Genomic DNA, 115343 nt, shown 5'->3' on the forward strand with positions numbered 1-115343 from the left:
GTTTTGGCTGTCATTCTGACGCCGAAGCGTTTAGCGTCATGTTGAGAGGCGTAGCCTCGAAACATCCAGTAAAGTCTTGTGTTGTGATACAAGAAATGACTGGATTCTTCGCTACGCTCAGAATGACGAGAATGCGATGCAAGAAATGACTGGATTCTTTGCTACGCTCAGAATGACGAGAATGCGATGCAAGATATAACTGGGTCCTTCGTCACTTCGTTCCTTAGAATGATGGAGATGCATAACGAAGAAGCTAGATTACTGCAATTCGTAGAAAAGATCGTTCCAGTGTGGATTTATAGATTCTATTAGCGCAATTTTCTTTTTTCGGTTCCATCCTTTTAGTTCTTTTTCGCGTTGGATTGCTAAACGTATATCGTTGTATTCTTCGAAGTATCCTAGTTTGTCTACTCCGTATTGCTGGGTAAATCCTGGGATTTGCTTTTCTTTGTGTTCTGTAACTCGTCTAATAATATTATTCGTTACGCCTACGTACAAGGTGCCGTTTCTTTCGCTGAAGAGAATGTATGTGTAGCTTTTTTGTTCCATAAGGAGGAAAATACACAAAAGCAAGTAGGGGAGGCAAGAGGGCTCTTTTCTATTGCGTCATCCTGAGGGCTGAAAGCCCGAAGGATCCAGTAAAGTCTTGTGCTGCGTCATTCTGACGCCGAAGGCGGAAGAATCCAGTGAAGTCTTGTGTTGTGATACGAGAAATAACTGGACCCTTCGCTGCGCTCAGGGTGACGAGAACGCGGAATGCTCAGAATGACGGAGACGCAGAATGTGATTGGGTCCTTCAGCCCTACTGGCTTCAGGACGACGAAGATGAAAAAAAAGAAGACCAGCCTTTCGGTTGGTCTTCTCTTCTGCGGGTGCCAGGACTCGAACCTGGAGCCTTTTGGTTCGTAGCCAAACGCTCTATCCAGTTGGGCTACATCCGCGTTTTGTTTTTGTTGTCTTCTCTCGTTGACGGGTCCAAATATAGAATAATCGAGAATTATGTCAAGGGTAAAGGGCGAAAAAAGTGAAAATTTTTGCGAAATAAGCTTTTTGTACGCTTTTTGCGACTCTGGCGCGGTTCCGGGCGCATTTTCAATCGCATTTTCAGCATTTTTAATCACTTCCCGGCGCATTCCCAGCTGCATTTTCCGCATTCCCAGCTGCATTTTTCGCATTCCCGGCCTCATTTTCCCCTAATTTCATTCGCCCTGGTTTGAACAACTTTTACCATTTAGCTATTTTTGTCCCCAAACTTTTTTAGTGTGACTTAAAATGGATAAGTTCAAATCATTCATGAAGATTTTAGGCGCGGCCATCGTCAAGTATGGTTCCCTTGTTTGGCAGAAAATTTGGAGCGTGGTGAAGATTGCCTTTGCCAACAAGATTTTCCGCTGGTTCTTTATTTTCATGTGCCCGATTTTCGTGGCGTTTATTGCTGCGCTAGTCGTCTATATTCATTACTCGCCGGAACTGCCGTCGCTTTCGCAGCTCGAACAGATCAATCCGCGACTTGTGACGAATATTTACGACAAGGATGGTCAAATTGCGCATGAATACTTCGTGGAACGCCGCGAATGGACATCCATTGACTCAATCCCTGTGAATGCGATTCATGCGGTGATGGCGACCGAAGACCGAGCTTTCTACAAGCACTGGGGCATGAACGTTTGGGCGATTCCGTCTGCGCTTATCGAAAGTGCCGTCTCGGGCAACAAGCTCCGCGGTGCATCGACCTTGACCCAGCAGCTCACCAAGCTCCTCTTCCTCACGCCGGAACGCTCGCTTTCCCGTAAGATCAAGGAAATGATGACGGCTATCCGCATCGAACAGACCTACACGAAGGAAGAAATCCTCGAATTCTACATGAACGAAGTTTACCTCGCTGGCGGTAACTACGGTTTTCAGGCGGCAGGCAAGTACTACTTCGGCAAGCCGCTCGATAGCCTTTCTATCCCGGAATACGCCGTGCTCGCAGGCATGTTGCAGCGCCCCGAAACGTATCGCCCTGACCGTCATCCGAAGGCTTCCAAGCGCCGTCGTAACACTGTGCTCTATGCTATGCGCGATGCCGGCTATATCACGAACGAGGAATACCGCAAGTATATTGAAGAACCGATCGTGCTCGCCAAGAAAGAAGATGTGACCGGAACGGGCCTTTATTTCTTCGAAGAAATACGCAAGTATATGGAGAAGAAGTATGGCGAAAATTCGCTCTATGCCGATGGCGTGTCCGTCTATAGTACGATTGACCCGGAAATTCAGGCGTTCCTTGACAGTGTCGCCTATGCACAGGTTGAACGTGTCCGTCGCCGCATCAAGTACCGCGCTACTCGCAGGCTCCAGCTCACCAAGAAGTACGACATGCCCGAAGACAGCGTTGTCGCACACTTTGATAGCGTCTACACGCTCTTCAAGAAGGAATACCTCGCTGCAGATACGGTTCGCAACAAGCGTGGCCAGTATGCCCGTTTCCCGGACAGTATCCGTTATCATCACGCAGAAGTAGCTGCAATTATAATTGAGAATGAGACTGGTGCAATCCGCGCCATGGTGGGCGGTAGCGACTTCAACAAGTCCAAGTGGAACCGTGCCGTGCAGTCCTTACGCCAGCCGGGTTCTTCGTTCAAGCCGATCGTCTATTCGACCGCAATGGACAACGGTGCTAGCCCCTGCGACTCTGTGAACGACCAGCCGGTGACGATTCCGGATCCGGATGACAAGAATCCGAACAAGGTTTGGCGCCCGGGGAACTTCGAACACGACTTCGAAGGCATGATGACGCTCCGTCGCGCTCTGTACAAGTCCAAGAACCTTCCTGCAATTTTGACCGGTATGAAGTACGGCCTTAGCAACGTGGTGAACTACGCTCGCAAGTTCGGCATCAAGCGCGCTCCGTTGCAGGCGGTTCCGAGCTTGGCTCTTGGTTCCGTGGGGGCAACGCTTATGGAAATGACGTCTGCTTACACGGTGTTCCCGAACGGCGGTAACCGCATCGAGCCGTACATGATTGAATCTATCGTGGACCGCAATGGCGAAGTGGTGGAGAAGAATTCCAAGGTCGAACACGAGGTCTTGCGCCCGGCATCGGCTTACTTGATGGTCGATATGCTCAAGGACGTGAACGTTCGCGGTACGGCCGGCCGTGTGTGGGCTTCTGGTTTCCGCCACCCGAGCGGTGGTAAGACGGGTACGACGAACGATTACACGGATACGTGGTACATCGGCTTCACGAAGCAGTATACGATGGGTGTTTGGGTGGGTTCCGATACGCCGGGGACCATGGGTGCCGGTCATACGGGTACCGAAGACGCTCTCCCGATTTGGATGGCGACGATGGCTAAACTGCACAAGGATTTGCCGAAGCTCCCGTTCCCGGTTCCGCCTGGCGTGATTAGCCGTGGCATCTGCAACCACACGGGTCTTATTGCGGGCGAATTCTGCTCTGAAAAGACTTACTGCCTCTACACGGCGGGCTACGGCCCGACGGAACGTTGCGATGGCAACCATTTCTCGTCGCAGACAAAGTCTGCGGATAACGCTACGTTGTTCAGTAACAAGGGTGTTGTCGAAAACAACCGCTACGAAGCCCCGCAGCCCAAGAAGAAAGGGAAGGGCAAGGACGCTGCTCCGCCACCCAAGCGCAATACCCGAAAGATGTTCTAGCGATTGGCTGTTGGTCGTTAGTCTTTGGTTATTAGATGAAATTTAAAGGAGCCTGCGGGCTCCTTTTTTTTATGCATCGTCATTCCGAACAACGTGAGGAATCCAGTAAAGTCTTGTATTGCGATAACAAGACTTTACTGGATCTTTCGTCACTACGTTCCTCAAGATGACGTCTTGATGAGTACAGTAACTGGATCCTTCGTCACTACGTTCCTCAGGATGACGAGAGTGTTTTGCGCTCAGGATGACGTTTGAAGGGGGCTTCTGGATGACGTAGGGAGGGGTGACAGCTTGGATTAGAAAATCCAGTAGTTGTAGCTTATGCCGAGGGCAGTTTCGTTGGGGCGGATGGTGAGTTTTATTCCGAGTTCATTGTTCTCGGTTATATTGTACGATGCGCCGGCGGTAAAGTCGAACTCAGCATGATAAGCATGATACTCATGATTCACATAATGGGTGTCGCTGTGTTCCATGTTAAATTGCGTTCCGGCCTGAACATTAATTCTGTTGATGAATGTGTAGCCGATGCTTAAAGGAATGCCGAAGTGTCCACGTTTTAAATAATAATGATTGTAGACTAAGGGTTTGTTTTTGTATTGCGCAAAAGCTCCTCCAGCAACAATTCCCGTCTGCACAAATAAATCCGCTACAACCGTTTTTCTGATGATAGCGCCTAGTTGCCCTCTAAGTCCAATGTCGGAATCCTCAAAGTCAATCTGCGAATTTGAGATTCCATCGCCATCAGCCCAAAGCCACTCGAATTCGCCGTACGGGGCAATCTTGAACGGGAGCGCGTTTGCTGCGGTGGCAGTGGCTAGCGCAAAAATAGGTATAAAGTATTTCAGTTTCATAATCGCTCCTTTTATCCTGAAAATACACAAATTCTAGGCGATGAAAAATGTTTTTTTTGCGTCATTCCGAACAACGTGAGGACAACTCAGAAGGCGAGTGTTGCAAAAAAGAGTTAACTCTTTTTTATAACCGAGCCAAAGAGTTGGGGCGTAGCCCCATCCAGTTAAGTCTTGTATTGCGATATCAAGAAATGACTGGATTCTTCGCTGCGCTCAGAATGACGGTGAATCAAAAAAAATCCCGAGCTCGTTAGAGTCGGGATTTCAGTGGAGTTAGAATATGAAATTCTAGGCCGCGCGCACTTGTCGTTTGACATTCGCGCGCGTTTTGCGGTTGATTACATCATGCCACCCATGCCCATGGACGGATCCATAGCCGGAGCTGCCGGAGCCTTCGGTTCCTTCTTTTCGGTGATCACGCAGTCAGTCGTGAGGATCATCGAAGCGATGGAGGAGGCGTTCTTGAGGGCCGTGCGGGTCACCTTAGCCGGGTCAATGACACCAGCCTTGATGAGGTCTTCGTAAGTGTCGGTCTTAGCGTTGTAGCCAAAGCCGTCCTTGCCTTCCTTGACCTTGTTCACAACCACAGAACCTTCGAGGCCCGCGTTCTGGACAATCTGGCGGAGCGGTTCTTCGATAGCGCGGCGGATGATTGCAGCACCAGTCTTCTGGTCGGCATTGTCGAACTGGAGAGCGTCGATAGCCTTTTCAGCGCGGATGAGAGCAACGCCACCACCCGGAACGATACCTTCTTCGACAGCGGCACGAGTTGCGTGCATAGCGTCGTCGACGCGGTCCTTCTTTTCCTTCATTTCAACTTCGGTAGCTGCACCGACCTTGATCACAGCAACGCCACCGGCGAGCTTTGCCAAGCGTTCCTGGAGCTTTTCACGGTCATAGTCGCTCGTGGTAGCTTCGATCTGCTTCTTGATCTGAGCGATACGGCCCTTGATAGAAGCGGCGTCGCCAGCACCTTCGACGATCGTGGTGTTGTCCTTAGTGATGGTGATGGACTTTGCCTTACCGAGAACGGTAACCGGAGCATCTTCGAGCTTAGCACCAGTGTCTTCGGAGACGAGCATACCGCCAGTGAGGATTGCGATATCTTCGAGCATAGCCTTACGACGGTCGCCAAAGCCCGGAGCCTTAACGGCAGCAACCTTCAAAGTGCCGCGCATCTTGTTCACAACGAGCGTTGCGAGAGCTTCGCCATCGACGTCTTCGGCGATGATGAGGAGAGACTTGCCCTGCTTAGCAACATGTTCGAGCATCGGGAGCAAATCCTTCATGGTAGAAATCTTCTTGTCGTACAAGAGAATGTACGGATTTTCGAGAGCGACTTCCATGCTGTCCGTGTTCGTGACGAAGTACGGAGAGAGGTAGCCACGGTCGAACTGCATACCTTCGACAACGTCGAGGACGGTTTCAGCGGTCTTGGATTCTTCGATGGTGATGACGCCATCGTTGCCGACCTTTTCCATAGCGTTGGCGAGGAGTTCGCCAATTTCCGGGTCGTTGTTGGCAGAAATCGTTGCGACCTGAGCGATGTGTTCCTTGCCGTTGATCTTGACGGCCATCTTGCCGACTTCCTTGATCACAGCTTCGACAGCAGCGTCCATACCGCGCTTGATGTCCATCGGGTTTGCACCTGCAGCGACGTTCTTCAAGCCTTCGCGAGTGATTGCCTGAGCGAGAACGGTTGCAGTCGTGGTGCCGTCACCAGCAGCGTCAGAAGTCTTGTTAGCGACTTCCTTAGCCATCTGTGCGCCGAGATTTTCGTATGCGTCTTCGAGTTCGACTTCCTTAGCGACAGAAACGCCGTCCTTAGTGACATTCGGAGCACCGAAGGAACGTGCGATCATCACATTACGGCCCTTAGGACCGAGAGTAACCTTAACTGCATTGGCGAGCTTGTCAACGCCCTTCATGAGGGATTCGCGAGCTGCTACATCAAATTTCAATTGCTTTGCCATTTTTGTATTTCCTTTTTTTTAAATTCTTTTTGTATTAGAGCGTTGCGATAACGTCGGATTCCTTGACGATGAGGTAGTTTTCGCCTTCGACGGTGACTTCGGTACCGCTGTACTTGCCGTAGAGCACCACGTCGCCAACCTTGACTTCCATAGCGACGACTTCGCCCTTGTCGTTCTTGCGACCCGGACCTACGGCCACGACCTTACCCTGCATCGGCTTTTCTTTTGCATTATCCGGAATGAAGAGACCGGAGGAGGTCTTCTGTTCGGCTTCGGCCGGCTTGACAACGATTCGATCTGCTAAAGGCTTAATCATTTTACTTATCCTCTTTTGGGCAACGCCCTTGTTAAATTGGTTGGTCCACGAACATTTGAGCTGTTCCAAATTGGACCATTTTTCTTGTTCGACCCTTTTAAAGCAATTTCCGTGCCAAAACCGGATTTCCCATGCAAGAACGGGAATTTGGGGTGATTTTGGGGCGTAGTGTATTGAAATGAAACTCGGGTGTTTAAAAATGAAACTTTACTAAAACACTTTTTATAAAATCGAATTTTACAGTGTTTTTACAAAAAGCAGAGGTTGAATTGGCTGAAAAAAGCGTGTTAACTAATAGGGAAGGGTGCAATATCTTAAAAAAGGAAAACTCATGTATAACAACGCCAACCAATCGACAAAAAAGTACATTGTCAGGAATGAACAGGGTGAAGAATTCTTGTTGCCTAAATACGCGGCGATTTTTCGCATTTTGATGGACGACAAAGATACCATTCGCGACGTCCTTAACAGCTTGCTTCAGCTGGATCCCGACCACGGGATTGTTGACCTAGAATACGAATTTGAGAAGCCTATTGACATCTTCATGCCGGAAAACGACCCTGCGCGTCTCGATGTATGGGTGCGAACTAAGGACAACCGATATCTTAACATTGAAATGCAAAACAAGGTCCACTCGTTCTTTTTTGACCGCATGCAACTCTATAATTCGTACCTTACGCTGCGCGGTAAGTATGAATTTAATCGTTCGCCATACTTTCAGGGCCTATCAGAAGAGGATCGCAAGTATCGCTATTATGAGCTTCCGGAAACGGTGTCTATTTGGCTCTGCAACGATTCGGTCCTCAGATCGAAGGATATCTATAAGGATGTTTGGTCCACTTACAGTGAATATGAAGTCAAGTCGGGGAACGCACACCCCATTTCGCGGAAAAATAGGTATATTGACGCCTACGGCGTCCGCGGCTGCACTCGGTCATAAAATTATGCAAGCATAATTTTGCGACACTCGTTTGGCGCGCTATTGTAGTTGACTTGCCCGATTTTTGTGAATGCTCGTGAACGTTTGCGCGTAAGCCGCATGAAACCAGAACTTTTGAAAGCATTGGAGGCTAACATGTTTGACCGTCATGAATACGAGGCACTTGAAGCCGAAGCCTTCCTTAAGGGCCAAGCAAGTGGTGTTGAAAAGGGAGCTTTGCAGGAACGCAAAAAAAATGATGCTGAAAAGTTGAAAATTGCAGATTTTTTCCGTTCTAAGGGCGTCCCGGAAGATATTGTCTCTGAGGGATTTGGTTTGAAGTAACAAATAAACGTTCCCAAAAGTTTTGTGCGTCCGGATTCGTTGGATTCGGGCGCTTTTTGTGCCGTTTCGTTGAAAAATTCAATCACTTGCGCAGTCCGTATAGATGTGGTATATTCTTAATGGCAGAAAACTAAAATTTGCTGAAAGCATTGGAGGCTAGCATGTTTGACCGTCATGAATACGAGGCACTTGAAGCCGAAGCCTTCCTTAAGGGCCAAGCAAAAGGTAAAGAAAGTGAACGCAAAAAAAATGATGCGGACAATGCGGCCCGTGATTCCAAGAGAGCTGATTTTCTGCGTTCGCAGAACGTGCCGGACAGTGTGATTGCGGCAATGCTTGCCCTGAAATAGCAAAAGAATTTCTCCAAAGCCCTATGTGCCCGGATCCTCTGGATTCGGGCGTTTTGCATTAGCATTATGTCGGCGAAATCGGCTAACAGGGAGAAAAATTATTATGCGAAAATTTTCGCATGTTGTTTTGCTTAAAAACGCGGTCTGGAATCCGCAGTTTTTGATAAAAATGAGGATTGTATTCAGCAAAAATAGCGAAAATTGTTGATTTTGTTCCGCAAAAGCCTTCCCAACAGCTTGTCGTGAAGGCCCTCAACTCAAAAAAATAAGATTTCTGTCATTTTATGTGCAGAATCCCTACAAAATTACAATAATATTACTTATATTTGCCCATATAATGTCTAACATCCGGCAATGCTGGTTAGGGCGGCGGTCGCCTTATCTTATATGAGCCGGAGTAACACCGAGGTTGCGGTAAGTGCAGAGTCGTGCATACACAGCATGTCACGCCGACGTTGTCATTCCCGACTCGATCGGGAATCTCCACTTACGTCATCCTGAGTGGCATAGCCACGAAGGATCCTGTCACATTTCTTCATTTCGTCATCCTGAGCGGAGCGAAGGATCCAGTGAGGCTGCCTAATGTACGCCCGTTACCTCAAGCGTCCCCTCGACTTTTGCTGCGCTCTGGCAGCCATCATCTGCCTAAGCCCGGTCCTCGTCGTGCTCACGATTCTCGGCGCCATCAAGATGAAGGGCAACCCATTCTTTACGCAACCGCGCCCGGGTCTTAATGAAAAAATCTTCAAGCTCATCAAGTTCCGCACGATGACGAACGAAAAGGACGCCAACGGCAATTTGCTCCCTGACGATGTTCGCTTGAATTCTTACGGCAAGTTCCTCCGCTCCACCAGCCTCGACGAACTCCCCGAACTGTTCAACATCCTCAAGGGCGACATGGCCGTAATTGGGCCGAGACCGCAACTTGTGCGCGACATGGTCTTTATGACTCCCGAACAGCGCAAGCGCCACTCCGTGCGTCAAGGGCTCAGCGGACTTGCTCAGATTAGCGGTCGCAATGCTGTTACTTGGGAAGCTAAAATCGGCTACGATCTTGAATACATCAAGAAAATCACCTTTCTCGGTGATGTCAAAATCATCCTCACTACACTTGGTAAAGTTTTTAAGCGTGATGGAATCACCGAAGAAGGTTGCGACACAGCCACCGACTTAGCCGATTATTTGCTCGCAGAAGGTCGCATCACCCGTGAACAGTATGACCGTGGACAGGCTGAAGCGAAAAAGCTTATTGCGGAGACTTTCTGATGCTCTACAAGCTTGCCCACATACTCCGCGACAAGTTCGGGTTCCTTTGGAACATCATTGAATGGTGCAATGCTTTTGTGTTTTCTCTAACCCACAGAAACGCTTTGAAACAGATCCCGGAAATCCTTAAAGAATGCTCTGGGCAGTTTACACTCCGCATGGCTGCACCAGCCGATGCAGCTCCACTAGCAACATTTTTTGCCGAACAACCTGAAGAAGCCTTCAAGTTCTTCAAACCCCATGCATTCGATGAGAAAACTCTTTCAAAAATCATCAGGAACAAGGCTTTCCTCACATTTCTTGTCCTCGACGGCGAAAAGATTGTGGGTTACTTCTTCTTGCGTTGCTTTGTGAATGGGAAGAGCTTCAGGGGTCGCATTGTCGATTATCGTTGGAGAAACAAAGGTATTGCAAAGTTGATGGGCTTAACGATGAACAAAATCATCACGTTGCTTCATGTCCGTCTTTTCGGTTCGATTTCACCCGACAATTACGCCTCCTTGCAATCTACAAAGGCCGTTAATGACATTCGCATTATCAAGACTCTTGATAACGGTTACTACTACATCGAATATTTGCCGAAAAAGGACGAAAAATGAAGATCCTTTATGTGACGACAATTTCAAATACTATGGGCTTTTTTGTAGAGCATATAAAAATGCTTTACGGCATGGGGCATACGGTTGAAATTGCTTGTGCAATGGGAACGAAACCGCTCAATTCCGTATATGAAAAATTGAAATGCAAAGTTCACGAGATGCCGTTTTCTCGCTCGCCGTTCAGCAAGAACAATTTAAAAGCCTACAAGATGCTCAAGCAACTTGTAGAGACGGAACATTACGACATTGTCCATACGCATACCCCAAATGCATCGATGATTGCACGCTTTGTTTGTCGCAAAGTCCGCAAGCAGGGAACGCGCGTCTTTTACACCGCCCACGGATTCCATTTTTTCAAGGGTGCGCCGCTTAAAAATTGGCTGCTGTATTATCCGATTGAAAAGATCTGCGCCCGCCTTACGGATGTCTTGATAACCATCAATAAAGAAGACTACGCCCTGGCCCAAAAGAAAATGCCTGCAAAGAAGGTTTGCTATGTGCCTGGGGTAGGGATAGACCTTTCGAAAATCCAGAACATAGAGTGCGACAGGAATGAAGTCCGGAAGTCGATGGGCGTTCCCGAAGATTGTGTTTTGCTGCTCTCGATTGGCGAACTTAATGTAAACAAGAATCATCAGGTTGTCGTAAAGGCCCTGGCAAAGTTGAATAACAAGAGTGTTCACTATGCAGTTGCTGGCTTGGGCGATCAAAAGGAAAATTTGCTAAATCTGGCAAAAGAGCTGGGTGTAGAAAATCAGTTCCATTTGCTAGGTTACCGGACAGATGCTCTAAAGCTATACAGGGCGGCAGACATCTTTGTTTTCCCTTCTTTCCGCGAAGGACTATCTGTTTCAATGATGGAAGCGATGGCTAGCGGTTGCCCGATTGTGTGTTCAAAAATTCGTGGGAATGTGGATTTGGTTGAAGATGAAAAGGGTGGTTATCTTTTTAAACCGAGTGATGGAAATTTATTATCGTGTCATATTCAGTCTTTAATTGATAATCCGTTAAGGATGGTTGATATGGGGGATGCCAATATCCAAGAAGTAAAAAATTTTGGTTTAGAGAGTGTTTTGAATAAGATGAAGGATGTTTATGGAGAATAATGAGAACATTTTATCTAGACTTCATTCTGTTGAAATTGAAATTTTAAAAGTTGTAGATGCTTTTTGTAGGAAGAACGACATTAAGTATTCGTTATATTGCGGAACAATGTTGGGGGCTGTAAGACATAAGGGATTTATTCCTTGGGACGATGATATTGATTTGTGCATGGAACGACAGGATTATAACAGATTTATCAAATTGTGGATTGAATCAAATAATCAAGATTATATCCTTCAAAATAAAGATACCGATGCTGATTTTACACAGTCGTTTACAAAAATTAGGAAAAATAACACATGCTTTTTACAAAGGAACGAAGCGAATAAACTCTACCACAAAGGAATTTTTGTTGATATACTCCCATTAGATCGGTTTCCAAATAATAAATTAAACCAAATGTTCTTTAAATTAGATACGATGCTTTACCAACTGTTTACTAGGGAATTTGTTCCCTCAAAAACATCGATTGCTGTAGCAACGATTTCCAATTTGATGCTTAAGTTATTTAGGGGAAAATCAAGAAAGAAAATTAGAAGTATATTTTTAAAAAAGATGACGAAATACCAAAATCATACCAATTATCCTTTGGTAAGTGCAAATTCTATGGATGGTTTTAATCACATTATGCCTGCAGATATGCCTCAAAAAATGACTGAGTATTTGTTTGAGAACGCATGCTTTATGGGTTACTCCGATTATGATGGAATGTTAAAGTCTTGGTATAAAGATTATATGCAATTACCGCCTCTTGAAGAACAAGTGTGGAAACATCAACCTGAAATAATCGATTTTGAGAAAAATTATAAGGAGAATATATGAAAAAATATAAAGTAGGGTATACGGCAGGCGTTTTTGATTTGTTCCATGTTGGCCATTTAAATTTGTTGGAAAGATGCAAGGAAATGTGCGAGGAACTTATCGTTGGTGTTTGCGATGATGATTATGTTGTTAATATCAAACATAAGAAGCCTGTTTTTGCTGAAAATGAACGAGTCCGTATACTAAATGCTCTAAAATGTGTCGATCATGCAGAATTGGTTGATTTTAAAATTACAGATGATAAAATGCTGGCTTTAGAAAAGTTCCATTTCGATGTTTTGTTTTCTGGCGATGATTGGAAAGGTTCAGATCGGTACAATAAAACGGAGGAACAATTTTCAAAGGTTGGAGTGTCAATAGAGTATTTGCCGTATACTAAGGGTATTTCTTCAACCGATATAAAGAATAAGATATAGATTTTATGATTCGAGTTCTTCAAGTATTCCATGGGATGGACTGCGGCGGTGCAGAAAACATGATTATGAACCTGTATCGCCATATTGACCGAACTAAAGTCCAGTTTGATTTTCTTGTTCATACGACAAAGAAATGTTTTTTTGATGATGAAATTCGACAACTGGGCGGAAATATTTATTATGTTCCATACTATAAGATTATAAATGGAAAACAATATAAGAAAGCTTTGGATACATTCTTTAAGGCTCACCCTGAAATTACAATTGTTCATGGACATTTGGGTAGTTGTGCCCATGTCTATTTGCAAATAGCGAAGAAATACGGATGCTACGCAATAGCGCATAGCCATAATACAAAACCCAAAGGTTTTTCATTAAAGAATCTGCTTTATCGTATTTTTACCTATAAAACTCGTAAGGTTGCTGATTATTTCTTTGGCTGTTCTATTGCTGCGGCCGAATATCGATTCGGCTACAAAATAGCGCATTCAAACAAATGCAATATTTTGAAGAATGCAATTGATGTAGAAAAGTTTGCTTATTCTGAAGACTACCGAAAAGAAATACGGGATGAATTTAATCTCGGAAATAAATTTGTAATTGGTCATGTTGGACGTTTTAACACACAAAAGAATCACGCTTTTCTAATTGATATTTTCAAAACCGTACATGAAAAAAAGCCCAATTCTATTTTGATACTTGTTGGGGGCGGAGATTTGATGCCTATGATTAAACAGAAGGTTGATTCGTTAGGCTTGAATGAAGCTGTCATTTTTACCGGTTTGAGGTCTGATGTTCATAAAATGATGTCTGCATTTGATGTGTTTCTTTTCCCGTCGTTATATGAGGGGTTACCTGTGACATTGGTTGAAGCTCAGGCCGCGGGATTGCCTGTGGTTTGCTCTGATGTAATTACAAGCGAAATTTCTATTACAAATTCAATCACCTTTTTGCCTTTGGAAAATGAGGATGAATGGAGTGATAATCTCTTAAAACATAGTAAGAAATTTGACAATCAATATGAATTGATTCTTCAAAATGGTTATGACATCAAAACCTCTGCCTACTATTTGACGGATTATTACCTAAAATGCATAAAGTAGTTTTTTATATCGGTTCTTTATCAAGAGGTGGCGCAGAAAGAGTTATCGTCACTTTGGCAAATTATTTAAATAAAAAAGGCATTTCGTGTATTGTTGTTACAACGTATCAAAGAGAGGTTGAATATCAATTAGATGAGGGTATAGAGAGAATTGTTCTATCAACCCCCAAAAAAAGAAATATCTTTTCGAGATGTATAAACAATATAAAACAATTGCTTAAACTAAGAGATGTCGTGAAGAAAGAACATCCAAATGCGGTACTATCCTTTATGGGGGAGCCGAATTTTAGGATGCTTTTATCCTGTTTTGGTTTGAATACAAAAAAAATAATTTCAATAAGAAATGATCCTGAAAAAGAATATCCTTCTTTTATTACAAGATTATTTGCTAAAATTTTTTTCAAATTCGCTGATCATATTGTTTTTCAGACCGAAGATGCTCGCAAGTGGTTCCCTATTTCTGTTCAAAAAAAATCTAGCATTATATTGAATCCTGTAGCTGATGTGTTTTACAAAACCCATTTTAATGGAGTACGACGTAATATCGTTACAACAGGAAGACTTGTTCCACAAAAAAATCATAAATTGCTAATAAAAGCTTTTTCAAAAATAGCTAATAAAGTAGATGATGATCTCTATATTTATGGCGAGGGTTTTTTGCGTGCAGAATTAGAACAGCTTATATCAGAGTTGAATTTGCAAGACAGAATTTTCTTACCTGGAGTCGTAAAAAATGTTGCTGAAAAAATAAAGTCGGCAAAACTTTTTGTTTTGTGCTCTAATTTTGAGGGCTTGCCTAATTCTTTAATGGAAGCTATGGCTTTGGAAATACCATGTATATCAACAGATTGCCCTTGTGGAGGTCCCAAAATGTTGTTAAACAATAATTTTTTGGTAAAAAATAATGATGAGGTGCAATTGGGGAATATTATGCTTAGATTAATAAATTCGAGAACTGTTAAAGACAATTATAAAATTAATGCAACTGTTTTTAGCCTAAATCAGATTATGAAAGACTGGCTTAAGGTTTTGTTATGATTCGTAATAGAGTGATATTTTTTATTTATGTTTTTGGCTGGTGCTTTTATTTATTACAGGGCGGTTTCTTTCCTAGAGGAACTGTCTATATGAAAATTATATGTTTGTTTTTATTATTACATTCTTTTTATCATTTAATAATTGTTAATCTAAACTATAAGTTGCCAAGATTCTTTCTTGGATTAAATATTTTGTTAGTTCTTTTTTCTTTTTATGGTCTGCTCGCTTTATTCCATGTAACAACACATCCATTAGCGGGTGAATATTTGAAAACGATTTTTATATGTTTATTGCCTATATATTCTTTTTTCTTTTTTACGAAGGAAAAATATATATACCCCAAAGATATCCCTATTATAATTTTTGTTTTTTTTCTTTTTTCTTGTGTTAGTTTTTATGGAAAAATGCATGCGATGTTCTTGCTTACTACGAGAGATGGCATCGATTTTACAAACAATTCAGGATACTTGTTTGTTCCTCTTATTGCCGGGGCCGCTTTATTAAGGAAGTCTAAAATGTTGCAATATGTTCTATTAAGTGTTTCTCTCTCTTTTTGTTTATTCTCGTCAAAAAGAGGAGCTATCATTATCTGCGTTATTTGCATATTTTGGTTCGTGTTTAAGGATTTACAGGGGAAAAACATAAAACAAAAAATAAGTGTGATGTCATTAATTTTGATTATGAGTGCATTTGGTTATGCTTGTTTTGAAAAAAGGTTAGCTGAAAGCTATGTTTTTCAAAGAAAATTACAGGAAATGGCTGATGGTCGTGGAAGTGGCCGTGAAAATCTTTACGCAGATTTTTTTGATTTTCAATGGAATTCTACAACACCATTTCAGTTTATACTTGGTTCCGGTGCTAATGCAACACTAGATGTATCTGTTAATTATGCACATAATGACTGGCTTGAAATTTTTATTAATCAGGGAATTTTGGGAGTCTTGATTTACGCCTTATACTGGCTTATCTTCGCTAATGAGTGTATGTCTAAAGATTACACACCTCAAGTAAGATTAGCTCTGCAATTGTTATTTATTATCTATTTTATGAAAACATTATTCTCTATGTCTTATGCGAGTATTGCTCTTCCTGCTAGATTTATATTTGGCTATTGTTTAGCTCAAAAAAAAATCAATATACAGAATTATTAGCTTATTCTTGAGTTGCTATTATGCAAAATTATAATTCAATAGATTTATGTAAATTTATATGTTCGCTTCTTGTCGTTGCGATACATATTCCTTTTATGGCGCCTGTTGATGTTTATGGAGTTTCGTATGATTTTTTTAGACATGTTATCGCAAGGGTGGCGGTACCGTTCTTTTTTGTAGCTTCGGGGTTCTTTCTTTATAAAAAGTTTAATCTATATAATATATCTTTAGACGTTGTAAAAAAGTATGTGATGAAAATATTTCAATTGTATGTTGTATGGTCTGTAATTTATTTGCCTATAAATTTTTTAGATTATTCTCAGAATAATAGAAGCGCTTTGATTGATGTTGTTTCGTATTTGAGAAAATTCTTTTTAATAGGATCTTACTTACATTTATGGTATTTACAGGCGACGATTGTGGCTGTTGTTTTACTGACTTTCTTATTGTATAGATGTCGTTCTATAAGGAAAATCGCAACTTTGGTATCGATTCTGTATTTAATTGGTGTCTTGGGAAATTCTTGGTATGGACTGATAGCTCCAGTAAAAAATGAGTTTCCTCTATTTGCTGAAATTGTTAAAGTTTATAGAATGATTTTTTGTTCTACAAATAATGGCTTGTTTGAAGGTCTTTTCTTTGTTTTTATGGGAATGTTCTTTGCTCATTTCCCTTTGTCCCTATCTCTAAAAAAAAGTATAGTTTGCTTTATTGTTTCTCTGTTGTTATTAGTTGTTGAATATGTTTTTGTTGTTAATATGAAATATGCAAGAGGGTATGATTTGTATTTTTCTCTCGTTCCTACGATATTTTTTGGTTTTTTGATTGTAAAAAAATGTAAGCTTAACAATGGGCCTATATATTTTATGATGAGGAAAATAAGCACGTTGATTTTTTTATCGCATATGTTAATTTATAATATTGTTGTATATGTTATGAGTTTTTTGAACTTGAAGTTGGGATGGCGTTGGGAATCCTATGTTGCCACTGTTGTTTTTTCTGTAATTTTTTCAATTAGTATTTTGAAATTAAGCAATGTTACTTTTTTTAGTTTTCTAAAAAGGGGCTTTTAATATATGAATATTCTTTTCTTCTTTTATCGATTGTCTAACAAATTACCTAGAATCTTGAATAAGATATTATTCCGTTTTTTTTATGTTTGTTTTCCAATAAAAAGTTTTTATGATCTAGAACCTTTTGAATATTTGAATTCAATTTCTCCTGATAATGGGGAAAGTTCGTTGTGTGATTGCAATGTTATAAAAAAGAGTCCGAAATATGATGTCCAAATAATTATTCCTGTTTATAATGTGGAAAAATATTTGAAGGAATGTCTTGATTCAGTTTTTAACCAAAAAACTCAATATAAATTTTGTGTTGTTGCTATAAACGATGGGAGTCCTGATAATTCTCGAAAGATTTTAGCGGAATACGAAAAATATCCTAATTTGAAAATTATTGAACAAGATAATAAAGGTTTTTCTGGCGCACGTAATTCAGGATTGAAAGAAATCGATGCTGAATATATTATGTTTTTAGATTCTGATGATATGCTATATGATGGAGCTATTGAGGCTTTGGTTAATTATGCTAAGCAAACTGGTGTTGATGTTGTTCAGGGGGATTATTCTTATTTTTGGAACGATGGTAGGGTAAAAAAAGGGCGTTCTTCAAAAGTGGGATGCTGCAATCCTCAAAAAATATTTGGCTATCCATGGGGAAAATTGTATAAAGCTGGTTTATGGGGGCGAATTCAATTCCCTGAAAAATATTGGTTTGAAGATTCTGTAAATAGACTGATTGTTTTTAATATTGCTAAAACGGCGGCTGTTATTGATAGTAAAGTGCTTCTATATCGACAACATGCTGCAAGTATTTCTCATACTTATACGGGAAATGGAAAAGTTGTTGATACGATTTGGGTAACAAAACGGCTGATTGAGGATTACAAAAAACTAAAAATGCCAATTACACCTGATATATGTGCTGTATTTTTAAAACAGTTTATGTTTAATTTTAGTCGAATTTTATCTATTCATAATATGAAGGTTTACTATGCTTCATATATGTTATATTGTGAAATAATGGAATCTATAAATGTTGATATGTCCGGTTATGGTTTTGGAATTAGAATCGCGTATGACAGTTTGAAAAAGAGAAAATATAAGAAGTTCCTTATGTGCAGTATTTTTTTGAGGTAAGATCAATTATGATAAAAAGATTTTTCTATTACTTGCTCAAGAATCCGATTCATCTTATTGAAGCGATAGTCTTTCGTTTGAATGTTTTTTTGCCTGATAAAATTTACTTGTCTTTATTGTATCGCTGTAAATTTGGTAAGTGGATTGATTGGAAAAATCCTAAAACATTTTCGGAAAAAATACAGTGGTTGAAGGTTTTTGGACCTAAATCAGAGTATTCTAAGTATGTTGATAAGTATTCTGTAAAAAAAATTGTTGCAGAAAAAATTGGATCACAGCATGTCATCCCAACAATCGGTGTATGGGATAATGTTGACGATATTGAATGGGATTCTCTTCCACAACAGTATGTTTTAAAAATTACAGATGAAGCTGGAGGTAATGGTGTTTTTATATGTCGCGATTCGACTAAATTTGATCGAAATGTTGCTATTGAAAAAATAAGAGAAATTATGCGTAAAAAGAAAAGCGTTAAAGATGTTCATCGCGAGCATCCCTATGAGTTTGTTACGCGTAGGATAATTGCTGAAAAATATATGGAAGATGAATGTGGTGAATTACGGGATTATAAATTTTTCTGTTTTGATGGAGTCGTGAAATGTTTACAAGTTGATTATGATAGGTTTATAGAACATCATAGAAATATTTATGATACAGAATGGAATCTTTTGCCTTTTTCAATTCAATATCCATCAAAAAAAAATGTTGTTATTGATAAACCTCTTAATTTTGAAGTTATGCTTGATATCGCGAGATGTTTATCGAAAGGTTTTCCTCATGTTCGTATTGATTTATATAACATTAACGGAAATGTATATTTTGGAGAAATGACTTTTTATCATGGTTCTGGGTATGAACACTTTAATCCTTCAGAATGGGATTACAAATTCGGAGAATGGTTGCGACTGCCGAGTAAGGAGATGCGTTAATGTCTATTATTATTGGTGCTGATATTGCTCCGTCTGCAAGTAACAAAAATTTATTTGTGAATGGTGATATAGCTTCTCTTGTAGGCAATGATTTGATAAATGTTCTGAGAGATTCTGATCTGAAATTCGTAGTGAACAAAAAAAGAAAATGGTTTTGTTGAAAAGGAGTATAAAGTATTTGCAAAGAACATGCTGGAAGGTTCTTTGCTTACTTGTTCTGGTTATAACCATAAATTATTACTTCGAATTATAAACAAATTGACAGGTCATCATTTAAGTCGAATAATTGTAAATGAATACAAGAAAAATGAACTTTTGGCTATTCGAAATTATATCGAATGCGAAACTCATAGAGAGCTTTGGCTTAATGTTTTAAAAATTGGAAAATAAATTATGACGGATTTGCTTTTTAGTATATGCATTCCTGTGTATAATGTAGAAAAATACTTGCATAAGTGTATAGAATCAGTGCTGAATCAATCATATGACAAATATGAGCTTATTTTAGTTGATGACGGATCGACCGATAACAGCTATCAAATATGTAAAGATTATCAATCTAAAGATCGTCACATAAAAGCATTTACTAAAGAGAATGGAGGTCAAATATCTGCGAGGGAATTTGCTTTTGACCATGCATCGGGTGATATTATATTATGTGTTGATTCCGATGATTATATTGAGAAAAATGCCTTAGATGTTCTGAATAGTTATTTTGTGAATGAAAATCCTGATTGTATTTATTTTAATTGGCAGCGAGTGTCTAATGATGTTGCAATAAACTCCAAAAAAGAAATAGTAGTAAAAGAAACCATGAATAAATTGAATGAAATTATCAAAAGAATTTGTACGAATTCCTACTATAATTCAATGTGTATAAAAGCGTTTAAGAAAGAACTATTGCCAAAACGGAAATTGTTTGATTTTTATAAAGTGCGCCATGGAGAAGATTTGATTCAGACACTAGGGTTGATTGAATCTGCAAAGACTGTTTTATTTATTCCTGATATCTTATACAATTATCGAACAAATGTAGAAAGTATTTCTTATAAAATTGATTTAGGTAAAGACTATCTTGAAAATTCTGTTCGTTTTTATGTCTATTTATTTTTGAAAAATAAAAAGTTTTTTTCTCCTAAAGATTGGGATTATTATGGAATGTATTGCGTAAATCTTTTATACATGAAATTATATCGTATTTCTATTTCCAATGTTTCTATAATGAAAAAAAAAGAATGCTTTAGAATAATCCGGAATTCGCAGTATTACAAGGTCTTTTTACATGGAAGAAAAACTTACAGTTTTGTAAAAAATGTTTTTATTTCTTTGTTTGAAAAAAAAATAGATTATCTTGTTGTGTTTATGTTTTTGCTGTTAAAAAAAACGAGAAAATAATATTATCAAATGGATTTATAATGAAAGTAATCGCCTTTTATTTACCTCAGTTTTATCCCACTCCAGAAAATGATAAATGGTGGGAGCCCGGTTTTACTGAATGGACTAATGTGGCCCGTGCAAAGCCTTTGTTCAAAGGACATTACCAGCCTCGTATTCCTCAAGAATTGTCTTTTTATGATTTACGAGTTCCTGAAACGCGTGAACGCCAAGCAGAATTAGCACGTGAAGCGGGAATAGATGGCTTTTGTTATTGGCATTATTGGTTTGGTAATGGCAAACGACTTCTTGATAAAGTTTTTCGCGAAGTTGTTGAATGTGGTAAACCGAATTTTCCTTTTTGTCTTTGTTGGGCTAATCATAGTTGGTATCAAAAAACATGGAATCCAAATGCTCCGGATAAACTTCTTATAGAGCAAACTTATCCGGGGGTGGACGATTATAAGGCTCATTTTATGGAAATGATGCCTGCATTTAAGGACCATCGCTATATTCGCAATGCTGATGGTAAACTAGTGTTTGGTATATTCGAACCCAAAAACTTTCATGATTTTGAAACATTTAGGAATACTTGGAATTCTCTTGCTATAGAAAATGGACTGAAAGGATTTGAATTCTTTGCTTTTGCTCAAGGAAAAGAAAAATTAGATATATCGAGAACATATTGTTATGATAGGTTTGTGTATGAAACGTTACATGATGCTTTTGGGAATAACAGAATAAAAAGATTTACACCTAAGTGGTTTTCGTTAAGAATAAAGCAATTATTTAATAGACCGCGAAGAATGATAGATTATTCCAGCTATGTAAATTTTGCTATAAAAAGATTTCATGAAATTTCCGATGTCACTCCATGTATAGACCCAATGTTTGATCATTCGCCTCGTAGTAAAGGTGCTGGTTTTATATTCCACAAAAACAGCCCGAAACTTTGGGGGAAGTTGTGCCGAGATGTAAAGAAAATTGTTGAATCAAATCCTAATGATAAAGATAAATTTATATTTATAAAAGCTTGGAATGAATGGGGGGAAGGTAACTATATGGAACCCGATTCTCGTTTCGGCAGAGCATATATAGAAGAAGCAGGAAAGGTTTTTAAATAATTTCTCCAAGTATGTCTCAAAATAAACACTATTTCTTATCCTCTTTTTTCTGGAGTACATTGTCAAAGGTTCTGAATGCAATCTTTGGCTTTGTCTCCGTGCCAATTCTGCTAGGGTATTTTGGCAAGGCTGATTACGGCCTGCTTTCTATCGCTACAGCCTGCAATGGTTGCATGCACCTTTTGGATTTAGGAATGAATACCGGCGCGGTTAAGTTCTTTTCGCAGTGGTCGGCAGAAGGTAAGCGAGATTTAATTCAGAAGGTATCGAATACCAACACCACATTTTATCTTATTATATCAGCAATTAATATTGTAGGGCTGTTGTTTTTAGCTTGGTTTGGCGAGTCATTCTTCACGGTTTCGCATAATCAGTTTCTCAAGCTTCGGACATGTTTTTACATCTTGGCGATTTTTGCATCGGTCAGCTGGGCGACTTCAGCCTACACGCAGCTGCTTACCGCATTCAAAAAGATCGCGTTTACAATGCAGGTCCATAGTGCGATGATTGTTCTTCGCATAGCGCTTATTTTCTGTGTTCTGTATTTCAAATTGTCATTAATTGAATATTTTTTCTATTTGACAGCGATTGTTGCTGCGGCCATAATTCCATATGTCATAAAATGCAAACGAGACCGGCTGCTGGATTCGCTGAAGCCTGCTACTCATTGGAAGGAATTTCGTGTTGTCTTTTACTTTAGCTTGTCGATATTCGCGTTGTCCTTGTTCCAGGTGGCGGCGACGCAGTCTCGCCCAATTGTTCTAAGCATGTTTGCTGAAAACGGTGCGGAAGCGGTGGCCGATTTTAGGATTGTCGAAGTCGTGCCTCAGTTTATCATCATGCTTTGCGGTTCTCTTACGGCCATTTTCCTCCCGAATTCTTCGCAGATGGTTGTGAAAAACGACAAAATCGAAATTCAAAATTTTGTCAATACATGGACAACTAGAACTACGATTTTCGTCTGTGTTCTTTGTTTTCCGTTTATGGTTGCTGCGAAAGAAATTCTAAGTGCCTATGTGGGTGCCGATTATGCCTACCTTTCAAAATGGCTTATGCTGTGGTGTTTTTTCTTGATTGTCCAGATACATTCAACTCCGGCATTTAGTTTCATTCTGGCTAGAGGGCGTACAAAGGTCTTGGTTATTTCTACGGCGATCGCATCGGTAATTTCTATTGTTGTTAATATATGCCTAAGTCGATCCGTTCCTGTAGGTTCTGCGGTTATTGGATATGCGGTTTATATGATGTGCTTGATTGGTGTTTATTACTTGTATATTTATAAGTATTATATAGGACTTCATAGATTGCCCGTGATTAGATCGTTTGCTGTTCCTCTCGTTTTGGGTTTTTGTGCTAGCCTTGTTCCCTTTTGCATATCTATTCCGTATATTGAGATATCATCTGTTAGTAGAATCAACTTTATTTTGATGTTTGCTGTTAAATCTGCTTTGTGGTTATTACCATATGGCTGTTTATTGCTTCTTTTTCGAGTAATCAAAATTTCAGATTTCAAGGGGATATTGAATGGGCGTAATAAGTAAGTTTCAACAGGCGATCAAGGCTTTTCGCTTGGCAAAAAAATTTTATAGGATCGGAGGCTGTGTTGTTGCTAATATCGCATATCCCCAGTATGGAGATGTTCTCAAAGGCAAAAAAGTATGCGTTACTGGAGGATCATCTGGTATTGGTCTAGCGATTGCAAAGAAATATGCCCAATGTGGTGCTGAAGTCGTCATAACAGGACGCAATGAAGGCAAGCTGAAGGTTGCCGTCGGTGAAATTGGTCATGATGCGTGTTACGTTTTATGGGATGTGAGCGATGTTCATGTTTGCCAAGACAAAATAGAAGAAATGCGGCAGAAACTTGGTGGGGGCATTGATATACTGATTAATAATGCTGGTATCGCACCCTCGAAGTTTTGGGGAAATGTCGATGAAGCAGAATGGGATACAATTTATAACACAAACCTTAAAGGAGTGTTCTTTTTGTCGCAACAATTGGTCAAAGAGTGGAAAAAACAACCAATACAGGGGTATAGAAAAATTATTAACATATCTTCTCAGGGTGGCTTTGTTGGGGCAACCTATCCATATCGAATGGTAAAGTGGGATATAAGGGGCTTAACGGAAGGGCTTGGAAAATCTCTGATTGGTGAAAATATCATTGTCAACGCGATTGCCCCGGGGGTAGTCAAGACTTCAATGCAGAAGTTTTCGTTGCAACAAGGGGACAACCTGTTTACCAATCAAAATCCGATACAGCGTGTTTGTTTGCCTGAAGAAATTGCAGAATTGGCGTTGTTCCTTGCTAGTGACGCAAGCAACTATATAATTGGTCAGACTATTGTGTGCGATGGCGGTTACACCTTAAAATAAGGCAGTCTTTATGTATTCTAATGCAAAAAATGTTCAAATTGTAACCGCCCTCCTCAAGGAGCATGGTATAAACCAAATGGTGATAAGTCCTGGCGGGACGAATGCACCTTTTGTAAAAGGTGTCCAGGATGATCCTTTTTTTACACTTTATTCCGTTGTTGACGAACGCAGTGCTTTGTATTTTGCCATCGGCATATATCTTGCAACTGGCAAGCCTGTCGCCATGTGCTGTACCAGTGCTCAGGCCACTCGTAATTATGTTCCGGGATTGACTGAGGCTTTCTACAAACATGTTCCGATTCTTGCTATAACTTTTTCCAAGCATCCTCAATATACTGGTCAAGATTATATGCAGGCTCCGAACCAGACTTCTTTGCCTGTGGATGCTGTTCGGAAATCGTTTTCGTTACCCTATGTTTCGAATGAACATGACCGACTTCATTGCGAACGCTTGGTTAATGAAGCGATTCTTGAAATGACTCATATAGTCCCTGCTCCGGTGCAACTGAATGTTCCTATGCTTGATACGGAATTGGGTTCATATACGGATGATGCTTTGCCTCGTGTAAAGGTGATTAGGAGATTTACAAAGGATTTCTTGGCAAACATAAATCTTGATGGCAAGAAGGTTCTTGTTGTTGTCGGTGAAAATTGTGGCTATGATGACAACGCTGTAATATCGTTTGCCCAAAAGAATAACGCTGCTATTTATGTCAATCAACTGTCTAACATGCGCAATGATTATACGGTTGAGGGAAACTTGATTCTATCTCGCATGACTCAAGATGACTTTGACAAGACTCTTTGTCCAGATATTCTGATAACGATTGGCGGACAGACGGGGGATTATCCGTTGTATCACAAACTTGCGGAAGCCAAGTGTGAATACGAACACTGGCGTATTTCTGCTGGCGGAGAAATCGTTGATACCTACGATCATTTGACTAGAGTTTATGAGTGCTCTTTAGACGATTTCTTTAATGGCGTTAATGGGACTGATTCTATCGACGAATATTTGACAACATGGAAATCATATACGGATAATTATAACACATCTATAGATTTGCCTTTGTCTAATGCGTTGGCAGCGCAGCAACTATGCGATAATATTCCTGAAAATTCCTATGTGAACTTTGCAATTCTGAATTCGCTTCGTGTTTGGAATTTATTTCATCTAAAGAATCGTGTCAACTGTTTTTGTAATGTAGGTGCTTTTGGTATTGATGGGGGAATGTCGACATTTTTTGGACAAAGTGTTGTCACAAATGAGTTGTGTTATATGGTTATTGGGGATTTGGCTTTCCTTTATGATATGAATTCACTTTCAATTAGACATATAAAGAACAACGCTCGCATAATCCTTGTTAATAATAAAGGAGGAATGGAATTTAAGTATGGAGGCAGTACGGCTGAAAAACAGAGTATTGACCGTTATATCGCCGCTGCCGGCCATTTTTCTGATGCGGATGGGTGGGCTGTTGCAAACGGGTTCAAATATATCCCCGTGAAAACAAAAGAGGAATTCCTTTCAAATGTTGATGTACTGAATGAATCTTCGGATGCTCCGATACTTATGGAAATCTTTACGGATGACGAAAAAGAAAAAATAGCGTATCAATCCATAATGAAAGCGAATGATTATAGGACTTTCGCAGATAAGGTTGCGGATCGTTTTAAAAGTAAATTGAAAAAGTTTCTCTAAAACAGGCATATCACATGAAAAAATACATTTTGATATCTGATTTTTGTCTGACAGCCCGTAATCGTGGTACAGCTGCTTTAGGATATGGTGCGTTAGCTTTCTTGCGAGAAAAAGGGTATATGAAAGAAGGGCAGGAGGTTATTCAATATACTATTTATCGAAATCCCTTTCATAAACAAACGCTCGGCAAACTTTTTCAAAAGAGATGCAAAACTGAGAATGTCCAGGGAGTTTCTGTATCATTTACTCATGTTATGGTGAATGTATTAGAATACAAGTTATGGGCAAAATTCGGCATATCGTTTCCGTTTAGACCTTGGGGAAAACTCGTAAGAAATATAGCCCTAGTGGCTGCGATTAATGGTGGCGATGGATTTTCGGATATCTATGGAGAAAAATTATGGGAATCTCGTCTTAGTAGAATTAGATTTGCTATGAATAATAAAACCCCCCTGATTCTTCTTCCGCAGACAATTGGTCCATTTAAAGATTCGAAAATATTGACTGAAGCAAAGAAAATTATGGAATATGCCGATGCTGTATATGTTCGTGATACGCAGTATGCAAAACAACTTGATGAAATGGGGATCAAGTACGAATTGACCAATGATCTCTCTGCATACATGAAACCAGAACCATGGAATATTGATATAAAGTCCGATTCCATTGGCATTAATGTCAGCGGGCTTGCTTACTCAAATAACTTCCGCGATCTGGCTGGACAATTTGCTGCATATCCTGAATTAATGACGAAATTGGTGCAACATTTCCAAAAAAAAGGCAAGACCATTTACCTCATTCCTCATGCCTATGGTTATAATAATCCAGAATGGGATAATGACGATATGATATCTGGCCGAGAATTCTATAATTCATTGGAAGATAAAAACAATGTTATTCTTATTGACAAAGATTTGATTTCGCCACAAGTCAAGTACGTAATCTCGAAGATGTCATTCTTTATCGGAACCCGCATGCATGCCAATTTTGCAGCGATTTTCACCAAGGTTCCAGTTTTCGGCCTAGCCTATAGCTTTAAATTCCAAGGAGCCTTTGAAAACAATAGAATTTACAATAGAACTGCGATGATAAACAACATTACCTCAGTGGACATTCCGAGAATTATCGAACGGATTGAGCAAGCGTATCAAGAAGATGTTGTTCAAAATAAAAATGGATAGTGCTTACCATGACAAAATGTAACCAAAAGTTTACCCCCCCCACGTACAAGGCGTCCAAAATAAAATTGTACGCGATAACACTCTTGATATAATTGCTGGAATTTTCATTGTTCGAATAATTCTTGGACACTACATGTCTTTACTCCATTTGAATGAATCCTTGCTATACAGATCAATGAATATTTTGTTCTTTTTTATGCCATGGTTCTTTTTTAAGTCGGGCATGTTTTGTTCAGAACAAAGAAAGGATGTAAAACCCTTTTTAATGAGTAATGCAAGAAAATTTTTGTTGCCCTATGTATTTTTCTCAATTGTAGGAATTGTAATTGCAGCTTCTGTTGCGTTGATAAATGAAGGCTCTTTACCGAGCACCCTGCTTGGCGAGTGTAAAACATTAGTTTTGAAGCAGGCTATTCATTTTAACGCCCCTCTTTGGTTCCTGTTGTCGTTATGTTTTGTGAGAGTATTTTTTAATTGTATTCGGAACGCAATCAATCATTATTTGCTTTTGGGCTTGTCGCTGCTGTTTGCTTTTTTGCACTACTTATTTTTGGCGAAACACGGCTTGTATTGGCCAGGGAACCTTTGTAGTGGACTTGCTTTTTACATCTTGGGTACGAAACTGAAAAATTTACAGTACAATAAAAAAATTGTAATCAGTTCGTTGATTGTTCTTGTCACGATTGGGATTTTTAGACCAACTATAGTAACAATGTATGGAAATTTTCTTTTGTACGAAAATGGAATTTACTTGCTATGGTATCCGTTCTGTCTTGCAGGAATAATTGTCTTCAATAATTTAATCAAACATATGGGTTTTATCTTGGAGCATTTTCATTTTAACGATATCGGCCATCATTCGATGATTTATTATGTACTTCATTGGCCGATAGCCCTTTTGATTATTGCCATTTATCAGAAAATAAGTGCAGCCCCGAATAATTGGGAACTGTTGGTTTATTTGTGTTTGTCGTGGCTTGGACTGTTGCCTCTGATGACGTATGTATTTAACACGAAAGCAATGGCTAGGTTTATTGGAAAATAAAAACATTGATTTATTTGTAACAAAGAAAATGGGAGTTTTATGACAGAAGAAGATTATCAGAAGGAACAGGAATACATCCGTCGTCAATCTGAATATATAATGATAGATTGGGAAAAAATGTTTGAACAGCAGGATGTTTGTTTTCGTGTTTACGGAAAACCGCCTTCTTTGCAAAATAATCAAGAAAAAAAATTAAAGTTTACTAAAATAGTTCAATCTTATACAAAACAGTGTCCCTATATTATAACGAATACATGCTGGATACATATTGACTACTACTGCTCAGAATTGCGAAGATTCAAGAATCCAAATATGTATGATATGGACAATATTATTAAGCCAATTTTAGACGCCCTTGTTGGTCGAGATGGACTTGTCGTTGATGATGTTCTTTTTGATCGTGTTGAAGTTAATTGGATTGATAAAAATGGGTTGGACGAAGTTGAAATAAGAATTGAATATCCGGAATTACATTATCAAAGAAAAGAGGACTTGTCTTTCTTCAAAAATGGTCTGTGGTGTTTCCCGAGAATAAAGATGTCGAATGATATATATGAGAATCTTGTAAAAAGGTATTTTTCAATCTGGAATAGAATTAATGAAGACAATTGCGATGAATTAATGTATTTGCTTCCGAAGCAGGTTTTTATAGCGTATAATAAAATACAAAACAAGAACTTTGATTTTATAGATATAGATGTTCCCTCTGAAGAAGATACTTTGAAAAATGAAAGGTGGTTGTGAATTTTAATCGCCACATAAGCGGGGCGTTGCGGGGCCGGCGTGTGAGGCCCCGTTCGAAAGGGTAGCGGCCCTTCGGCAGGCTCAGGGACCATTGTCCATGAGGTTGACGATGGAAGCGAGGGAGAGTCTTCTCCCTTTCCTATAATATGACCATTTTCAGTGGCAAAACGCTCCTGATTACGGGCGGCACGGGTAGTTTCGGTAACGCGGTTCTCAACCGTTTCTTGCAGACGGATATCGGCGAGATTCGCATCTTCAGCCGCGACGAAAAAAAACAAGACGACATGCGTCACGAGTTCCAAGCTAAGATGCCGGATGTGGCCGAAAAGATCAAGTTTTATATCGGCGATGTGCGCGATCTCGCTAGTGTCAGGAACGCGATGCACGCTGTGGACTACATTTTCCATGCGGCTGCGCTCAAGCAGGTGCCGAGCTGCGAATTCTTTCCGCTAGAGGCGGTCAAGACTAATGTGTTCGGTACGGACAATGTGCTCACGGCTGCGATTGACGAGGGGGTCAAGAACGTGGTGTGCCTGAGTACCGACAAGGCTGCCTATCCGGTGAATGCCATGGGTACGAGCAAGGCTATGATGGAAAAGGTCATCGTGGCCAAATCCCGCACGGTGAGCCCAGAAAAGACGAAGATTTGCTGCACTCGTTACGGCAACGTGATGTGCAGCCGCGGTTCGGTGATTCCGCTGTGGATTGACCAGATTCGCGCAGGCAACCCGATTACCATTACCGAGGGTTCCATGACGCGCTTCATCATGAGTCTCGACGAGGCTGTGGACCTGGTGCTGTTTGCGTTCGAGCATGGTGTTTCGGGCGACATCTTGGTGCAGAAGGCTCCGGCATGCACTATCCAGACCCAGGCCGAGGCTGTGTGCGAACTGTTCGGCGGCGACAGGTCCAAGATCAAGGTCATCGGTATCCGTCACGGCGAAAAGATGTACGAGACGCTCCTGACCAACGAGGAATGCGCCCATGCGGTGGACCTCGGGAACTTCTACCGTGTGCCTTGCGACAAGCGTGGCTTGAACTACGACAAGTACTTTAGCAAGGGCGATACGGAACGCAATACTCTCACCGAATTCAACTCTAGCAATACCAAGCTCTTGAATATCGAACAGGTGAAGCAGAAACTCCTCACGCTCCAGTACATCCGCGAAGAACTCGCCAAGGCGGGTAAGTAAACTACGGAAGGAATGCACGCCGCCTCCTGTGTCATCCTGACGCTGATTCTTCTCGTCATCCTGACGCCGAAGGCGGAAGACAACTCAGAAGGTGAGTGTTGCGCCCATGCTTGCATGGGCATAACCGAGCCAAAGAGTTGGGGCTTGCCCCATCCAGTAATGGTGTTGAACTAAAAAAGGCTTTTTATGAATATTTTGGTAACTGGCGCAAAGGGCTTTGTGGGCCGCAATCTGGTGGCTGCGCTCAAGAATATCCGCGATGGCAAGGACCGCACGCGTGGTGATCTGATCATTGGCGATATCTACGAATACGATCTTGATTCAACTTTGGCGGAACTTGATGACGCCTGCATGCACGCGGACTTCGTGTTCAACCTGGCTGGTGTGAACCGCCCCAAAGACAACAGCGAATTCATGGCGGGCAACTTCGGCTTTGCAAGCGACCTTCTAGAGACGCTCAAACGTCACAAGAATTTGTGTCCGGTGATGCTCAGCAGTAGCATCCAGGCGACGCTTGCGGGGCGTTTTGGCAACAGCGAATATGGCCGCAGCAAAAAAGCGGGCGAGGAGTTGTTCTTTGAATACAGCCGCGAAACTGGCGCGAAGGTTTTGGTGTACCGTTTCCCGAACCTGTTTGGTAAGTGGTGCCGCCCGAACTACAACAGCGCTGTGGCGACGTTCTGCAACAACATCGCGAACGACTTGCCGATTCAGGTGAACGACCCGAACGTCGATATGGAACTCCTCTACATCGATGACCTCGTCGAAGAAATGATTGCCGCCTTGAAGGGCGGGGAACATTACTGCACCTTTGACGAAATCAATGTAGTGCCGGTTGAAAAGGATGCCGCGGGAAGTGTCATCCTGAGCGAAGCGCAAGCGAAGTCGAAGGATCCAGGGCACTTGTATTGCCATGTGCCGACGGTCCATAAGATTAAGCTCGGTGCCATCGTAGATTTACTGAATAAGTTCCACGACCAGCCGTATACGCTTGTGATGCCGGAAATCCCGAACAACAGTTTCGAGAAAAAGCTTTACTCCACCTACCTGAGTTACTTGCCCAAGGAAAAGGTTGCGTTCCCGCTCAAGATGAATGTGGATGCTCGCGGTAGTTTTACCGAACTTTTGAAGACGGTGAATTGCGGCCAGTTCAGCGTGAACGTGTCCAAGCCGGGAATCACCAAGGGTGAACACTGGCACCACAGCAAGTGGGAATTCTTCATTGTCGTGAGCGGTCGCGCCCTGATTCAGGAACGCAAGATCGGCACGGACGAAATTATGGAATTCGAAGTGTGCGGCGACAAAATCGAAGCGGTGCACATGCTCCCGGGCTATACGCACAACATTATCAACCTCTCGCAGACCGAAAACCTCGTGACCGTCATGTGGGCGAACGAGCAGTTTGACCCGAACCATCCGGATACCTTCGGGGAGAAAGTGGTAAAATAGAAAAGGAGATGCCCGGTCATGCCGGGCATGACAGAATGAGGTGTCATCCTGACGCCGAAAACCTTCGCGTCATCCTGAGCGGAGCGTAGCGGAGTCGAAGGATCCAGAAAAAAATATGAATATAAAGACTGATTATAGCAACGTGAAATTCGCCGACAACGGCAAGCTGAAACTTTTGATTATCGTGGGTACGCGCCCGGAAATCATCCGCCTCGCGGCAGTTATCGACAAGTGCCGCAAGTACTTTGATTGCGTTCTCGCGCACACTGGCCAGAACTACGATTACAACTTGAACGGCGTGTTCTTCAAGGACTTAAGCCTCAAGGATCCCGAAGTTTACATGGATGCCGTCGGTGACGACCTCGGAGCAACCGTGGGTAACATCATCAATTGCAGCTATAAGCTCATGGTCGCTTGCAAACCGGATGCATTGCTGATTCTCGGCGACACCAACAGCTGCCTTTCTGCCATTGCTGCAAAGCGCTTGCACATCCCAATCTTCCACATGGAGGCAGGCAACCGTTGCAAGGACGAATGCCTGCCCGAAGAGACCAACCGCCGCATCGTGGATATCATCAGCGACGTGAACATGGCCTATTCCGAACATGCTCGCCGCTACCTCGCTGACTGCGGCTTGCCCAAGGAACGTACGTATGTGACCGGCAGCCCCATGGCCGAAGTCCTGCACAAGAACCTCGCGCAAATCGAATCGAGCGACATTCACGCCCGCCTTGGCCTCGAAAAGGGCAAGTACATTTTGCTCAGCGCCCACCGCGAAGAAAACATCGACACCGAAAAGAACTTCACGAGCCTCTTTACCGCCATCAACAAAATGGCCGAAAAGTACGACATGCCGATTCTGTACAGCTGCCACCCGCGCAGCCGTAACCGCCTTGCCGCATCGGGATTCAAGCTCGACAAGCGCGTGATTCAGCACGAACCGCTCGGATTCCACGACTACAACTGCTTGCAGATGAACGCATTCGCCGTCGTGAGCGACAGCGGCACGCTCCCCGAAGAAAGCTCCTTCTTCACAAGCGTCGGCCACCCGTTCCCGGCAATCTGCATCCGCACCAGTACGGAACGCCCCGAAGCACTTGACAAGGCTTGTTTCTTTATCGCGGGCATCGACGAAAAGTCCCTCTTGCAAGCCGTCGACACCGCCGTCACGATGAACACCAACGGCGACTACGGCATCCCTGTGCCCGACTACATCGAAGAAAATGTCTCGACCAAGGTCGTGAAAATCATCCAGAGCTACACCGGCATCGTCAACAAGATGGTGTGGCGAAAGTTCTAGAATCGTTTTTGAAAAGCGTAAATGCAAGGATGTCCCGTGGAAGCGGGACAATCTTTTTGTGTATAGAGGGGGATAAAAGAAAAGCCTGACAAAAATCAGGCTTGATGAAGAAGTGGTTGTTTCCAAAATGGAAACAACCACTCCGTACGGAGCTATTGTAGGTAAAGAATCCTATACAAGTGTGGCAACTATAAAGAAATTCTTTATAGTTCAATATGATGGCTTGAATACCACTAATATGTGAGAAAAATTGTATTTTGACACTTTGTGTCAAAATGATTTGTTATTTTTATTGAGTAACATCAGGATATAACCATGCAAAAGCTTACAATAAAGAATTTTGGACCTATCAAGTCGGCCTCTTTGGATTTCAAAAGGGTCAATGTCCTTATTGGTCCTCAGAGTTCGGGTAAGAGCACTATCCTCAAAATTGCCAGTTTCTGCAATTGGGTTGAAAAGAAAATCCAGTTGACGCAGGTTCCTGGCGATTGGATGAATCCTGATGTGGTCAGAGATCAATTAATTACATTCCACAAGCTTGACGACTATGCTCTGCCAGGTGCCGAGATTTATTATAAGTCGGATACTTTACAGTTTGAGATCAAGTTTGACAAAAAACTACTTATTGGTATTCATTTTGAATGGACCAATAAGCGTTGGAGTTTTAAGCGTACAAAAAATACCTATATTCCGGCCGAGAGGAATATTGTCGCGTCAATCCCGAATTGGCTCGATGTAAACTTCGATAAGTTTAATAATATCCGCAATTACATGGCAGAATGGGATGTCGCCCGCAAAAATTTTGACCATAACCACAAGTTGGATATTTTGGACATGGGTGTTTCGTATTTCTATAACGATGCGGACAAGTCGGACCATGTTTCCATGAATGGTAAACAGCTGAAATTTTCGAACGCATCAAGTGGTTTGCAGTCTTTGATTCCGCAGTATGCCCTTTTGTCGTATCTGTTCGATATTTCACTTATGTCCGAGCCAGCGAGCCTCAGAAAGATGCAAACAGACCTGATGCTGAAGGATATCATCGAGCAAGACTCTAAGTTGAAGAAAATGGGGATTACCGATAATTATCTAAAAAATTGTGGTGTTAAGGTATTCCTTGAAGAGCCGGAACAAAATCTGTTCCCTATGGCGCAGTATGGGCTTGTGAAATGGTTCGCTCGCAAGTTGAATGGCAACTTGTGCAATACTTTGTTTGTGAGTACGCATAGCCCGTATATACTTTCGGCTTTAAATAACCTGATTCAAGCGCGCGATTCTGCTGTAAAGGATGATTCTGCTAGGCGAAAGGTGGAAAAGATTGTTGGCCAAAGCGACTTTATAAACTTCGAAGATGTTCGTGTTTACGGAGTGAGTAATGGTCGTGTCAAAAGTTTGCTCGATCGTGAAAATCGCTTGATTGCGCAGTCGTTCTTGGATTCTGTTTCTGTAGATATTTCTAACGAATTTAGCCAATTGCTTGAAGTATGAATAAAGCGAATGAATCTTTGAATGTATGGGCTAATTCTTTGCCTTCTGGATCTTGGTGCTCAACCAAGGATTCTAATATCAAGTTTGAAGAACAGAAAAGCAAGATTACATTTGTCAATAAGTCAAAAAAGTCTTGTTTGAAGGTTGATGTCGATGGGGGCGTGATTCCTTCAAATACTCGTTCTGCCCGGTGTGACAAGTTGTTGGTTGAAAAATCAGCCCCCTTGTTTTGCTTTGTTGAATTGAAAGGTGGCGATATTGAACATGCCATAGAACAACTGGAAGCGTCTCTCAAAAATCCAAAATTGAATCCTGAGTGTTCTCAACGGAAGCTGGCGTTTGTTGTTGGCAAAAATCATTTTCCTGCATCATCGCCGTTGATTCAAAAGGGCATGAAAAAAATCAGTTCCCTGAACGCAAGACTGATTGTTGCGAATACGCCCGCATCATATTCGCTGTAAATCTCCGTCTTTGGCAAGAAGATAATACTGTTTGGGGCGACAGATGTGGCTTGTTGTGTCATCTTAAGTTCAGTAAATGATATATATTCTAACAATGTTGTTAATCAATCGGGAGCTGACTAATGGATGAATTTGATCAAATGATTGCTGAATTCATAGAAGGCAAACGAAAAAATGCCCAAGATCCAGATATTCTTGATCGAAGCAAGATGATTGGTGACATTTCAGAGATGATAAAAGTCCCTCTTGCAGGCCGTCGACACAGCCGTCACGATGAACACCAACGGCGACAACGGCATCCCCGTGCCCGACTACATCGAAGAAAATGTCTCGACCAAGGTTGTGAAAATCATCCAGAGCTACACCGGAATCGTCAACAAGATGGTGTGGAGGAAGGGGTAGAATCTTTTTTGAAAAGTGAAAATGCAAGGATGTCCCGTGGAAGCGGGACATTTTTTGCTTTACAAGACCGATAACGAAGAAGTCAAAGTTGAAATTTTATTGCGCAACGAAAATATTTGGCTTACGCAGGCTAAAATGGCCGAGCTTTTTGATGTTCAAAAAGCGGCTATATCAAAGCATTTGAAGAACATATTTGAAAGCGGAGAACTACAGGAATCTTCAGTCGTTTCCAAAATGGAAACAACTGCTTCTGATGGGAAAAATTACAATACAAACATCTACAATCTCGATGCCATCATCGCCGTTGGTTACCGCATCAACTCCAAAAAAGCTACAATGTTTCGCATTTGGGCGACAAAAGTTCTAAAGGAATACATCGACAGACATCTACGCTAAATGCAGTGCCGACTATAGCCTTGATAGTCAAATTACACAGGATTTTTTCGCTACAGTTCAAAATAAACTGCATTATGCAGTTACACATCAAACTGCTGCAGAAATAATCTATTCTCGTGCCGATAGCAAAAAGTTAAACATGGGGCTAACTACTTGGAAAAATGCCCCGAACGGAGATATCCGCAAACATGATGTTTCCATCGCAAAAAATTATCTGTCGCAAAATGAAATCAAAAGTTTGAATGAAATTGTTACCATGTACTTGGATTACGCGGAACGTCAGGCTAAACGAGGTCAAGTCATGTACATGAAAGATTGGGTGCAAAAGCTTAATGCGTTTTTGCAATTTAACGAAGAAGATGTACTACAGGACAAAGGCAAAGTCACACATGAAATTGCCAAAGCGTTTGCCGAAAATGAATTTGAAAAATTTCGTGTGATTCGAGATGCTACCTACAAGAGTGATTTTGATAAACTGATGGAAGCTACCGCAGAATATAAGGCGTAGTATGGGTGACGCCGAAAAGCCTATTGAACTATAAAGAATTTCTTTATAGTTCAATAGGAGGGGAAAGTTGATTCGTTGTTAGGTTGAGTTCCTTTAAAAAGATTATATTAGTGAATATGGATTTTTGACGAAACGCTTTTGAACGAGGTTGACGGAATGACAAATTTGCTTTACGAGAAACAGGGATCTAGGCTTGAAGGAATCCTTGAAGGGAAAATTGAAACCGCTAAAATTCTGTTCAAAGCCGGAAAGTTGACTGTTGAAGACGCCGTTAAACTTCTTCATATTTCTAAAGAAGAAGTGCTTTCTTGGAAACGCTAATTCTTTATCTCGATATTCTTGTAAATTTTATTTTACGTAATTTTGCAACCTATGGGTTGCAAGGCTGTCGTTTTTAGTATCTACATTTGTAATTCAAAAAAATTAAAGGCGGTGTATTATGTGGATGAGTACAAGAGGCAGTTTGCTACTCTTTAAGTTCTTGATGAAGATGAAAAAAGGTGTTATAAAAAAATAAAGCGTCTGAAACGAATCGATAAGTTATTCGCGAAATGATTCTGTTGAATTTTTTACTTATAAAGAAATTTCTTAGGCGCATTTTGAAACGCTAAAAAAAGCAGACAAATTTATTTGTCTGCTTTATAATTAATATTTTATATAAACTTGTTACTTCTGGATGCACCTGACGGAGAATGCGTTGTTCTCTTCGATGGCGCGTTCTGCATAACGTTCGTTGTAACCGCCGATGGTCACGAAGTTTGCGATGTAGGTCGTTTCTTCGGTGGCTGTCCAGAAAAATGCGGACTTGTCCATGTCTTCGTAAGCGAAGTGTGTGTCGCTTTTGCCAGACGCGTTGAATGATGCTTTGGTTTCTTCGCAGTACGGGCTCCACATTTCGTTGTTGCCGAAGCAGATTCTCTGCCCTGCCTGCTTGACTCTAAAGCCGTTCTTCTTGCTTGCGCCGAGGTACTTGCTCAAGAAATTCCAGTCTTTGCGGTCGGGGAGTTTCCAGCCGGTGGGGCATGCCTTCATGGCTGCTTTCCACGTGTAGAGGCGACCGTACTTGTGGCAGTTTTCCTTGTCGTCGTTGTAGCAGTAGCTACCCTTGGTCGTCTTGTAGGTGAGGTTTTCGGCGAGCCAGTTGTGGTTGCCGATTTTCACAATCTTGTAGGTGTGGCCGTCGCGCGGGTCCTTGAACTTTTTCGCGGAGGCTTTTTTGGAGGGGGCGGCTGCGGCGATGCAGGCTGCCAAAAGCATAAATACTAAACCAATTCTCATGGCGACAAATTTAGAAATTTTCATGATGGAATATTTTGTTATCTTGTGAAATGAAGAGGATTTAAAGTTGCTTATTGAAGATGTAAAAAAATCGATTGCCGATGCCGGTTTTCACGATGGCGAAAAGATGCCTTCTGTGCGTAAGATGGCTGAGCGTCTTGGCCTTTCTGTCAATACGGTTCATCGCGCTTACAAGATTTTGGCTCAAGAAAAGCTTGTGCAGCTCGTTCATGGCAAGGGCTGTTTTTGGGGCACGGCTCCGTCGTTCGAGGTGAAGGCCGAAGAGAGTGTGTATTCAGTGGTCGAGCGTCAGTTCCAGAACGATTTGGACAGCGGGTATCTGAATGCCTTTGATGAACTCCCTTCGTGCAAGGAACTCTCGAACCGTTACAATGTTTCGCTTTACATTGTCAAAAAGTTTTTGATGCAAAAGTGTGCGCAAGGGATTTTGCGCCATGTGGGGCACCGCTTTTTCTTTAGCGAAGAGCGCCCTGTCGAAAAGTCGAATTACATTTTGTTTGTGCATCGTTCGGATGAATTCGGCCGCTTGAAAATTGAGTCCGAACGCGAATCCGATGTGTTCCGCACGTTTGCGCAGATTGCCGCAGAACAGAAAATTGCGGTGAAGTTTATCGGGTATCACGAAGCTTCGAACCTGTTCTATTTGTCGTCGGGTGAAACGTTTGTTGTAAAGAACGATACTCACTGCTTGGGCGTGTTTCTTTCGACGTGGCTGGTGGATGATGCTGCGAAGTTGTTCGCACATTTTGCATCGTTCAAGAATCCGATTTCGGTCTGGTGGGAATACGCTCCGGATGTGATTCCGGTGATTGCCCGCAATAAAAAGAAGTGGGCTTTCTACAACGTGGCTTTTGGCAAGGAAGCGGGCGTGATTGTCGGGCGTTACCTCAAGAGCAAGGATATGGGACCTGTTCATTACCTCTCGCCGTACCATGCTAGTTTTTGGTCGAAGGCTCGCTTACAAGGCTTGCTGGATGCGGGGACGGATGTGATTCCACTTGTCGATGAACGCTATGCGTCTCCGTTTGACTTGGCGGATGCGGCTGCACACGATGGCGTTGAGCGCCAGGTGCTTTTGGACAACATTTTGGAATCGCTTTTGAAGAATGCGACTTTGAATAAATTTGTGTGTTCAAATGACTGGGTGGCGGCTTCGCTGATTGATTACTTCAAGGCGAAAAAGTTACCTGCGCCGTACGTGGTGGGCTTTGACGATACGATTGAAAGTTACCGCTACGTGTTCGATTCGTTTGCTTTCAATGTCGGGACAATGGTGAAAGAGGCAATTTACCACATTGTCGCGCCGACCATATATGCAGAACAGCGGCGCCAAATGCAGACGCCGCTCGGAAGAGTAGTCGAGAAACACTAGTTTTTACAGAATCACCGTCATTCCGAACGAATGCTTCTTCGTCACCCTGAGCGTAGCGAAGGGTCCAGTAAAGTCTTGTAATAAAAAATAACTGGATTCTTCCGCCGTTGGCGTCAGAATGACGCGTTACGCAATAAGAATCAAGCGTTAAACTTGCCGGAGCAGGCGAGGAGCCCGAGCATATACAGGAGTCCGTCGTAGTAGCGCCAGAGCCCAGTCGGGATTTCCATATTCCAGAGGTCTTCGGCGAACGGCTTGATAAGCGGATCGCCAGCGGGGAGGGCAACTGTCGATGCTGCGTTCATGGCAATCAGGCCGCCCGTAGCAGGCCTTGCCTCGCGCGGGAACGCGCTCCCGTCGACACGCATGTCGGCGAGATACGGGCGACGCCCGTGGAGGTAACCGAGAATCTTTCGGACGGCGGAAACTTCCCATTCGCTTACGTCGGCACGTTCGCCTTTGTCCTGCAATTTTGCGGCGTCAAGACCGATGTTCCACACGACGCGCCAAGCATCTCCGCAGAAACAATCGCTTTCCGGGTGCCACGGCGTTTTCTTTGGAGTTCCGTCAAATTCACTGTAGTCGGCGGCAAGTCCCGTGACCGGGTGGCAAGCCTTTTTCAAGTAGGCAACGCTGTTGTCTGCAATCTTGTTCCAAATTGCATCACCGCTGGCTTCTCCGTACATTCTGTAGAATGCGACCGTGTTGTAGCTCGGGTCGGTGTAATCGTTCCCTTTCATGGGGGAGAATCGTACGAGGCCTGCGTTCACGTCCATCATCGTGTACACATCGCCAGCTTGCGGCTTGTGTGCCATGTCGTTGATGAGCTCGACGGCGTCGCGCTTGTATTGTTCGTTTTTGAAAATTTTGGCGGCGAATAGGAGCGCTGCAGCAAAGTATTCTTCGCCATCCGGGGCGGCACCCGGGTCCATCATCGAAAAGTCAGCGGTTGAGACTTGCCAGGAGTAATAACCGGCAAGGTCGCCTTCGGTGTTTTTCATGTGCGTCTTGGCGAATTTCCAGAGTTTGTCGAAAAGGTCCTGCTTGCCGAGGAGTGCGGCAACCGTCATGCCGTAGCTCATGCCTTCGGAGCGAATGTCGTTGTGGCCGATATCCACGATGTACGCCATGTCATTGCCTTTGTCAAAGCAAATGCGTTCGTTTTCGCGGTCGCCTTTGAACAGTTGTGTGAAAGCCTTATTGAGTTTTGCCTCGATTTCGGCGGGAGTCTTACCAATTTCTTTAAAAATGTTTCTCATGGCATCTAAAATAGAAATGTATTGGGCTCCCGTCCTGTTTTGTAGATGAAATAATTTAAAAGTGTTGTGAGTGTTTCTTGGACGGCTTGGAAAATTGTGGCATTTGTGAAAAAAAATTGAATAAAATTGAAAATGTCATGATTTGACATTTTACAATTCTATATTCATAAAAAATGATTAATCCCGTTTTTTTCAAGCGTGTAGACGGGGAAGGAGAAAAAAATGAATGATGTATTAAATGGCTGCGTTGATATATGGCTAGATGAAATGGTTCCTTGCCTCAAGGATTTGGAAACCGGATCAATTGAAGAAACTTTCGTTTTTAAAATAGAAAGTCGTTCTGTTCTTAGAAAATATAATTCGTCCAATGGTTGGGGAATTGATTGGGTTAAAGTCCCTTTAAATGTTGATGTGTTTGCTCTTGCTTTAAAGAGAAATAATGAAGTACAGGGACTTATTGCGCTAAAAAAGGATTCTGATATTCGAGCCGTGTATTTGCATTGGGCTTGTACGGCGCCTAGAAATAACATATATTTATTTGGAAAGAAAAAGTATAGTGGTGTCGGAGGTCATCTTTTTGCTATTGCTGTAGATATGTCTTTTAAATGTGGCTTTGATGGATTTGTTTACGGTTTTGCTCTTAATAGGGAGCTTTTGAATCACTATATTGAGTTTCTCGGATGTTCTTTCGTTGGTATTCTTCATCCGTATCATTTTTTGATAGAACCTAGTGCTGCCCAAAAGCTTTTGGAGAATTACACTTATGAGTGGAATTGAAAAAAAGACCATGAATTTAGCGGATATTCAAAGCGAATATTTGGGTTTCCCGAATCCTTATAAAGATGCTCCATCTTGTAGGTATGATCATCGTGCGCTTGTCGCATATGCCCAAAAAGTTGGCAAGTCTATAAATGATTTGTCTTACGAAGAAAAACTTGCTTTTATAATAAAATAAAAAACGCCCGCATTACTGCGAGCGTCTTTAAATGCTTGAGTCTTCTTGGCTCTAAGCGGCTTACTACCTGGAGTAGTATTCCACGACGAGCTGTTCTTCGAGCTTGACCGGGATCTGGTCGCGGAGCGGAAGCTTCACGAGAGTACCCTGCATCTTGCCGAGATCGACAGACAAGTATTCCGGAGCGGCAGCTGCAGAAGCGATTGCTTCCTTGATCTGCACGTGTTCCTTGGACTGTTCACGAACAGCGATCACGTCGCCAGCCTTGATGAGGCGGCTCGGAGAGAAGCTACGAACACCGTTCACAGTGAAGTGACCGTGTGCAACGTACTGACGAGCAGCGAAGATCGTACGGGCAAAACCCATGCGGTAGACGACTGCGTCAAGACGAGTTTCGAGCAAGATCATCAGGTTGTCACCTGCAGAACCTTCACGACGGTTAGCTTCCTTGTATGCCTTGGCAAGCTGAGCTTCGGAAATGTTGTAGGTGAAACGAAGACGCTGCTTTTCGACCAACTGCTGCTTGTAAACGGAAGCAGACTTCTTGCGGGTCTGACCATGCTGGCCAGGTGCGAAGTTGCGGCGGTCGAGAGCCTTTTGAGTCTTCTGAGAAACGGCAACGCCGAGAGAGCGTGCTACTTTACCTTTAGGTCCGCGGAAGGAGGACATATTTACCTCTTTGAGGAAGCTCTTTGGTTACGCTCGCAAGTTGGCAGAGCTTGGCACGACATGCGAGATTTGGACTTCAAATTTAGTCAAATGTTCACTACTTGTCAACAGAATCTTGGCATTTCTCGAAGACGAAGGGGTTGTGGTCGCCCTGGACCTTGAAAATGCGGCGGTCGCGCTCGCATTCGCGCTCGGTGACGGGGTACATCTTGTCCCAGGCTTCGAAAAGCTTGCGGTCTTGCTTGGAAAGGTTGATGTTGTAGGTATTTTCCATGTAGAAATGCACGCGGGCGATTAAGCCTCGGACTTCTTTGCGGGGTTGGACCTTCTTGTCCTTGAAATCGACGATGGTTTCGCACTCGCCGTACATGGGGATAGGGGTGTTCGTCCACTGGCTGAACATGAAGTTGCTGCGGTCTCCGTTCACTTCGCCGATGGCGGGATAGAGGTTGTGGAGGTCGCCTTCCATGATCTTGAATGTGGTGTCGTTTGCGCTGCAGTTCTTGCGGCCGCCGTCGCGCCAGCAGGGGAGGTGTTGCCCCATGTTGTGGGCGGTCACGATGTGTTCCCACTCGATGCGCTTGGTGCGTTCGAGGCTTTTGCGGTTTGGGTTTTCGCGCGGCTTGTAGTTGCAGGTGCTAAAGTCCACGTGTTTTTTGTCGAGGTAGCGGCAACCGCAGTAGATTGTCTCCTGAAGTTCGCCGTAGTAGATGCGCCTCATTTGCTTGCCTGCATCGCGGTAGTTGTAGTGACGAGGTGCTGCCTCGGGATCGACTTTCGCAAACGAAAAAGTTGCGAAAACGCAAAGAATCAAAGCGACAGCGCTTGCTGAAACTTTCATATAAACAAAACCTCTTTTTGTGTGTGATAGAAATGTAATCATTTTAGTCATTGGGCACGCTTCGCTTTGGGCTATGAGCACGGGGCTTGCGCCCCTTTGGGATATGGGCAATTGTAATTAGAAATGCCCAGAGCCTTGCAATGCTAGGCGACCTGAAAGCGAAGCGACCCCAGAGGCACAACGTGCCGACCCCATACCCCACACCTCTCTCGTCTTTGGTCTTTCGTCTCTCGTCTTTTCTATATTATAGACCATGATTCAGAACGGATTGGAATATTTGAATTCCCGCCTCATATTCGGGATGATGCCGGGTCTTGCTTCTACCCGTAAACTTTGCGAAGCTCTCGGAAATCCTCAAAAAAAGTTTAAGACGATACATGTTGTAGGCACGAACGGCAAGGGCTCGACGAGCTATTACTTGTCGGGTGTTTTGCAGGCGCACGGCCTCAAGACGGGGCTTTATACGAGCCCGCACTTGGTGAGCATGCGTGAACGCATCCGTGTGAACGATTTGCCGGTTGACGATGAATCTCTTGACCGTTTGATTATGCAGGTCAAGGCCGCTGCCGAAGAAACGCAAGTGGAGCCGACGTTTTTTGAAGTGCTGACGATTGTCGCATTCCTCTATTACGCAGAACAGAACATCGATGTTGCGGTCTTGGAAGCGGGCATGGGCGGTCGCTTGGACAGCACTGCCGTTGCCGATGGCGAATTGATTGTGCTTACGAGCATCGGGCTGGAGCACACGGAAGTTCTCGGTAGCACGGAATCTGCAATCCTCAAGGAAAAAATGGGTGTAGCGGGTTCTGCACAAAGTATTCTTTCGAATGGTCATAGCAAGACTTTTGTCTTGGGTGGCTTGAATGATGCTTTGATTGCTGAAGCCAAAATTTTTGCGGCTTCGCACGGATGCTCGTGCGTTGTTCCCGAAATCCGTAACGATATTGAACTCCCGAATTTAGGACAACATTACATTGAAAACGCAAGCCTTTCGCTCAAGGCTGCGGAATTATTTTTACAACGTATATCGAACAGTGATAAGGAGATTCCCGCTTTCGCGGGAATGACAAATCCGAGTGTGTACGACGATGCGCTTGCGCTTAAGACTCTTGCAACGCGCTCCTGGGCGGGCCGTATGCAAAAGCTTATCGATGCAAACGGCGTGACAAAGTTTATTCTAGATGGTGCGCACAATTCCCATGCAGTCCGCCGTCTGGTCGAGACGCTTGATAAGTATTACCCGAATCAGAAGTTCCATTGCGTGTTTGGAGCGCTCCGCGACAAGGATGTGGGCGAGATGCTCAAGCTCATGGCGCCGCACGTGAGCGCTTGGCATATCACGCGTACGCCGTATCCGCGATTCCGCGAACTCATTGATTTGCAGGGCGAGCTTGAAAAGCTTGGGCTGCATGTCGCGAGTGCGGGCGAGTTTTCCCTTGAGTATCTCAATGAAGTTTGTGCGAGCGTCACGGACGGTTCGCCGGTGCTCATTACAGGTAGTCTTTATATGATTGGGGCGACTGTGCAGGCGCTTAAGGATGTTTTTGATGGGCTCGCGTTCTTCCGTGGGATGGAGCCCACGACGAACGAACACCGGTAAACATCTCGTCGTCCTGAGCGAAGCGAAGGACCCAGTGAAGTCTTGAGTATGTAGTACAAGAAATGACTGGATCCTTCGGGGCGAAGCCCCTCAGGATGACGGAGCATCGTCATTCCGAGCGTAGCGAGGAATCCAGTGAAGTCTTGATAAAAAAGACATTGGCTTAGCCAATGTCTTTTTGCTTGAAATTTAAGATGGAAGATTATTCCATTTCATCAAGTTCGGCGTAAGCCTTTTCAGCAGCGGCGCGAATCTTTTCAGCTTCTTCCTTCTTTTCCTGCTGTTCGAGCATCTTGATGTATTCGGAGACGAGGTCAGAGTCGAGCGTCATCACGCCGTAAACCTTGAACTTGCCATCGGCAGTGGTTTCAACCTTGACGTCGTTGAGCGTTGCACCGTTGAGGCGCTGGTTCACAGAGGTCTTGGACGTGCTCTGGAAGTGTTCGGCAATTTCGTCGCTCACATCTTCCTTGAAGTTCTTGACAAGAGCCTTGGTCTGAGCATCGATAGACTTGGCGAGGTCTACGCGAGCGTTCTGGTCGGCCTTTTCGTAAGCAATCTGTTCATCTGCGGATTCGCCGATGCCGATGCCAGCCGGAATGTGCTGCTTGAGGTAGCTCTTCTTCTGCATCTGCATTTCGATGAGGAGGCTAGCTTGCTTTTCTTGCGGGGTCTGCGGCGGGTTGCTTGAGCAGCCAGCGAAAAGTGCTGCAAGAGCGAAACATGCGATGAGTTTTTTCATTGTTTTCTCCTTGGAATTAAAAATCCATTACATTGTTTTGTGCTTTTAATATACAAAAAATATCATGCAAAGAAGTAGTTTTGCAGCATTTGTCAAAAAAAGTGTTGTTAAACGTTTTCTGTTTACTTTGGGTTATGTTTTTTTGTATTATAATATAGTACGTATATTTTTGTAAAATTTTTTTGGAGGTTGTCTTGAACAATACTGTACCTATACTGCAGATGATCACGCAGTCCGATATTGTAACCATGATTATTCTCGGGATTCTCGCTTTTATGTCGCTGGGTTCCTGGGGCATCATCATCGTGAAGTTCTTTAAGCATAAATCGAATTTGCGTGCCAATGCCAAGTTCTTTAAGGATTTCTGCAAGCTCAAGCATTTCTCTGAACTCCAAAAACTTTGTACCGTCTCTAGCGATAGCGCACTCCGCCTGTTGAGCGTCGAGGTCTTGAACGAAGTATCCAAGTTCAAGGGTAAAGTAACTTACGAATCTATTCAGCATCGTTCCTCCTTACTCGAAGATGCTATCCAGCGTTCGATTGAAGGAATCCGCATGGGTGAGGACCGCTATTTGACTTTCCTTGCCACGAGCTCTAACTTGGCTCCGTTCTTTGGCTTGCTCGGTACGGTTTGGGGCATCATGATTGCGTTCTTCCAGATTGGTCATCATGGTTCTGCGGATTTGACTGTTGTCGCTCCGGGTATCGCTATGGCGCTTATCACCACGGTGGCTGGCCTTGTTGTGGCTATCCCTGCCTCTGCCGGGTACAATTACTTTACCTCTAAAAATGGAAGTAACGAAACTTCTTATTACAACTTTGGATCGCAAGTATTGAGTTTGTTCAAGAGAGGGGACATGCTCGCTGTTGAAGGAGTTGCCGAGGAGGAAGCGTGAAACGCAGCCGCCGTAAGGACTTAAAGCAGGAACTTAACCTCACGAACATGATTGACATCGTGTTCGCAATCTTGATTGTGTTTATTTTGTGTGCACCGTTGATGAGCCAGGGCGTGAAGGTCAATCTCCCGCAGGTCAAGGCTCCGACGATGGAACAGCAGAAACTATTGAAAGTTTCCATCACCAAGAACCTCGAAATTTTCATCGCCGATATGCAGGTGGATATGGAAAGTTTCGAGAGCATTTTCAAGTCGCTGTGGAATGGCGAAATGGCTGTGGTCATCAATTCGGACGAAGCTGTAAGTTACGGCTTTGTGATGAAGGTGGTGACGCAGGTGCAAAAGCTCGGTGTAACGAAGCTCGGTTTCTTGACAATGACCCCAAAAGACGAACTGGTAAATGAAAAGAAATAGGGACCATATCCAATATTTCGAGACGGAAAACGATGGATCTTTGCTCAAGATCATCGTGTGTGCTGTCGTGTTTCATTTGGCGGTTGTCGGGACTTTGATTGGTTTGCACAATATTGATTTGAGCAAGCCTGCCGAAGAAATTCCCGTGTTCGAGATGGTGCAAGTCGATGAACCGGTAAAGCAGCCGGTGGCACACGCCCCGAAGCCGGAACCAGAACCGCAGCAAGCGCCGAAGGTGGAACCGCCGCCTCCGCAACCGCCCGAACCGGTGCCAGAAACAGCCCCTGAACCGGAACCCGCTCCAGAGCCGACTCCTGTAAAAACGCTTGAGCCGGAAGCTCCGCAAGTTCCCGAAGAGCCTGCTCCCGAAGTTAAGCCCGATACGCCGGAACCTGTGCCTGTGCCGGAACCCAAGTCCGAAGAAAAGAAGCCGGAAGAAAAGGTCGAAAAGCCGAAGCCGGTCGAGAAGCCTGTTGAAAAACCGGTCGAAAAGGTCGCGAAGAAAACGGTAGAAAAGAAGAACGTCGAAAAGAAGCCTGCGAAAAAGCCGAAGGATGATGACGACTTTGATATTGATGATTTGAACTTGCAAAAGTCGTTTGAATTGCCGAGCCTCAAGGCGGTCAATCCGATTGATATGGACCCGCTGATGCAGGTGTTCCTGGAACGCGCAAAGGCAAAAATCATGAGCAATTTCAACCCGCCGAACGGACTGACGATTGATCGTGATGCAAAGACGACGGTACAGTTCTCGGTGGAACGCTCGGGTGCGATTACTAGCGTGTTCCTCAAACGGTCTTCGTCGAACAGTGCGTGGGACCACTTGTCGATGCGTGCGGTGAAAATTTCGAAGTTGCCGGAACTCCCGCCGACGTACAAGGGTTCAAGTCTTGTGTTGCAGTTTAACTTTACGCCGAACTAGAAAATAACTATGAATAAAATAAAATTGCTTTTTGTGTTTGTTGCGATGGCGCTTGCGGTGCCTGCGTTTGCGGCGATTGATACGATTGCTGTAGATGTGGGTATTTCGGTATTCCAGACGATGCCGATTGGAGTTGTGCCTTTTGAAGAGAATGGAAACATCAAGTGGGCAAACGAAGCTCCGCATTTGATTTTGACGCGTGATGCAAACCTCACGGGGCGTTTTGAAGCCGTGAGCTCGGACAAGTTTGACTTGGTGCTTTTTAGCAAGAAACGCACTCGCCAGTACGTGACCGGCATTGCAACCAAGCTCCCGAACGGGAAAATCAAGCTCGATTGCTATCTGTATGCGTCCGAGACGAAGGATGTGTTGCTTGGCGAAAGCTATACTGTGAAGCCTTTCGACGTGCGTCAGGCGGTGCATTCGTTCTTTGACAAGGTTGTTTATCGCTTGTTTGGGGAACGCGGGGTTGCTTCGACGAAGCTTGCTTACGTCTCGAAAATCGATGGCATGAAGCAGGTCGTGATTTCGGATTACGATGGTTTTTCTCGTCGCCAGATTACGCGCGATTCTTCGATTAATATGATGCCGGTTTGGCAGAAGGGCAATAAGGGTCTTGTGTATGTGAACTTCCGTAAGCAACGTCCGAACCTTTACGCCATCACGTTTGGCGGCAAGGAAACGCCGCTCTTTACGCAGTTCAAGCAGACGTTTAGCCCGGCAGTAAACCCGAAGACCGGAGAACTTCTTTTCTCAGTGACGGAAGGCGCAAAGACTGAACTTTATCGCGGCGATATGAAGACGGGTTCTGCGCAGAAGTTCTTGCACTTGAAATCGAATCAGGTAAGCCCTTCTTGGAGCCCGTTTGCAAGCGAAGTGCTCTTTACGAGTGACCGTGGCGGCTCTCCGCAAGTGTATGCGGTAGGGAAGGACGGCACGGACGTGCGCCGCATTACGTACATGGGCCATTACAATGAACGTGCTAGCTGGTCTCCGGAAGGGGATCGCATTGTCTACACATCGATGGACGATGGCAAGATGAACATTTATACTTGCGCTCTCGATGGTACGGATATTATCCAGCTGACCTCGAACGCAGGGAATAACGAACACCCGACTTGGTCGCCCGATGGCAAGCTGATTGCATTTGCCAGTGACCGCGGCGGTAATTATCAAATTTATATTATGCGTAAAGATGGGAGCGGCGTGACTCGCATTACGAACGGTAGCGAAAATACTTCGCCGACTTGGTCCTGGTTCTTTGACGAGAAAAAAGTTAAATAGAGGAGTGAATTATGGGTAAGGTATTTAAACTTGCTTTGATGGGTACTGCAGTTGCGCTCTTCGCTTGGGGCTGCAGCAAGGAAAAGCCGGAAACGGATCCGCAACCGCAAACGGCGCCGGAAGCTCCTGCGGATTCTACGTTGAATCTTGATGCGCTGGTTGCAGATACGCTGGATGCGGATTCTTTGGCACGCCTGGAAGCGGAACGCCTTGAAGCCGAACGTGCGCGTTTGGAAGAACTGATCAACCGCATTATGCTCGAAGATGTGTACTTTGACTATGACCGCTCCGAATTGACCGAAAATGCAAAGCGTTTGCTTGCTCAAGTGGCAGAAATCCTGGTCAATGAAAATCGCTTTATCGTGACGGTTGAAGGCCATACGGATGCTCGCGGCACTGAAGACTACAACATTTCTTTGGGCGCTCGCCGCTCAACCGTGGTGCGCGAGTTTTTGATTGCGTATGGCGTGGATGCCAACAGGCTTGTTTCGGTGAGCTATGGCAAGGAACGCCCGAAGGTGCAGGGAACTGACGAAACGGCATATTCCAAGAACCGCAGAGCGCATTTCCGCGTGTCCATTGATCAATAGTTTGGGGAGGACTTGATTGTGAATTTGAAGACTTTATCTCTTGGCTTTGTTTTGGCATCTTTTATGCTATCGGGATGCAGTAGCATTACGATGCTGCGCACAAAAGAAATGCGTGCGGTCGGTGACGATGTCATTGCCAAAAATGATTCGGCGTACAAGGCTCTTTCTGCTGAAAATGCTGCGCTCCGTGCTGAACTCGATAGCGTGAAGGCTCAGCTTGATGCTTCTGCAGTGGCGCAAAAGCGCTTGCAGGCCGAAGTGACTGTGCTTTCGAATCGCATGAGCGAAGAAACGGTCCGCCGCGATACGCGTCAGGAAGAAATTATCTATCGCTTGGATTTGCTCCTCGGCAAGTCTGACAAAATTTTGGCAAAGAAGGTCGTGGTGAATAATGGCGTGGCTAGCGCTGTGATGGAACCGGACGCCAATGCCGAAAAGATGATTGAAGCGGAAACGATGTTCAACGCTGCTCATTCGGATTATCACCGTGGCGAATACAAGCTTGCGTACAACGGCTTTAAGCAGGTCTATGAGCTTGTGAAAAAGGGCGAAATGGCAGAAGGGGCTCTCTACTGGATGTCTCTTTGCTTGATGGAGGCAAATCAGCCGGCAAAGGCAAAGACGCTCCTCACGAATCTCGTAGATTCAAACCCGCAGGGCATGAAGGCTTGCTCTGGCATGTTCAAGCTTGCGACGATTTACGGCAACGAGTGCAATCTAGACCGTAAAAAGCAGTACTTGCAGATGATTCTTTCGAATAATACGTGTGCTTCGACTCCAGAACTGGAGCAGGCCGCGATTTCGTTGCAGGAAATGCTTGACTTTAAGTCTCCGGATGGGCGCTCGGCAACGGAAATTTGCCGCGAACAAATGCGATAAAAACATCTCGTCGTTCTGAGGGGCTATGCCCCGAAGGACCCAGTCAAGTCTTATTTTGCATTGACGAGAAATGACTGGATCCTTCGGCTTCGCCTCAGGATGACGCTGAGGAAAATGTCTTCAGGATGACGCTGAGGAAAATGTCTTCAGGGTGACGTTAAAAAAAAGCCGGCTTGAAGCCGGCTTTTTGTGTAATTGCTTGGACCTTTTATTCGTCGCGGGCGTCCGGGTTGAAACGCTTGACTGTTGCACCGATCTTAGCCATCTTAGCTTCGAAATCTTCGTAACCGCGGTCAAGGTGGTAAATACGGCTGATGGTCGTTTCGCCTTCGGCAATAAGGCCTGCGAGAACGAGAGCTGCACTGGCGCGGAGGTCAGAACCCATGATGTCAGCACCTTCGAGCGGGAGCCCACCCTTGATGGTTGCCGTGTTGCCGTTCAGCTGGATGGAGGCTCCCAAGCGTTCGAGTTCGGCGACATGTTTAAAGCGGTCGTTATAAACCGTGTCTTGCACGAGGCTGTTCCCTGGAATGGAGAGGAGCGTTGCCATGAACGGAGCCTGCATATCGGTCGGGAATCCCGGGAATGGGAGCGTCACAAGGCTCATCGGCTTGAGTTCCTGCTGGCGGGCGTCAACTTCGGCCCAGTCGGCACCGACGTTCACCTTGCAGCCGATTTCGCGGAAAGCGTCGAGCGTAGAGGCGATGTGTTCCGGAATGATGCGAGTGACTTTCACGCGGCCGCGCGTGATGGCTGCTGCGCAGAGGAACGTGCCTGCTTCAATGCGGTCCGGGATGGTGACGCCTGTACCCGGGCGGAGGGATTCCACACCCTGGACGGTAAGGGTGCGCGTGCCGCGTCCCTGAATCTTCGCGCCCATGCTGGTGAGAAAGTCGATGAGGTTATCGATTTCGGGTTCGAGGGCGGCATTCTGCAAGACGCTTACGCCCTTGGCAAGTGTAGCAGCCATCAAGACGTTGACCGTTGCACCGACGCTAGAAATCGGGAAGTTGAAGTTACCACCAGGGAGGCGGCCTTCACAAGTGGCTTCGACATAGCCGTGCGTGACGGTAATCTTTGCACCGAGCGCTTCGAGACCCTTGAGGTGAAGGTCCACAGGGCGCGGGCCCCAGGCGCATCCGCCGGGGAGCGAGACGCGGCAACGTCCGAATCTGGCAACGAGAGGGCCGAGCACGTAGAAGCTTGCGCGCATGGTTTTCACGAGTTCATACGGCGCTTCGAGGTGGTCTACACCGCGAGTGTCGATTCTCAAAACATGGCTTCCGCCATTGATGTGGCAACCAATCACGCGGAGCACATCGGACATGGTCTTCATGTCTTTCAAGTGCGGAACATTTGTGATTTCAGAAACGCCATCGGCGAGGAGCGCTGCAGCCATCACGGCAAGCACGGCGTTTTTGGCGCCAGAAATTTCAACTTCACCATTGACCGGTGCTTTAACTTGTGGAACGATAAACTGATCCATATAAATTAAACCTCTTTCTTTTCTTTTTGTTCGATGGCATTATGAACGACGCGAGTCTTTGCAAGATAGTCGTGTAGCGCTCTCTTTTGCGGATCGATAAGGACAATAAGGTAACCCAGACCATAAAAAATGAGTGTCGCTTGCGTGACGATGCTTGCCACAAAGCGGAAAATCGAGAATGCCCATGAAAGCTTTTCGCCGTTTGCCATTTCGACATGAATGCGCAAGAGCTTTTTGCCCGGCGTGGCTCCCCAAACGGCGTGGAATACGATAAAGTAAATTGCCTGTACAATGCTCCAAATCGTAAAGAATGTAGACATTCCGGGGAGATCGAGAGCCTTGGAAACAAGGTCCGTGGAACCGGGGTTATCGATGTACTGGTTTACGATCTCGGATACGGCATTCAAGTCCAGCATGCCTGCCAAGCTCATAATGTAAAGGAAAATCGCACCGACAACAGAAAGAATTAAGTTGTCTATAATGAATGCGTTTGCGCGTACAAAAAATCCTGCAAATCGCTTGCGCTGCATTCTGCCTTGCAATAACGTTTCAATCGTCTGCTTGAGGAGCTCTTCTTCGGTCGGCTCCGGGGGTTCACTTGCTTCGGGAAAATCCTTCCATGCTTTCCAATTAGTTTCGCCGGAGTGCCAGACTAAAGTTTCGTCTTTTATCTTGCCTTCGTTGACAAAATCTTTAATTTCATCGATAGAATAAGGACCTTGACGCCTATCCCCGTCGGTGATTGATGTATCGATATAAAACCATTTCATGTTGTGGAATAATTTAGTAAAAAGTTCGCAAGCCGAATTTTCGAAAAAATCCTAAATTTACAGGTTATGATGATGTTTAAAATTGGTCAGCGCTACGTTAGCCAAGCCGAACCTACCCTGGGGCTTGGTATTGTATCTGAAGTTCAGGGCCGTACTGTTAAAATTTTGTTCCCGTCTATCGGTCAAGCTCGTATTTACAGGACCGATGAAGCTCCAATTGAACGTTTTGTTTTGCAAGTGGGTGAAACCGTCAAGAGTGAAAAGGGTGTATCCTTTGTGGTGGACTCCGTTCGCGAAGATGCGGGTATTATGGTTTATGTCGGGCGTAATGGTAAAGAGATGAAGGAATCCGAGCTGAGCTCGAAGATTTCGACCGCTCGACCGGCTGTGCTGTTTAAGGCCTTGGCCGATGACGAAGTGTGTTCGTCGCGTGATTTTTTGCGTCATGAAGATGCGATGGACATGTATTACAAGTGGATGTCTTCGCCGGTTCGTGGCATGATTGGCCCGCGTGTGAACATGATCCCGCACCAGTATTACCTTTGCTACCGTGCCTGCTCTAGCTCGACGCTCCCGAGGCTTATGCTTTCGGACGAAGTGGGCTTGGGTAAGACTATTGAAGCGGGCATGATTTGGCATGCGCTCAAGTCGAGAGGCCGCATCCAGCGTACGCTCGTGATTGTCCCGGAAACGCTGAAGCACCAGTGGATGATTGAAATGAAGCGCCGTTTCAACCAGCTCTTTACGCTGGTGGACGAAGGCTACATCCGTGGCTTGTTTGTGGGTGTCGCCAAAGACGAGACGAAGCCCAATCCGTTCATGCAGAGTAACGACATCATCGTGTCCATCGACTTTTTGATGGCACAGCCTGCATTGATCGAAGACCTTTTGAAGACGAACTGGGATATGACCATCATTGATGAAGCCCACCATCTGGTGTGCGAGGATGGTTTTACGAGCCACGAGTATATGCTTGCGAACAGGGTGATTGGACGCTCGAAGGGCGTGTTGCTTTTGACCGGTACGCCCTTGCAGCTCCATCCGGAATCGCAGTTCAACCGTCTCAAGATGCTCGACCCGGTGCGCTTTGCAGACTATAACGATTTTATCAAGGACCAGGAAGCTTACCTCAAGCTTGTGCGAGATTTAAATAAGCTTCCGACCGACCCGAACCACCACATGAGCTGGGACGACTTGTACGAATGCGTCCCGAAGAACTCGCAAATTCGCCCGTGGCTGGAACAGGAAAATTCAAAGTCGATGACCGCAGGCGAATGGATGCGCCGCATTGTCGATGGTATGGGTACGGGTTCTGTGGTGTTCCGCAATACGCGTAAGGGCGTGGGCGGATTCCCGAAGCGTGTGCTCGATGAAATTCCGCTCGAACCGAATCCGGCTTACCGTGAAATGGTGGATGTCGCTGCCGACCGCGACTTGGAAGCATCGACCGACATTCAGGAAAATGGCCTCCTCTGCACGAGGTTCTCCGACGCATGGGCAATGGACGAACGCTTTGTGTGGCTTAAGGGATTCCTCAAGGAATACAAGAACGAAAAGGTCTTGTTGATTTGCGAATCCATCCAGGTGGTGCAGGCGCTTGAAACTTTGCTCCTCGAATTCTTGGGCGAAGGTGCGTTTGTGATGTTCCACGAAGATATGAGCATCATGGCACGTGACAAGGCTGCGGCAAACTTCAGCAAGCCTGATGGTGCTAACTTGCTCATCGCTTCTGAAATTGGTTCTGAAGGCCGTAACTTCCAGTTCTCGCATCACTTGGTCTTGTTCGACTTGCCGCTTGATGCCGCTCTCGTGGAACAGCGTATTGGACGCTTGGACCGCATTGGTCAGGACAAGGACATCATCATCCACGTGCCGTACGTGAAGGGCTCGGGTCAGGAAGTGATGTTCCGCTGGTACAACGAAGGTTTGAATTCGTTTGGCGCTCCGCTCATGAGCGGTGGTGAACTCTTCCTCAAGTACACGGAATCGCTGATTGAAGCTTTGGCAACGCCGCGCGCTAGCCTTGAAAACTTTGTGAAGAACGTCATCCCGCAGGTCAAGAAAGACTGCGAGCAGATGCGTAAGCATATTGAAAACGGTCGTGACCGCTTGCTGGAATTTAACTCCCGCAATCCTGAAAAGGCAAAGGAAATCACGGATGAAATTCGTGAACTTGATGCAGAACCGGAACTCAAGAATCTCGTGTTCGATTCCTTGATGAATCGCGGACTCGATGTTGAAAAGAGCTCTGTGCAGGATTGCTTCCTCATTACGATGGGACCGCAGGTTGAAGCGGGTTCTGTGCCGGGCATGCCTGATTTGGCAATGGCTGCGGCGAGTGCTGGCGGTGGCCGCGTGAATAGCCAGACGGATCTCTGCGGCGAAGGCGGTGGAGATGGCGACGGCGATGGTCGCGTGAGCGGTGGCACTTGCATGACGGTCACGTTCGATCGCGATGTCGCGATGACGCATGACGATATTGAATTTATCAGCTTGGACCACCCGCTTGCTCAGGGCGTGTTCGATTACGAAACGAGCTTTGGCCGTGGAACAGTGTCTTGCGCGATTTGGCCGAACTCCGGTTTGCGCGGACTCATGATGCAGTACAACTTTGCTGTGGAACTTCCAGTGTCCGAAGAATGGGGCTGCGCCGATATCGCTGGGCCGAAGTATTTCAAGGTGCTCGTGAATGCGAAGGGCGAAAACATGTCCGAACATTTCGAAGATCTTTCGAATGCGGCGCTCAAGGATGTGGGTGTTCCGCAGGGCAATGCGGCTGTCGATATGACGCTTCGTTACTTTGCTAAGGATGGACTTGCGAAGGCTCGCTTGATTGTTTCTGAACAGGCTAAGAAGTATGCCGAAGAAGCGGCAAATGCTGTGGAAGCGCGTTCGGAACAGGAATACCAGCGCATGAACCATTTGCTTTCGATGCGTGGCAAGGCGGGTACAAGCGAAGCTTTGAAGCAGCTCCGCAAGAACGTGCAGGAACGCAAGAAGATTGTGGCTAACCCGCAACTCCGCCTCGATGCAATCCGCTTGGTGGTGTGCAAGTAAACTATTGACTAATAACTAACGACTGAAAAATGAGTGAATTAAGAAAGAACATTTTAGATGAAGCTCGCCGCGTGGTGGTGAAGATTGGATCTCGCATTCTCGTGGATTCCGAGCGTGGTGGCGTTCGTACGCGTTACATCCAGAAGCTCGCGGATTCCGTGGCACGCTTGATGGATGCTGGCAAGGAAGTCGTCATTGTCACGAGTGGCGCTGTGGGTACTGGCATGGCGGAACTTGGCTACAAGCAGAAGCCGACCGTGCTTGCCGAAAAGCAGGCTTGCGCTGCCGTGGGTCAGATTGACCTCATGTACGCTTATCGCGAAATGTTCCGCTGGGTGCAGCTCTCTGTCGGTCAGATCCTCTTGTCTGCAGAAGACTTCCGCGACCGTGCGCGTTACAAGAATTTGCAGAACACCATCAAAGCAATGCTTGCTCGTAAGATTGTTCCGATCATTAACGAGAACGACTCCTTGGCTGTCGCTGAAATCAAGGTGGGCGATAACGACAAGCTCTCAAGCGATGTGGCGCTCTTCCTTGATGCTGACTTGCTCCTCATCTTTACGGATGAAGATGGCTTGTTCGATGACAATCCGAAGAAGAATCCGAACGCTCGCTTGTTGAACTTTGTTCCTGAAATCACGCCTGCTATTTTGGCATTGGCCGGAAAGCCCGGCGAGGCCGGGTCCGCCGTCAGTACCGGCGGCATGAGAAGCAAGCTCGAAGCCATTCGCAATGTGACGAAGAGTGGCGCGAATGCATTCCTCGCTAGCGGTATGAAGGTCCTCCCGCATCAGGTGTTCTTTGAAAATGCAACAGGAACTTTGTTCGCAGGTTCCAAGAAAAAGCTCAATAGCCGTCAGCGCTGGCTGAGCTTCATTACGACGCCGCGTGGAAGCGTGATTGTCGATGAAGGTGGCGTGAAGGCTTTGCGTGAAAATCATTCGAGCTTGTTGCCGGTTGGCGTGATTGCGGTACAGAAGCATTTCGACAAGGGTGACTTGATTGAAGTACAGGACGAAAAGAAGAATCCTGTGGCTCGCGGTGTCGCTGGTTTTGATAGCGAAACGCTCAAGCTTGTGCTCCGCAAGAAGACTGCCCAGGTTCACGAAATCTTGGGCAAGAATGTTCCGGATGAACTTATCCACAAGAACGACTTGGTTGTATTCTAACTAGGTGACTTTAGACCGCTTTAGACAAAAGGATCAAACGTATGGCTGAAGATCAGAATGTCGAAGAACTGGCCGAAGAATCGGCGGAACTCCCGAAAGTTGAAAGTAGGGAAGACCTGGCTCGCATTATACAGGCGCTTGTGTTTGCGTCTCCGGATGTCGTGACGCTCAAGAAGCTTCGCGAAATTCTCGGCGATTTTTTGGATGCTCGTTCTGTGGCGGATGCGCTCATTACCGCGAACGATTCTTTGAACAAAATTCAGTCTCCGTTTGAAATTGTGGAACAGGCGGGCGGTTACCGCTTCAGGACACGTGCAAAGTATTATCCATGGGTGCGTAAGCTTTTCCCGGAAGCTAATGCAAGGCGTCTCTCGCAGGCGGCGCTTGAAACGCTTGCCGTGATTGCTTACCAGCAGCCGATTACAAAGGCCGCGATTGAACAGGTTCGTGGCGTTTCGTCTGCGGATGGTCCGATCCGTAACTTGCTCGACAAGGGCTTTATTACTTTGGGCGCAAGAGCTGAAACGGTCGGTAACCCCTATACTTACGTGACCACGCAGGAATTTTTGAAATACTTTGGTATCAATCGCATTCCGGAAGACTTGCCGCGTTTGCGCGAATTCAGTGAACTTTTGGAAGCGGGCGCTCTGGTGCCGCAGTACTCCAAGCCTGATAACGCTCCGGAAGAACCGACTCCGCTCGAAGAATCGACTGACCAGATTGAATTGTCTATGGGAGATGCTTAATGGCCGTTACTCCGTTGATGCAGCAATACTACGAAATCAAGAAAGAAAATCCTGGCTGCATTTTGTTTTTCCGCATGGGCGACTTCTTTGAACTTTTTGAAGATGACGCTGTAATCGCCTCGAAAATTTTAGGTTTAACGCTCACGAGCCGCAATAACGGCGCCTCCGGTGCAACGCCTTTGTGCGGGTTCCCGCACCACGCTGCCGAACGCTATGTGCCAAAGATGGTGGCCGCTGGCTACCGCATCGCCATTTGCGAACAGGTCGAAGACCCGAAACTGGCGAAGGGCATTGTCAAGCGCGACATTGTTGAAATCATCAGCGCTGGCACGGCGATGAACGAAGAAAACCTCAATGCAAAAGAGGCGAATTATCTTTGCGCCTATGTGCCTGCGACAAGCGATGATGGCAAGGGCGGAAATGGGGATGTGGCCGCGTTTGCGATTGCCGATGTGACGACGGGTTATTTGGCGACATGCCGTAGCAGTGTGCAGGCTTTCGAATGCGAATTCAGCCGCCGCATGCCCAAGGAAATTGTGATTCCCGAAGGGACGACGATTCCATCTGCGATTATGGACTTGATTAAGGCGGAAAACGTCTTGGTCACTGAACTCCCTGCTATTTTGTTTGCAGAAGACCAAGCAAAGGATGTGCTGTTTACGCACTTCAAGGTTGAAGCGCTTGATGGCCTTGGCTTGGATGGTCGTGTTTTTGAAACGTCCGTGACGGGCGCTTTGCTCCAGTATTTGATCAACCAGAAAAAGTCCGAACTGTCGCACTTTACGACGCTCGAGATTTTGAATCTGGACGATTACATGACGCTCGACCCGAGCACGCTCCGCAACTTGGAACTGGTGCGTCCGTTGAATGCTGACGATTATTCCAGCACGCTTTGCTCAGTGCTCGATTTTACGGTGACGGCGATGGGTGGGCGTACGCTCAAGGACTGGGTGAGCCATCCGTTGATTGCTGTGGACCGCATCCGCGAACGCGAAGAAGCGGTGGGCGAACTTGTCCAGAATCCTGTGGCGCTTGACGAACTCAAGGAATCGCTCACGTCGATTCTCGATATGGAACGCTTGATGGGCCGTGTCGGTAGCGGTCGTGCAAATGCGCGTGACCTCGCGGGAATGGGACGTTCTCTTTCGCAGGCATCAAAGGTTGCTGACGTTTTGGAAGGCTTGCATGCGCCGCTTTTTGAAGGGCTGCGCGAAACGCTAAATGCGGCAAAGGGCCGTGGCGAAGACTTGCTCAAGTACTTCAATGATGACTTGCCGATGACCGTGCGCGAAGGCGGAATGATTCGCCCGGGTGCAAGTGCAGAACTTGATGCCATGAACGAGGACATCAAGGAACGTCGTGAATGGATTGCTTCCTTGGAAGGTCGCGAACGCGAACGCCTTGGAATCCCGTCATTGAAGGTCGGTTACAACCGCGTGTTCGGTTACTACATCGAAATCACGAAGGCGCAGATGGCGAAGGCCACGCAGCCGATTCCGGATGAGTATATCCGCAAGCAGACGACGGTGAATGGCGAACGCTATATCACGCCCGAGATGAAGGAATGCGAATCCGTCATCAGCAATGCCGAAGTCAACATCCATGCGTTGGAATACAAGATTTTCTGCGAGCTTCGCGAAAGCGTGAACAGCTGGCGCGCCGAGCTCCAGGGCATTGCCGATGCGATTGCCCGAGTCGATAGCTTGTACAGCTTTGCCCGCGCGGCCCGCAAGTACAATTACGTTTGCCCGGAAGTTTTTGAAGGGACGGGTATTGAAATTCGCGGCGGTTTCCATCCGGTGATTGTCGCGGTGAATCCCGATTTGAACTTTATCCCGAATGATGTGACGCTTTCGCCGGATGGTACGCGATTGATGCTTATTACAGGCCCGAACATGGCTGGTAAATCGACGTACTTGCGCCAGACGGGGCTTATTGTGCTCATGGCGCAGATTGGCTGCTTTGTGCCGGCTGAAAGTGCTCGCATTGGCGTAGTGGACCGCATCTTTACGCGTGTGGGCGCTAGCGACCGCTTGAGCCGTGGCCTCAGTACGTTCATGGTCGAGATGATCGAAACGGCGAATATCCTCCGCAATGCGACGCCGCATAGCCTTGTGCTGCTCGATGAAATCGGTCGCGGTACGAGTACGTTTGACGGACTCTCGATTGCGTGGGCGATTGTCGAAACGCTCCACAGCGAACCTGCCCGCATGGCGCTCACCCTTTTTGCAACGCACTATCACGAATTGACAGGGCTTGTGGAATCGCTGGAACACGCCGGGAACTTCCAGGTCGCCGTGCAGGAAAAGGGCGATAAGCTCACGTTCTTGCACAAGATTCTCGAAGGCGCTTGCGATTCGAGCTATGGCATTCACGTGGCCGAGATGGCGGGGCTCCCACCTAACGTGGTGCGCCGAGCTCGCAAGATTTTGCTCCGTTTGGAAAAGCAGAAGATTGACCCGAGCGACGAGGCGCAAAACAAGAAAATCAAGGCGCAGCCGCAGATGGACTTGTTTGCACCGCCAGACGAAAATACGCTCTTGCTCAAGGATGAAATTCGCAGGCTCAAGCCCGAGGAAATGACTCCGATGCAAGCGCTGCAACGCCTCATGGACCTGAAGGAAAATTACGGGAAATAATGATCGATTTCGCGGCTTTAATGAACTTTGCTTTTGAGAATCGGCTCTACGAGTCCGAGGTTCATGGCATTGAGCATTGGCATCAGGTGGAGTACAATGGGCTCCTCCTGGCGAAAAAGACTGGCGCCGACATTGACGTAGTGCGCTTGTTTGCGATTTTCCACGACTCGCAGCGTTTGGATGATGCATACGACCGTGAACATGGTGCACGCGGCGCAGAATTTGCAAAGCGTTGCCGCGAGGAAAAGCTTTTTGAATTGGACGATGAACGCTTTGGCTGGCTCTATGATGCGTGCCGCCTCCACACGATTCAACCTCGTACGGGAATTGTTACGATAGACACGTGCTTTGATGCGGACCGTCTGGATTTGGGCCGTGTCGGGTTCCCGCTGAATCCCCAAAAGATGGCGACGGAATGGGGTGCAAAAATAGCCCAGAAGTCTCTCTCTTCGGGCTATTCCGTATTTCACATGCGCGAGTGGATCCGCTCACTTGAGTTGTGACCTGTCATCCTGGAGCGTAGCGACGGGATCCATTATTTCTTGTATTACTTTTATTCTTTAATTGCCTGGAACGTGCAGCTGATTTCGACAGCGACGTTCTTCGGGAGCGTCGAAACGCCAACAGCCGTACGGGCGTGCTTCCCGTTTTCACCGAGAATCTGTACGGCAAGTTCGCTAGCGCCATTCAGCACAATCGGCTGGTCGTGAAAATCGTTTGCGGACTGCACAAAACCCTGGATCTGAACGAGGCGGAGTGTTTCGCCGGCTTTCAACTGCGTGAGGGCGGCGGCAATGTTGTTCAAGAAGCAAATCTGTGCCGCTTCCTTTGCCTTTTCCACAGAAATCTGGTTCGGAACAATGCCGGTAAAAGCAGAAAAATCTCCCTTCACAGACGGCAACTGCCCAGAAACAATAATTGTATCGCCAAAGCGCGTTGCCGGAACATAAGCGGCAACCGGTGCGGGGCAGGCGGGGAGCGTCAGCCCCAATTCTTGGAATTTAGAGACAATTTGACTCATGTAATCTCCTTGTTTTTGCGCCTTTAATATACAATAATTGAAGCGCGTTTGGGACGTTTATGCCCCGCTAATTAAAAAGCCCGCACGTTTTTGCGTGCGGGTATATTTTAAGGCTATTGTTGGCGATTACTTCTTTTCGACGAGTTCCGTGGCGAGCTTCTTCATTCCGTTGAAGTCCCACTTGCCACTGCCGAGCTTCGGGATGGCTTCGACGCAGAATACGGAACCCGGCTGCATAAGCGGCGGGATGCCCGATTTGCGGAGGCTTCTCGAGATTTCTTCGGTGTCGAGCGTTGCATCGCCCTTGACGAGGAGCACGATGCGTTCGCCCTTCACAGAATCCGGAACGGCGGTAATGGCAAATTCGTGTTCTCCCATGATGCCTGTTTCTGCAATGCGGAGTTCCACGGCGGTAAGGGAAATCATTTCGCCACCGAGCTTTGCGAAGCGGCTGTAGCGACCGAGAATCTTGACGAAGCCGTCTTCGGTGATGGTACACTTGTCTCCGGTCTTGTACCAGCGACGCCCATCGACTTCAAAAATGACGGCATCAGTTTTAGCTTCATCGCGGAGGTAACCCTTCATGACTTGTGGGCCTGTGATGACGAGCATGCCTTCTTCACCCGGAGCCAAGAATTCGTTTGTCTCGGGGTTAATAATGGCGCCTGTTGAACCTGGGACAACCATGCCGATGCTCGAGTGGTCGCAGCACTTTTCCATCGTCAAGAAGTCGTCGAGCAATACGTTCGGGGCGTTGAGCGTGGCAAGCGGCGTGAGTTCCGTACAGCCGTAGCCTTCGTAAATGTCTTTGCCGAACTTGAGCTTGAAGGTCTCGCGCATTTCGGGGCGGAGCTTTTCGGCACCGGCAATCACGTAGCGCAAAGAGTCGAGGCACATAGGGTGTACCCAGCGGTTGATGGCGATGGCGCGGAGGAACGTCGGGGTGCCCATGAGGATGGTTGCCTTGTATTCGGCGCACACGCGAGCAAGCGTCTTGATGTCAGTCGGGTCGGGACAGAGCACCATCGGTACACCGTCCAAAAGCGGCATCATGAATGTCATCGTAAAGCCAAACGAATGGAACAGCGGGAGGAGCGATGTCATCACGTCGGTGCGGCAAAGCCTGATGACGTGGTCTCCTTGCTGGGCGTTGGAAATCACGTTCTTGTGCGTGAGTTCCACACCCTTCGGCGTGCCTTCTGAACCGGAGCTGAACAAGATAACAGCATCGTCGCTCAGCTTTGCGGTCGTGAACCAGAGGTCTCTCAAAAGTTTCTTGGGGAACGTTAAGACGATGAACGATTCGAGCAGACGGCAGAATGTGCTGATTTTCTGTTCTTCTTCGTCGATGTAGAACATCTGGCATTTTTCGGCAAGCTGCTTGAAGTCGGCGTTCTTGCCGCAGAGCTTGTCAAAGAAGGCTCGGGACGTGACAATTGTCGAAAGTTCAGCCTTGTCAATGCAGCCGATAAGCGTGTCGACGGGCGAGGTGTAGTTCAAGTTGACCGTCGTCTTTCCGCAGCCGAGAATAGACATAATGCCGAGGGCTGCGTCGCGGCTTGTGGGGAGCATGAAGCCTACATTCTGGTCATTCTTGGTGAGCGACTTGATTTTTTTGCCGAAGTAGTGGCAGAGGCGAATCATCTCGTAGCCGTTCACGTGGCGGCCGGCGGGATCTATCAAAATCGGGCGGGAACGGCGCTTGCGCATTGCACGGTACCAGAGCGGAATGATACTTGCGGAATGGTCCATAGCCATGTTCCAAATATCCGTGCCCAAGTTTTGCAGATCCTTGCGGATGACGTTTTCGGGCGTGGTGGCGGGCATGGCCTTGCCAAAGCCTACGCTGATGACGCGGTTGAAATACTGCGGACGGTTCACGCATTCGGAGGCGTGGCTGTAGCGGCTGCCCCAGAGACCTTGTATGTAGAACGGGACGAGCTGAGCGTTAGTGCCTTCAATTGCCTTGCTGTAGTCGAGCGAGAACTTGGAAACAAATGGCGTCTTGGAAACTTCGCCTTCGGGGAAGATGACCACCGCTTCGCCCTTCAATAGCGCTTCGTGGATTTTTTCCATTGCTTCGCTGGGGTCGCGGCGGTTGATGTTGATGACCGACTTGCCGTGAGAGAACCAGCGCAAGTACCAATCTGCAAACGTGTTCCTGTTGCTTGCGATGAGGAGCGTGCGCGGAGATGCCATCTGGAGCACGGCCCAGTCGATGAAGCTAAAGTGCGGACCCACCAAAAGGAGCGGGCCGGATTCGGGCATGTTCTGGATGCCGTGGACCTTGACCTTATAGCGGAACACGTATGAGAATGCAAAGCGGAGCCCAGCGCGGAGGAGCGTCATCGGGGTGCGCTTGAGCGTGAACACGAACGTGAGGGCGAGGATTACGGCGAGGAAGAACATCTGCTTGTGGAGACTGAGTTCGGTCATGAGGAAGAGGATGACTTGGAAGCCGAGCAAGATGAACAGGAAGCTCATCTGGATCATGAACGAAACGGCGTGGATGCGGCCAGATGTGTCTGGGCGTGTGACGTTTTGGATGACCGTGCGGAGGATGACGAATGCGGAGCCTGCCCAGAAAGCGATGAATGCGTAGAGGAACGCAAGGACGTACTGGTTATTGATGAACGGCGTCACAATCATCGTGATAGAAGAGGCAATGGCGGCAAGCGGGATAAGGCCTGTTTCTACGAAGTTCTTGGAAGACTTTGCGGCACTGATGGCACCAATGATGTAGCCGATTCCGGTGAAGATGAACGTCCACTGGAAAAGTGTCGTGCTCTGCGTACCCGTCATGTTCTGCGAAATCATGATGAGAAACTGCGTCACGCTCCAGAAAGCGGCAATACCGAGCATCGAGAGCTTGAGCATCGGGTTCGACCAGGTCGAAGAGAAATTGCGCATGGGGGAGCGGAGTTTCACAAATTTGTTCGGCTTGCATACGCGGATGCAGAACGACGAAATTGCAGCGAAAAGTCCAACAGCGGAGAGGATAAACGGGAGGAGCGAGTAGCTAATGGTCGAGCTGTCGTTCGGACTGTAGTCAAACGTGAGGAAGGATATAATTGTGATACCGAGCGCCATGAAAATCAAGTGCTTGGCGTTGATTTTCACGAGGTCGTTCCCGTCGGTGATTTCTTTCATGAGGCCGATTTTGGCCGGATTGAAAATCGAGAGGAAAATGCCGTACAGGAACAGGAATGCAAATGCGCCAAAGTCTAGTCTATCGCCAAAGAAGAATGCGATGAGCAAAACGGAGATAGCCATGCCGATGGAGGTCCAACCCATGACCTTGCTCTTGGGGAAACGGCCGGCGAAGTAACTTGCCACATGCATCATGATGATGCTTGGCGAGAACATGGCGAACTGGAGTAGTAGGCTCAGCCAGAAAAACCTAGCGCCTTCGGAGTTGAAGGTTATCCATCTTTGGAAGTGGATGAATAAACCCAGTTGCATAAAAGAAGTTAAAAATACAGCTATGTAATAGGGAACTTCGCCAGGGCAAGTAGTACGTTTCATATAGGTTGTTTAGTATAAAAAGTTATTATAAAGTTGGGGTAAATATAGTAATGATTAGTGGGGGTATAAAAAAGAGATGCCCGCTCGGAGGCGGGCATGACAGAGCCGAAGACAACTCAGAAGGCGAGCGTTGCAAAAATGAGTTTACTCATTTTTATAACCGAGCCAAAGAGTTGGGGCTTCAGCCCAATCCAGTAAAGTTTTACTTCTTAAACACTTTGTAGAAGCAGAAAGCGCAGAGACCGATGATGGCGCCCCAAGCGCAAACCATGAAAACGAGTCCGCCTGTAGTGAATTCAGCGTCCATTTTTTAGCCCTCCATGTTTTCGTCAGAGTTACCGATTTCCATCTTCTTGATGCTCTTGCTGCGGCCCTTTTCTGCGGGACCACCCTTGCGCCAGGCATAGGCGATGGCGAGGTTCAAAAGCAAGAAAAGCACGAGCAAGAATCCGCGGAATGCCCACGTGAATCCGATTTGCGGGAACGTGTGTCCGAGGAATGTGACCGTTGCGTTCGGATCTACGTTGCTAAGCGTGATGAACGGGAGACCGTCCGTGAGTGTGAACGAAACCAAAAGCACAATCAGGTAAATCGGGCAGACGTAAAGGATAATCGGGCGGAGGAAACGCGGGAGCTTGAGAAGCGAACCATCGTTCATGGTGGCAAAAGCTTCATTTTCGCCCGGTTCCACAACCACTTCGGCTGGGAGGTCGCCATTTTCCTGGGCTTTCTTGGCGTTGCGGCGCCCGAGCACGAGGCTAAAGAGAACCGCCTGGATCATGCCCACAAACACGATAAGGTACGTACCGCCCCAGAAGTCGAGTTCATCGACGGTGCCTGCGGCGAGGCCGAAAATAGCGGTGAGGCTACCGATAAAGGTAATCGTGCTGACCGTCGTGACGGACTTTTTACGCGTAAACTTGAGGTCGTCTTCGCAGAAGCTGATGAGCGGCTGGATGATGGAAATGGCGCTCGTGATGCCTGCAAAGAAGAGCATGGTGAACCAAACTGTCTGAAGCACGCCACCGAACGGGAGCGTTCCGAAAACGTAAGGCATCGTCTGGAATCCAAGACCGAACGTGCCGAGCTTGGCACATTCTTCGATGTTTGCACCTGCGATGAGCACTGCCATCGGGATCACGACCGTACCACCAATAATCACCTCGGCGAAGCCGTTCGTTGCGCTTGCCGTGAGCGAAGAAAGCACGAGGTCTTCTTTCGGCTTGAGGTAGCTGGCGTAGCAGAAAATAATTGCCATGCCGAGGCTCATCGTGAAGAACACCTGGCCTGCAGCGGCCATCCAGACCTTCGGGCTTGCGAGTTCCGAGAAATCCGGGTTCCACATGAAGGCAAGTCCCTTGCCGATGCCCGGGAGCGTGAGCACGCGGACCACAAGCACAAGGCCCAAAATCAAGAGGATCGGCATGCAAATCTTGTTGGCGCGTTCAATGCCCTTGCGCACACCGAACGAAAGCACAACCATGTTCGCGATAAATGTAATGAGGAAGAAGATGATGGCGACCGGGATGCCGCCGACGCAAGTCTTGAGCATGATGTAGTTGCCGAAGAATTCCGTCATCTTTTCCGGACCCTGCGCGACAACGTCCATCAACGTGCCTGTTGCCGAGTAGAATGCGAACGCCAAAATCCAGGACTGGATAAATCCGTAGTAGAAAATGATGAAAATCGGCGGGAGGAGTCCGAGCGAGCCCAGGTACTTTGCCCACTTCTTTTTCTTTTGGAAAATCACGTGGTAGGTACTCGGGGAGGTGCCGTAATTGTGGTAGCCTGCGTAACGGCCGAGTGTCCATTCAATCCAGGCGAGCGGAATCCCGAGGAACACAAACGCAATGAGGTAGGGGATGATGAATGCGCCGCCGCCATTGGTAGCCGCCTGCACAGGGAATCGAAGAAAATTGCCAAGACCGACTGCGGAACCAGCGACTGCGAGGATGACCCCGAGTTTGGAACCCCAGCTTTCACGATTATTTGCCATGTTCTTTTCCTAAAATTTGAGCCGAAACTCAGTGAATATCGTGTTAAATTTAGTTATTCCTCGAAAAATGGCAACTTTGAAAAATGTTACGCGAGGGGGAATAAAAAACGCAGGCTCCGAGGAGTCTGCGCTAATTTTACTGGATGACGACATTACTTGTTGTTGGCGCGGATCAAGTTGAGGGCGGAGCCTGCCTTGAACCAAGCCCACTGCTGTTCGTTGTAAGTGTGGCTTAAGGCGATGTTATCGACGGAGCCATCCTTGTGGTGGGCGACGAGCGTGAACTCGGAACCCGGAGCGAACTTGGTGAGGCCAACGATGTCGAACACGTCCTGTTCCTGGATCTTGTCGTAGTCGGCGGCGTTCTTGAAGGTGAGGGCGAGCATGCCCTGCTTCTTGAGGTTCGTTTCGTGGATGCGGGCGAAGCTCTTCACGATCACGGCCTTCACGCCGAGGAAGCGCGGTTCCATAGCGGCATGTTCGCGGCTGGAGCCTTCGCCGTAGTTTTCGTCACCGATGACGATGGAGCCCGTGCCCTTGGCCTTGTAAATCTTGGCGAGTTCCGGGACTTCCTTGTATTCACCGCACTGGCAGAGAACCTTGTTCGTTTCGCCATTGAAGGCGTTCACGGCGCCGATGAGCATGTTGTTCGAAATGTTTTCCAAGTGACCGCGGTAGTTGAGCCACGGACCGGCCATGGAGATATGGTCGGTGGTGCACTTGCCCTTGGCCTTGATGAGGAGCGGGGCACCGGCGATGTCCTTGCCGTCCCAAGCGGCGAACGGTGCGAGGGCCTGGAGGCGCTTGCTTTCGGGGTTGATGGAAACGGTAATCTTGGAACCGTCAGCAGCCGGAGCCTGGTAGCCGGCGTCCTTGACTTCGAAGCCCTTCGGCGGGAGTTCGCACTGTTCCGGCGGATCGAGCTTCACGGCCTTGCCTTCGTTATTCACGAGGGTGTCGGTCATCGGGTTGAAGCGGATGTCGCCAGAGAGGGCGGCGATCACGGCCATGAGCGGGGAGGCAACGAAGGCGTGTGTGTTCGGGTTGCCATCGGCGCGCTTTGCAAAGTTGCGGTTAAAGCTGTGGACGATCGTGTTGAGTTCCTTCTTGTCGGCACCGGCACGGTCCCAGCGGCCAATGCAAGGACCGCAAGCGTTTGTCATGATCGTTGCACCGAACTGCTTGAACAAGTCGATGAGGCCGTCGCGTTCGGCGGTGTAGCGAACTTGTTCGGAACCCGGGTTGATGAGAAGCGGGCACTTCGGGGTAAGACCCTTCGCGAGAGCCTGCTTGATCATGTTAGCGGCCATGTAGAGGTCTTCGTAGCTGGAGTTCGTGCAAGAACCGATGAGGGCGGCGCTCACGACCGGCGTAGATTCCGGCTTCGTTTCGGTGGCCTTGAGGGATTCTGCCATGTCGGTCACGGCGAATGCGCGGTCCGGGCTGAACGGGCCGTTGTAATGCGGGATGAGCGTGTTGAGGTCGATTTCCACAACGCGGTCGAAGTACTTTTCCGGTTCTGCTTCGACTTCCGGGTCGGCCTTGAGGTCAGCGGCAATCTTGTCGGCGGCGTCAGCGACGTCGGCACGGCCTGTTGCGCGGAGGTAACGGCTCATGGAATCGTCGTAGCTGAAGGTGGAGCAGGTAGCGCCCACTTCGGCACCCATGTTGGCAATTGTTGCCTTGCCGGTAGCGGAGAGGCTGCGTGCGCCTTCGCCGAAGTATTCGATAATGGCGTTGGTGCCACCCTTCACGGTGAGGATGCCAGCGAGCTTGAGGATGATGTCCTTGGCGGTAGCAAAGCCCTGGAGCTTGCCGGTGAGCTTCACGCCGATCATCTTCGGGTACTTGAGTTCCCACGGGAGACCGACCATAGCGTCAACAGCGTCTGCACCGCCCACGCCAATCGCGAGCATGCCGAGACCGCCAGCGTTCACGGTGTGGGAGTCGGTACCAATCATCATTCCGCCCGGGAAGGCATAGTTTTCAAGCACCACCTGGTGGATGATGCCTGCACCCGGGAGCCAGCAGTCAATGCCGTACTTGGCAGAGACGGACTGCAAGAAGTCGTACACTTCCTTGCTTTCTTCCTTGGCGCGGGGGAGGTCCTTTTCGACACCTTCGCGAGCGATAATCAAGTGGTCGCAGTGCACGGAACTCGGCACAGCCACGCGGGACTTGCCTGCAGTCGTGAACTGGAGGAGGGCCATCTGGGCGGTTGCGTCTTGCATGGCAACGCGGTCCGGGTGGAATTCGGCAAAATCAGCGCCGCGCTTGTAGGTTCTGTTTTCTGCGCCATCGATCAGGTGGCTGTAGAGAATCTTCTCGGCGAGAGTGAGCGGGCGGCCAAGCTGCTTGCGGGCAACAGCGACGCGTGCAGGAATGCGAGCGTATGTGGCCTGGATCATGTCGAAATTAAAAAGCATAGTTACCTCATGAATTTTTCGAGCGAAAAGATAGAAATTTTAAAAACAGGGAAAAGGGAAAATTTAAGCGTATTTGGGGATATGTTAACGCGACTTCTACGCAATTTCTCGAAAGTTGTAAAGGCGGGCTAGCAAATGTAATATGCGAACAAGAAATGTAATGATTATGAATAAGTTTTTAAAATGGTTGCTATAAAAATGAATTATGCAAAAGAGGCCGGATTGTCCGACCTCTTTTTGCGTTGTCACCCCGGATTAATTCCGGGGTCGCCTTTCTCGTATTAAATCCGGGCTTTACTTCCCGGCGATTTCCTTGGCTTTTGCTTCGATTTCATCGATGGCTTTTGCGCGGCCTTCGGCGGTGTCTGCGTTTGCGAGCACAATGTTCACGAATACGGAACCCGCGACTACGGCGTACACATGCTTCGAAAGCACCTTGGACTGTTCGCCATTGCGGATACCGAAACCGCCGAGAACCTTCGCGCCGTGCTTACCGACCGTGTCGATAAAGTCAAGCGTTGCTTGGTCAATCGTCGTTTCGCTTCCGGTAGTACCTGCGCGGAGTGCGGCGTAGATGTACTTGAAGCCCGCGGAAGCCATCGTTTCGAGACGTTCCTTGGTCATGCTCGGAGCGGCGACCGGGATGTTTTCGAGACCGTGCTTCTTGCAAGCTTCGGTGAGGCCTTCGTCATGGTCAAACGGAAGGTCCGGAATGATGCAAGCAGAAACACCTGCGTTCTTGCACATCTTGACAAAGTTTTCGACGCCCGGAGTAAAGGCGAGCGAGCCGTAAGTCATGATGTAAATCGGCGTCTCGGGGTGGCGTTCGTGAATCTGCTTCACGATGGCGAGGCCCTGCTTAGTGGAATAGCCTTTTTCAAGAGCGATGGTGGAGGCTGTCTGGATGGCTGGACCGTCGGCGCTCGGGTCGCTGAAGGCAAGCTGAATTTCAAGGATGTTGGCGCCACCCTTCACAAGGGCATCGGCGATGGCGATAGAAGTTTCTGCGTCCGGAAACCCGGCAATGAGATGAGACATTAAGTTCATAGTTATAATCCCGTTTTGTCATGCCCGCGAAGACGGGCATCTCCTTTTATTTGTTCATTATTTCCGCGTCGTGGATGTCTTCGTTATTGTCGAGGCGCTTGAGTTCTGCCTTTAGGAATTCCTTCCACTTTTCGGGGCGGAACACCGGGCTTGTGATAAAGATGTCCTTGTCACCGCGGCCACTCATATTGATGACGAGAGCCTTGTCTTTCGGGAGTTCCTTCGCAATCTTCATAGCGGCGGCACCGGCGTGCGCACTTTCAAGCGCAAAGAGAATGCCTTCGTTACGGGCAAAGAACTTCACCGCTTCGAGAGCTTCCTTGTCGAGAATTGCCGTGAATTCCACGCGGCCAGATTCACCGAGAGCGGCGAGCTGCGGGCCAATGCCCATATAGTCGAGACCTGCCGAAATGGAGCGCGTCGGCATGGATTGACCGTCTTCGTCAATGAGGAAGCGGCTCTTGTAACCCTGCACGATGCCTTCGCGGCTTGCGTTACCCGTCATGCGGGCTGCGTTTTCGCCAACGTTCGGGCCTATGCCACCGGCTTCTGCACCAATCAAACGCACGTTTGCGTCGTTGATGAACGGCGTGAACACGCCAATGGAGTTGCTACCGCCACCCACGCAGGCGACAACCGCGGCAATGTCGATGTTGCGTTCTGCGGCCTGGCGCTTGACTTCTTCACCGATAATCGACTGGAACGTGCGAACGATATCCGGGAACGGGGCTGGGCCGAGAGCGGAACCAAGCACGTAATGAGTGTTCTTGAAATTCGTGGCCCAGTCGCGCATCGCCTCGTTCACGGCATCCTTGAGCGTGCGGCTACCGCTCGTGACCGGCACAACCTTTGCACCGTACATTTCCATGGTGGCCACGTTCGGCTGCTGACGGCGGACGTCGACTTCGCCCATGTACACGACGCATTCGAGGCCGAGCTTTGCGCAAGCGGCGGCAGTGGCGAGCCCGTGCTGACCGGCGCCTGTTTCGGCGATGATGCGGGTTTTGCCCATCTTCTTAGCGAGCAAGCACTGACCGATGGCGTTGTTGATTTTGTGGGCGCCTGTGTTGGCGAGGCCTTCCAGCTTGATGTAAATCTGAGCGCCGCCCAACAGTTCCGTTGCGGTCGGAGCGAAGTACAGCGGCGTTTCACGACCGATGTAGTCACGCTGGATGATGCGGAGTTCTTCGAGAAATTCCGGATCGTGGATGTACTTGTTGAATGCCGCTTCGAGGTCGTCGAGCGGGCGGCGGATGATTTCGGCAACGTACTTGCCGCCGAACTTGTCAAAGAAACCGTTGTTAGAAGTTGTTGAGGTCATTGTTGTTCTGTCATCCTGAGCGATGGGCGGAGCCCGAAGTCGAAGGATCTAGTTAAGGGTTAAAGTCTCTATGCCTGCTGAGGCGCTGCGAGTCCAGAAACCAAAAAAAATCGGCTTCCGGAGAGTCCCGAAAGCCTTTTACAAACACTTGATGAAATCAGCAAACCGGACTCTATTTCGTAGAGCCCCACCACCAACGGTTGAAACGGATTACTGCGTTCATCTTCATACTATAAATGTAGGAATGGAAATTTAATTTGGCAAGGGAATGGGAAAATTTTTTCGATTTTTTCTCGATATAAAAAAGGGGCTTTGGAAAATTTCACTATTTACTTATATTTACATTGACATAATTTAGAGTTCGCTCTTATTCTTGTAGTTGAAAAACGACCAAAACTTTCTAAGCAAGAGAAAAAGGGCAGACACTCACACCCTATGGTGTGGGTCGTTTGCGTTTATTTTGCTTAAGGTTTACTTGGTCGTTACCTCAACTACGATGGCGCGGACGATTCCACGCTTTTTTTGTGCGGATCGAAAACGTTTTTACGGGATGAGGTGGGCTCCATTGTTGGATTTTTTACCAATGGAGAAAAAATGAAAAGTAAACAAGTTAAATGGACTAGCCTTGTTGGCGTATTTGCCCTCGTAGGAATGTCCCTTCTTTCTGCGTGTGGTGATGACAGCGCTTCGCCGCTTGCTCCGCAGGTGAGCGGAAAGGAAAGTAGCTCCAGCAAAATTAAAAGTAGTTCTAGCGAAAAAAGAACGAGCGTTGAATCAATGTTTGAACTTGGAGCTTGTAAAAATTCAAACATTAGCGAGCGTATTTTTGTTTCTGAAGAAGTGGACTATTACACATGTTCTTATGTTGATGGTAAATATACCTGGGCTCCAGAGAAAAAAGCAAAAAGCTCAAGCAGCGTGAAATCGTCCAGCAGTATGGCAAAATCCAGTAGTTCTGCAAAATTATCGAGTAGTTCGGTAAAATCGTCAAGCAGCACTAAAGCTTATACAAATGTTTCTGATGTTTGGACAGGCAAGATGACTAAGCCATCAACAGAATTTATTGATGGAAAGTCATTCATGCTTATCTATACCGCTGAGGAATTGGCGTATTTTGCTGACCAGGTGACGAATAAGGGCGAAGAAAGACTTAATGCCAAGTTGATGCAGCATATCCGCCTTAACCCTGATAATATGGTGGATGAAAAAGGAAATTTGATTTTGCCTCAAAGTTCTTTGAATGAATGGACGCCGATTGGTGGCGGAACGGATAAAATTATGTATAAAGGAACTTTTGACGGAAATGGTTATATTGTTTCTGGCATTTATGTAAATAAGCCTGCTTATGAACGAGCTGGTTTTATTGGAACTCTTGGCGCTACGACTAAAAGCGATAGTGGACATGTAATGTTCCTTGGCATTGAAAATTCCTACATTGTTGGAGACAAATATGTTGGCGGTATTGTTGGCCGAATGAACTATGCTGAGATTCAACAGGTATTCAATCGAAAGTCTTATGTCAAAGGCTCTGATTTTGCTGGTGGTATTGTTGGTTACAAAAACTATGGATGGTTGTATTACGCCTATAATTCTGGAATGATTGTAACTCAATCTAATCGCACAGCTGGAATCGCAGGCTTTAACAATAACTCGGCTTCAACAATTAAGGTTTGTTATAATGTGGGTTTCCTGATCGCTCCGAATAACCAACGGGCTGCAGGAATTTCGAATACTACGAATTCCAATACGTATAATACTTCTGTGAATTCATTTTATCTAATCCAAGACGACCGTAAGCTGATTGCTAATGGAGCTTTGGAAAAAGAACAATATTTTATGCAAAGTGATGAATTTATTAGTACCATGAATGGCCTTGCTTTTGACAATATTTATGTTGCCGATGATGACGACATTAATGATGGTTATCCAGTGTTTAAATGGGAAAAGCCTATTATCAGATAATTGAAATACAAACGGTAAAAAATTAGGCTTCCGGCAAATCCCGGAAGCCCTTATGCTATAGTGTTGAATTTTTGAGGCAAGGGGTGGTTTTATTTTTCCTTGCCTTCGAGGTATTCCGTGATTTTTGGGACCATCAGCGACTTGCGGCTGATTTTTTCGGCGGAGAAGTAAACGCCTTCGCTGAAAAGTTCTCCGAATGCACTTTCGGCGATTTTTTTAGCGGTGGCTTCGTAATCGCCTGTAGCGTAGATGATGGTGTAGGAGCCCGATTCGATGAACGGTGTTTCGGCCGCGGTCTCCGAATCCGGATTCGGGTCGTGTCCGTCAACCTTGGCAAAGAGAATGTCGCGCTTCTTTTCTTTGGCAATTTCGGGCATCACGGCGGCGAGACGTTTAAAGAAATCCTTCTTGGTCGAATCGACATACCAGTCGTTGCTTGCGATTCCAATTTTGACGCCTTCAATTTCGTAATCCTTGTAGTCGGAGAGGAAAATTTCTTTGTCCGTCATGCCGTAGTAATCGTGCGACGCATCGTCCATTTCGCGGGAGAGCTTGGCGACGCTATCGGGGGAAAGCTTGAGCTGTTCGATGAGGCTTTTCCATGCAGACGAATCTAAAGCCGAGGATGCGACTTTGGTCAAGTTGCGCGTGTCAGAAAGGATGCCCGCCAAAAGAATCTTGGCCATGTCGTTATCGATTTTGACGTCGGCCTTTTTGTAGAGATCCCAAATGATGGTGCAGGCGGAACCGATAATTTGACGGTTCACGTAAGTGTCGGAGGTGACTTTTTCGTCAAGGTCGCCAGGAATGTGGTGGTCGATAATCTGGAGAATCTTAGCCTCTTTGACTCCTTCGACGGACTGCGCGGATTCGGCGTGGTCGGTGAGGATGAGACGCGTACCGGCTTTTACAGACGACATCTGTTCAGGAATTTTGAATCCGAATTTCTCGGCGATGTAAGCCGTTTCGCGATTGATTGGACTTACGATTTTGGCGACGGTGTTGTGCCCCAAAGCTCGCATGAGTGCAGCGTAACTCATAGCCGAAGTGACGGCATCGACATCAGGAGTCTTGTGCCCGATGACGAATGTGGTGTCGGAACCCCAGTCCAAGGCGTTGACGGTGTTTTTGAATTCTTCTCCTTCGTTGTTTGAGTCGGAAGAAGTGCTGTCGCCGCAAGCGCAGAAAAGAGCGCCCGAGAGACAGATGGATATGATGTTGTTGAAAAGAGTTTGTTTGTTCATGCCGCAGAAAATAGCTTTTTTCGCTTTTTGCGGGATTTTGTAAATTTTTATTTTTTTTTGCGGTTGCAGAGGCGCTGCAAAATGAAGATGCAAAAAATAGGCTTCCGGCACATTCCGGAAGCCATTTTATCAAACACTTGATGAAACCAGTGAATCCGTTCCGTTTTACGGGAACCCCTCCCGCAAGCGGTCTGAGTGGATTACCGATTTCACCTTTACGTATATCAATATATAATGTAAGTCGTTGATTGTCAATAGGTTACGATAACTTTTTTGTAAAAATTTAATAAGAAAATGGGCGGGTATAGAAAATGCCTATCTTGTGCATGAAAAATTTTACGAAAAAAATGGTGGATGATTTTTTGAAAAACGCGTGTTAATAAGATAGGGGCGTGTGCAAATTGCTCCAACACGTAAATAGGGGATCAAATGGACGTTCAAAATAAAAAATGTGCAGACCCGATTCTTGAAAAGCTTGGACTCGGGCGTTTTTACCATGGAGATAAACCGCTAGTTTGGATTGCTGATTCTCCGAAGTCGAATAAACTTCACGAAGATGTTGCCTCGTATAATGCCGAAGAAGGCAATCTCTCAAAATATTTTGTCAAAGAAGGTGAATTTGGACCTTACGCAAGTCTCTTGTACGACAAGACTTTTAAGAAAACGTTTTCTCCGGATACGCATCGCGGAAAACGCAATTTGCTGAACTTGCTGAATGATATGCTCGAAGGGCAGATCCCGCAAAAAATCATGGATGTGGCGTCGCTCCAGCCGGAACTCAATGATTCTGGTAGCAAGGTTTCCAAATCTTCAATCCTTGATTTGCATTGTCGCGATGAGCGGGATAATCTTATTGAAATAGAGGTGCAGATTCAGCGGGAAACGAATTTTTTGAAGCGTTTGGTGTTTTATTCAAGTCAGATGATTGTGCAACAGGGTGAACCCGGTCCCGATTGGGATTACGATGTCAAGCCTGTCTATGTGATTTCTTTTGCCCGATTTCGGGTGTTCGATGATAATCGGCCACTTCACCGTGCCGGAATTCTCGATTATGTAACCGCCGAACGGCTAATTGACAGTGCCAATTTCACGATTATCGAGCTTCCGAAGGTTACGAGGATGATTCGCAAAAGTGATTCGGAGGTCGCCAAGTGGCTGTTCATTTTTCGCTATTTGGACCGCTTGAAGGAGCTTCCTCCTGCTCTGAAAACGGAAAAGTTCGAGGGCTTGCTTCCGTTTGCCGAACTAGCTAGATTTAATAAAAAAGAACTCAAAAGGTACAGGTATATTATGCACTTGAAATGGGACAGATATGCACAACAGTTGGCATTTGTAGAGGATAACCCTGATTTCGTCAAGCAAATCGAGGATAAAGCTGTTGAAAAGGCTTTAAACCTTGTTGAACGAATGCAAAAGAAGGGGGCTTCAATGGCTAAAATCCGAGCCTCTTTAGGCATTTCGACTAATTCTAAGTAGGCTCATTTTAGTCCTAGAACTATGTCAAATTCATGGATGAAAGATTTTGAAATAGAAATAGAAACAAGTAAAAAGCCTATCTTGTAGGATAGGCTTTACTTGTAATTGCGATTTCTTGAAAGTTATTTTGCGGTGAATTCCGCAAACAGCGCTTTCATCTTGTCGTGATTCTTGATGCCGGGGGCGTCTTCGATGCCGCTAGATACGTCGATGAGTTCGGGGTGGAACTTTTCGCAGATTGTGGCGACATTTTCAGGATTGATGCCGCCGGCGAGCCAGAGCGGGGCTCCGTTTGCTTTTTCGCGGAGGAGCGATTCGGGGATGGTCTTGCCGGTGCCGCCGGGGATGCCTTCGACCTTGGCGTCCAGCAAAATGCGGGGTTCGCCGTTCTTGCGGAGGTTGGCAATGTAATCGAAGTCTTCGGGGGCGCCTACGCGTGCAGCGCAGTAGTAGGGGAGGGCTGCGCTGCAAGATTCCGCGAGTGCGTCGGAATTGTGCGGATCAACGCCGTGGAACTGTACGGCATCGAGCACGCCTTCTTGGGCGAGCTTTATGGCGGTTTTGCCTTCGACGGAATTCGGGTCGGTAATCACGCCAACGAGAAGCGGAGATCCGTCATTGCGAGCTGCGCGGAGCTTGGTCGAGAATGACGTTACGAATTCTTCGGTGGTGAGTCTCTTGGTGGTGCTGAACACGAAACCGAGCATGTCGGCGCCGAGTTCGGCGGCGAGGAGACCGTCTTCTTCACGTGTGATGCCGCAGATTTTCACGAGCGGGCGGCGCGCATCTTGTGGGCGCGCATCTTGTGATGAGGCTGCGCGAGTCTCATTGTTGGCAAACTTGCGTTCGGCGAATTTCTTCCAGAACTGTCCACGGGCGTTTTCGCATCCGCTTTCGAATGCGCTGACCACGTCTTTGGCGAGCGGCGGATTCTTGGCGACGGCTTCACCGACGAGAATTCCCGTGAATCCGAGATTGCGGGCGTATGTCGCATCGGCGGCGCTCAGAATGCCCGATTCAAAAACGGCTTTGGCGGGGAGCTTGCTGCGGACGCTTGCGGGAATCAGCGGGTCTGTGTGGAATGTGGCGAGGTCGCGTGAATTGACGCCTGCGACGATCGTCTTGGCGGCTGCATCACCGAGAGCGGCTGTCACAACGGATAGCTTGCGGAAATCGTCAGCTTCGCGGACTTCGACAAAAGCCTGGATTCCGAACTTCTGTGCACGTTCGGCCATTTTGACGAGCTGTTCGTCGTCGAGGATGCGGGCGATGAGTAATACGGCATCGGCCCCGCAGCGATAAGCGATGTCAATTTCGTCTTCGAATAAAAGGAAATCTTTGCGGAGAACAGCGCAAGTGTGCAAGCCTTGCTGACGGCGGCGTTCCATCAAGTCCGCTACGGCAATCAAGTCACGGAGCGAGCCCTTGAAAAAGTTCATTTCGGTCAGCACGGAAACGGCTTGAGCGTGTGCTTCGGCGTAAGTCGTGGCGAGTTCCACCGGATTCAAGTCCGGCGCGATGTCTCCCTTGGATGGCGAAGCCCTCTTGACCTCAAGGATGGCTCCTGCATTACCCAGAAATTCAGTATGACCAACGCGACGCGCCTTGGGAATATCAATGTTGAAATTCAGTCCAAGTCTATCGATGTCTTCGCGGCGCATCCGCACGATTTTTTGCAAAATATCTTCGCTCATAATTCCTCTACGCCAATTGTAGAAAAATTTAAGGCGCATTCTAATAAAATACTGTTTTAGTAGGAGTTTTGGAGTTGTCTATAGAGGACACTTTGAGTTGTGTGGGGCTCTTTTTTGATGCGTTTTTTGGTTCGGCGGCTTAAATTTAAAGAAAAAGGGATGTTTTATGAATTATTTGTTCTCTAAATCGATTGGTGCTGTAGCAACATTTGCTGCTATGGCTGTGACTACAACTGCGGTTCCTGCGTTTGCGGTGACATCGCCTGATTTTCCGATGGCGGGTTTTGCCACGCAGAATGGCGGCACTACGGGCGGCAAGGGCTACTCCGAGGTCACGGTCGACAACGTGAATGACCTCAAGAGCTACGCCAAGGCGGGCAACAAGATTATCTACGTGAAGCCGGGGACTTACATGGGTCCGGTGGAAGTCGGTAGCAACGTGACGATTTACGGTTACCAGGGCGCCATTATCGCGCAGCCTACTTCGGGCAGTGCCATGAAACTGAGCGGTTCGAAGAACGTCATCATCCGCAACCTGAAATTCAAGGGTGTGGGCGCACACGATGACGATGACGAAGATTGCCTCCAGGTGAATCACGAATCGAAGAATGTGTGGATTGACCACGTGGATGTCTACGACGGTCACGACGGCAACTTGGATATTACCAACGCCTCGGACTTTGTGACGATTTCGTGGACCAAGTTCAGCTACACTTCGGCATCGAGTGGTCATCAGTTCAGCAACCTGATTGGCAACAGCAAGACAAAGACGAGCGACCGTGGGCACCTAAATGTTACGATTCACCATACGTGGTGGGCTGACGGCGTGGTCGAACGCATGCCGCGTGTGCGTTTTGGCAAGGTACATGTGGCGAACAACCTCTTCGACAGCAAGAATGCGAGCTATTGCGTGCGTGCAGCAGTCGAGGCTGATATCCGCATTGAAAGGAACGTGTTCATCGGCGTGCAGAAGGCGCTTGATCTCTACACGAGCGATGGTGCCATCACGGCGGCGCAGATGATCGAAAATTACGAAGAAAACGTGAAGAAACCGCAGGCCGGTACGGGCACGGCGTTCAAGCCGAGCTATTCCATGAGCCTCACCGACGTAAGCACGCAGGCGAAGGCGTATGCCCTGCGCGATTCCATTAAGCTGTATGCTGGCGCAACACTCCCTGATCCGGGAAAAACTCAGACGGTAACGCCCGCATCATCTTCTAGCGAAGCAGCGTCTAGCTCCAGCGTGGCTGTGTCTAGTTCAAGTGTTGCGGTGTCTAGCTCCAGCGTCGCAAAGTCCAGCAGCAGTGTCGCGCAGTCCAGCTCCTCGCAGGCTGTATCTAGTTCCTCGCAGGGGGAGGTTGTTTCTGGAACGGCGACGCTTACTAAGCACGGCTCGGGTAGCGCTAAGCAACAAGTCAAGCAAGGTGAATCTATCGAAGAATTTTACTTTACTGTCGCTGGCGCCACGGGTGCGACTGTTACGGGACTCCCCGATGGTATTGTGGGGACAATGAAGGGTAGTGATTTTTACATCTCAGGTACGGTCGCTCAAAATGCTGCTGTGGGGGCGTACAACTTTACCGTGACAACGACTGGAGCTACGACAAATGCAACCAAGAGCGGAACTATTACGGTTATTGGTGCAAATGGAGAGGTTGCAGAGTCTAGCTCTAGTAAAGTCGAATCAAGCTCTAGCTCGGAGCAGGGCACGACTTCGTTGGATGTCGCTACGGTTGCTTCGCATTTCAATGTTTCTGTCAACGGTCGAGTTCTTACCGTACAAGGAACAACGCAGGCGGCGTATCTCCTGGATGCCCAGGGCAGGCTGATTACAAAAGTTCAGTCCTTGGGTAGCGAAAGCTCGATAACCGTTCCTCGTGCGGGCATGTACCTCTTGCGAGTCGGTCATGAAACGCGACGCATAACTGTTCGATAATCTTATCTTAAAATAAATAGAAAACCCGTGCTCGTCCGAGTGCGGGTTTTGTCCTTTTTACTTCCTACAAACCACTTCCTACTTCCTACCGCCTACTTCCTACTAAATAATGTAGTACCACTCGTCGCTTTGCTGGAGTTCTTCGGTCTTGTGCTTGCTATTGGTGGTTGAAACGTAATCCATTTCAAGATTCTTGAGGCTGACACGAGTGTTGGCCTCGATGGATCGCGTGATGAAGGCGTTGCCGCCGATAATTGCGTTTTCGCCAACAACGGTATCTCCGCCGAGAATGGAGGCTCCTGCGTAAATAGTGACGTTGTCTTGAATGGTGGGGTGGCGCTTTTTGCCGGAGAGCTTTTGTCCGCCGCGAGTTGAAAGTGCGCCGAGCGTGACGCCTTGGTAAATCTTGACGTTCTTGCCGATGACTGCGGTTTCGCCAATCACGATGCCTGTGCCGTGATCGATAAAGAAGTATTTGCCGATGGTTGCACCCGGATGGATGTCGATGCCCGTTTTGGAATGGGCATATTCGGTCATGAGTCGCGGGAGAACCGGAACGTGCAAAAGATAAAGTTCGTGGGCGATGCGGTAAATGGTTGTCGCCATGAGGCCGGGGTAGGCGAGGATAATCTCGTCAAGGCAACCGGCAGCAGGGTCGCCGTCATAAGCGGCGTGTAAATCGGTTTCCAAGAATTCGCGAATTTGCGGAATCTTGGCGAAAAATTCCTTACAAATTCTATAGCTTTCGATTTTGCGCTCGTCCGAGGTCATGGAACCGCGCAATTTGCAGTAATCTAGCGCAATTGCCACCTGTTTGTGGAGGTGGTAGAACGTATCTTCGATAAGAACTGCAAAGCTATTTTTAGGGTTGTAAATCTTATGCGAACGATCTCTGAAGTGTCCAGGATAAACGACTCGAATCAGATTTTGCAAAATCGTCTGGATCTCGGCCTGGTCGGGTCGATTGTAAATATCGATATTGTCGATATGCTTGCCGCGATTGTAATCGTCGAAAATAATTTGTACGGCTTTTTCAACTTCAGATTCTTGGATAAGTTCGTGCATAGATTTTTGAAAAATAAGAAGTAAAGAAAAGGTATGAGGTATGGGGTCGGTCGCCTACGGCTCCCTTTGGGGTCTGGGCTATTGCTCAAAACCTCAAAGGTGAGTAGCACCGTGCTCATACCTCAGAGCATCCGTAGGATGCGAGCTAACCTACGCGAATGTCTTCAACGCTCTTACGAGGGCGTCGATGTCATCCGGTGAGTTGTACAATGCGAGAGTGGGTCGCACGGTACTTTCGTAGCCGAAATGGCGGAGAACTGGCTGAGCGCAGTGATGCCCGGTGCGCACGGCAACGCCGTATGCGTCGAGTCTCTTGCCCACTTCTTCGTCGGAATAACCGTCGAGCTTGAAGGCAAGCGCAGAAGCCTTGTTGAGTGCGGTTCCCACAAGGTGGAGACCCTTGACAGTCTTCAATTCCTTGAGGCCGTACTGCAACAGTTCATGTTCCCAGCGGAATACGCACGGCATCCCGATTTCGGAGAGGTACTGGAGAGCTGCACCAAGGCCAACAGCGTCGGCGATGCTTCCGGTACCAGCTTCGAACTTGTTCGGAATTCCGTTGTAGATGGTGCGTTCAAACGTTACGTCCGCAATCATGTTGCCGCCACCATGGTAAGGTCTTGCTGCTTCAAGCAATTCCTTCTTGCCATAGACAACGCCGATACCGGTCGGGGCAAACACCTTGTGTCCAGAGAACACGAAGAAGTCTGCGTCGAGGGCTGCAACGTTTACCGGGATGTGAGCGATGGACTGAGCGCCGTCAATGAGGATTCTCACGCCGTGTCTATGAGCAATGGCAATGAGTTCTTCAATCGGGGTCACAGTGCCGAGCACGTTCGAGACGTGCGTCACGGAAACGAACTTGGTGCGCTTCGTGAACAAAGCTTCGTAATCGTGGAGCTTGATCTGACCGGTAGAATCGCACGGAATCACCTTGATGATTGCGCCTGTTTCTTCGGCAATGAGCTGCCACGGAACGATGTTGGCGTGGTGTTCCAAAATGGAGACGATGATTTCATCACCCGGCTGGAGCGTCGGCTTCACGTAGGCATTTGCAACCAAGTTAATGGCTTCGGTCGTACCGCGTACGAAAACAACTTCCTGAGAAGACGGAGCTCCGATAAAGTCACGAACGATGTTGCGTGCATTTTCGTAGGCGTCTGTCGATGCGGCCGCGAGCGTGTGTGCGCCACGGTGAACGTTGGAGTTTTCGTTTTCGTAGTAGTACTTGAGGCGGTCAATGACTACCTGCGGGCGCTGTGTCGTTGCACCGTTATCGAGCCAAACGAGCGGATGGCCGTTGATCTGCTTCGAAAGAATCGGGAAGTCAGAACGGATCTGGGCAAGAGTCTTGGAACCGATGCGGATGGAATCGTTGCGAGAATTTGCGCCGCTGTTTGCAGAACCCGTCTTCACGGAATCGCCACCGAGAGAGGTCGGTGCATCGATCTGGCGGCTAGCTTCGGCAGCCTGCGTCTTGGACACGACCTTCGGGGAGTAACCCTGAGCCGGTGCGGGAGCTGTCGGAATATCGCTCAGCTGCGATGCAAACTGCGATTCGGGAACCGCAGGGGCTTCAACCGTGTTGAGCCAGGTGTCTGTAGAACTTCCGCCGTAGGCAAACGGAGCCGAAGATGTCGGCTGGTCGCCATAGGTCGCAAAGGGGTGTTCCCAGTCGAAGGCTGGAGTCTGGCTGATGGCTGCGGCACCCTGAGCTGCACTGACGCCCTGAGCGGCAGATGCATTCTGCGCTTCGGGAGCGGCGGGGGTTGCTGCGTATGCGCTATCCGTCAAATCCGGGAAATACGCATTTGCCAATTGCTCCAGTTCAGCCGCATTGGGAACTCCGGCGAGTTCTTCCAGCGATCTGGTTTCTGGATTATTCGTAGTCATAGTATTCGCCAACCTCGACATCTTCTAACACGGCGATAGCGTCGTCTGCGAGAATTGCGGCAGAGCAGTACAGAGACAAGAGGTAAGATGCAACGCCCTTGTTGTCGATACCGCGGAAACGCACAGAGAGGCCACGGGAGTGTTCGTTCTTGAGACCGGCCTGGAAGAGACCGATAACGCCGCGCTTGGCTTCGCCAGTACGGACGAGGAGAATGTTGGTCTTGCCACCCTGAGACTTCGGGTTCTTCACGCCATCGACAAGGAGCTTGTCGGTCGGAACGAGAGGAATGCCGCGCCAGGTGAGGAATCTGCTACCGGCGAGGTCTACAACGACAGGCGGCACGCCACGGCGGGTGCATTCACGGGCGAATGCGGCAATAGCACGCGGGTGGGCGAGGAAGAAGGACGGTTCCTTCCAAACCTTGGAGATGAGTTCGTCGAGATCGTCCGGAGTCGGGCGGCCATCGGCACGGAGCGGCTGGATGCGCTGAGAGTCAGCGATGTTTTTCAAGAGACCGTAGTCATCGTTGTTGATGAGCTGGCTTTCCTGACGTTCGCGGAGAGATTCGATAGCGAGACCGAGCTGTTCTTGAACCTGATCATACGGGGAGCTGTAAACGTCTTCGATAGCGGTGTTGACGTTGATGATCGTGGAGATGGAGTTGAGCTTGTATTCGCGCGGTTCGGTTTCGTATTCGACGTAGCCTTCCGGGATAATGTCAGACTTCTTGGTAGCGCTGCAAAGAACGTCGAGCGGTGTCTGGCCTTCGACGACCTTATTCACGCGGAAAAGACCTGTTTCGAGACCCTTGAATTCAAGGAACTTGGTGAGCCACTTGGGCGTGAGCGCGCCAAATTGCGGCTTGGTCTTGGTGACGTTCGCCAGGTTGTAAGCGGCCTTGGCGCCGAGGGCATTAATGCCCGTGTTCTTTTCTGCTTCATTTGCCATAATGGTTTACCTCTTATTGTAAGTTGTGTTTAAAACTATTTTCCTAGTATTCATGTGTGAATGTTAGAAAATAATAAGCTTATTTTGTTGTTACGAAAATCTGCCCTTGTCGAAAAATTTTTTTGACATAGCTTTTCCCTATTCAAAGCCCTACGTTATAACCAAGCGCCTTCGTGTGAGAACATGATGTCCTTCATTGCGTCGATACCGCCCTTTAAGTTGTACAGAGGACCGGTGTAGCCCGCTTCGCGCAAGGTGTTGATGGCAAGTTCGCTACGCTTGCCTTGTTTACAAATGAAAATCGTATCCTTATTTGGATCGAGTTCCTTTTGTCTGCGAACGAGCTGTCCGATAGGAATCACGATGGCGTTCGGGAATCGCAAAATCGCGCGTTCGTGCGGCTCGCGGACGTCAACAATTGTGATGTCGTCGCCGTTGTCGATGCGCTTGGCGAGTTCTTCGGGCGTGAATCCTTCCACAGGCGTTTCGTTTGTGGTCTTCAATCCGCAAAGGTCTTCGTAGTCGATATCTTCGACGTTTGTGATTGTCGGATTGTTACCGCAAATCGGGCAATGGCAATCGCGTTCGACCTTGAAAATTCTCGAAGATAAGTACAAACTATCCACGTGGAGAATTTTGCCGTTCAGGTGTTCTCCGATTCCCAAGATGAGCTTGAGCGCTTCGTTTGCCTGGATGCTGCCGATGATTCCCGGGAGCGGGCTGATGGCGCCGCCTTCTGCGCAGGAGGGGATGAGCCCTGCCGGCGGAGGGGATGGGTATTGGCAACGCAAGCATGGACCGCCATCCAAGTTGAAAACGCCTACTTGACCTTCGAACTGGTAAATCGCACCGAATACGAGTGGAATGCCGTGCAGAGCGCAAGCGTCGTTGATCAGGTAGCGAGCTTTGTAGTTGTCCGTGCAGTCAATAACGAGATCGTAGCCTTCAATTTCGGCTTCGATGTTCGATGCGTCGAGCTGTTCCTTGACGGCTTCAAAGACGATATTCTTGTTGATGTTTTTGACTTTGTCCTTTGCTGAGGCGACCTTCGGACGCTTGACGTCGCGTGTGCCGTGCAATACCTGGCTTTGCAAGTTTTCGAGCGAGACTTCGTCGAAGTCGATGGCCTTGATGGTGCCAACGCCTGCGGCGGCGAGATACTGGATCACTGGAGAGCCGAGTGCGCCAACGCCAATGACGACGACTTTTGCGGCCTTGATGCGCTTTTGGCCCTTGACGCCGATGTCTTTGAGCATCAGGTGCTTGCCGAAGCGTTCAATTTCGCTATCGTCAAAAGCGACTTCCTTGCGTCTTTCGTCAGAAATCAAGCTTTCGACGTGTGAACTTTGCGATTCTTCAATCGGTGCGCCGCCTGCGATGGCGGGCAAAAGCAAAATTTCGGAATCGTCTTCAAGTGTGGCGTCCCAGAGTGTATCGACGTTCAAATTCTTGCCGTTGAGGTAGATCTTGATGAAACTTCTGAGCTTGTTGTTTTCATCAAAAAGGACTTTTTCTCCTTCTGGATAAGTACTTATTAAATTGGCGAGAGCCTTTCTAACCGTGTTTTCGGGGACGCTGACTTGCGCATTTTTCCCGAAGAAATTCCTAAGGGTTGCTGATATATAAATTCTCACTTTTTTCTCCGTACATTAAAAAGTGGTTGTTCCGTACAAATTTTCCCACAATAGTTGTAGGATTTTTTTCGTGCTGAAATATAGAACGTAAAAACGTGTTTGTCCAATACTTAATTTTTATGCGGACTTATTGGTTTTTTCTATAACAGATGGCTGTTGGTCTGTGGTCAATAGTTTATGGTTATTAGTCATTGGTCAATAGTCATTAGTTATTACTATTGAGGGGCGGCATCGCCTTCTTGTAGCTTTTCACATCCACGACTTCGCCGTTTTGTACGGACATGATGACGTATTCGAGGCCGGGGACCATGTATTTTTCGTCTTCTTTGGAGAGAATGGCGGGGCAGTCGGGGTGTGAATGGTAAATGCCGACAATTTCAAGACCGCGCGTTTCAAGTTCTTGTTCCAAGTGGTAAAGATATAGCGGGTCTATTTTGAAGTGGACTGCTTTTTGCCCTTGAAACTGGTTCTCGGCTTCGCGAATTTCGGTCACTTCGATTTCGCTCTGTTCGGACTTTTTACCCACCAAAATGCCACAGCATTCGTTCGGATATGCTTTTTTGGCTGCTAAAACCATTTGTTCGTAAATGTTTTTACTATATTTGGCCATCATTAAAATTTCCCCTATAAAAAAGCGCCCCCGGAATCGGAATTTCAGAAGGATCCCAGGGGCGCCACTTGTACGGAGACCTTTTACCCGATCACCAAGCCTTCGTTCGTGGCGTTGTCGCCTTCGATATGGAACGAATTGAGCACCGGATTTTCACGATCCATCAGCGAAAGAATCAAGTAGCTTGCCTTGCTGTCGAAAGCGAGGCGCTTGTCTTCTTGCGACGGGCGCGACGGGGACTCGGGGTGGGAATGCCAGTTACCAAGCGGGGATAGGCCGTTTTGGCGCATATCCTTGATGGCGGCTAAGTGTTCCTTGGGGTCAAGCGAAAAGTGCTCATTGGAATGGTCTATGTTCGTGAGCAGGTAAACCTTTTCGATATGCTTGTCGTTCCCCTCAATTTTCCCAGCAATCAGGCCGCAAGCCTCTTCGGGGAGGTTCTTTTCGGCATGCTCCAGGATTTTTTGATAATCATCTTTTGAAATTGTAATCATTGAAATTCCTTAGTGCTTCATCTCGCAGACGGCTTGTTCGTAGTCGATCAGATGGTCAATCGTCGGATGGTCACCGCAGACTGCGCAATCTTTCGTATGCGTCGGGAGCTTGATCTTGCGGAATTCCATCGTGAGCGCATTGTAGGTGAGCAAGTAGCCCGTGAGCAAATTGCCGACACCGAGAATGTACTTGACGGCTTCCATGGCCTGGAGGCTACCGATCACACCGCCCATAGCGCCAATCACGCCTGCCTGCTTGCAAGTCGGCACGGCATCTTTCGGAGGGGGTTCCTTGAAGACGCAGCGGTAGCACGGACCTTGACCCGGAACGTACGTCATGAGCTGCCCCTGGAAGCGGATAATGCCCGCGTGAGAGAACGGCTTCTTGGCCATGACGCAAGCGTCGTTGATGAGGAACTTTGCCGGGAAGTTGTCGGTTCCATCAATGATAAAATCGTAATCCTTGATGAGGTCCATGATGTTTTCGCTGGTGACGAAGGTGTGGTACGTAATCACCTTGACATCCGGGTTCATCGCTTCCATCGTTTCCTTGGCGGACTGCACCTTGGGCTTACCCACGTCCTTTGTAGCGTGTATTATCTGGCGCTGCAAATTGGAAAGGTCAACGACGTCTGCATCGGCAATGCCGATGGTGCCAACGCCTGCGGCGGCGAGGTACATAGCGACAGGAGCACCGAGGCCACCTGCGCCAATGACAAGCACCTTGGCGTTCAAAAGCTTCTTCTGGCCCTTTGCACCCACTTCCTTGAGGATGATGTGGCGGGAATAGCGTTCGAGTTGTTCGTTAGTAAATGCCATTACTGACCACCTCCCATGAAGTAGAGGAATTCGACGTTGTCGCCGTCCTTGAGGGCGGTTGTTGCGAAATTGCTGTTTTCAACAAATTCATCGTTCAGGGAAACGGTCACGTATTGCGGCGTTTCGACCTTTTCTTGTTCAATGAGTTCTGCGACGGTGAGGCCGTCTTTAACTTCTTTCTTGTTTCCAGCTACGGTAATAATCATGTTTGAAATTCCTTATGGGTTGAAATTTTTTTGATTTTGTCATTCCCGCCTCCGAGCGGGAATCTCCTTAGTCCCCGACTTTTTTCACAAAGAGTGTAAAGGTTCCGTCCTGATTGTCGTTGAGCTTGAGGATTTCGTGACCTTCTTCCTTGAGGCTGCGCGGCACATTCTGCACCGGTTCGCCGTCATTCAAGCGGATGGCGAGAATTTGGCCTTCGTCAAGTTCTTCGATAGCGACCTTAGCCTTGACAAATGTAGTGGGGCATTTGACGTCGGTGACGTCGACGGTATCGTCTACTTTAATTTCTTCTGACATTTTTTATCTCCGTACTTTAATTTTGATGCTAAATATAGAACGCGTTTTTTACTTTGTCCAATACTTAATTTTTATGCTGAGTTATTGAAATTTTTTATAGGTTGCTCGCGGATTCTTCGACTACGCTGCGCTTCGCTCAGAATGACACCTTTTGGGGACTGTCCTTCTACGAAATCTGCTTGATAGCTTGTTCGAAATCTTCCTTGAGGTCGGCAATATCTTCGATGCCTACGCTGATGCGGATGGAACCTTCGAACACGCCTGCGTTTTCTTTTTGCAGTTTGGTACTGTGCGTGAAAATCGTGCTATCCGGGTGGATGACGAGCGTACGCAAGTCGCCAATGTTCGTGGCTATTGTAGCGTATTTCAAGTTGTTGATGAGCTTGAAAGCCTTTTCTTTGGAGCCTGCGTCAATCGAGATGATGGCGCCGCCCTTGCCGTTAAACTGCTTTTGGACGAGATCGTAATAGGGATTGCTCTTCAATGCGGGGTAGTTGACCTTGATGCCTTCGAAACCCTGCAAAAATTCAGCGAGTTGCAAGGCGTTATCGCAAAGGCGTTCCATGCGGAGTCCGAGAGTTTCAAGCCCGAGCGAGTTCAGGAATGCGGTAGCGGGTGCGAGACAACAACCAATATTGCGCCAGACGCCGTTGCGGAGCTTTGCGAGGTACGCAAACTTGCTAAAGCGCTTGTATTCTTCCAAGCCCTTGTATTTGGTGTAATCCCACTTGAATTTTCCGCTATCGACGATGATGCCGCTGATTGCACTGCCGTTTCCGTTGATGTACTTGGAAGAGGAATGGACAACGATATCTGCGCCAAAGTCAAAAGGATGAACAAGGTAAGGAGTTGCCGTCGTGCTGTCGACAATCAGCGGGACGCCTGCTTCGTGTGCGACATCTGCAACGCTTTGAATATCAACGACATTGAGTTTCGGGTTGCCGATAAGTTCTGTAAAAACGGCCTTGGTCTTATCGCTCAGTTGCGAACGAACGCTCTCAGCGGTAACTTCTGTGACGTAACGGGTTTTAATGCCGAATGCTTCCAAATCGTGGAACAAGTCGATCGTGCCGCCAAACAATGCCGTACTTGCAATAACTTCGTCGCCTGACTGCAATATGTTCAAGAGCGACATCGTCACGGCAGCCATGCCCGACGAGCAGGCTATAGCGCCAATGCCCTTTTCAAGAGATGCAATGCGCCTTTCGAAAGAATCTGTCGTGGGGTTTCCAATGCGCGTATATGCAAAACCCGGAGCCCTATTGTTAAAAACAGCTTCGAGTTTCTCTGCGGATTCTTGCGAAAATGCACTGACTTGATAAATAGGGGTAAGCGTAGAGCCGGTACTTCGTTCACTTTCAAAATTATGATGCAATAAAGTCGTATTAAAATCCATTCAACATTCTCCGTACATAATCCTATAAATTTTGTGGGTAAATATAGAACGCAAAAGCGTAAATGTCCAATACTAATTTTATATGGCTTTTAATAGGTATTTTCTATAGGAAAGAGGTTTTTGGTTGCTATAAAAAACTCGCTCAGCTATTGAACGAGGTACTTCTATAACTAGGATTTTGTTACTTTATTTACACTTTGAAATGCTTAATTTTTCTCGTAAATCTGGTCGAAAATCCCATACTCGGAAAAGTGCGTCTTCTGTGCATTTTCCCAACCGCCAAAATGCTCAATCGTAATCAGATTGACATTCTGGTCAAATTCTTTGTACTCGTCAAGAATCGCCTTGTTTGTCGGACGGTAATGATGCTTTGCCGCAACATGCTGCGCTTCGTCAGAGTATAGATAATTCAGGTATTCCGTCGCAAGTTTGCGCGTGTTACGTTTGTCTACAATCTTATCTACAATCGCGACAGAAGGCTCTGCCAAAACGCTCACACTCGGCATCACGATTTCATATTCCTTAGGGTAATCCTTGAGCGAAAGGAACGCCTCGTTTTCCCAAGAAAGTAACACGTCGCCCTTGCGTTCTTCAATGAACGTATTCGTGGAACCGCGTGCACCCGAAGCAAGGTCAAGAACATTCTGGTATAGCTTCTTCATGAATCCCTTGATTTGCGCTTCGTCGCCGTTGAACTGCTTTTCTGCATAAGCCCAGGCCGCGAGATAATTCCAGCGCGCACCGCCCGAAGTCTTCGGATTTGGTGTGATGATGCCGATGCCATCCTTGACGAGATCGTTCCAGTCCCTGATTTTCTTGGGATTCCCCTTGCGCACGAGAAACACAATCGTCGAAGTGTAAGGAGCGCTGTTGCGCGGAAATTCCTTGACCCAGCCGTTTTCAATAAGCCCTGCGTCACGGACGATGTTCACGTCGTATTCCAGCGCGAGCGTGACCACATCCGCTTCAAGCCCGTTCACCACCTCAAGCGCCTGCTTGCCCGAACCGCCATGAAACTGCGTAATTTTCACATCCTTGCCGGTCGCCTCTTTCCAATGCTTCATAAAAATATGATTGTAATTGGAATAGAATTCACGCGTCGGGTCGTAAGACACGTTGACAAGCGTGTTGTTCTCGACCTCGGGAGCCTTTTCCGAACTGCAACCGAAAAAACAACCCGCGCCCACCACCAGCGCCACCGCAAAAACCGTCTTGAAAAAATGCAGATTCATAGTGAAATTCCTTCTTATTGAGAATGATAGTAATATTTTATTCCCAATAATTTGTTACTTCAAAAAGAAAATGCTATATCAGACTACTATTTCACAATCCCAATGGCGCAATACAATAGCGAGAGTCCCATAAGTGTATAGAATATTCTGTGGTGCTTTTTGAAAAGCCCTTGCAGTAAAACGCCTGCGAAAAGCCACGCCAAATTGCAGATGGGGCCTGTAAGCGGCAATAGTATGCCGAACAGCAGCAAGTGCGTAAAATCTTGGTGGTAGGGGAGAATGTAGGTTGTGATTGCCGTGAGGCAGAACACCATGATTTTAACGTTTGTGAGTTGCACGAAAAGACCTGTGCGGAAGCTACCGGTTGTGCGGCTGTTGCGGATTTCTTCGAGTGGCTTGAACGCTTGAATTAAAAGGCTGATTGCCAAATATGCAATGTAAATTGCTCCGACGAAAGCAAATACCCGGATGAAATTTTCAAAAGCACTACTGATAAAATAAACTATAAAAACAGATGCTAGCGAGACGATTGTGTATCCGGTGAAAAGTCCGTACCACTGCTTTATGGCGGCGCTTTTCCCGCTGCCCATCGCTACCGAGAGAGAACAGAGGTTCGCGGGTCCCGGGGTAATTCCCGAGACGAATGCGTATAGTAAAAAAGAAAGTGCTACTTCTAATGACACTAAGCGACCTGTTCAGTGGTTATTCGTCTTTGCTTTCTACAGCCCATGTGAAGCCTGCGTTTTCGATTTGGCGGAACGTGGCTTCCAAGCTTTGACCGCCTTCGGTGAGGTAACCCGAAGCGAAAATGGAATCGGCGACTTTGAAGAGTTCCTTTTCGTGTCCTTTGAAATAGACTTCGCGACCGGCGGCGCAGCGGATGTCCGATTTCGGGAGCAATAGACGGGCTAGGCAAAGGATTTTGATGCCGTATTCGAATGTGAGCCCGGAAATGTCGCGGTTGGCGAGGCGTGTGCCTTTGACCGGCAACAAAAAGTTTATGGGGACGGATTCTGGATTGATGGCGACCAAGTCAAAAAGCATATCGACCACGTCTTCTTTTGATTCGCCCATGCCGATGATGCCGCCACAGCAAATTTCAAAGCCGATGCTCTGCAACATGCGAATGTTTTGGATGCGTCGCTCGTATGTGTGGGTGCTGCAAATTTCGGGGTAAAAACGGCGGCTCGTATTCAAGTTGTGGTTGATGCGGTCAAGGCCTGCCGCCTTTAAAATGCGGGCTTGGTGCTCGGTCAAGAATCCGATGGAACAGCAAATGTGCGTCCCCGATTTCTTCATGTGCGCAATGCGTTCGGCGAGTTCTTCAATTTCTTTGTCTGTGAAACCCATGCCCGAAAGCCCGATGCAATGCCGAGACAGGTGAAATTCATCAACAAGATTATTGTCGCCGTAGAGCTTGTCGTCCGAAACGCTTTTGTATTTTTCAATGGGCGCTTGGGAATCGCGAGATTGGGCGCAATAGGCGCAATTTTGAGTGCAGTTGCCGCTACGGACATTCGTCAAAAGCTGGATGTTGACACGATTGCCTTTGTATTTCGTGCGTAATTTGAATGCTGCTTCAATTAGCAAGTCAAGTTGATTATCCGGAAAATTTAAAATTTGCAAACATTCTTCGCGAGTAAGGGTTTTGCTTTCGTCCCAGTCTTTTGTCAAATAATCTGTAATTGTCATTCCTAAACTACCGTCATTGAGCTTGTTGAATTTTGGTGACAAATATAAAAGCCAAGTTAATGCTTGGCTAATACAAAAAAGCTATGGCTTGTAGGGGCGTTATTCAAGAAATTGAATGCTCAATGGTGATGGTGGTGACCTTCGTGCATTGAATCCATGTGGTGTGCAGGGGGGTGAACCTCGGAAACAGCCTTCGCCTTGGGCTTGTAGCCTGCAATTCCCGGGTCAACCATCCCGAAGATCATGGCAATGTGAGAAAGCACGAGAAATGTGGCGAGTAGAAGAATAGCGTATGTCGTTCTTTTCTGCTCAACAACTTTGCGGAATAAAAGTTTCAAGTTCAAAAGTGCAAGCAATATCATCGGAATGCCCGCAAGGATGTAAGAGAATATTGCGACGACATCAATCCATGTCCTGAATTCACCAGCAGATGCTAGCGGAATGAAGACGTTTGGAATGAAATAGACTATGATTCCGATGAATGCGACCCCCGCAAGAATCCCCGCGGTGCGATTCACTTTGGAGAGTGTCGGGTGCGCATTTGGCGATTTGAGCAGGAACAATTCCGTGATGGCGATGGTCTCTGCGAGAATGACGGGGATTGCCATGAAGAGAATCAGGTTCCAGGGAGAATTCTGCATCAGCAGATCCATATAGTGAGTAGAGTACATGTTGTATCCTTTTTGTTATGGGTTTGACTTATTCTCCATCTCGTAAAGCAATGTACAAAAAGAAATTATCAAAAGTGTTATTGAAAATTTTGATATCTAGCGCTAAGAAAAAGTGTAATTTTTTTACACATATTTTGAAAGCGTTTTGACGTCTTTACCGCTCCACGTGTAGAGCGCGAGCATGGGTTCGTGTTCTGTTTGCATGGAGTGAACGTGATTGGACGGGTGCAGTACAAACTCTCCAGGACCGCGTACTTTTGAGATTCCGTCTAATGTCCAGATGGCGTGTCCGGACAAAATGACGTACAGTTCTGTGGCGGGGTGCAAGTGGGAGGGGTAAAAGGTGTTTTTGCCTAGGAGCGTAAAACCGAAACAAAAATGCTCGTCGTGATAGGGCGCTTCTGGACCGAGAATTTCTCCCCATCCCATTTGATCGGCCAAATCAGGCATGTCGGGGCGTGGCTCGTAATTGTATTTCCACGGCAAATAGGGGAGGGCGGGCTCCAAAGCTTTTAGCAAATCTGCAGTTTCAGGGTTCCCGTGCTTGATCGCTTCTCCAATGTAGCGGATTAGCGGCGAGTCGCTTTTTTCAAATTTTCCAATTGGCTTTGGAATGTCTCGGACTGCAAAATTGGCGGCTTCAAGCCCGATTTTGTCGTCTATTTTGGCTCTCTTGAAAAGGAACTTTTGAGATTCTTCAATTAAATTGTGGATAACATTTTTCATGGAGCCTCTATTCTAAACTTGATTTTAACACGGCGACGGTATGACCGATGACTTCGCCTTTTTTGAACGCTTCGTATGCGGCGGTTGCGGTAAGCTTTACAGAGTCTAGAGATTTTTCGATTTCAAGCGCGCGGCTGCCAGAATCCTTGACAGAAATGTTTGCGAATGCTTTTTGCAAGTCTTCAGCGCGGTAGAATCTGAACGGGCCGAGGCCAGCTTTTTCTTGCGCGGCGTATCCCGAAATCACATCTTCCGGCTCGGCTTGGACTTTCCAAGAATACGTGAAAATTTCAGAACGGAGTCCGGCGAGTTCGCCAAGCTTGATGAACGCATTGAGCGGAACGCGCCCACCAAGCGTTGAATAGACGGCTCCGTTTTCGGCCAAGTAATCGCGTGCTTGCTTGAGTGCCAAGTAATGCAAGTCGAGCATTTGCTCGTGAACGAATTCGGGGATTGCTTCTTCGCGTTTTTCCAAATAATGCCCGCTATTGCGCTTGTCTTCAATTTTTGTATTGCTTGCAAGCGGCACGTTGGGGAGGTTCTCGTAAATCACGTCGTAATTTCGCTTGCCGTTTTGGAGCGGTTGCAAAAGGTCGCCGTTGCCGAATTCAAATTCGATTTTGGAGGTCTCTTTGATATTGCTTCGAACGTTCTGTGCCGCGGCGGCGACAACGCTTCTTTGCAAATCCGTGAAGCCTACGCGCTTTGCTCCCAAAAGTTCAATGCCGGCCAACACGTCAATGCCGGAGCCTGTGCCGATGGAAACGAATGAATCAACATCGTTACCTATTTTTTCGCGAATCAGCTTGAATGCGGGGGCTGCAATGTAGGCGACCCAGTCGCTTTTAATGTCTTCTGTTTTCGGCAGGTAGGCGTGATCGGCAACTTCAATAGAGAGGTAATCTTTGATGCGCTTTGTCGCACCATTTAATGCAAGGTATTTATTGACATCTACAACGATACTCATTACTTACCGCCTTTGGTGCTTGCTGCAATAGCTTGTTCAAAGTCAGCGATGATGTCGCGCGGGTCTTCGATGCCAACGGATACGCGAATCATATCTTCAGGGATGCCTGCGGCGAGTCTGTCCTTCGGCGAAAGCTGTGAATGTGTGCTTGTTGCCGGGTGCAAAACGCTTGTGCGGGCGTCGCCTACGTGAACGACGAGGGCTGCGACTTTCAAAGCTTTGACAAACGAGCGGATGGCAGCTCTGCCACCCTTGAGGCCGAATGTGAGTACGCCGCTGCCGCCTTGATAATCAAAGTATTTGCGGATACGCTTGAAATATGGACTAGATTTGAGTCCCGGATAGCTGACCCAATTCACGGCGGGGTGCTTGGACAAAAATTCAGCCAATGCGAGTGCGTTGTTGCTGTGTTGCGGCATTCGCAAATGGAGCGTTTCAAGGCCCAAATTCAAAAGGAATGCGTTGAACGGACTTAATGCGGCGCCGTAATCGCGCAAGAATTGAGCACGAGCCTTTGCGATAAATGCTGCACGTCCAAATTTTTGAGTATAGGAGGTGTTTGCGTATTGCGCATCCGGTTTCACGAGGTCTGGGAACTTACCGTTTTCCCAGTTGTAATTGCCACCGTCAATGACGACACCGCCGAGCGCAACGGCGTGACCGTCGATGTACTTTGTGGCCGAATGAATGACAACGTTTGCGCCGAGTTTCAAAGGTTTCACGAGGAATGGCGTTGCGAGTGTATTATCAACGAGGAACGGAACGTCAAATTCCTTGGCGAGCTTGGAAAACTTTTCAAAGTCCAAAATGCCCAAGGCGGGATTGCCAATTGTTTCGCCGAAAATGAGCTTGGTGTTGGGGCGGAATGCTTTGCGGAGTTCTGCGATGGAATCTTCCGGGTCGATGAATGTCGTTTCTATGCCGAGCTTGGAAAGTCTCACGCTGAGCAATGTGTAGCTGCCGCCGTAAATGGTTTTGCTTGCAACAATGTGGTCGCCTGCTTTCACGAGGTTCGAAATTGCGAGAAGGACTGCGGCTTGCCCCGATGCGGTTGCGACTGCACCCACGCCGCCTTCGAGCTCTGTAATCTTGCTTTCAAAAGCCGCAACGGTCGGGTTCCCTGTGCGGGTGTATTTGTTGCCTGATTGCTTGAGTGCAAAGAGGCGTTCCACTTCATCGACGTCTTCGTACTTGTAAGTCGTGGATTGAAAAATCGGGAGCACGCGCGGTTCGCCAATCTTGGGCTTCCAACCCGCCTGTAAACACTTTGTTGCAAAATTCCATGTGCTCGGATCAGTAACGTTAGCGGTATTCTTTGCAGATTCAATTTTCTTTTTTGATGTATTCTTTGTCATATTAAAAACTCCTCTTTCGCGCCAAAATATAGAACGCAACTATTACCTTGTCCAATACTAAATTAATATTGTAGGTTATAAGATTAATTTATTAGTATTGTTTAATGCTGGATTTTACTGGATCCTTCACGTTGTTCAGGATGACGAAAATCGTCTTCTACGTCAGTCCCCTAGCGGGGCTTGACTTGTTCGCCTCGGATATAGAAACATGCAAGCATGTTTCTGCATCACTCGGCTCCTACGTCATTCCCCTGCGGGGCATGACTGCTGCGGTTATCCAATACGAACGCAAGCGTTCGTGCTGTCTAACCTTGCGCGTCATTCCGAACGTAGTGAGGAATCCAGTTATCTCTCGTCTATCGAAATAAGCAATTATCAGTAATTAGAAAAACTTATAGCACGCCGCATTTTGCTTTATGACGCGCAAAAATCCGTGTGCGAATGCTGTCAATCATCCCCATAAAATTCTTATATTTCGAGCTATGGCATTATCAGCAAATATTACACGCGAAGGAGCGCTTGAACTCCTTAAGAAATACAATAAGGATCCGTTCCACCTTGAACATGGCGAAATCGTAGAAAATACGATGCGTTACTTTGCTCGTGAACTAGGTTACGGCGAAGACGAAGAATTCTGGGGAATTGTCGGTCTCTTGCACGACCTTGATTTTGAATTGTGGCCGGAACAGCATTGCATCAAGGAACGCGAATTGATGCAAGAGGCGGGCCTTTCGGAAGAGCTGATTCACGCGACAACGAGCCACGGCTGGAGTATAACAGTTGATGTCAAGCCAGAACACGAAATGGAAAAAGTGCTTTATGCCGTTGACGAACTCACGGGCTTGATTGGTGCAGTCGTTTTGATGCGTCCGTCCAAGAGCGTTCAGGATTTGGAACTGAAATCCGTCTTGAAAAAGTACAAGTCCCCGAAATTTGCGGCAGGCTGCTCTCGCGAAGTGATTGAACGCGGCGCAAATCTGCTTGGCTGGGAACTGAATGACCTCATCTCCCGCACGATTGCTGCGCTGAAGACTTTCAGACCGTGATTTTTACGCCGTGATTTAAGCGGCGGATTTTTTCTTGAAAAAATTCTTGAGCCTTTTTACGCCTTCAACGCCCAAAATGGAAAGACCGCTGTACTGAAAAGTCTTGGCAAGTCCAAAAAGTACAACCCATAACACGCCCTTGGCTTCTGCTGAAATGGGGAGTGCCATTTGCGCAAATGACAATATGTAAAAGGGAATGCAGAGCAGTAAAACGATTATACCTGTTCTGAACGAGAAACTTTGTAATTTTTTTACAATTCTGTCTTTTGTTGACACCAAAAAATTCTTCATAGCTGATATTCCTGATGCCAAAAGATATTTCTTTTTTCTACATAATCAAGGGAATTTAAAAAAAAGCAGAAAAAAGTATGATTAAAAATGACAGAAAACGCTCCGAAAAAAATCGGAGCGTCTTGTGTTTTTGGTTGTTTTGGATTGCTAAATGACGACGATTGGTTCGCGAATAGATTTGTTTTCGAGTAAGAACGCGTAGTTGCCTACGGTCACAAAGAGACGGTAAATGAATACATCGACTTTTTCGCCAACGGAAATACTAGGCTCGTCGAAAGAGCGGCGCGCGGTAAGAGTTTCTCCGTTGACGAGTACTGTGATTTCGATGCCACTCCCGCGGAATGCGACGTCAGTCACGACACCTTCTTCGGCAGAATTCTTGAATTTTTGAACTTCGTTTTTCTTGGTGACCTTGACAAATTCAGGGCGGACTATCGCTTGGTCTACATTCGGGATTGTGTCAAAGCTGTGGAACTTGTTGTAATCTTTAAAAATGCTTGGTTGTCCAAAGAACGAGGCTACAAAAGCGGTTTTGGGCTTGCTGTAAACTTCTAGTGGCTTGCCAATTTGATCGATGCGTCCTTTGTTTGTGATGATGATTTCGTCGGCGACTTCGATGGCTTCGTCCTGGTCGTGAGTCACGAAAATACTTGTGACACCGAGCTTTGCAATCATCTCCTTGAGCCAGTGGCGCAGTTCTTGGCGGACTTTCGCGTCAATGGCGGCGAATGGCTCGTCGAGCAAAAGTAACTGTGGATTTGGCGCGAGTGCGCGTGCAAATGCGACACGTTGGCGCTGGCCGCCCGAAAGTTGGCTCGGGTAGCGATTTTCGAGACCTTCAAGGCCGATGAGCTTTACCAGTTCGGCGACGCGTTCCTTGATTTCGTTTTCGGATTTCTTGAGCACGCGAAGGCCAAATGCAATGTTTTCGAAAACGGTCATGTAGCGGAATAGCGCATAACTTTGGAATACAAAGCCGATGCCGCGCTTGCTTGCTGGGACGTTGTTGATGACTTTCCCGTCGATGATGATTTCGCCGCTATCGGGATTTTCAAGTCCTGCGATCATGCGGAGTATGGTCGTCTTTCCGGAACCGCTCGGACCCAGGAGGCCGATGAGTTTGCCTTTTTCGATGCCGAAAGAAACGTTGTCTGATGCCTTGAAATTGCCAAAGTGTTTGTTGATGTTTTTTAATTCTACGTACATACAATCTCCTTTTATATTTTCTTTCGACCTCTGTATTCAATCGCGCTTCGTGCAATCAAAATGGCGATGGCTAGCATCACAAGGATTGATGAAACTGCAAAGGCGGGCACATACTGGAATTCGTTGAAGAGAATTTCTACATGCAAGGGAAGCGTATTTGTCTTTCCGCGCAAATGCCCGGAGATGACCGAGACAGCGCCGAATTCACCCATGGCACGGGCGGCGCAGAGCACCACGCCGTACAGAAATGCCCACTTGATGTGCGGAAATGTAATCTTACGGAAAATGGTCCAGCCTTTAGCGCCCATCAGTGCTGCAGCCTCTTCTTCGTCGTTTCCGCGAGCTTCCAGAACGGGAATCAATTCACGCGAAATGAATGGAAATGTGACGAAAATCGTTGCAAGAACAATGCCAGGTACGGCAAAGACTATCTTGATGTCCCAACTTTGCAATAGCGGGTAAATGGGGCTTTGGCGTCCGAACGTGAGCAAGAAGATAAGGCCTGCGATAATCGGTGAAACCGTTACCGGCAAGTCTATCAATGTCGTAAGGATTTTTTTGCCTTTGAAATGGAACTTGGTGAGTGACCATGCTGCGCTCAAGCCGAAAACGGTGTTGATGATGACCGCAAGTAAAGTCGCTTCGAGGGTGAGCCAAATGGCTTTGGTGGTGTAGTTGTCGCTAACAGCCTTTGCATAAATGTCAAATCCTTGCTTGAATGCTTCGGCGATAACTGTAATCAAGGGGAGTAAAAGCATGAGCACCACAAAGGCGATGCTTATGCCAATCAAGGACCATTTGACAATCTTTGAAGAAGTCGTTACTTTGTACATTAAGCGCCTCCTTTCAGAATTTTGGTATTTCTTGTTTGTATTAAGTTCACTAGGAAAAGCGTTACAAACGAGGCTACGAGCATGACAAGCGCAATTGTCGTCGCACTCGCGTAATCGTATTCCTGCAGTTCTGACATGATAATTAGCGGTGCAATTTCTGTTTCGAATGGCTTGTTGCCTGCGATGAAAACGACGCTGCCATATTCACCGAGGCAACGCCCGAACGCAAGCCCGAATCCCGTCAATGCGGCTGGTACGATTTCTGGGAAAATCACTTTCCAAAAAATACGGCCCCGTGATGCGCCTAGCACGCCTGCGGCTTCTTCGTATGCGGGGTCCAGTTTCTCGAGTACGGGCTGCACTGCACGTACTACAAATGGAATGCCGATAAACACGAGCGCAACCGTAATGCCGATTTGCGTAAAGGCAATTTTGATGCCGAATTTTGCAAAGAATCCGCCCACAAGGCCTGTATCTGCTGTGAGTGCCGTGAGAGCGATGCCCGCCACAGCTGTCGGCAAGGCAAATGGAAGTTCGATCATCCCGTCAATCAATCGTTTGAGTGGAAATGTGTATTTTACAAGAACCCACGCAAGAATGATGCCCATTACTGCATTGATGAGCGATGCGATAAATGCAGTTGTAAAACTCACACGAAAGCTAGAGAGCACTCGGTCGCGCGTAATGGTCTCTATAATTTCGTCAAAACTCATTTGCGCCGTAAACACCACAAGCGATGCAAGCGGAATGAGCACGACAACGCCCAAAATGGCGAGCGTGATGCCTGTAGTAAGGCCGAAACCTGGTATAACACTTCTATTTGTTCTTTTCATAATTGGGCTCAAATATAGAACGCACTTTTCAGCTTGTCCAATATTTTATTTCTAGCGTCTGTTATTAAATTTTTTTATAATAGATAAAGTAATTGCCTGATTGTATGAAAAATCCTCGCCTGTTTGTGAGCGAGGACTGTTTCTATGGAGATAGATTACTTCTTTTCGTAAATCTGGTCGAAAATGCCACCGTTGGAGAAGTGCGTTTTTTGAGCCTTATCCCAACCGCCGAAGTAGCTGATGTCAATCAGGTTCACGTTTTGGTCAAATTCCTTGTACTGGTCAAGAATGGCCTTGTTGGAAGGACGGTAGTGGTTCTTAGCTGCAATGTGCTGGCCTTCGTCGCTGTAGAGGAAGTTCAGGTATTCGGTGGCAAGTTCGCGGGTGCCGCGCTTGTCAACAACCTTGTCTACAATTGCGACAGACGGTTCTGCCAAGATGCTTACGCTAGGGATGACGATTTCGTAATCGTTGGGATAGTCCTTGAGCGAGAGGAATGCTTCGTTTTCCCAAGCGAGCAAAACATCGCCCTGGCCGTTTTCGATGAATGTCGTCGTAGAGCCGCGAGCGCCAGAAGCGAGTACGAGCACGTTCTTGTAGAGCTTCTTCACGAATTCCTTGACCTTGGCTTCGTCGCCGTTGTACTGCTTTTCGGCCCATGCCCAAGCGGCGAGATAGTTCCAGCGTGCGCCGCCAGAAGTTTTCGGGTTCGGCGTGATGACTCCGATGCCGTCTTTGACGAGGTCGCCCCAGTCCTTGAGATTCTTCGGGTTACCCTTGCGAACGAGGAAGACGATGGTGGAGGTGTAAGGAGCGCTGTTCAGCGGAAATTCCTTGACCCAGCCATCTTCGATAAGGCCTGCATCGCGCACGGCGTTCACGTCAAATTCGAGGGCGAGCGTTACAACGTCAGCTTCGAGGCCGTTGGCGACTTCCAAAGCCTGCTTGCCAGAACCGCCGTGGGACTGCGTGATTTCCACATCCTTGCCGGTCTTTTCCTTCCAGTGCTTTGCAAAGACCTGGTTGTAGTTGGCGTAGAGTTCACGCGTCGGGTCGTAAGACACGTTAGTAAGTGTTTGCTTGCCGTGTTCGTGCTTTTCTTCAGAAGAAGAGCAGGCGGTGAAAGCGATGGAGAGAAGAGCGATGGATGCTATAGTAATTTTTTTGAAATTCATGTTTAAAACCTCTTTTTGTTTAAATGTTTTGGTTGTTTTTTTAGAAACGCCCTCAGCGGAATGGATCAAAGAAGCGTGAGCTGTGCTGAGGGCGCTCGGGGATGTGCTAAGTTTTATTTGAGCGATGCAGTGAATCGTGCGGCAAGAGCAACGTCAGAAGCCTTCTTTTCACTATAGACGTTCACCTGGATTTTAGAATAATCGTTGATTTTCTTGATGAAGCTTACGGTCCATGCGATTCCATCGGCACCGGCCTGCAATTCGTCTCGGTTAGAGAGGTATTCCAATTCTGCGTACAGATTGCTCAAGAAACCTGCGGTCGGAATTTCCAAACCGACGAAGAACGGAATGTATCGCGAATCCTGAGCGTATTCAGGTTTGATGGCGTTTGCTGCCTTAAGATTTTCTTCATCACCGGTAGCGATCAAAGCGACTTCACCGTAAAGGCCAAAATTCTTTTGGAAGTAGTAGCTTGCGCGACCTGCAACGCGGTGCGTCACCTGAGCCGTATGCTGAATCGGATCAAGTGCGTTCACGCGATAGGCTGCACTCACCTTGGCGTCGCCAAACTTAAGCGTTTCTTCAAGGCGGATGTAACCCGTGTTGAACTTGGCATCATAAGTACCGAGCAAGGCGTTGAATGTGGAAATGCCGTTTTCGTGACCAAAAGCGATTGCATCATGCTGGTAATCGCGGGCGAGGAATCCACGCTTGTTGAGGGCGACATCAACATAAGTACCGAAGTTACCGCCAACACTCCAGTCAGTACGGAAACGACCGAATTGAACATTGAACTTGCCGTATTCGGTATCCCACTTGTAGTTGGCATAGTATGTATCTGCAGAAATCTTGTCGTAGTTCTTGCCTTCAATCGTATTGCCGAAAGCCGGGCTGAAAATGCGCAAGTTAATTACGGCGCTGAGATTTTCAGAGTTGTACTTTGCACCGATATTTGCACGCAAGAAGGAATTGTCGAGCGTGTTGTCGGCATCGTTGTCGTAAAGTGATTTGATTGCCTGTGCTTGAACATTTCCTGTCAGTTTAAATGTGCTTTCGTTAGCAGATTCTGCAGCAGAGCAAATGGATGATACCAGTGCTGTTGTAATCAAAATCTTGGATATTGTCTGGTTCATTCGTAACTCCTTGTTATTGTTTTTTATTGTTGTTGTGTGTTTTGTTTTTTGTGCGGCAAAATATAGAACGCGTTTTTCACTTTGTCTAATACTAAATTTTTATGCTGAGATATTGATTTTTGCTATTATGAAATTTATTTGTAATTTTTGATTATTTTATTTAAAATAAGAAATGCTCGGCGGTGTGCCGAGCATTATGGTGGTGAAGAAGCAAAAGTGATTTAGTGTAATACGACTTTGCGATATGTATTAAATGAAGCCCACTTGTGGAAGAATTCTTCGCGACCTGCGATACCTGCTTTTTCGTATTCGTTAAGCAGCTGCTTAACGTCTTCATCGGAATGGACCTTGATTTCAAAGCCGCGTCCATTGATGACGGGAACGTTTCCGTAGTGGTATTCCTCTGCCGTGGTGATTTCCGCGATGCGCTTGCCACGAACCTTGACGGCCACGCTGTCACGCAAGATGATGATGTCGAAATCGTCAGGGTAGTGGTAGCTTTCGCCAGCAGTCGGAATTTCGTCGCCTACAGTGTAGTGCTGCTTGACTGGCTGTTGCTTCACCACGGAAAGCGTCGCCGTATCGTAGAAGAATTCTTCGAAGATTTCTCCACGGCCATGGCGCTCGCCTTGCACAAAGGCTGCCTTTTCGTTGGATTGAAGTTGCTTTTCGTAGAGCCCTTCAACAACGCCGCAAGCGGCTGTTGCATGCGTTACGATGTCAATGAGAATGAGCTCGCCAAGCGTTTTGTGCTTTTCAAAAAGATCAACGACAATGGCTTCGGCGAAAACAAGTTCGCAGACGGCAATCCCGTTTTTGGAAATGCTTTCTGTTTCTAAGTGAGCGCCTGTGTTCACGTCAATGGCATAGTCGATTTTCGTGAGTGTTCCAGGAATAATCTTTGTCCCGATTTTGACGAGGTAGTCTTTGCCTAGCGAAAGCGGCTCGTCATCCATCCACAAAAGTGACGCCTTGATTTTCTTGTAGCTACCGATGCTTGCATCTCTAGCGAGCACGCAACCTCTCGATACGTCAACTTCACGGTCTAGCGTAATCGTGACCGGTTCGCCAGCGTGGGCTTCTTCGACATTCTTGTTTGTGTAGAGAATGCTTTTGACGGATGCTTTCTCGTAGCTCGGAAGGGACTTGATGACATCTCCGACACGGACCGTTCCCGATTCAATTTGTCCTTGAAATCCGCGGAATGTACGGTCGGGGCGGCTCACGCGCTGCACGGGCATGTAAAATCCCTTTTCTAGTGCAGAGCTTGATGTATCGACATTTTCAAGGTATTCAAGTAATGCAGGACCTTGATACCATGCAATGTTTTTCGATTTGATGGTAACGTTGTCGCCTTCTGTTGCCGAAAGCGGAATAACTTGTATGTTGCTCAGGGAATGAGTCTGTGCAAGTTCTGCGATTTGTACCTTGATTTTGTTGAATACCTCTTCGCTGTAACCCACAAGATCCATCTTGTTCACGGCAAAGACGAAGTGGCGGATGCCCATCAGTCTGCAAATGCGAGCGTGTCTGCGCGTCTGTACGAGAACTCCCTGCGAAGCGTCCACGAGAATCACGGCGAGGTCGGCAAATGATGCGCCCACAGCCATGTTGCGTGTGTATTCTTCATGCCCCGGTGTATCGGCAACGATAAAACTGCGATGGTCCGTTGTAAAATAGCGGTACGCGACATCTATGGTAATGCCTTGTTCGCGTTCAGCCATGAGACCGTCGAGCAAAAGTGAATAGTCGATTTTACCGCTGCGGCTACCAACTTTACTGTCTAATTCCAGAGCTTTTTCCTGATCGGTGTAAAGCAATTTGGAATCGTAAAGAATATGACCGATAAGGGTTGATTTTCCGTCGTCAACGCTACCGCAAGTAATAAACTTCAATAAACCTTTCATTAGAAATAGCCCTCCCTCTTGCGGCGTTCCATGCTGCCGGCGGCTTCGTTGTCAATTACGCGCGATGTTCTTTCCGAAGATACGGCGCTCAAAGTTTCGTCAATGATTTCGTCAAGCGTTGTAGCTGTTGATTCTATGCCGCCTGTAAGCGGGTAGCAACCGAGCGTGCGGAAGCGCACCGACTTGATTTCGGGCTTTTCGCCTTCACGCAAAGGGAATCGTTCGTCATCGACCATGATGATGTTGCCATCGCGTACAACGACTGGGCGTGGGGCTGCAAAGTAAAGCGGGACGATGTCAATATTTTCGCGCTTGATGTACTGCCAAATATCTTTTTCGGTCCAGTTCGAAATCGGGAAAACACGGATGCTTTCGCCCTTGTTGATTTTGGTGTTGTAAAGCTTCCACATTTCCGGACGCTGGTTTTTCGGGTCCCAAGCGTGTGCTGAATTGCGGAACGAAAAAATGCGTTCCTTGGCGCGAGACTTTTCTTCGTCGCGGCGGCCTCCGCCAAATGCGGCTGTAAAACCGTATTTGTTGAGGGCTTGCTTTAAAGCCTGCGTCTTCATGATGTCGGTATAGGCGGCACCATGGTCAAATGGGTTAATGCCTTGTTTGACGCCATCCTGGTTGATGTACTCGATCATCTCGATACCGAGTTTCTTGGCGGTTTCGTCGCGAAACTTGATCATTTCCTTGAACTTCCATGTGGTATTCACATGCAAGAACGGGAAAGGCGGCTTTTCGGGATAGAAGGCCTTCATGGCCAAATGCAACATGACGGAACTGTCCTTGCCAATGGAATAAAGCATCACCGGCTTTTCGCATTCAGCGGCGACTTCGCGGATGATGTAAATGGCTTCGGCTTCCAGCTCGTCGAGGTGTGAAAATTCGCTCACTGTGAAACTCCTAGTATTTATTTGATTCTTTAGGGTCAATGTCAATGGATTTGACGCTCCCGTCTGGGAATTCCACAATCCAGCGAATTAGACCGTTTACTTTTTCGGTATGTACCTTGCTTCCCTTGCCGCCAATGTCTTCGCCGAGGAAAAATTGGATGGCATGAACAGGGCATTCCTTGATGCACGAAGTGCAACCCCAGCAATCTTTGGGGTACTTGATAAATGCTTTTTTGTCTTCATTTATCTTGATTAGCGTGCCGGGGCATACGTCGTGGCATCTCCTGCAGCCGATACATTTGCTTTGATCAATGCTGATGCTCATAGTGCTTTTGCCCTTCTGCGGTGAGGTCACGCAAGATGATTTTGATTTCGCCGTTTTCGAGTCTTGAATTGACGTACTTGCGGAAGTTGGCGTTGTCCTTTTCGGGGTAGTCTAGGTTTTCTGCAAAACTGTGCCAACGCGTTTCGTGACGTGCCTTGAGGTGGGCAATCACGCTCTTGCAAACTGTCAGACGTTCCTTGAGTTCGTAGATGTACATCACTTCTTGCAAATCGGCTGCGCTAAGCTTGTCTGTAAGACTTTCAATTTCGTCAATTTTTTCTTTGGCGATATTGAGTTGCTTTTCGCTGTAGCCATATCCTGTCTTGATTCCGCCTGCATATTCGTCCATGGCTATTTGCATGGCATCTTCAAGTTGTTCTGTCGTGTACAGCGAGTTTTTCTGCGATAAATATGTTTCGATTTCTGCGACATGTCGGGCGATTTCTGCTTCTACGCCATTGCGAGCTCCCTGTAAGGAGGCGAGGCGATCCTCCGCTGCGTTGATATATTCTACAGCCGACTTCGCCGCAATTTCGCCTTCGGCAAGTGCGCCCGTCACATACTTTTGCGGACATCCGCCTGCAACATCGCCAGCTGCGTAAAGCCCTTCGATTGTTGTAGCGCGCTTGGTATCGACCCAGTAACCGCTTGCCGTGTGGCCGCCTACAATGTAAGGCTCCGTGCCTTCAATTTCCACATTTGCTTTGGAGGGCGTTTCGTTTTCGAGCCAGCGAATCGTTTGTGATGGAGCCATGTTTAAGTATGCCTTCAGAAGCGATTCTTCCTGTGCGGGGGTAATCCCGACAGTGCGCAAGTAGCAGGGACCTCGACCGGCTAGATTTTCGGCAACGGTTCCGTAAACGCGTTCGGAAGTTGAAATGCCGTATTTCGTTTCGTAAACTTCTCCGAGCGAATTCACCTGCTTTGCTCCAACGCCTTGCGCGAGAGTTCCCGTCGGGGCGATTGTGTCCTTGCAACGGAGCGCTATAAAACGCATCTCGAAAGTTGTCATCTCGGCACCGTGACGGATTCCCATGGCGTAGCCCGCACCCGTGTTGAATGGCGGATACCACATTTTGTGCCTTGAAAATCCTGGATTGTTCGGGCGGTAAAGCCCTGCTGCTCCGCCGGTAGCGATAATGACCGCTTTTGCTTCAATAGCATAAAACGTTCCGTTTTCAATGCCGAAACCGAAAGCTCCGTCAATGCGGTTGTCATGTACCGAAAAGTCGATGACATTCACATGATTTAGCACTTGCACAAATGGCAATTTTGCGACAGCGGCTGCAAGAATCGGCTTGATGTTTTCACCGTTAATCTTGATGTTGCGATTCCCGCGCGTGACGTATTTGCCGTCCTTGTCTTTTAAGATGACAAGTCCGAGCTTTTCCAAATGCGCTGTGACTTCATTGAACTTCTCGGAAATGGAATACAGGAGATCTTCGCGCACGATTCCATCGGCGTCTTTCTTTGCGTATTCCACGTAATCCTTTGGCGTACGGCCTTCGGTGATGTAGGCGTTCAGGGCGTTTACACCGGCTGCAAGGCAACCGCTGCGCTTGATGTTCGCCTTTTCGACGATGAGAATTTTCAAGTCTTGCGATTTGCCCGAATTCCGTGCTGCGGCTGTAATGGCTGCGTAACACCCAGCTGTTCCGCCACCGATGATTAGCAAGTCTGTTTTTATTTTTTCAATATTCATTACTTGTTATAAACTTCTCGTATTTTTTCTGCGAATACATCGCGGCCGACGCGGTCGATCGTGTACTTGAAACGTTCACCGCTCTTTCCGTTGTCTGCAAAGAATTGAATCGCAGCATCGCAAATGTCCAAGAGCTTCTGCTTGTCTTCTACAAACGGAATAATCGTTTCGCCCTTGTTGATGTTGTTGCCGAAAAGCCCGCCAAACGATACGATGTAGCCGTGAATGTGGCTCCAGGCGTCAGTGGGGCAGGACTTGTAACAACGGCCGCAGTAATTGCATTTTTCCTTGTCGAAAATGACCTTCTTGTTTTCGATCTTGATGGCCTCTTTGCGGCAAACCTTTGCGCAAAGCCCGCAACCGATGCACTTGTCTTCGAGCCAATCCACCTTGATGGCGCCCTTGATGCCCACGTCGTTTTCTTCGGCCTTGAGACAGTTGTTCTGGCAACCCGTCACACCGAATTTGAACTTGTGCGGAAGTTCTCGTGCAAAGTAACGGTCATCAAGTTCCTTGGCGATAGCGTATGTGTCAATGCAACCGCTCGGGCAAACGGCTTCACCCTGGCATGCCGTAATGGTACGCACGCGGGCTCCGCAAACGCCTGGTTCAACGCCACCCTCGGCAAGTGCGTTTTTCACATCGTCAATATTTTCAAGCTTGATGAACGGAATCTCGACGCTCTGTCTCGAAGTCAGGTGAGCGTAACCTTCGCCATATTTTTCAGCGACTTCGGCGATTTTGGCAAGCTGTGTTGCAGTGAGGTTCCCACCAACAACGCGAACGCGCAACGAGAAATTGTTCTTCTGCTTTTGGCGCATCCAGCCGCCCTTTTTAAGAGTAGAATAATCAACTGCCATAGAATGTCTCCCATTTTTGAGAAACAAATATAGAGAACGCAAAACCCTTTGTCCAATACTAAAAAAATATCGCTACTAATAGAATTACTTTATTAGTAGTTTCGTCCGACGCATTTTAAGGTACAAAAAGGAATGTCAAAATGTGTTATTGAAAAAAAGCACCCCGATTTCTCGGAGCACTTATCACAAAGGACGTTGCCTGCGCTCGCTCCCAAAGGTAGCAAGCGCGGCGGACCTCATTACGCGTTTGTAGCGACCTTCACTTCCTCAATCTTCTTGAGAACGGAGCCGTCTTCCATAGCCTTAATCGCCTTGTCGAAGCCTTCCTTGATGCTTGCAGCCTTGTTGCTGATGTAAAGCGCTGCACCGGCGTTCAGGGCGCAGGCATACTTGATGCCCGGACGGCCCTTGCCGTTCAGCACGTCGAGAGCGAGGTTGAAGTTGTCCACGCCCGTACCGCCTGCGAGGTCTTCCGGGTCCACAGCCGGGACGCCGAATTCCTTCGGGTCAATGCGGTATTCGCGATACTCGCCGTCTTCCAAGATTTCGGCAATGGTCGTCGGAACGCACGGAGAGATTTCGTCGTAGCCGTCATCGGAGATAGCGACCATCACGCGCTTGGCACCGAGGGACTTTGCAGCCTTGGTGAACGGTTCGAGAATCGACTTGCTGTAAACGCCGAGCATGAGGTATTTGGCTTCGGCCGGGTTCGTGAGGGGGCCGAGTAAATTCATGATGGTCTTCACGCCGAGTGCGCCACGAACCGGGCCTGCAAAACGCATAGCGCTGTGGTAAACCGGAGCCATGAGGAAAACAAAGTTCGTCTTGTCGATGACGCTTGCTGCTTTTTCCGGAGTCATGTCGAGCTTGAAGCCTGCAGCCGTGTAAAAGTCGGCGGCACCGGACTTGCTCGAAACAGCGCGGTTGCCGTGCTTGGCAATCTTGGCGCCACAGCTTGCTGCGATAAGGCCGGAGAGAGAGCTCACGTTGAAGCTACCCTTGCCGTCGCCACCGGTACCCACGATATCGGTGAGTTCGTCACCGCTGTACGGGAACTTGCGCTTCTTGCTGCTGAGTACCTTCGCGCAACCGGCGATTTCATCGGTCACGGGGCCCTTGCTGGAAAGTGCGGTAAGGATTGCTGCCATCTGGCGTTCGTCCATGATACCGTCCGTCAAGTCTTCCATGAACATTTCGGCGGTTTCGCGAGTCAAATCCTTGCCTGCAGTAAGCGTGTTCAGGATTCCGCGGATGTCAAGCGGTTCGCGACGGTAGTTGAGGAATGCCTTGAAGAATTCGTCGGCGCGGCCGCTAGCGATGGATTCCGGGTGGAACTGCACGCCTTCAATCGGGAGCGTCTTGTGGCGAATGCCCATGATGTCGCCGTCTGTTGCGCGGGCGGTCACTTCGAAATCGCCCGGGAGCGTAGATTCGTCGATGACCAAGCTGTGGTAACGCGTGAAGATGTTCTTCTTGCCGATGGTGCGGAAGAGACCCTTGCCATCGAGGTCGATTTCTTCGGCGATGCCGTGCTTGATGAACTTGGCCTGCACAATCTTTGCGCCAAAGGCGTAACCGATAGCCTGGTGGCCGAGGCACACGCCCAAAATCGGGAGCTTGCCTGCGAAGTGCTTGATGGCTTCGACGGAAATGCCCGCATCTTCGGGGCGGCCCGGGCCCGGGCTTACGATAAGGCGGCTCGGGTTCAGCTTTTCGATATCTGCAATGGTGCATTCGCGGCTACGGAGCACGCGGATTTCTTCGGTGGTAATCTTGGCTAATGCCTGATAAACGTTGTAAGTAAAAGAATCGTAGTTGTCGATAATGATAATCATGGTTGTAATCTCTTTTTTAAAGTTTTGGGGTGTTACGTCATTGCGAGGCTGAAAGCCGAAGCAATCTAGTTGTCACCCTCCAGTACAGCCCTGATTGCTCCGAGCTTTTCATTCGTTTCTTCAAATTCGCGGTCAGCGTTCGATGCCGCCACGATGCCACCGCCTGCCTGGAGGCTGATGGTCTTGCCCTGCTTTAAGCAGCAACGGATAGCGATGCAGAAATCCAAGTCACCGTCCGATTCAATGTAACCCACGGCGCCAGCGTAGAAGCGACGCTTGATTTTTTCGAGACCAGAAAGAATTTCAATGGCGCTGATTTTCGGAGCACCGCTCACCGTACCTGCCGGGAAGCTGGAGCGCAGCACTTCAATTGCCTTCTTGTTCTTGGAAACGCGGCCTTGCACGTCAGAGACCAAGTGGATCACGTGGCTGAACTTTTCGCATTCCATGTACTTGGTCGTTTCGACCGTACCGGCATCGCAAACGCGGCCGAGGTCGTTGCGGGCGAGGTCTACGAGCATCAAGTGTTCTGCGCGTTCCTTCGGATCGCCCTTCAAATTCTTCATCAATGCTTCGTCTTCTGCGTCATCCTTACCGCGGCGGCGGGTACCTGCAATCGGGTGGATGGTAGCGATGCCTTCACGCACACGAATCAAGCTTTCCGGCGATGCGCCGATGAACTGGTGTGTGCCGTAATCCAAGAAGAACATATACGGAGACGGGTTCACCGTACGGAGGCGGCGGTAAATGTCGAGCGCTTCGATATCGCTTGCGAATTGGATGCGGCGGGATGGCACAGCCTGAACGATGTTGCCTGCCACGATGTGCTTCTGCAATGCGGCGACCTTTTCCACGTATTCCTTGCGGGACTGTTCCAGGTCGGTCATCGTAATGCCCTTGCCGTACTGCTTTTCCGGAGCGAGGTAGCTAAAGTCGAGGTCAGCAAGGCGTGCCTTCACCTTTTCAATTGCGGCCTTCAGGTCGATCTGGTGTTCTTCGTAGTTCAGGGCGAACAAGTGAAGCTTTTCGGTGAAGTGGTCGAATACAATGTAAATGTGGCCGACTAAAAATTCAGCTTCGGGAATGTTGAGTTCATCCACCTGCGGGGCAAGGCGAATCGTATCGCAGCGGGCACAGAATTCGTAGCCGAGGTAGCCCACGCCCGAAGACGGAATAGGAATCTGGTTTGGCGGCACCGTGTTTTCTGCGGAAATCTTGAGCAAGGCGTCGAGAATATCGCCATCACCTTCTGCCAAGAATTCGCTTTCCTTGCCGTCCACGACAATGCTCACGTTCTTGTCGTTCTGGCGCAGGCGGAATCCTTCATCGACCATCAAAGTCGAGTAACGGCTACGACCGTGGTCAAAGCTTGCCGATTCGAAGATGGCCTTTGCGCCGAGCTTCTTGGCGAGTGAAAACGGGGTGTAACGTTCACCGGGGAGTGCAACGTAAATGCTGTCAGTACGCGGAGCGTAACCCGGGCGTTCGGTGATGTGAGTAATCTTAGTCATTTTAATCCTCTAGTTTTAAAACTCGTTTGCGTTTTGCAAAGGCTTTATTTCCCGGAGGATTTCGTCAATTTTCGGTAAAAAGGAAGGCCTCCGTGAGTCCGGAAGCCTTTGCCTAAAAATCTTGGGTGATTTGTAACAAATACCGGGCTCTATGTTAGAGTCCGCGCCACCAACGACGGTTGAGAGTTGCATTTGTAACAAAATTCATCATGCCACAAAAATATCAATCCAAATGACGCATGGCAAGGGGTCAGTCTAAAATTTATTGAAAAATCCTATAAACCTACTGTGAAATTGGATATTGTTATAGTTAAGCTCTATTTTTACCAGATAAATATTGAATTTTGCTATAATAAAACTTATCCCTGTGCTTGTCATTCGTCATCCTGAGCGAAGCGATATACGAGACTTGGGGCTTCAGTCCCTTAGTGGAGTTAGGTTCGGAGGAGCAGGATCCAGTGATTTCTCGAAAAACAGTTGACATTTTTCATTTAAATAACGATATATTGTTAGAACGTTAAAAGGAGTTCTTGATGATAATTGCCGTCGCCATTATTTGCGCTGTATTAGGGATCGCAATTGGTTATTTATTGGGACATAGTGCAAAAACAGAAGTTGCTGTATTGAAAAGCCAACTTGAAATGACAAAAGCCGAGGCGGCCCGAGCTTTTGAAGAGCAAAAAGCTCGCTTCGATGATATCTCGCAGCGCCTAGTTGCCGAAGCGAAAAACGCTACTGAAGAAATGCTTAAACAGCGCGAAAAGCAAATTTCGGAATCGGGCCATGCCACCATGGAACAGCTCGTGACTCCGCTCAAGGAAACCATCGCCAAGATGGAAAAGACCATGAACGACACGACGCTACAGCAGACTGCGGCGAATACCTCGCTGAAGGAAGTTCTGCAGCAATCCATCAATTCTAACAAGGCGACAAAGCAAACTGCCGATGACTTGATTCGCGCTTTCAAGCACGATAGCAAAATTCAGGGCGACTGGGGCGAATGCGTCCTCGAAGAACTGCTGCAATCGCTCGGACTCCAAAAGGGAATTCATTTTGAAACGCAATCAACACTGCGCGATGAAAAAGGCAATGTGCTCCGCGCCGAAGAGACTGGAAGCATGATGCGCCCGGATGTTATCGTCCACCTGGATACAAAAAAGGATGTCATTGTCGATTCTAAGGTTTCCATGAATGCTTTTATGGACTATGTCGCTTGCGAAGATGTGGAACAGCGGAAGCTCCTTTTGAAACGTCATATTGAAAGCCTCAAGAAGCATGTGGATGAACTTGCCAAGAAAAAGTATTCGACATACGTGAAAGCTCCGAGGGAAACCGTTGATTTTGTTATCATGTTTGTCCCTCGCTCAGCCGCTCTTTGGACGGCGCTTTCCGAGGAACCTTCTCTTTGGCGCGATTCCATGGACCGTGGAGTCTATATTGCCGACGAACAGACGCTTTTTGCCGCTCTCCGTATCGTTAAGTTGACCTGGCGCCAGGTGCAGCAGGCTCAAAACCAGCAAAAGGTCTTTGAACTTGCGAACGAAGTGCTCAAACGTGTGGGCATGTTTGTGAAAAATATGGAAGATATTGGCTCCGCCCTTGGAAAAGCTCAAGACGCTTACAATAAGGGAATGGCGAAACTCGATGATAAGGGGGCTAGCATAGTGCAATCTTGCCGCAAACTGGAACGTCTTGGTGCAAAACAAGACTCCAAAAATCCGCTCCCGCCAGACGTCGATGCTATTGAAATTCAAGAAATCGAAGAAAAGTAACTGCTTAACTTTATTTGAAAAAATCCCCGCGACTTCGGTCGCGGGGATTCTCGTCTTTAAAAGGTGATGCCCGCTCGGCGGCGGGCATGACATTGTACTAGTCGTCCAAGCAGTCGTTCATCACCTGGATGATCTTCTTCTTGTCCATGTGCTGGCCAATGAATACCAAGCGGATGATGCGGTCGCCGTACTTTTCGTCCCAAATTTTCTGGAGCTGCGGATTTTCGGCGAGGATGCGCTGCTGTTCGGCCTTGCTTTCGGCGGCGAACCAACGTCCAAAATTCTGGGCAGAGGCCTGCTTACCGGCCTGTTCGAACAAGTAGCTTTCACTGCGTTCATCGCTGAACCACAGGAGACCCTTTGTGCGGATGATGCTCGTCGGATAGTCGTCGAGGAACGCTTCGAACTTTTCGCGGTTCAGCGGACGGTGGTCTTCGAACACGAACGTGCTGATGCCATATTCGTCGCCATGCGGATGGTCCTTGTCGTGGTGGTGGCCGCAGTGGCAAACGCCATGTTCGTGGTCGCAATGGCTGTGGTCTTCGTCTTCGTGGTCGTGATGATGGTGCTCGTGCTCATCGTGGTCATCGTCATGGTCGTGGTGGTGATGTTCATGTTCGTCATGATCGTCATCATCATCGTCATCGTTGTCGTGACCTTCTTCGTTGAGCTTGATAGCCCAAGTACTCGATTCGGCAACCTTGTTGAAGTCGAACTGCTTCGTGTCGAGAATGTCCTTCATGTCGACCTTGCCGTAGTTCGTCTCGATCATCTTGGCGGTCGGCTGCAAAGCCTTCACGATGGCCTTCACGTGTTCCAAGTCGTGCTTGTTGAGCGCGTCAACCTTGTTCAAAATAATCGTGTTGCAGAATTCAATCTGCTGGATGAGCAAGTTTGCGATATCTTCTTCTTCGAGATTTTCGTCGAGGAGCTTTTCGCCACCGGCAAATTCGTCAGCGAGGCGGAGCACGTCCACAACGGCGACGATGTTGTCCAAATGGCAGGGGAGAGGTCTGCCGTCCTTGCTACGGAGCTGGCTACCTGCAAAGCTAATGGTCTGGGCTATAGGAATCGGCTCGCAGATACCGCTAGCTTCGATGAGGATGTAGTCGAACTTGCCCATTTCCAAAAGTTCGGCAATTTGTTCGATCAAGTCGGTCTTGAGCGAGCAGCAGATGCAACCGTTCGAAAGCGGGACAACCTTGCCCGAATCTTCCTTCGTGATGTTTCCGCCCTTTTCAATTAAAGTTTGGTCGATGTTCACTTCGCCAATGTCATTTACGATGACGGCGACGTGATAGCCCTGCTGATTGTTGAGAACGTAGTTGAGGAGAGTAGTTTTGCCGGCTCCCAGGTAACCGGTCAGGAGCGTTATAGGTACTGATTTCATGCGCTAAAATTTACTAAAAAAAGGATTTTTAGGCAATGTGACACGGATTACAGCTTTAGGGCGCATTCCAAATTGTACTATTAAACATCTTGCCTTTTTGTTAAATTTTTAATACATTTGTTTTTAGGGATTGAAGCGAGGGCTTTTGAGCCGAGTTTTATTCCGAAACGAGCTGCTTTGGTTTTCTACCTTTCCTTGAAGGTGGCAGATTGTAGCTTCGCTGTGCTAAATCTTTAATCAAAACAGTTCTGGGCGTCCTTCGGGACGCCTTTCTTATATGTCATGCCGGACCCCGTTCCGGCATCACCTTCTTGTATTGCGAAAAACTATAGATCCAGCGACATTTGATCTTCAGCGGGCTTTGTTGCGCTGCTCGCATCAGCGGGTGTGGCATCTTCGTTCGCGCTCTCGCTGGCATTCGCGATCTGAGCCATAAGCCATGCTTCGTCGTGTACGGGAATTCCGAGCTCGTTTGCCTTGGTGAGCTTGGAACCTGCCGCTTCGCCTGCCAAAACCCAACTCGTCTTTTTACTGACGGAACCGGAAACCTTGCCGCCATTCTCTTCGATGAGTTTGCGCGCTTCATCGCGGTCCATGTTCGGGAGCGTTCCCGTGATGACCGCCGTTTGCCCTTGGAACAATGTTTTGACAACGCCCTTGAATTCCGTCGGGAGTCCGAGCGCTACGAGTTCATCAATTTCATTGGTATAAAGCGGCGTGTGGAAAAATTCGTAAACGGATTTTCCGATGCGTTCACCGACGTCAGTCACGTTTTGCAATTCTTCGACCGTAGCTGTGCGGATTTTTTCGAGCGTGCGGAAATGCTTTGCGATGTTACGGGCACTGGTGCGGCCGACAAAGCGGATGCCGAGACCGTGCAACAGATTTTCGAGACTGCGCTGTTTTGATGCTTGGATGGCGTCAAAGACGTTTTTCGCACTCTTCTTCGCCATGCGTTCCTGCGATTCCAGGTCTTCGAGCGTAAGTCGGTAAAGGTCTGGAATGCGCTTGATTTTGCCAGTGGCGAGGAGGCTTGCGATAAGCGCCGGGCCGAGATTTTCGATGTTCATCGCTTCACGGCTCACGAAATGCTCGAACAGACATTGCACTTGTGCTTGGCAGTGCATGTTTTCGCAGCGTAAAATCACTTCGCCGTCGATGTGTGTCAGTTGCTCGCCGCATACAGGGCATTTTTCGGGAGCCACAACGGGGGAGGCCCCGGCGGGGCGCAGCTCGCGCTTGACGTCGGTGATTTTCGGGATAATCTCGCCACCCTTCTCTACGCCGACTGTGTCGCCGTAGTGCAAGTCAAGCCTTGCCACTTCGTCGAAGTTGTGGAGGGTGGCGCGCTTCACGGTCGTGCCGGCGAGGCGCACGGGTGCGAGATTGGCTACAGGCGTCACGGCACCGGTGCGGCCGACCTGGAATTCTACAGACAAAAGCGGCGTGTAAGCGCGTTCCGCCTTAAACTTGTAAGCGATGGCCCAGCGCGGGCTCTTGCTCGTGCTGCCGAGTTCTCGCTGCTGTTGCAAATCGTTCAGCTTCACGACCATGCCGTCAATGTCGAACGGGAGGC

101 protein-coding genes, 1 tRNA gene and 2 pseudogenes (1 of these 104 running past the window's edge) are annotated in these 115343 nt (G+C 47.4%); 52 read left to right on the top strand and 52 right to left on the bottom strand.

Going from position 1 to position 115343, the window contains the following annotated elements; all coding sequences use genetic code 11:
* Positions 1-258 precede the first annotated feature (258 nt).
* Together B7991_RS02565 and B7991_RS02570 are read right to left on the bottom strand one after the other, a co-directional pair.
* The gene (locus tag B7991_RS02565) at positions 259-549 is read right to left on the bottom strand and encodes a GIY-YIG nuclease family protein (RefSeq protein WP_088629751.1); all 291 of its coding nucleotides are present in this window, start codon (positions 547-549) and stop codon (positions 259-261) included.
* Between the two features lie 318 nt (positions 550-867).
* Positions 868-941: transfer RNA gene (locus tag B7991_RS02570), tRNA-Arg, on the bottom strand.
* A gap of 331 nt (positions 942-1272) precedes the next feature.
* On the opposite strand from B7991_RS02570, the gene B7991_RS02580 reads away from it, so the two are divergent.
* On the top strand, positions 1273-3663 hold the full coding sequence (locus B7991_RS02580) for a penicillin-binding protein 1A (RefSeq protein ID WP_088629464.1): 2391 nt from the start codon (positions 1273-1275) through the stop codon (positions 3661-3663).
* Positions 3664-3959: 296 nt separating this feature from the next.
* Here B7991_RS02580 and B7991_RS02585 read toward each other — a convergent pair whose 3' ends face one another.
* The 3 genes from B7991_RS02585 to groES all read right to left on the bottom strand — a co-directional run bounded on the left by B7991_RS02585 (position 3960) and on the right by groES (position 6803).
* Complete coding sequence (locus B7991_RS02585) at positions 3960-4514, bottom strand: hypothetical protein (RefSeq protein WP_088629465.1); 555 nt, start codon at positions 4512-4514, stop codon at positions 3960-3962.
* 338 nt (positions 4515-4852) lie between these two features.
* On the bottom strand, positions 4853-6487 hold the full coding sequence (gene groL, locus B7991_RS02595; RefSeq protein WP_012819906.1) for a chaperonin GroEL: 1635 nt from the start codon (positions 6485-6487) through the stop codon (positions 4853-4855).
* Between the two features lie 34 nt (positions 6488-6521).
* Positions 6522-6803, bottom strand: a complete 282-nt coding sequence (gene groES / locus B7991_RS02600) for a co-chaperone GroES (RefSeq protein ID WP_088629467.1) — start codon at positions 6801-6803, stop codon at positions 6522-6524.
* A 331-nt stretch (positions 6804-7134) separates the two neighbouring features.
* On the opposite strand from groES, the gene B7991_RS02605 reads away from it, so the two are divergent.
* From B7991_RS02605 to B7991_RS14770, 31 genes and pseudogenes are all read left to right on the top strand, one after another.
* Positions 7135-7743: a PD-(D/E)XK nuclease family transposase gene (locus B7991_RS02605; protein ID WP_088629468.1), complete on the top strand. Its 609-nt coding sequence runs from the start codon at positions 7135-7137 to the stop codon at positions 7741-7743.
* Between the two features lie 99 nt (positions 7744-7842).
* Positions 7843-8067, top strand: coding sequence for a hypothetical protein (locus tag B7991_RS02610; RefSeq protein WP_217898032.1), 225 nt, complete (start codon positions 7843-7845; stop codon positions 8065-8067).
* Between the two features lie 161 nt (positions 8068-8228).
* Complete coding sequence (locus B7991_RS02615) at positions 8229-8417, top strand: hypothetical protein (RefSeq protein WP_088629470.1); 189 nt, start codon at positions 8229-8231, stop codon at positions 8415-8417.
* A gap of 582 nt (positions 8418-8999) precedes the next feature.
* On the top strand, positions 9000-9683 hold the full coding sequence (locus tag B7991_RS02620; RefSeq protein ID WP_088629471.1) for a sugar transferase: 684 nt from the start codon (positions 9000-9002) through the stop codon (positions 9681-9683).
* Complete coding sequence (locus B7991_RS02625) at positions 9683-10282, top strand: transcriptional regulator (protein ID WP_088629472.1); 600 nt, start codon at positions 9683-9685, stop codon at positions 10280-10282. The genes B7991_RS02620 and B7991_RS02625 overlap by 1 nt, the downstream gene beginning before the upstream one ends.
* A complete protein-coding gene (locus tag B7991_RS02630) occupies positions 10279-11388 on the top strand; it encodes a glycosyltransferase family 4 protein (protein ID WP_088629473.1) in 1110 nt (369 codons plus the stop codon). The genes B7991_RS02625 and B7991_RS02630 overlap by 4 nt, the downstream gene beginning before the upstream one ends.
* Positions 11378-12208: a phosphorylcholine transferase LicD gene (locus B7991_RS02635; protein ID WP_176421744.1), complete on the top strand. Its 831-nt coding sequence runs from the start codon at positions 11378-11380 to the stop codon at positions 12206-12208. The genes B7991_RS02630 and B7991_RS02635 overlap by 11 nt, the downstream gene beginning before the upstream one ends.
* Positions 12205-12624, top strand: coding sequence for an adenylyltransferase/cytidyltransferase family protein (locus B7991_RS02640; RefSeq protein WP_088629475.1), 420 nt, complete (start codon positions 12205-12207; stop codon positions 12622-12624). Before B7991_RS02635 ends, B7991_RS02640 begins: the two co-directional genes overlap by 4 nt.
* Positions 12625-12629: 5 nt before the next feature.
* Positions 12630-13727, top strand: coding sequence for a glycosyltransferase family 1 protein (locus B7991_RS02645; RefSeq protein WP_088629476.1), 1098 nt, complete (start codon positions 12630-12632; stop codon positions 13725-13727).
* Positions 13715-14764, top strand: coding sequence for a glycosyltransferase (locus B7991_RS02650; protein WP_088629477.1), 1050 nt, complete (start codon positions 13715-13717; stop codon positions 14762-14764). The genes B7991_RS02645 and B7991_RS02650 overlap by 13 nt, the downstream gene beginning before the upstream one ends.
* Positions 14761-15915: an O-antigen ligase family protein gene (locus tag B7991_RS02655; RefSeq protein ID WP_088629478.1), complete on the top strand. Its 1155-nt coding sequence runs from the start codon at positions 14761-14763 to the stop codon at positions 15913-15915. The genes B7991_RS02650 and B7991_RS02655 overlap by 4 nt, the downstream gene beginning before the upstream one ends.
* Positions 15916-15935: 20 nt before the next feature.
* Positions 15936-16988: an acyltransferase gene (locus tag B7991_RS02660; protein WP_088629479.1), complete on the top strand. Its 1053-nt coding sequence runs from the start codon at positions 15936-15938 to the stop codon at positions 16986-16988.
* A 3-nt stretch (positions 16989-16991) separates the two neighbouring features.
* Positions 16992-18116, top strand: coding sequence for a glycosyltransferase family A protein (locus B7991_RS02665; protein ID WP_088629480.1), 1125 nt, complete (start codon positions 16992-16994; stop codon positions 18114-18116).
* An 8-nt stretch (positions 18117-18124) separates the two neighbouring features.
* Positions 18125-19045: an ATP-grasp fold amidoligase family protein gene (locus tag B7991_RS02670; protein ID WP_217898033.1), complete on the top strand. Its 921-nt coding sequence runs from the start codon at positions 18125-18127 to the stop codon at positions 19043-19045.
* A complete protein-coding gene (locus tag B7991_RS14765; RefSeq protein WP_176421746.1) occupies positions 19045-19206 on the top strand; it encodes a hypothetical protein in 162 nt (53 codons plus the stop codon). The genes B7991_RS02670 and B7991_RS14765 overlap by 1 nt, the downstream gene beginning before the upstream one ends.
* Positions 19207-19438: 232 nt before the next feature.
* Positions 19439-20440 (top strand): glycosyltransferase family 2 protein, encoded by a 1002-nt coding sequence (locus B7991_RS02675; RefSeq protein ID WP_088629482.1) that lies wholly within the window; start codon positions 19439-19441, stop codon positions 20438-20440.
* Between the two features lie 20 nt (positions 20441-20460).
* A complete protein-coding gene (locus B7991_RS02680; protein ID WP_088629483.1) occupies positions 20461-21543 on the top strand; it encodes a glycoside hydrolase family 99-like domain-containing protein in 1083 nt (360 codons plus the stop codon).
* Between the two features lie 11 nt (positions 21544-21554).
* Complete coding sequence (locus tag B7991_RS02685) at positions 21555-23084, top strand: lipopolysaccharide biosynthesis protein (RefSeq protein ID WP_088629752.1); 1530 nt, start codon at positions 21555-21557, stop codon at positions 23082-23084.
* Complete coding sequence (locus B7991_RS02690) at positions 23068-23919, top strand: SDR family NAD(P)-dependent oxidoreductase (RefSeq protein WP_088629484.1); 852 nt, start codon at positions 23068-23070, stop codon at positions 23917-23919. The genes B7991_RS02685 and B7991_RS02690 overlap by 17 nt, the downstream gene beginning before the upstream one ends.
* Before the next feature lie 10 nt (positions 23920-23929).
* A complete protein-coding gene (locus B7991_RS02695; RefSeq protein WP_088629485.1) occupies positions 23930-25621 on the top strand; it encodes a thiamine pyrophosphate-binding protein in 1692 nt (563 codons plus the stop codon).
* Between the two features lie 14 nt (positions 25622-25635).
* Positions 25636-26802, top strand: a complete 1167-nt coding sequence (locus tag B7991_RS02700; protein WP_088629486.1) for a polysaccharide pyruvyl transferase family protein — start codon at positions 25636-25638, stop codon at positions 26800-26802.
* 91 nt (positions 26803-26893) lie between these two features.
* Complete coding sequence (locus B7991_RS02705) at positions 26894-27847, top strand: acyltransferase family protein (RefSeq protein ID WP_254917840.1); 954 nt, start codon at positions 26894-26896, stop codon at positions 27845-27847.
* 39 nt (positions 27848-27886) lie between these two features.
* On the top strand, positions 27887-28591 hold the full coding sequence (locus tag B7991_RS02710) for a RusA family crossover junction endodeoxyribonuclease (protein WP_088629488.1): 705 nt from the start codon (positions 27887-27889) through the stop codon (positions 28589-28591).
* A 146-nt stretch (positions 28592-28737) separates the two neighbouring features.
* Positions 28738-29784, top strand: a complete 1047-nt coding sequence (locus tag B7991_RS02715) for a polysaccharide biosynthesis protein (RefSeq protein ID WP_088629489.1) — start codon at positions 28738-28740, stop codon at positions 29782-29784.
* Positions 29785-29970: 186 nt separating this feature from the next.
* Entirely contained in the window at positions 29971-31233 is a 1263-nt protein-coding gene (locus B7991_RS02720; RefSeq protein ID WP_088629490.1) for a capsular polysaccharide biosynthesis protein CapF, read from the top strand.
* Positions 31234-31348: 115 nt separating this feature from the next.
* A complete protein-coding gene (gene wecB, locus B7991_RS02725) occupies positions 31349-32533 on the top strand; it encodes a non-hydrolyzing UDP-N-acetylglucosamine 2-epimerase (protein ID WP_088629491.1) in 1185 nt (394 codons plus the stop codon).
* A gap of 315 nt (positions 32534-32848) precedes the next feature.
* Positions 32849-34021, top strand: a complete 1173-nt coding sequence (locus B7991_RS02730; protein WP_088629492.1) for an AAA family ATPase — start codon at positions 32849-32851, stop codon at positions 34019-34021.
* The gene (locus B7991_RS02735; RefSeq protein ID WP_088629493.1) at positions 34018-34482 is read left to right on the top strand and encodes a hypothetical protein; all 465 of its coding nucleotides are present in this window, start codon (positions 34018-34020) and stop codon (positions 34480-34482) included. Before B7991_RS02730 ends, B7991_RS02735 begins: the two co-directional genes overlap by 4 nt.
* 237 nt (positions 34483-34719) lie before the next feature.
* Positions 34720-34884: pseudogene (locus tag B7991_RS14625) on the top strand (UDP-N-acetylglucosamine 2-epimerase (non-hydrolyzing)); the annotation flags it as partial.
* Between the two features lie 21 nt (positions 34885-34905).
* A pseudogene (gene rhuM / locus B7991_RS14965) lies at positions 34906-35788 on the top strand (RhuM family protein).
* A 156-nt stretch (positions 35789-35944) separates the two neighbouring features.
* Positions 35945-36109 (top strand): hypothetical protein, encoded by a 165-nt coding sequence (locus tag B7991_RS14770; RefSeq protein WP_176421747.1) that lies wholly within the window; start codon positions 35945-35947, stop codon positions 36107-36109.
* 345 nt (positions 36110-36454) lie between these two features.
* On the opposite strand, the gene B7991_RS02745 is transcribed toward B7991_RS14770, so the two are convergent.
* Positions 36455-37090, bottom strand: a complete 636-nt coding sequence (locus B7991_RS02745; RefSeq protein ID WP_088629494.1) for an FISUMP domain-containing protein — start codon at positions 37088-37090, stop codon at positions 36455-36457.
* A gap of 43 nt (positions 37091-37133) precedes the next feature.
* Between B7991_RS02745 and B7991_RS02750 the strand changes: the two genes are divergently transcribed.
* Positions 37134-38459, top strand: a complete 1326-nt coding sequence (locus B7991_RS02750) for a GntR family transcriptional regulator (protein ID WP_088629495.1) — start codon at positions 37134-37136, stop codon at positions 38457-38459.
* 140 nt (positions 38460-38599) lie between these two features.
* Here the strand turns inward: B7991_RS02750 and B7991_RS02755 are convergent, their stop codons facing one another.
* On the bottom strand, positions 38600-39718 hold the full coding sequence (locus B7991_RS02755; protein WP_254917822.1) for a glycosyl hydrolase family 8: 1119 nt from the start codon (positions 39716-39718) through the stop codon (positions 38600-38602).
* 222 nt (positions 39719-39940) lie between these two features.
* Between B7991_RS02755 and B7991_RS02760 the strand changes: the two genes are divergently transcribed.
* Both B7991_RS02760 and B7991_RS02765 read left to right on the top strand, forming a co-directional pair.
* Entirely contained in the window at positions 39941-40495 is a 555-nt protein-coding gene (locus B7991_RS02760) for a hypothetical protein (RefSeq protein ID WP_088629497.1), read from the top strand.
* Entirely contained in the window at positions 40482-40673 is a 192-nt protein-coding gene (locus tag B7991_RS02765) for a hypothetical protein (protein ID WP_085490149.1), read from the top strand. Before B7991_RS02760 ends, B7991_RS02765 begins: the two co-directional genes overlap by 14 nt.
* Positions 40674-40736: 63 nt before the next feature.
* On the opposite strand, the gene rpsD is transcribed toward B7991_RS02765, so the two are convergent.
* Both rpsD and B7991_RS02775 read right to left on the bottom strand, forming a co-directional pair.
* On the bottom strand, positions 40737-41342 hold the full coding sequence (rpsD, locus tag B7991_RS02770) for a 30S ribosomal protein S4 (protein ID WP_012820048.1): 606 nt from the start codon (positions 41340-41342) through the stop codon (positions 40737-40739).
* 97 nt (positions 41343-41439) lie between these two features.
* Positions 41440-42183: an endonuclease gene (locus B7991_RS02775; RefSeq protein ID WP_088629498.1), complete on the bottom strand. Its 744-nt coding sequence runs from the start codon at positions 42181-42183 to the stop codon at positions 41440-41442.
* Positions 42184-42436: 253 nt separating this feature from the next.
* Between B7991_RS02775 and B7991_RS02780 the strand changes: the two genes are divergently transcribed.
* Positions 42437-43783 carry a folylpolyglutamate synthase/dihydrofolate synthase family protein gene (locus B7991_RS02780; protein ID WP_088629499.1) on the top strand — a complete coding sequence of 449 codons (1347 nt, stop codon included), beginning with the start codon at positions 42437-42439 and terminating at the stop codon, positions 43781-43783.
* A gap of 202 nt (positions 43784-43985) precedes the next feature.
* Here B7991_RS02780 and B7991_RS02785 read toward each other — a convergent pair whose 3' ends face one another.
* Positions 43986-44525, bottom strand: a complete 540-nt coding sequence (locus B7991_RS02785) for an LPP20 family lipoprotein (RefSeq protein ID WP_088629500.1) — start codon at positions 44523-44525, stop codon at positions 43986-43988.
* 194 nt (positions 44526-44719) lie between these two features.
* Here B7991_RS02785 and B7991_RS02790 point away from each other — a divergent pair, with 194 nt between their 5' ends.
* The 6 genes from B7991_RS02790 (at position 44720) to B7991_RS02815 (ending at position 49509) form a co-directional block, all read left to right on the top strand.
* Positions 44720-45421, top strand: coding sequence for a MotA/TolQ/ExbB proton channel family protein (locus B7991_RS02790; RefSeq protein WP_141099831.1), 702 nt, complete (start codon positions 44720-44722; stop codon positions 45419-45421).
* Entirely contained in the window at positions 45418-45834 is a 417-nt protein-coding gene (locus B7991_RS02795; protein WP_072828243.1) for a biopolymer transporter ExbD, read from the top strand. The genes B7991_RS02790 and B7991_RS02795 overlap by 4 nt, the downstream gene beginning before the upstream one ends.
* Positions 45821-46756 carry an energy transducer TonB gene (locus B7991_RS02800; protein ID WP_088629502.1) on the top strand — a complete coding sequence of 312 codons (936 nt, stop codon included), beginning with the start codon at positions 45821-45823 and terminating at the stop codon, positions 46754-46756. The genes B7991_RS02795 and B7991_RS02800 overlap by 14 nt, the downstream gene beginning before the upstream one ends.
* Positions 46757-46765: 9 nt before the next feature.
* Positions 46766-48040: a PD40 domain-containing protein gene (locus B7991_RS02805; protein WP_088629503.1), complete on the top strand. Its 1275-nt coding sequence runs from the start codon at positions 46766-46768 to the stop codon at positions 48038-48040.
* 11 nt (positions 48041-48051) lie between these two features.
* Positions 48052-48630, top strand: a complete 579-nt coding sequence (locus tag B7991_RS02810) for an OmpA family protein (protein ID WP_012820040.1) — start codon at positions 48052-48054, stop codon at positions 48628-48630.
* A 90-nt stretch (positions 48631-48720) separates the two neighbouring features.
* Positions 48721-49509, top strand: a complete 789-nt coding sequence (locus tag B7991_RS02815) for a tol-pal system YbgF family protein (protein ID WP_254917823.1) — start codon at positions 48721-48723, stop codon at positions 49507-49509.
* A 208-nt stretch (positions 49510-49717) separates the two neighbouring features.
* Here the strand turns inward: B7991_RS02815 and murA are convergent, their stop codons facing one another.
* Both murA and B7991_RS02825 read right to left on the bottom strand, forming a co-directional pair.
* Positions 49718-50995, bottom strand: a complete 1278-nt coding sequence (murA, locus tag B7991_RS02820) for a UDP-N-acetylglucosamine 1-carboxyvinyltransferase (protein WP_088629505.1) — start codon at positions 50993-50995, stop codon at positions 49718-49720.
* 5 nt (positions 50996-51000) lie between these two features.
* On the bottom strand, positions 51001-51765 hold the full coding sequence (locus B7991_RS02825; protein WP_088629506.1) for an RDD family protein: 765 nt from the start codon (positions 51763-51765) through the stop codon (positions 51001-51003).
* A 66-nt stretch (positions 51766-51831) separates the two neighbouring features.
* Here B7991_RS02825 and rapA point away from each other — a divergent pair, with 66 nt between their 5' ends.
* Genes rapA through B7991_RS02850 form a run of 5 tightly spaced genes read left to right on the top strand, consistent with a single transcriptional unit; the run spans position 51832 to position 59879 of the window.
* The gene (gene rapA, locus B7991_RS02830; RefSeq protein ID WP_088629507.1) at positions 51832-54822 is read left to right on the top strand and encodes an RNA polymerase-associated protein RapA; all 2991 of its coding nucleotides are present in this window, start codon (positions 51832-51834) and stop codon (positions 54820-54822) included.
* A 29-nt stretch (positions 54823-54851) separates the two neighbouring features.
* Entirely contained in the window at positions 54852-55991 is a 1140-nt protein-coding gene (gene proB, locus B7991_RS02835) for a glutamate 5-kinase (RefSeq protein WP_088629508.1), read from the top strand.
* 41 nt (positions 55992-56032) lie between these two features.
* Positions 56033-56737, top strand: coding sequence for an SMC-Scp complex subunit ScpB (gene scpB, locus B7991_RS02840; RefSeq protein WP_012820032.1), 705 nt, complete (start codon positions 56033-56035; stop codon positions 56735-56737).
* Positions 56737-59376 (top strand): DNA mismatch repair protein MutS, encoded by a 2640-nt coding sequence (mutS, locus tag B7991_RS02845; protein ID WP_088629509.1) that lies wholly within the window; start codon positions 56737-56739, stop codon positions 59374-59376. Before scpB ends, mutS begins: the two co-directional genes overlap by 1 nt.
* A gap of 20 nt (positions 59377-59396) precedes the next feature.
* Entirely contained in the window at positions 59397-59879 is a 483-nt protein-coding gene (locus tag B7991_RS02850; protein ID WP_254917824.1) for a hypothetical protein, read from the top strand.
* Between the two features lie 50 nt (positions 59880-59929).
* On the opposite strand, the gene B7991_RS02855 is transcribed toward B7991_RS02850, so the two are convergent.
* From B7991_RS02855 to trpB, 6 genes are all read right to left on the bottom strand, one after another.
* On the bottom strand, positions 59930-60397 hold the full coding sequence (locus B7991_RS02855) for a RidA family protein (RefSeq protein ID WP_012820029.1): 468 nt from the start codon (positions 60395-60397) through the stop codon (positions 59930-59932).
* Between the two features lie 126 nt (positions 60398-60523).
* On the bottom strand, positions 60524-63859 hold the full coding sequence (locus tag B7991_RS02860; RefSeq protein WP_254917825.1) for an MFS transporter: 3336 nt from the start codon (positions 63857-63859) through the stop codon (positions 60524-60526).
* A gap of 373 nt (positions 63860-64232) precedes the next feature.
* The gene (locus B7991_RS02865) at positions 64233-65918 is read right to left on the bottom strand and encodes a sodium-dependent transporter (protein WP_088629512.1); all 1686 of its coding nucleotides are present in this window, start codon (positions 65916-65918) and stop codon (positions 64233-64235) included.
* A 152-nt stretch (positions 65919-66070) separates the two neighbouring features.
* On the bottom strand, positions 66071-68344 hold the full coding sequence (locus tag B7991_RS02870) for an aconitate hydratase (RefSeq protein ID WP_088629513.1): 2274 nt from the start codon (positions 68342-68344) through the stop codon (positions 66071-66073).
* Positions 68345-68638: 294 nt separating this feature from the next.
* Positions 68639-69391, bottom strand: coding sequence for a tryptophan synthase subunit alpha (gene trpA / locus B7991_RS02875; RefSeq protein WP_088629514.1), 753 nt, complete (start codon positions 69389-69391; stop codon positions 68639-68641).
* A gap of 46 nt (positions 69392-69437) precedes the next feature.
* The gene (trpB, locus tag B7991_RS02880) at positions 69438-70712 is read right to left on the bottom strand and encodes a tryptophan synthase subunit beta (protein ID WP_088629515.1); all 1275 of its coding nucleotides are present in this window, start codon (positions 70710-70712) and stop codon (positions 69438-69440) included.
* A 594-nt stretch (positions 70713-71306) separates the two neighbouring features.
* On the opposite strand from trpB, the gene B7991_RS15065 reads away from it, so the two are divergent.
* Complete coding sequence (locus B7991_RS15065; protein ID WP_235002800.1) at positions 71307-72674, top strand: hypothetical protein; 1368 nt, start codon at positions 71307-71309, stop codon at positions 72672-72674.
* 89 nt (positions 72675-72763) lie between these two features.
* Here the strand turns inward: B7991_RS15065 and B7991_RS02890 are convergent, their stop codons facing one another.
* On the bottom strand, positions 72764-73918 hold the full coding sequence (locus tag B7991_RS02890; protein ID WP_235002799.1) for a DHH family phosphoesterase: 1155 nt from the start codon (positions 73916-73918) through the stop codon (positions 72764-72766).
* 429 nt (positions 73919-74347) lie between these two features.
* On the opposite strand from B7991_RS02890, the gene B7991_RS02895 reads away from it, so the two are divergent.
* Positions 74348-75394 carry an Rpn family recombination-promoting nuclease/putative transposase gene (locus B7991_RS02895; protein WP_088629516.1) on the top strand — a complete coding sequence of 349 codons (1047 nt, stop codon included), beginning with the start codon at positions 74348-74350 and terminating at the stop codon, positions 75392-75394.
* A 122-nt stretch (positions 75395-75516) separates the two neighbouring features.
* On the opposite strand, the gene B7991_RS02900 is transcribed toward B7991_RS02895, so the two are convergent.
* Entirely contained in the window at positions 75517-77088 is a 1572-nt protein-coding gene (locus B7991_RS02900) for a bifunctional indole-3-glycerol phosphate synthase/phosphoribosylanthranilate isomerase (protein WP_088629517.1), read from the bottom strand.
* Between the two features lie 166 nt (positions 77089-77254).
* Here B7991_RS02900 and B7991_RS02905 point away from each other — a divergent pair, with 166 nt between their 5' ends.
* On the top strand, positions 77255-79024 hold the full coding sequence (locus B7991_RS02905; protein ID WP_088629518.1) for a polysaccharide lyase family 1 protein: 1770 nt from the start codon (positions 77255-77257) through the stop codon (positions 79022-79024).
* Between the two features lie 102 nt (positions 79025-79126).
* On the opposite strand, the gene epsC is transcribed toward B7991_RS02905, so the two are convergent.
* The 17 genes from epsC to B7991_RS02990 all read right to left on the bottom strand — a co-directional run bounded on the left by epsC (position 79127) and on the right by B7991_RS02990 (position 95049).
* The gene (gene epsC, locus B7991_RS02910; protein WP_073424450.1) at positions 79127-80089 is read right to left on the bottom strand and encodes a serine O-acetyltransferase EpsC; all 963 of its coding nucleotides are present in this window, start codon (positions 80087-80089) and stop codon (positions 79127-79129) included.
* Positions 80090-80239: 150 nt separating this feature from the next.
* The gene (locus tag B7991_RS02915; RefSeq protein ID WP_088629519.1) at positions 80240-81982 is read right to left on the bottom strand and encodes a cysteine desulfurase; all 1743 of its coding nucleotides are present in this window, start codon (positions 81980-81982) and stop codon (positions 80240-80242) included.
* Positions 81969-82931, bottom strand: coding sequence for a family 2A encapsulin nanocompartment shell protein (locus B7991_RS02920; RefSeq protein ID WP_012820015.1), 963 nt, complete (start codon positions 82929-82931; stop codon positions 81969-81971). Before B7991_RS02920 ends, B7991_RS02915 begins: the two co-directional genes overlap by 14 nt.
* Before the next feature lie 155 nt (positions 82932-83086).
* Positions 83087-84565, bottom strand: a complete 1479-nt coding sequence (thiF, locus tag B7991_RS02925; RefSeq protein ID WP_088629520.1) for a thiazole biosynthesis adenylyltransferase ThiF — start codon at positions 84563-84565, stop codon at positions 83087-83089.
* Between the two features lie 205 nt (positions 84566-84770).
* Positions 84771-85178 carry a Mov34/MPN/PAD-1 family protein gene (locus tag B7991_RS02930; RefSeq protein ID WP_088629521.1) on the bottom strand — a complete coding sequence of 136 codons (408 nt, stop codon included), beginning with the start codon at positions 85176-85178 and terminating at the stop codon, positions 84771-84773.
* 80 nt (positions 85179-85258) lie between these two features.
* On the bottom strand, positions 85259-85669 hold the full coding sequence (locus B7991_RS02935) for a M67 family metallopeptidase (RefSeq protein WP_088629522.1): 411 nt from the start codon (positions 85667-85669) through the stop codon (positions 85259-85261).
* A gap of 9 nt (positions 85670-85678) precedes the next feature.
* The gene (gene thiF, locus B7991_RS02940) at positions 85679-86488 is read right to left on the bottom strand and encodes a thiazole biosynthesis adenylyltransferase ThiF (protein WP_072828214.1); all 810 of its coding nucleotides are present in this window, start codon (positions 86486-86488) and stop codon (positions 85679-85681) included.
* Complete coding sequence (gene thiS, locus B7991_RS02945) at positions 86488-86694, bottom strand: sulfur carrier protein ThiS (RefSeq protein WP_088629523.1); 207 nt, start codon at positions 86692-86694, stop codon at positions 86488-86490. The genes thiF (B7991_RS02940) and thiS overlap by 1 nt, the downstream gene beginning before the upstream one ends.
* Positions 86695-86761: 67 nt before the next feature.
* Positions 86762-87010 carry a sulfurtransferase TusA family protein gene (locus tag B7991_RS02950; protein ID WP_012820007.1) on the bottom strand — a complete coding sequence of 83 codons (249 nt, stop codon included), beginning with the start codon at positions 87008-87010 and terminating at the stop codon, positions 86762-86764.
* Positions 87011-87176: 166 nt separating this feature from the next.
* Complete coding sequence (locus B7991_RS02955; RefSeq protein ID WP_088629524.1) at positions 87177-88406, bottom strand: O-acetylhomoserine aminocarboxypropyltransferase/cysteine synthase family protein; 1230 nt, start codon at positions 88404-88406, stop codon at positions 87177-87179.
* A gap of 206 nt (positions 88407-88612) precedes the next feature.
* The gene (locus B7991_RS02960; protein ID WP_088629525.1) at positions 88613-89638 is read right to left on the bottom strand and encodes a sulfate ABC transporter substrate-binding protein; all 1026 of its coding nucleotides are present in this window, start codon (positions 89636-89638) and stop codon (positions 88613-88615) included.
* An 86-nt stretch (positions 89639-89724) separates the two neighbouring features.
* The gene (locus B7991_RS02965) at positions 89725-90321 is read right to left on the bottom strand and encodes a LysE family translocator (RefSeq protein WP_088629526.1); all 597 of its coding nucleotides are present in this window, start codon (positions 90319-90321) and stop codon (positions 89725-89727) included.
* 19 nt (positions 90322-90340) lie between these two features.
* Complete coding sequence (gene bioB, locus B7991_RS02970) at positions 90341-91330, bottom strand: biotin synthase BioB (protein ID WP_088629527.1); 990 nt, start codon at positions 91328-91330, stop codon at positions 90341-90343.
* 119 nt (positions 91331-91449) lie between these two features.
* Positions 91450-92001 carry a DUF6803 family protein gene (locus tag B7991_RS02975; RefSeq protein WP_088629528.1) on the bottom strand — a complete coding sequence of 184 codons (552 nt, stop codon included), beginning with the start codon at positions 91999-92001 and terminating at the stop codon, positions 91450-91452.
* Between the two features lie 123 nt (positions 92002-92124).
* Positions 92125-92727, bottom strand: a complete 603-nt coding sequence (locus B7991_RS02980) for a dimethylsulfonioproprionate lyase family protein (RefSeq protein WP_088629529.1) — start codon at positions 92725-92727, stop codon at positions 92125-92127.
* Positions 92728-92734: 7 nt separating this feature from the next.
* A complete protein-coding gene (locus tag B7991_RS02985) occupies positions 92735-93694 on the bottom strand; it encodes a 50S ribosomal protein L11 methyltransferase (protein ID WP_088629530.1) in 960 nt (319 codons plus the stop codon).
* Positions 93694-95049 carry an O-acetylhomoserine aminocarboxypropyltransferase/cysteine synthase family protein gene (locus B7991_RS02990; RefSeq protein ID WP_088629531.1) on the bottom strand — a complete coding sequence of 452 codons (1356 nt, stop codon included), beginning with the start codon at positions 95047-95049 and terminating at the stop codon, positions 93694-93696. Before B7991_RS02990 ends, B7991_RS02985 begins: the two co-directional genes overlap by 1 nt.
* Before the next feature lie 482 nt (positions 95050-95531).
* Here B7991_RS02990 and B7991_RS02995 point away from each other — a divergent pair, with 482 nt between their 5' ends.
* Positions 95532-96095 (top strand): hydrolase, encoded by a 564-nt coding sequence (locus B7991_RS02995; protein WP_085490188.1) that lies wholly within the window; start codon positions 95532-95534, stop codon positions 96093-96095.
* 15 nt (positions 96096-96110) lie between these two features.
* Here B7991_RS02995 and B7991_RS15220 read toward each other — a convergent pair whose 3' ends face one another.
* The 13 genes from B7991_RS15220 to B7991_RS03060 form a co-directional block, all read right to left on the bottom strand.
* Positions 96111-96386: a hypothetical protein gene (locus tag B7991_RS15220; protein WP_088629532.1), complete on the bottom strand. Its 276-nt coding sequence runs from the start codon at positions 96384-96386 to the stop codon at positions 96111-96113.
* Between the two features lie 147 nt (positions 96387-96533).
* Positions 96534-97592, bottom strand: coding sequence for an ABC transporter ATP-binding protein (locus B7991_RS03005; protein ID WP_012819996.1), 1059 nt, complete (start codon positions 97590-97592; stop codon positions 96534-96536).
* Positions 97593-97603: 11 nt separating this feature from the next.
* Entirely contained in the window at positions 97604-98425 is an 822-nt protein-coding gene (cysW, locus tag B7991_RS03010) for a sulfate ABC transporter permease subunit CysW (RefSeq protein ID WP_088629533.1), read from the bottom strand.
* Positions 98425-99258, bottom strand: coding sequence for a sulfate ABC transporter permease subunit CysT (cysT, locus tag B7991_RS03015; RefSeq protein WP_088629534.1), 834 nt, complete (start codon positions 99256-99258; stop codon positions 98425-98427). Before cysT ends, cysW begins: the two co-directional genes overlap by 1 nt.
* Positions 99259-99413: 155 nt before the next feature.
* Positions 99414-100433 carry a sulfate ABC transporter substrate-binding protein gene (locus tag B7991_RS03020; protein WP_088629535.1) on the bottom strand — a complete coding sequence of 340 codons (1020 nt, stop codon included), beginning with the start codon at positions 100431-100433 and terminating at the stop codon, positions 99414-99416.
* 113 nt (positions 100434-100546) lie between these two features.
* The gene (locus tag B7991_RS03025; RefSeq protein ID WP_073424418.1) at positions 100547-101566 is read right to left on the bottom strand and encodes a hypothetical protein; all 1020 of its coding nucleotides are present in this window, start codon (positions 101564-101566) and stop codon (positions 100547-100549) included.
* Between the two features lie 221 nt (positions 101567-101787).
* Positions 101788-103473 carry a sulfate adenylyltransferase subunit 1 gene (locus B7991_RS03030; protein WP_088629536.1) on the bottom strand — a complete coding sequence of 562 codons (1686 nt, stop codon included), beginning with the start codon at positions 103471-103473 and terminating at the stop codon, positions 101788-101790.
* The gene (gene cysD, locus B7991_RS03035; RefSeq protein WP_088629537.1) at positions 103473-104372 is read right to left on the bottom strand and encodes a sulfate adenylyltransferase subunit CysD; all 900 of its coding nucleotides are present in this window, start codon (positions 104370-104372) and stop codon (positions 103473-103475) included. The genes B7991_RS03030 and cysD overlap by 1 nt, the downstream gene beginning before the upstream one ends.
* 10 nt (positions 104373-104382) lie before the next feature.
* The gene (locus B7991_RS03040; protein ID WP_073424415.1) at positions 104383-104697 is read right to left on the bottom strand and encodes a ferredoxin family protein; all 315 of its coding nucleotides are present in this window, start codon (positions 104695-104697) and stop codon (positions 104383-104385) included.
* The gene (locus B7991_RS03045) at positions 104681-106399 is read right to left on the bottom strand and encodes an adenylyl-sulfate reductase subunit alpha (RefSeq protein WP_088629538.1); all 1719 of its coding nucleotides are present in this window, start codon (positions 106397-106399) and stop codon (positions 104681-104683) included. Before B7991_RS03045 ends, B7991_RS03040 begins: the two co-directional genes overlap by 17 nt.
* Positions 106399-107259, bottom strand: a complete 861-nt coding sequence (locus B7991_RS03050) for a 4Fe-4S binding protein (RefSeq protein WP_088629539.1) — start codon at positions 107257-107259, stop codon at positions 106399-106401. Before B7991_RS03050 ends, B7991_RS03045 begins: the two co-directional genes overlap by 1 nt.
* 239 nt (positions 107260-107498) lie before the next feature.
* The gene (locus tag B7991_RS03055; RefSeq protein ID WP_088629540.1) at positions 107499-109094 is read right to left on the bottom strand and encodes a bifunctional anthranilate synthase component II/anthranilate phosphoribosyltransferase; all 1596 of its coding nucleotides are present in this window, start codon (positions 109092-109094) and stop codon (positions 107499-107501) included.
* Between the two features lie 65 nt (positions 109095-109159).
* Positions 109160-110605 (bottom strand): anthranilate synthase component I family protein, encoded by a 1446-nt coding sequence (locus tag B7991_RS03060; protein WP_088629541.1) that lies wholly within the window; start codon positions 110603-110605, stop codon positions 109160-109162.
* Between the two features lie 623 nt (positions 110606-111228).
* On the opposite strand from B7991_RS03060, the gene B7991_RS03065 reads away from it, so the two are divergent.
* Complete coding sequence (locus B7991_RS03065; RefSeq protein WP_235002797.1) at positions 111229-112377, top strand: DNA recombination protein RmuC; 1149 nt, start codon at positions 111229-111231, stop codon at positions 112375-112377.
* A 97-nt stretch (positions 112378-112474) separates the two neighbouring features.
* Here the strand turns inward: B7991_RS03065 and B7991_RS03070 are convergent, their stop codons facing one another.
* Together B7991_RS03070 and ligA are read right to left on the bottom strand one after the other, a co-directional pair.
* Entirely contained in the window at positions 112475-113767 is a 1293-nt protein-coding gene (locus B7991_RS03070; protein ID WP_088629543.1) for a GTP-binding protein, read from the bottom strand.
* A 326-nt stretch (positions 113768-114093) separates the two neighbouring features.
* Positions 114094-115343 carry the 3' portion of an NAD-dependent DNA ligase LigA gene (ligA, locus tag B7991_RS03075; RefSeq protein WP_097019802.1) on the bottom strand. It continues 973 nt past the right edge of the window, so 1250 of the gene's 2223 nt are visible here — the last part of the coding sequence; its start codon lies off the right edge, out of view; its stop codon occupies positions 114094-114096.

The sequence above is a fragment of the Fibrobacter sp. UWB3 genome, assembly GCF_002210405.1.
In the GTDB taxonomy this organism is placed as follows: Bacteria; Fibrobacterota; Fibrobacteria; order Fibrobacterales; family Fibrobacteraceae; genus Fibrobacter.

Excerpts from the sequence above, each read along its gene's own strand:
- B7991_RS02565 (WP_088629751.1), bottom strand. The coding sequence starts at position 549 with ATGGAACAAAAAAGCTACACATACATTCTCTTCAGCGAAAGAAACGGC.
- B7991_RS02580 (WP_088629464.1), top strand. The coding sequence starts at position 1,273 with ATGGATAAGTTCAAATCATTCATGAAGATTTTAGGCGCGGCCATCGTC.
- B7991_RS02585 (WP_088629465.1), bottom strand. The coding sequence starts at position 4,514 with ATGAAACTGAAATACTTTATACCTATTTTTGCGCTAGCCACTGCCACC.
- groL (WP_012819906.1), bottom strand. The coding sequence starts at position 6,487 with ATGGCAAAGCAATTGAAATTTGATGTAGCAGCTCGCGAATCCCTCATG.
- groES (WP_088629467.1), bottom strand. The coding sequence starts at position 6,803 with ATGATTAAGCCTTTAGCAGATCGAATCGTTGTCAAGCCGGCCGAAGCC.
- B7991_RS02605 (WP_088629468.1), top strand. The coding sequence starts at position 7,135 with ATGTATAACAACGCCAACCAATCGACAAAAAAGTACATTGTCAGGAAT.
- B7991_RS02610 (WP_217898032.1), top strand. The coding sequence starts at position 7,843 with ATGAAACCAGAACTTTTGAAAGCATTGGAGGCTAACATGTTTGACCGT.
- B7991_RS02615 (WP_088629470.1), top strand. The coding sequence starts at position 8,229 with ATGTTTGACCGTCATGAATACGAGGCACTTGAAGCCGAAGCCTTCCTT.
- B7991_RS02620 (WP_088629471.1), top strand. The coding sequence starts at position 9,000 with ATGTACGCCCGTTACCTCAAGCGTCCCCTCGACTTTTGCTGCGCTCTG.
- B7991_RS02625 (WP_088629472.1), top strand. The coding sequence starts at position 9,683 with ATGCTCTACAAGCTTGCCCACATACTCCGCGACAAGTTCGGGTTCCTT.
- B7991_RS02630 (WP_088629473.1), top strand. The coding sequence starts at position 10,279 with ATGAAGATCCTTTATGTGACGACAATTTCAAATACTATGGGCTTTTTT.
- B7991_RS02635 (WP_176421744.1), top strand. The coding sequence starts at position 11,378 with ATGGAGAATAATGAGAACATTTTATCTAGACTTCATTCTGTTGAAATT.
- B7991_RS02640 (WP_088629475.1), top strand. The coding sequence starts at position 12,205 with ATGAAAAAATATAAAGTAGGGTATACGGCAGGCGTTTTTGATTTGTTC.
- B7991_RS02645 (WP_088629476.1), top strand. The coding sequence starts at position 12,630 with ATGATTCGAGTTCTTCAAGTATTCCATGGGATGGACTGCGGCGGTGCA.
- B7991_RS02650 (WP_088629477.1), top strand. The coding sequence starts at position 13,715 with ATGCATAAAGTAGTTTTTTATATCGGTTCTTTATCAAGAGGTGGCGCA.
- B7991_RS02655 (WP_088629478.1), top strand. The coding sequence starts at position 14,761 with ATGATTCGTAATAGAGTGATATTTTTTATTTATGTTTTTGGCTGGTGC.
- B7991_RS02660 (WP_088629479.1), top strand. The coding sequence starts at position 15,936 with ATGCAAAATTATAATTCAATAGATTTATGTAAATTTATATGTTCGCTT.
- B7991_RS02665 (WP_088629480.1), top strand. The coding sequence starts at position 16,992 with ATGAATATTCTTTTCTTCTTTTATCGATTGTCTAACAAATTACCTAGA.
- B7991_RS02670 (WP_217898033.1), top strand. The coding sequence starts at position 18,125 with ATGATAAAAAGATTTTTCTATTACTTGCTCAAGAATCCGATTCATCTT.
- B7991_RS14765 (WP_176421746.1), top strand. The coding sequence starts at position 19,045 with ATGTCTATTATTATTGGTGCTGATATTGCTCCGTCTGCAAGTAACAAA.
- B7991_RS02675 (WP_088629482.1), top strand. The coding sequence starts at position 19,439 with ATGACGGATTTGCTTTTTAGTATATGCATTCCTGTGTATAATGTAGAA.
- B7991_RS02680 (WP_088629483.1), top strand. The coding sequence starts at position 20,461 with ATGAAAGTAATCGCCTTTTATTTACCTCAGTTTTATCCCACTCCAGAA.
- B7991_RS02685 (WP_088629752.1), top strand. The coding sequence starts at position 21,555 with ATGTCTCAAAATAAACACTATTTCTTATCCTCTTTTTTCTGGAGTACA.
- B7991_RS02690 (WP_088629484.1), top strand. The coding sequence starts at position 23,068 with ATGGGCGTAATAAGTAAGTTTCAACAGGCGATCAAGGCTTTTCGCTTG.
- B7991_RS02695 (WP_088629485.1), top strand. The coding sequence starts at position 23,930 with ATGTATTCTAATGCAAAAAATGTTCAAATTGTAACCGCCCTCCTCAAG.
- B7991_RS02700 (WP_088629486.1), top strand. The coding sequence starts at position 25,636 with ATGAAAAAATACATTTTGATATCTGATTTTTGTCTGACAGCCCGTAAT.
- B7991_RS02710 (WP_088629488.1), top strand. The coding sequence starts at position 27,887 with ATGACAGAAGAAGATTATCAGAAGGAACAGGAATACATCCGTCGTCAA.
- B7991_RS02715 (WP_088629489.1), top strand. The coding sequence starts at position 28,738 with ATGACCATTTTCAGTGGCAAAACGCTCCTGATTACGGGCGGCACGGGT.
- B7991_RS02720 (WP_088629490.1), top strand. The coding sequence starts at position 29,971 with ATGAATATTTTGGTAACTGGCGCAAAGGGCTTTGTGGGCCGCAATCTG.
- wecB (WP_088629491.1), top strand. The coding sequence starts at position 31,349 with ATGAATATAAAGACTGATTATAGCAACGTGAAATTCGCCGACAACGGC.
- B7991_RS02730 (WP_088629492.1), top strand. The coding sequence starts at position 32,849 with ATGCAAAAGCTTACAATAAAGAATTTTGGACCTATCAAGTCGGCCTCT.
- B7991_RS02735 (WP_088629493.1), top strand. The coding sequence starts at position 34,018 with ATGAATAAAGCGAATGAATCTTTGAATGTATGGGCTAATTCTTTGCCT.
- B7991_RS14770 (WP_176421747.1), top strand. The coding sequence starts at position 35,945 with ATGACAAATTTGCTTTACGAGAAACAGGGATCTAGGCTTGAAGGAATC.
- B7991_RS02745 (WP_088629494.1), bottom strand. The coding sequence starts at position 37,090 with ATGAAAATTTCTAAATTTGTCGCCATGAGAATTGGTTTAGTATTTATG.
- B7991_RS02755 (WP_254917822.1), bottom strand. The coding sequence starts at position 39,718 with ATGAGAAACATTTTTAAAGAAATTGGTAAGACTCCCGCCGAAATCGAG.
- B7991_RS02760 (WP_088629497.1), top strand. The coding sequence starts at position 39,941 with ATGAATGATGTATTAAATGGCTGCGTTGATATATGGCTAGATGAAATG.
- B7991_RS02765 (WP_085490149.1), top strand. The coding sequence starts at position 40,482 with ATGAGTGGAATTGAAAAAAAGACCATGAATTTAGCGGATATTCAAAGC.
- rpsD (WP_012820048.1), bottom strand. The coding sequence starts at position 41,342 with ATGTCCTCCTTCCGCGGACCTAAAGGTAAAGTAGCACGCTCTCTCGGC.
- B7991_RS02775 (WP_088629498.1), bottom strand. The coding sequence starts at position 42,183 with ATGAAAGTTTCAGCAAGCGCTGTCGCTTTGATTCTTTGCGTTTTCGCA.
- B7991_RS02780 (WP_088629499.1), top strand. The coding sequence starts at position 42,437 with ATGATTCAGAACGGATTGGAATATTTGAATTCCCGCCTCATATTCGGG.
- B7991_RS02785 (WP_088629500.1), bottom strand. The coding sequence starts at position 44,525 with ATGAAAAAACTCATCGCATGTTTCGCTCTTGCAGCACTTTTCGCTGGC.
- B7991_RS02800 (WP_088629502.1), top strand. The coding sequence starts at position 45,821 with ATGAAAAGAAATAGGGACCATATCCAATATTTCGAGACGGAAAACGAT.
- B7991_RS02805 (WP_088629503.1), top strand. The coding sequence starts at position 46,766 with ATGAATAAAATAAAATTGCTTTTTGTGTTTGTTGCGATGGCGCTTGCG.
- B7991_RS02810 (WP_012820040.1), top strand. The coding sequence starts at position 48,052 with ATGGGTAAGGTATTTAAACTTGCTTTGATGGGTACTGCAGTTGCGCTC.
- B7991_RS02815 (WP_254917823.1), top strand. The coding sequence starts at position 48,721 with ATGCTGCGCACAAAAGAAATGCGTGCGGTCGGTGACGATGTCATTGCC.
- murA (WP_088629505.1), bottom strand. The coding sequence starts at position 50,995 with ATGGATCAGTTTATCGTTCCACAAGTTAAAGCACCGGTCAATGGTGAA.
- B7991_RS02825 (WP_088629506.1), bottom strand. The coding sequence starts at position 51,765 with ATGAAATGGTTTTATATCGATACATCAATCACCGACGGGGATAGGCGT.
- rapA (WP_088629507.1), top strand. The coding sequence starts at position 51,832 with ATGATGATGTTTAAAATTGGTCAGCGCTACGTTAGCCAAGCCGAACCT.
- proB (WP_088629508.1), top strand. The coding sequence starts at position 54,852 with ATGAGTGAATTAAGAAAGAACATTTTAGATGAAGCTCGCCGCGTGGTG.
- scpB (WP_012820032.1), top strand. The coding sequence starts at position 56,033 with ATGGCTGAAGATCAGAATGTCGAAGAACTGGCCGAAGAATCGGCGGAA.
- mutS (WP_088629509.1), top strand. The coding sequence starts at position 56,737 with ATGGCCGTTACTCCGTTGATGCAGCAATACTACGAAATCAAGAAAGAA.
- B7991_RS02850 (WP_254917824.1), top strand. The coding sequence starts at position 59,397 with ATGAACTTTGCTTTTGAGAATCGGCTCTACGAGTCCGAGGTTCATGGC.
- B7991_RS02855 (WP_012820029.1), bottom strand. The coding sequence starts at position 60,397 with ATGAGTCAAATTGTCTCTAAATTCCAAGAATTGGGGCTGACGCTCCCC.
- B7991_RS02860 (WP_254917825.1), bottom strand. The coding sequence starts at position 63,859 with ATGCAACTGGGTTTATTCATCCACTTCCAAAGATGGATAACCTTCAAC.
- B7991_RS02865 (WP_088629512.1), bottom strand. The coding sequence starts at position 65,918 with ATGGCAAATAATCGTGAAAGCTGGGGTTCCAAACTCGGGGTCATCCTC.
- B7991_RS02870 (WP_088629513.1), bottom strand. The coding sequence starts at position 68,344 with ATGCTTTTTAATTTCGACATGATCCAGGCCACATACGCTCGCATTCCT.
- trpA (WP_088629514.1), bottom strand. The coding sequence starts at position 69,391 with ATGAACTTAATGTCTCATCTCATTGCCGGGTTTCCGGACGCAGAAACT.
- trpB (WP_088629515.1), bottom strand. The coding sequence starts at position 70,712 with ATGACCTCAACAACTTCTAACAACGGTTTCTTTGACAAGTTCGGCGGC.
- B7991_RS15065 (WP_235002800.1), top strand. The coding sequence starts at position 71,307 with ATGAAAAGTAAACAAGTTAAATGGACTAGCCTTGTTGGCGTATTTGCC.
- B7991_RS02890 (WP_235002799.1), bottom strand. The coding sequence starts at position 73,918 with ATGAACAAACAAACTCTTTTCAACAACATCATATCCATCTGTCTCTCG.
- B7991_RS02895 (WP_088629516.1), top strand. The coding sequence starts at position 74,348 with ATGGACGTTCAAAATAAAAAATGTGCAGACCCGATTCTTGAAAAGCTT.
- B7991_RS02900 (WP_088629517.1), bottom strand. The coding sequence starts at position 77,088 with ATGAGCGAAGATATTTTGCAAAAAATCGTGCGGATGCGCCGCGAAGAC.
- B7991_RS02905 (WP_088629518.1), top strand. The coding sequence starts at position 77,255 with ATGAATTATTTGTTCTCTAAATCGATTGGTGCTGTAGCAACATTTGCT.
- epsC (WP_073424450.1), bottom strand. The coding sequence starts at position 80,089 with ATGCACGAACTTATCCAAGAATCTGAAGTTGAAAAAGCCGTACAAATT.
- B7991_RS02915 (WP_088629519.1), bottom strand. The coding sequence starts at position 81,982 with ATGACTACGAATAATCCAGAAACCAGATCGCTGGAAGAACTCGCCGGA.
- B7991_RS02920 (WP_012820015.1), bottom strand. The coding sequence starts at position 82,931 with ATGGCAAATGAAGCAGAAAAGAACACGGGCATTAATGCCCTCGGCGCC.
- B7991_RS02930 (WP_088629521.1), bottom strand. The coding sequence starts at position 85,178 with ATGATGGCCAAATATAGTAAAAACATTTACGAACAAATGGTTTTAGCA.
- B7991_RS02935 (WP_088629522.1), bottom strand. The coding sequence starts at position 85,669 with ATGATTACAATTTCAAAAGATGATTATCAAAAAATCCTGGAGCATGCC.
- thiF (WP_072828214.1), bottom strand. The coding sequence starts at position 86,488 with ATGGCATTTACTAACGAACAACTCGAACGCTATTCCCGCCACATCATC.
- thiS (WP_088629523.1), bottom strand. The coding sequence starts at position 86,694 with ATGATTATTACCGTAGCTGGAAACAAGAAAGAAGTTAAAGACGGCCTC.
- B7991_RS02950 (WP_012820007.1), bottom strand. The coding sequence starts at position 87,010 with ATGTCAGAAGAAATTAAAGTAGACGATACCGTCGACGTCACCGACGTC.
- B7991_RS02955 (WP_088629524.1), bottom strand. The coding sequence starts at position 88,406 with ATGGATTTTAATACGACTTTATTGCATCATAATTTTGAAAGTGAACGA.
- B7991_RS02960 (WP_088629525.1), bottom strand. The coding sequence starts at position 89,638 with ATGAATCTGCATTTTTTCAAGACGGTTTTTGCGGTGGCGCTGGTGGTG.
- bioB (WP_088629527.1), bottom strand. The coding sequence starts at position 91,330 with ATGACAATTACAGATTATTTGACAAAAGACTGGGACGAAAGCAAAACC.
- B7991_RS02975 (WP_088629528.1), bottom strand. The coding sequence starts at position 92,001 with ATGTACTCTACTCACTATATGGATCTGCTGATGCAGAATTCTCCCTGG.
- B7991_RS02980 (WP_088629529.1), bottom strand. The coding sequence starts at position 92,727 with ATGAAAAATGTTATCCACAATTTAATTGAAGAATCTCAAAAGTTCCTT.
- B7991_RS02985 (WP_088629530.1), bottom strand. The coding sequence starts at position 93,694 with ATGAGTATCGTTGTAGATGTCAATAAATACCTTGCATTAAATGGTGCG.
- B7991_RS02990 (WP_088629531.1), bottom strand. The coding sequence starts at position 95,049 with ATGACAAAGAATACATCAAAAAAGAAAATTGAATCTGCAAAGAATACC.
- B7991_RS02995 (WP_085490188.1), top strand. The coding sequence starts at position 95,532 with ATGGCATTATCAGCAAATATTACACGCGAAGGAGCGCTTGAACTCCTT.
- B7991_RS15220 (WP_088629532.1), bottom strand. The coding sequence starts at position 96,386 with ATGAAGAATTTTTTGGTGTCAACAAAAGACAGAATTGTAAAAAAATTA.
- B7991_RS03005 (WP_012819996.1), bottom strand. The coding sequence starts at position 97,592 with ATGTACGTAGAATTAAAAAACATCAACAAACACTTTGGCAATTTCAAG.
- cysW (WP_088629533.1), bottom strand. The coding sequence starts at position 98,425 with ATGTACAAAGTAACGACTTCTTCAAAGATTGTCAAATGGTCCTTGATT.
- cysT (WP_088629534.1), bottom strand. The coding sequence starts at position 99,258 with ATGAAAAGAACAAATAGAAGTGTTATACCAGGTTTCGGCCTTACTACA.
- B7991_RS03020 (WP_088629535.1), bottom strand. The coding sequence starts at position 100,433 with ATGAATTTCAAAAAAATTACTATAGCATCCATCGCTCTTCTCTCCATC.
- B7991_RS03025 (WP_073424418.1), bottom strand. The coding sequence starts at position 101,566 with ATGAACCAGACAATATCCAAGATTTTGATTACAACAGCACTGGTATCA.
- B7991_RS03030 (WP_088629536.1), bottom strand. The coding sequence starts at position 103,473 with ATGAAAGGTTTATTGAAGTTTATTACTTGCGGTAGCGTTGACGACGGA.
- B7991_RS03040 (WP_073424415.1), bottom strand. The coding sequence starts at position 104,697 with ATGAGCATCAGCATTGATCAAAGCAAATGTATCGGCTGCAGGAGATGC.
- B7991_RS03045 (WP_088629538.1), bottom strand. The coding sequence starts at position 106,399 with ATGAATATTGAAAAAATAAAAACAGACTTGCTAATCATCGGTGGCGGA.
- B7991_RS03050 (WP_088629539.1), bottom strand. The coding sequence starts at position 107,259 with ATGGCAGTTGATTATTCTACTCTTAAAAAGGGCGGCTGGATGCGCCAA.
- B7991_RS03055 (WP_088629540.1), bottom strand. The coding sequence starts at position 109,094 with ATGATTATCATTATCGACAACTACGATTCTTTTACTTACAACGTTTAT.
- B7991_RS03060 (WP_088629541.1), bottom strand. The coding sequence starts at position 110,605 with ATGACTAAGATTACTCACATCACCGAACGCCCGGGTTACGCTCCGCGT.
- B7991_RS03070 (WP_088629543.1), bottom strand. The coding sequence starts at position 113,767 with ATGAAATCAGTACCTATAACGCTCCTGACCGGTTACCTGGGAGCCGGC.